An 86,468-nucleotide genomic window follows, 5' to 3' on the forward strand; every position below is an offset into this window, starting at 1 on the left:
CACCCACCTCGCCGCCGCCCTCACCGTCCTACGACGCCTCATCAACGAGGCCCGTGACCGCTACCGCTGGCCCGGGCGCCCCACCACCCGCCGGCTCAAGTGACGTGCCTACTGCCGGTCGCTCTAAGAGTCAAGTGACTGGAATAGTGGTCAAGCCGAGGTGGTCGAGGACCCCACCAGTGGCTGGACTTCGCCGAGCACCAGCGTCCCCGAGCCGCGCCGAGGCGCTCCGCGACCGGTTCGCCCTCGTGATCGGGAAAGCCTCATCCAGCACCGCGCACGCACCCGTGCCAGGCTTCATCCAGTGAGCGGCACCTTCGTCAGCGGCATGCGCACCATGGCCCGCGGCGCCCGGGAAGAGCCACGCCTCTTCACCATCGCGATCATCGGCTCGGCCCTGTACGGCGTGGGCACCGCCGCCAGCGGCTGGCTCGTGGGGCGGGTGACGGAGCGGGTCGTCGTGCCCGCCGTCACCGGCTCCGGCGAGGCGGTCAGCACCGCGGACGTGTGGCTGGCCGGGGCGGCGCTGATGGCCGTCACCGTGGTGACGGTCGCGGCGATCCTCGTGCGGCGCATCTGGGCCGGCATGGTCGCCTTCGCCCTGCAGGCCCGCTACCGCCGCTCGCTGGCGCGCCGCTACCTGGAGCTGCCGCTGTCGTGGCACCACGCCCACCCCGCCGGGCGGCTCCTGGCGACGGCCAGCTCCGACGTGGAGGCCACCTGGCAGGCGATGTTCATCCTGCCGTTCGCGCTCGGCGTCGTCGTCCTCATCGCGGTGGCCGGTGTGGCGATGGCGGCGGCGGACCCGGTGCTGGCGGCGGTGGGGCTGCTGGTGCTGCCGGCGCTGGTGGCCGCGAACGTCGTCTACCAGCGGCGCATGTCCCCGCGGGTCACGCGCGTGCAGCAGCTGCGCGGGGAGGTCTCCGCCACCGCGCACGAGAGCTTCGAGGGTTCGCTGGTCGTGAAGACCCTCGGCCTGGCCGACGAGGAGGTGGAGCGGTTCGCGGCCGACGCGGACCGGTTGCGCGCGGCGAACGTGGCGGCCGGCCGTACCCGCGGCACGTTCGACCCGGTGATCGACGCCCTGCCGAACCTGGGCACCCTCGCGGTCCTCGTGGTCGGCACGGTCCGTGCCGCGAACGGGGCGGTGGGCGTCGGCGACCTCGTGCAGATCGCGTACCTGCTGGGGCTGCTGGCGTTCCCGGTGCGCTCCTTCGGGTGGTTGCTGTCGGAACTGCCGCGCACCGTGGCCGGGGACGCGCGCGTGCAGGCGGTGCTGCAGGAGGAGGCGACGACCCCGTGGGGGGACCGTCCCGCTCCCGGCACCGGCCCCCTGGCGGTCGCGGCGAAGGACCTCACCTACCGCCACCCCGTGCCCGCCACCGACCCGCTGGCCGAGCGTCCCGACGTCCCCGGGCAGTTCGTGCGCCGCGACGAGGCGCCCGCGCCCCGGCGCGAGGCCGCCCCGGCGCTCGCGGACGTCACCCTCGACGTCGCGGCCGGGACCACCGTGGCGGTCGTGGGCGGCACCGGGTCCGGCAAGTCGACGCTGGCGGGGATGCTGGTTCGCCTGGTCGACCCCACGTCCGGGCAGGTGCTCCTCGACGGGGTGGACGTGCGCGACCTGGCCGCCGGCGAGGTGGCGGGCGCGGCGGCGCTGGTGCCGCAGTCGACGTTCGTGTTCGACGACACGGTGCGCGGCAACATCGCCCTGGGCCTGGACGCCGACGACGTGCCCGCCGAGCGGCGCGTGGGCGACGACGACGTGTGGGAGGCGCTGCGCCTGGCGCGCGCCGAGGACTTCGTGCGGTCCTTGCCGAACGGCCTGGACGAGCTGGTCGGTGAGCGCGGTTCGACCTTGTCGGGCGGGCAGCGGCAGCGCCTGGCGCTGGCGCGGGCGCTGGTGCGCAAGCCCCGGTTGCTGGTCCTGGACGACGCCACCAGCGCCCTGGACCCGGCGGTGGAGCGGGCGGTGCTGGACGGGCTGGCGTCGTCGGGTTCCGGCACGACCGTGGTGGTGGTGGCGTACCGGCCGGCGACGATCGCGCTGGCCGACGAGGTGGTGCACCTGGAACGCGGCCGGGTCGTGGACCGCGGGCCGGCGGCGGAGGTCGAGGCCCGCGACGCGGGCTACCGGCACCTGGTGACGGCGTACGCGCGGGCGGCGCGCGACCGGGCGGACGAAGCGGCGAACAAGGCGGGGATGGCGTGAGCGCGACCACCATCGGGGCGGCGGCCGGTTCCCCCGAGCGCGGCGGGGTGCTGCACCGCGCGCGGGAGCTGACCCCGCAGATCGCCGAGGGCCTGGGCGTCACCCTGGCCATCGCGGCGGCCACGACGGTCGGCAAGCTCGTCGTGCCGATCGCGGTGCAGCAGACCGTCGACACCGGCGTCATGGGCCCCGGCGGCCCGGACGTCGGCAGGGTCGCGGTGCTGTGCTCGATCGCGGCCGTCGTCGTGCTGCTCACCGTGGTCACGGCGTGGGTGGTGAACGCGCGGCTGTTCCGCGCCACCGAGGCAGGGCTGGCGAACCTGCGCACCCGTGCGTTCCGGCACGTGCACGACCTGGCGGTGCTCACCCAGTCCGGGGAGCGGCGCGGCGCGCTCGTCAGCCGCGTCACCAGCGACGTCGACACGATCTCCACGTTCCTGCAGACCGGCATGCTCGTGCTGGTGCTCTCGCTGGGGCAGGTGGTCCTGGCGACCGCGGTGATGTTCGTCTACTCGTGGCAGCTGGCGCTCGTGGTGCTCGGCTGCTTCGTGCCGCTGGTCCTCGTGCGCAACAAGCTGCAGCGTCCGGTGGCGCAGGCGTACGCCGGGGTGCGGGTGCGGATGGGCGAGATGCTCGCCGCGGTCTCCGAGACGGTCGTGGGTGCGGACGTGATCCGCGCGCACGCCGCCGAGGCCCGCTCCCGCCGCACCGTCGATGCGGCCGTGGAGGCGCACCGCAAGCAGGCCGTGAAGGCGCAGGTGGCGACCGCGGCGACGTTCACCACCGGCGTGTTCGTCTCCGGGCTCGTGGTGGCGCTCGTCATCGTGGTCGGCACCCTGCTGGGCGTCGACGGCGACATCACCCTGGGACGGTTGCTGGCGTTCCTGTTCCTCGCGCAGCTGTGGGTGGGGCCGGTGCAGGCCGCGACCGAGGTGCTCAACGAACTGCAGAACGCCCTCGCCGGCTGGCGCCGCGTCGTCGACCTCATCGACACCCCCGTCACCGTCCCCGAACCGCCGAAGGAACGCGTGAAGGAACTGCCGGCGGGGCCGGTGGACGTGCGCGTCGAGGACGTCGCCTACACCTACCCCGGCACCGACAAGGTCGTCCTGACCGGCGTCACCCTGCACCTGCCCGCGGGTTCGCGCACCGCCGTCGTCGGCGAGACCGGCTCCGGCAAGACGACCCTCGCCCGGCTGGTGACCCGCCTCGTGGACCCCGCCTCCGGTCGGGTGCTGCTGAACGGTGTGGACGCCCGCGACCTGCCCAGCCGGGAACTGCACCGCCGCGTCGTCGCGGTTCCGCAGGAGGGGTTCCTCTTCGACGCCACCGTCGGGGAGAACGTGCGCCGCGGGAAGCCCGGCGCCACGGAGGAGGACGTGCGGGCGGCGTTCGAGGACCTCGGCCTGGCGGGATGGCTCGACGGGCTGCCCGACGGGCTGGACACCCCCGTCGGGCAACGCGGTGAACGCCTCTCCGCCGGGGAGCGGCAGCTCGTGGCGCTGGCCCGGGCGCACCTGGCGGACCCGGACCTGCTGGTGCTGGACGAGGCGACGTCCTCGGTGGACCCGGCGACCGAGGTGCGGTTGCAGCGGGCGCTGGAAGGGGTGCTCAGCGGGCGCACGTCCGTGGCGATCGCGCACCGGCTCTCCACCGCGGAGGCCGCGGACACGGTGGTGGTCGTCGACTCCGGGCGGGTCGTCGAGGTGGGGCCGGCGGTGGAACTGGCGCGCGCCGGGGGGCCGTACTCGCGGCTGCACGCGGCGTGGACGGCGCAGCACGCCTGATCCGGCGAACCACCGGGCGGAACCGACCGTCCCGCCGCCTCACTCCTCCCGGCGCCGGAACGCCGTCGGGCTGCACCCGTGCACGCCGCGGAAGTGGCGGGCGAAGTAGAAGGGGTCGGCGTAGCCGACGCACCGGGCGACCTCGGCCACCGGCAGGTCAGTGGTCACCAGCAGCTCGCAGGCGTGCGCCATGCGCAGCCGCTTGGCGTACTCCACGACCCCTGACCCGGTCGCGGCGCGGAACAGCGCCGTGAAGTGCGAGGTGGACAGACCCGCCTCGCGCGCCAGGGCGGCGACGGAGACGGGGGCGTCGAGGTGGGCGCGCAGGTGCTCCTGGGCCTGGCGCACCGGCTCGCGCCGCACGGGACTGCCGGCGGCGGCGTCGGCTGCCACCTGCGCCAGCACCGACCACGCCGCGCCGGCCGCGCGCAGCAGGGTGGGCCCGGTCTCGTCGGTCTCCAGGTGCTCCACGACGCGCTCGACGTCGCGCTGCACCTCCAGCACGTCGTGCAGGTCGACGACGGCCGGGCGCGGCGGGTCCCCGCCCAGCTGCCGGTCGAAGGAGCGGGCGTCGGGGCCGGCCGCGTGCAGCCACCAGATCGTCCAGGGGTGCGCGTCGTCGGCGCCGTAGGCGTGCGGCAGGCCGGCGGGCAGGACGAGGGCCTGGGCGCGGGCGACGGTCACCTCGCCGCCGGCGGTGCGGCACCAGCCGCGACCGCCCACGCACACGATGACGACGGTGCCGCTGGCGCCCCGGCGGCGCGTGCGGCCGTGGTGGTGGGCGTGCGGGAAGTACCCGGCGTCGGTGACGAGCAGCCGGGACGTCGGCCCGGACGCGGCCGCGGCGCGGGCGACGTCGGCGGGCAGGACCCGCAGCCGCTGCCCTGGGAACCCCTCGCGGATGCGCACGCCGCGACGCTAGCGCCGTCCGGGTGGTCCTGACCGTCGGATCGTCCAGGTGGCAGCGTCGGATCGTCTCTTCTCGCCGCGGTGATCACCGGCCTACCGTCACCGCATGCTCGACGACGAGACGCAGCTCGGCCTGCCGGCCCGGCCCGCCGCCCTGGCGGACGCCCCGGCCGCGGTCTGGAGCGCGCCGCTGACACTGCCGACCCACCACCCGCTGCCGCCGGAGGTGTTCCCCGCCTACCTGGACCGCCGCGTCTACCAGGGCTCCTCGGGCCGGGTGTACCCGCTGCCGTTCCACCACCGCATCGCCACCGACCCCGTCGAGCACGCCTGGACGGCGGTGCACCTGCAGAACGAGTGGCTGCACGTGGTGGTGCTGCCCGAGCTGGGCGGGCGCGTGCACGTGGTGCGCGACCGCACCAGCGGGGTGGACCTCTTCTACGCCAACCCCGTGGTCAAACCCGCCCTGGTGGGACTGGCCGGCCCGTGGATCGCCGGCGGCGTGGAGTTCAACTGGCCCCAGCACCACCGACCGGCGACCTACCTGCCCACCGACTGGGAGGCGGTGACCGAGGAGGACGGCGCGGTCGTGGTGCGCTGCTCCGACCACGACCCGTTCACCCGCATGCGCGGCACGCACGCGCTGCGGCTGCGCCCGGGCAGCTCCGTGCTGGAGCTCGAGGTGCGCCTGGCCAACCGCACCGAACTGCCGCAGTCGTTCCTGTGGTGGGCCAACGTCGCCGCCCGCGTCGACGAGGACTACCAGTCGTTCTTCCCGCACGACGTGACGGTGGTGGCCGACCACGCCAAGCGCGCCGTGACCGCTTACCCGGCCGCGGACCGGCACTACTACGGCGTGGACTACCCCGCCCGCGCCGGCGAGGTGTTCACCGCGGCCGACGGCGCGCGCGGCACGGGCGACCGGATCGACTGGTACCGCACGATCCCCGTGCCGACGTCGTACATGTGCCTGGGCAGCCGGGAGGACTTCTTCGGCGGTTACGACCACGCCCGCGGGGTGGGGTTCGTGCACGTCGCCGACCACCAGGTCGCCGTCGGCAAGAAGCAGTGGACGTGGGGGAACTCCCCCTTCGGGCACGCGTGGGACGCGAACCTCTCCGACGACGGCGCGCACTACGTGGAGCTGATGGCGGGGGTGTTCACCGACAACCAGCCGGACTTCTCGGTGCTGGCGCCCGGGGAGACGAAGGTGTTCACCCAGTGCTGGTACCCGGTGCGGCACAGCGGCCCGCTGGACCGGGCGAGCGCCGACGCGGCCGTCAGCCTGCGCCGCGAGGAGGGTGCCGCACGCGTCCGGCTGGCCGTCGTCGTCACCCGCCCCCGCGCCGGGGTGCGGGTGGAGCTGCGCGCCGGCGGGCGGGTCGTGGCGAGCGAGACGGTCGACCTGGATCCATCGGCGGCGCTGCTGCGCGTGCACGAGGTGCCGGCCGGCGGGGCGGGATCGCCGGACGTGGAGGTCTCGGTCGTCCACGAGGGCCGGGAGCTGGTGCGCTGGAGCACCGCCGAGGAGCGCGCGGGGATCGGGGAGGTACCCGGCCCCGCCACCGAACCGCCCGCGCCGCACGAGGTGGCGAGCGTGGAGGAGCTGGCGCTGACCGCCGAGCACCTGGAGCTCTACCGGCACGCCACCCGCTCTCCGGAGCCGTACTGGCGCGAGGCGCTGGCCCGCGACCCCGGGCACGTGCCGAGCCTGGTGGGCCTGGCGGTGCGCGCCTACCGCGCCGGCCTGGACGAGGAGGCCGAGGAGCTGCTGCGCCGCGCGGTGGACCGCCTGACCTCCCACCACCCCACGCCGCGGGACACCACCGCGCTGTACCTGCTGGGCGTGGTCCTGGAGGCCCGCGGGCGCGAGGACGACGCCTACGACGCGTACGGGCGCGCGTCGTGGGCGCGGGCGTGGCGGGGACCGGCCGGGTACCGGATGGCGCGGCTGGACGCGCGCGCCGGGCGCACCGAGGCCGCCCTGCACCGGCTGGCCGACGTGCGCCGGGTGGAGCCGGAGCACCTGCAGGCCGCCGCGCTGGAGGTGGTGTGCCGGCGGCGGCTGGGGAACGGCGTGGTCGACGACGCGGAGGACGTGCTGGCCGCCGCGCGCGCCCTGGACCCGCTGGACGCGTGGCTGCGCCACCTCGACGGCCTGCCCGCCAGCGCGGACGCGCAGACCTGCCTGGACGTGGCGCTGGAGCTGGCCGGCGCCGGGGAGCTGGAGGACGCGCTGCAGGTCCTCGACGAGGCTGAGGAGCGCGAGCCGCTGCGCGCGGCGGGGCAACCGGCGGCCGGCCCCCTGCTGGCGCACCACCGCGCACTGGTCCTGGACCGGCTCGGCCGCGCGCAGGAGGCGGCCGCCGCGCGCGCCGACGCCGCGGCGCGCGACACCACGTGGTGCTTCCCCGGCCGGCGCGAGGACGTGGCCGCGCTGAGCGCGTCGGCCGCCGACCCGCGGGCCCGCACCCTGCGCGGGCACTGGCTGTACGCGGCGGGCCGGCACGCCGACGCCGTCGCGGACTGGCGGGCCGGCGCGGCGGGCACACCGGGCGACCCGGTGCCGCACCGCAACCTGGGCCTGGCGCTGGTCAACGACCACCGCGACCTCGAGGCCGCCCGCGCGGCGTACGCGCGGGCGGAGCAGGCCGCCCCGGACGAGGCGCGGCTGCGCTTCGAGGTGGACCAGCTCGACGCGCTGCGCGGCCTGACCCCGCAGCAGCGGCTGGCGCGCTGGCGGGAGCGCTGGGACCTGGCCGAGCAGCGCGACGACGCCCTCGTGGAGGTCGCGCACCTGCTGGTGAGCACCGGCGGCGCGGCGCGGGCCGTGCAGCTGCTGACCACCCGCACGTTCCAGCCGTGGGAGGGCGGGGAGGGTCAGGTGCTCTCCGCGTGGGAGCGAGCCCGGACCCGCCTGGCCCTGCAGGCGCTCGCGGATGACCCGGCCGCGGCGGTGGCGCATCTGCGGGCGGCGCTGGACAGCCCGGCGTGCCTGGGCGAGGCGCGGCACCCGCTGGCGGCGACGGCGCAGCTGCACCTGCTGCTGGGCGACGCGCTGGCCGCGGCCGGCGACGCGGGCGCGGCGCGTGCGGCGTGGGGGGCGGCGGCCGAGCACCGCGGGGACTTCCTGGGGATGAGCACGCAGGAGCACAGCGAGGCGACGTTCTCCTCGGTGCTGGCGCTGCGCCGGCTGGGCCGCGACGACGGGCCGCTGACCTCCTCGCTGCGCCGCTTCCGCGACGCGTTCGCGGCGGCGGTGCCGGTGGTGGACTACTTCGCCACCTCGCTGCCGGACCTGCTGCTGTTCGAGGAGGACCCGCTCGTGGTGCGCGACCGTCGGGTGGTGGTGCTCGACGCGCAGCTGGCGCTGCTGGACGGCGACGCCGGGCGCGCCCGCGAGCTGCTGGCCGACCCGCGGCTGGCCGCCAGCCGGCACGCGGCCGACCTGGCGCACGCCCTGGCCACCCACCCGCAGCTGCTGGGCGCACCCGCCGCCGAGCCCGACACCGAGCCCGCCGCCACGCCCGGTGGACCCGTCACCCGGATCGAGGAGGTGGCCCGGTGACCGCGACGCGGAACCTGCCGGCCGGTGCGCCGGAGAAGCTCGTCATCAGCCTGTGGGACTTCTCCTGGTACGTGCGCACCGGTCCGGGCGAGCCGTTCGAGGACCTCGACGCCGCCTTCGCGCAAGCGGTGGAGCGCGGCTGCAACGCGGTGCGGATCTGCGCGATGCCGTTCCTGCTGTTCCGCTCCGGCGTGGACACCTCCGCGCTGCGGCTCGGTCCGCTCGGCGGGGAGTACGGGCAGGGCGTGCGCTGGTACGACGTGGCGCACGAGACGACGATCGATGCGCGCGAGCACACTTTGGCGTTCTTCCGCGCCGCGCAGCGCCACGACGTGCACGTCATCGTCTCCAGCTGGGAGTACCAGCAGTCGCCGTCGTTCGCGCTGGACCCCGCCTGGTACGAGGCGCTGCACGCGGTGGACCCTGACGAGCGGGCGGAGGTCCTGGCCGACGCGCACGCCGACCTGATCGACCTGCTGGTGGTCGAGGGCCTGGACGAGACGGTACTGTTCACCGAGCTGCACAACGAGGTCCAGATCGGCTTCCTCGTCGACGGCCTGGGCGTGGAACGCGGCGAGGCGGCGGTGCGGGCGCTGACGGACCGCCTGGAGCGCGGAATCCGCTGCTTCAAGCAGCGTCACCCCGACCGGCTGTGCACGGTGAACTACGCCGGGGTGCCGGTCGGTGCGCTGAGCGCGGTGCCGCCCAGCGCGGAGGTCCTCGTCGTGCACCCCTACGCCTACGGCAACCTGCAGGAGCTCATCGACGTCTTCGGCCTGCGCGGGCCGGTGGAGGAGTTCTCCCGTGAGCGGGCGGCCCCGCTGCTGCGCCCGGGCGCGCCCGAGGTGGGCGACTGGGGGCCGGGCGAGGACAACGCCTGGAAGCTGGACGCCACGGTCGTCTCGCTGCCCGAGGTGTACGTGCACGACTGGTGCGACCCGGAGGCCTTCGACCGCTGGCTGTACGACCGCTGGGGCGAGCACCGCCTGGCGGTGGAGCAGAAGCTCACGCTGTGGCTGGAGGTCGCCGCCGACTGGGCCGCGGCGCGCGGGGTCCCGCTGGTGCTGGGCGAGGGGTATGTCGGCTACACCCCCAAGCGCGGGCGCTTCGAGGAGGGACCGGTCGGCGCGGAACTGTGCCGCCGGGCCGTGCGCGAGGCGCACCGCCTCGGCGCGTGGGGCGCGGTGGTCTGCTCCAACGCCGCGCCGCAGCACAGCATGTGGGCCGACGTCGCCCTGCAGCGCGAGTGCGCGGCCCTCCTGACCGGCACCACCCCCACCGACCGGCCCGATCAGCCCGACGGGCCCGGCACCACCCACCACGACCGCGCCGACGACGGCGCACAGGAGGTTCGACGATGAACTCCCGACTCTCGCGGCGCAGCCTGCTCGCGGCCACGGCCGGCCTCGGCGGCGCCGGCCTGCTGACCGGTTGCGTCGGCACCAGCGGCTCGGAGGGCGGCGGCGCGGCCGCCGGCGGTGGAGGGGGCGGCGGTGGCGGCATCGTCTTCCAGAACTCCATCCAGGACACCGCGCCCAAGGCGGCCCTCGAGGCGATCGTGCAGAGCTACGACGGCGACGTGACGATGAACTCGGTCGCCACCGAGCAGTTCCGCGCCCAGCTGACCAACTACCTGCGCTCGAACGACCCGCCGGACGTCATGAGCTGGTACGCCGGGTCGGTGGCCCGCGACTACGCCGCCCAGGGCCTGCTGCTGGACGTGTCGAGCATGTGGGAGGGCGACGGCGCGTGCGCGGGCTTCTCCGAGGCGCTGAAGAACCTGTCCAGCGCCGACGACGGCACCCAGATCTTCGTCCCCACCAACTACTACTGGTGGTCGGTCTTCTACAAGAAGAGCGCCTTCGAGCGCTGGGGCGTGCAGCCGCCGACGACGTGGGACGAGTTCCTCGCGCTGTGCGAGAACCTCTCGGGCCAGGGCGTCGCCCCGCTGGCCAACGGCATCGGCTCCACCCCGTGGATGGCGTCGGGCTGGTTCGACTACCTGGACCTGCGCATCAACGGGGCGCAGTACCACCGCGAACTGCTGGCCGGGGAGCACTCCTTCACCGACCCGGAGGTCGTCGCGGTCCTGGAGCAGTACGAGCGGCTCATCCCCTACTTCGACCCGAACATGGGCTCGTACTCGGCGCAGGACGCGTCCGTGCCGATGGCGCAGGACCAGGCCGGCATGTACCTCATCGGCGCCTTCGTCACCCAGTACTTCCCCGAGGACCAGCGCGACGACCTGGACTTCTTCTCCGTCCCGGTGATCAACCCGGACGTGCCGACGGCTGAGGAGGCCCCGACGGACGGCTACTTCGCCGCGGCCGGCACCTCCGACCCCGACGCCACGATCGCCTTCCTGTCCTACCTGGCCGCCCCGGAGCAGCAGCAGGCCTTCATCGAGCAGTCCGGGTCCTCCAACCTGCCGACGTCCCCGGACGTCGACACCTCGCAGTTCAGCCCGCTGGTGCAGAAGGGCATCGAGCTGCTCAACTCCACGGAGGAGATCACCCAGTTCTTCAACCGCGACTCCTCCGACGCGCTGCAGACGACGGCGGACACCGCGCTGACGCAGTTCCTCGCCGACCCGGGCTCGCGCGACCGGGTCCTTCAGGAGTGGCAGCGGGCCGCGGAGGGGGTCTTCGGGCAGTGAGCAGCGACGTGAGGGCCGCGGCGCGGCCGGCGCGGCGGGGGTCCGACGGCCCCCGTCCCGCCGGCGGCGCCCGCGGCCCCGCCCGGCCGGGCGGCCCTTCGCTGGGCGCCCGGCTGCGGCGGGTGCCGCTGCTGGTGTGGGTGTTCCTGCTGCTGCCGCTGGCGGTGGAGCTGTTCTGGGTCTTCTGGCCGGCCGCCAACTCCTTCTCCCTCTCGCTCACCCGCTGGGACGGCATCAGCCCGGCCGAGCCCGTGGGCCTGCAGAACTTCACCGACCTGGCCGAGGACCCGATCTTCCGCACGGCCCTGACCAACAACGCGCTCTGGGTGCTCGGCTTCGGCGTCCTGTCCGTGGTGGGCGGCCTGGCGCTGGCGGTGGCGCTGAACAGGCCCGGCCGCGGGGTGGGCTTCTACCGCAGCGCGATCTACCTGCCGATGGTCGTCTCGATGGCGGTGACGGGCCTGTTCTGGCGGGTGATGTACCAGCCGGGCGGCCCGGTGAACGCCGGCCTGGAGGCAGTGGGGCTGGGCTCGCTGCAGCGGCAGTGGCTGGCCGACCCGGACGTGGCGCTGGCGGCGATCCTCGTGGCCGCGGTGTGGCGGCAGGTCGGCTACATCATGGTGCTGTACCTGGCCGGGCTGAAGGGCTGCGACGCGACGCTGGAGGAGGCCGCGGCGGTCGACGGCGCGAGCGCCTGGCAGCGCTTCTGGCACATCGTCATGCCGCAGCTGCGCGGGGTGAACACGGTGGTCTTCGCGGTCACCGTCATCGACTCGCTGCGCACCTTCGACATCGTGTGGGCGATGACCCGCGGTGGTCCCTACAACACGACGCAACTGCTGAGCACGTACATGTTCCAGCAGGCGTTCACGTCGGGGAACCTCGGCTACGCCTCGGCGATCGCGGTCGTCATCTTCGTCCTGGCGATCGGCTTCATCATCACCTACCTGGCCCGCCAGGCCCGCGCGGAGGAGCAGTCGTGACCGCCACCACCCTCGCCCCCGGCAGCGCCGCCGCACCGCGACCGCGGCGGCCGCGGCGAGCCCGCTCGCCGTGGTTGCACGTGGTCATGGTGCCGCTGACCCTGCTGTGGCTGAGCCCCGTCGTCTACGTCGGGCTCATCGCGTTCCGCTCCTTCGACGACATCGCCGCCCGCGGACTGGCGGCGCTGCCGGCGTCCTTCACCCTGGACGGCTTCGCGACGGCCTTCAGCGGCGGCGGGCTGGTGCGGGCGCTGGGCAACAGCATCGCCGTGACCGCGTGCGCCGTGCTGGCCTCGCTGCTGCTGTCGTCGTGGGCGGCGTACTCCCTGAGCCGCTTCGCGATCCCGGGCCGCAAGACGATCCTGCTGGCGATGCTGGCCGGCAACCTGCTGCCCCCGCAGATCCTGCTGGTTCCGGTGGCGCGCATCAGCGAGTCCCTCGGCATCGCCGACACCCTCTTCGCGCTCGTGGCGGTGCAGGTGGGCTTCGGCATCGGCTTCTACACCTTCGTGCTGCACGGCTTCATGCGCGGGCTGCCGGAGGAGCTGTTCGAGGCCGCCCGCCTGGACGGGGCGGGCGCGGGGCGCATCTACCTGCGGATCGTCCTGCCGCTGAGCCGCCCGGCGATGGCGGCGCTGGCGGCCCTGGCCACCACGTGGATCTTCAACGACCTCATCTGGGCGCTGACGGTCCTGCGCTCGGAGTCGAAGTTCCCGATCACGGCGGCGCTGCTGAACCTCATGGGCGGCTACTCCAGCGCGTGGAACGTCATCGCGGCGGCCTCGCTCGTCGCGGCGATCCCCACCGCGGTCGTGTTCTTCCTCTTCCAGAAGCAGTTCGTCTCCGGGCTGCTGGTGGGCTCGAACAAGTGAGCGGCCCGTGGACGCTGCCGACCCGCTCCGGGGAGCACGTCGTCGCGCTCGCCCCGGACGGGGCGGGTCTGGTGCGCGTGCACTGGGGCGCCCGCGGCGGTGCGCAGCCGGCCCCGGCGCCACGGCGCACGTCCTTCGAGACACCGCTGGACCTGCTGCCGCTGGAGGCCACCGCGCTGGGCACCCGCTCCGCGCACGCCGCCGAACTCGTCGCCCGCCGCGCCGACGGGCTGCGCGGTGTCCGGCTGCGCGCCGCCGGCGAGGTGACGCTGACGGTCGGCGGGGAGGTGCACGAGCTGCGCGCGCCGTTCACCGACGAGGTCGCCGAGGTGGACGTGGAGCTGGTGCTGCGCAGCAGCACCGCCCACGACGTGGTCACCAAGCACGCGGTGGTGCGCAACCGCTCCCCGCACGCGGTGGAGCTGCTGCGCTGCTGGGGTGGCGCGTTCACCCCGCCGGTCGGGCCGGGCGCGCGCGTGGGGACGCTGACGGGGGCGTGGTCGCGGGAGTTCACCGAGGCCGTCGTGGACCTGCCGGTCGGGACGTTCAGCCTGGGCAGCCGGCAGGGCGTCACCTCGCACAGCGCCTCCCCCGTCGTCACCGTCCGCGCCCGCGACGGCCAGGAGGACCGCGAGAGTCGCGACGCCGGGACGTACGCGGTGGCGCTGGCGTGGAGCGGGTCGTGGCGGCTGCAGGTGGAAGCCGTGCCGTTCGCCGACCACGTGCGCGTGGCCGGCGGCCCCGACGACGAGGCCGGCGTGGTGACGCTGCCACCGGGCGGGTCGGTGACCACCCCGGAGCTGGCCGGGCTGTGGGTTCCCGGCGGCCCGGACGAGGCCGCCCAGGCGTGGCACGCCTACCAGCGCACGCTGGCCCGCTCCACGGGCCCCCAGCACCGGCCGGTGGTGGCGAACTCCTGGTACGCCACCGGCTTCGGCGTGCGGGCGGAGCACCAGCTCGCGCTGGCGGACGTGGCCGCCGACCTGGGCGCAGAGGTGTTCGTCGTCGACGACGGCTGGTTCCGCGGCCGCACCTGCGACCGCGCCGGGCTCGGCGACTGGGACGTCGACGAGGCGAAGTTCCCCGGCGGGCTGGAACCTCTGGTCGCGGGCGTGCGCGAGCGCGGCCTGCGCTTCGGGCTGTGGGTGGAGCCGGAGGCCGTCAACGAGGACAGCGACCTGTTCCGCGCCCACCCGGAGTGGGTGCACCGCGCGTCGGGCCGGGACCCGGTGCGGCTGCGCCACCAGCTCGTCCTCGACCTGGGCCGCCCGGAGGTGGAGGCGTGGGTGCTGGCGCAGTTGCGCCGGCTGCTGACCCGCTACGGGATCAGCTACCTGAAGTGGGACATGAACCGCGCGATCACCGACGGCGGCGGCGCCGTGCCCGGTGGGGACGACTGGTCCTGGCGGCACACGCAGGCGTACCACCGCGTGCTGGACGCGCTGCGGGAAGAGTTCCCGCACGTCACCGTGGAGGCGTGCGCGGGCGGCGGCGGCCGCATCGACCTGGCGGTGCTGGCCCGCACCGACGTGGTGTGGCCCAGCGACGAGACCGGACCGCGCGACCGGCTGGCCGTGCAGCACGGGTTCCTGTCCACCCACCCGGCGTGGGTGATGAGCTCGTGGGTGACCGACGAACCGGACGTGCTGGACCGCGATCCCGTCAGCGTCGACTTCCGGTGCGTCGTGGCGATGGCCGGGGTGATGGGCCTGGGCGGGGACCTGCTGCGCTGGAGCCCAGAGCAGCGGGAGCGGGTGCGCGAACTGGTGGCGCTGCACCGCTCGGTGCGGCACGTCCTGCACGGCGGCCTGGTGCGCCGGCACGGCACCCCCGCAGATGCCGCGTACGCGGTGCAGTACACGGGTGAGGCGACGGTGGTCGTGCTGGCGTGGGCGCGGCCGGGCCGCCCCGCCGCCTGGCGGGTGCCACTGGGCGACCTGCCGGCTGGTTCTCGGCTGCGTGCACCTGACGGCTCGACGTTCGCGGTGGAGGACGGACTGGTGGTGACGTGGTCGCGCGGCGACTGCGACGTGATCGTGCTGGACCGCGTGTGAGCACCTGGCGCCCGCGCCCGCTCCTCGTGCAGACCGACGACGCCCACGGCGGACGGTGGACGTCGCTGCGCACGCCCGAGCGCGAGTGGCTCTGGTGCAACCCCGCCGCGCCCCCGGCCGCGCGCGCCGCCGCGCGACCCGGTCACGCGTTCGTCGACACCGGCGGGGTGGAGGAGTGCTTCCCCACCCTGCGCGGCACACCCGACCACGGCGACGTGTGGTCGCAGGCGTGGACCACCGAAGGGCCGGGCAGCGCGTCCGTGCGGACGGGAGCGCTGTCGCTGCGGCGCTCGCTGGCGGTGCAGGACGAGGCCGTGGTCGCCGCCTACGACGTGACCGGCCCACCCGGCGCGCACGTACTGCACGCCGTGCACGCCCTCCTCGACCTCTCCCCCGCCGCCCGACTCCTCGTCCCCGACGCGCCACCCGTGACGGTGCTCGACCAGCCGGCGCCCGGCCGGTCCGTGCGCACCACCTGGCCCGACGGCGCCGGCGTCCCGCTCGACGCGCTCGGCCCCGACGACGGCACCGCCCGCTGCGCCGTCGTCGCCACCGACAGCGTCGACGTCCTCGACGGCGCCGACCGGCTGTCCCTGCGGTGGCAGGTGGTGCGCGGCACCGGGCCGGTGTCCCTCGTGGTGTGGCGCAACCTCCGCGGGTGGCCGCAGGCGGCGCCCTACCGGTCCGTGGGCGTCGAGCCGCTGCTCGGCGCGTCCGCGGACCTGGCAACCGCGAGCGCCGGGGAGACCGGCGTGCTCGACGCCGACGGCCAGCTCACGTGGCGGCTGACGCTCACCGCGCACCGTGAGGGCTGACAACCGGCGTGCAGGCGCCCGCTACAAACGCAACCAACAGACACCGATGTTGTGTCTGTTGTGTTTCATACCGTGTCTCACGCCAGCACGTCGTCAACCTGTGCGAGCGCCGCGACCTGCCCCACACGACGACGGGCGCGCGGCTGAGCCGGGACCAGCGCCGCAGCCTGTAGCTGGCGGAATGGGCGGACCTGCTCGACGGGCCCGTCGAGGGCACCCTGACGGCCCTGACCTCCCCGTCCCCGCGGGCGCGGGAGCTGCGGCAGAACTCGCCCTTCGCCGCCGTGCTGTCCGAGGTGGAGCGCCGGCGCGTGCGCGAGGCCTTCGCGCAGCACTCCTCGGCGTCCTCACCGTGGGGCACGGAGTGAGCACGAGCGCCTCGCACAACCCCACGCACCACCAGCCGGATCGTCGGCGACCTCGATGCCAGCGACCGCCGCGCTTGCGGTTCCTCCGCACGTGAATCACAAGCACTCAGGTGGTGAGCAGTCCTCCTGGTGATTCACGGGGCCGTGAGCACCACCACAGCAGGGCATGCACTACCGACCGACCCGCCGCGGCACTGGCCGCGCCGGTGGCTCGACCGCCGTGTCCCCGGCCGGTGAGGCCAAGGAGCGCTCGAACCCGGTGATGAGGTCGATGAGCCCGTCGACCTCGAAGGCGCGGTTCCGCCGCCCCGCGGTCGTCTGTCGCAGCACACCGGCGACATGCAGCCGGTCGACGGCCTCGTTGACCGCCTGCGTGGAGCGCCCGGTGAGCTTGACCAGCTGGGCGACGGTGAGCACCGGCGCCTGGGGCAGCACCTCGTCGAGCAGCTGCGCCACGGTGGATCCGGCCCGCACGGTCCCGACCTTCTCGCGCCACCGCTGCGCCAGCTCGGCCAGGCCGGTGGTGAGCCCGGCGACGCGTTCGCACGCTTCGGTGGTGGCCGCGGCGAAGACGGCGATCCACTCGGCCAGGCCGCTGGGGTCCTCCGGCGCTGCGCGGTAGGAGGTGAGCCCGGCGACGTAGTCCCGGCTGCGGGTGGCGAGCACGAGGCTGATCGGCGGCACGTGTCGCGGGCTCAAGCCGCGCCGGGCGAGCACCACGTGGATGAGCGCGCGACCGGTGCGGCCGTTGCCGTCGGCGAAGGGGTGGATGGTCTCGAACTGCGCGTGCGCGATGGCCGCCTGCACCAGCGGGGAGTGCCAGTCCGACTCCAGGTACTCGGCGAGGTCCTCCAGCAGCACGCCAACCTCGCCGGGGGGCGGGGGCACGAAGTCAGCGCGGCACGGGTTGTAGCTCGACCCGCCGATCCAGTTCTGCCGGTCCCGCACCTGCCCAGCCCAGGAGGCGTCCCGGGTGCCGGCCAGCAGGGCGCGGTGGATGTCGCGGATGCCGTCGACGCCGACACGGGGTCGGCGGGCGACGTCGTCGACGGCCGCCCGCATGGCGTCGATGTTGCCGAGGACCTCGGCGGCCCCCTCGTCGGGTGAGGAGCCGTCCGTGGCGCGCGCGGCGTCGGCGCGCGCCAGCCGGCGGCCGCCGATCTCCAGGCCCTCGATGCGCGAGGACGCCACCGCTTCGGCGCGCAGCAGCAGTCGGGCGATGGCCTCGTAGCCGCGGTAGGGCAGGTCCGAGCTGTTGAGGCGCTGCACGGCTCGCTCAGCGTCGGAGACGTCGGCGATCACGTCCGCAGGCAGGAGCACCTCTCGACCCACGAGGGGGTCCGGGACGAAAGCGTCGTAGCGGCACGGCTGGCGGTGCCGCCGGGGAAGCCCGACCACGTCAGCCGGGTCAGGGCTCCAGACAGCACTCACCACACGGGACATGCCGACATCATAATCAAGGTTGTGCCACAACCTTGATGATGAGTCGATGTCAGTCACCTTCCGTGGACGAGCCTGCGGAGTTGCCGCCGCGTCTCCCCGTCGGTGGCGTAGAGCACTGTCCCGACCATGCCGCGGGTGAGCAGCACCTTGTAGACGTTGCGCACGAGCCGGTCGAAGTCTGCGTCACTGACCCGGGTGCGGTTGCGGAAGTCCGGGTCCTTGTTGGCGGACCGGTCACTGACGAAGCGGCCGTCCCGCCACAGCAGGTCCGGCCCGATGATGACGCCGCTCCAGTCGTACTCGAAGCCCTGCGCGGTGTAGATGCAGCCGACCTGCCCGAAGCCTCCGGGTTCGGTCGCCCACAGCGCCGCGGGTGGGGCGTCGCCGACGGCGCGGTCGCCGGGGACGTTCCACGGCCGCGCCCAGTCGCCGATGCGCACGTCGGGCACCAGGCCACCGCCCGGGGACGGCGTCTTGCTCCACGGCCAGCAATAGCCGGCGGACATGCGCGCGGAGTAGCCCTCCTCACGCTTGGCGGCGAGGAACTGCTCCATCTCCTCGGGGGTGTCCGCGACGACCACCTCGAAGGTGTCGTCACCGGCCCAGTCCTCCACACCGGCGTCGTCGAGGCCGAGCAGCCGCTGCACCCAGCGCACGTACTCGGCGCTGCCACCGCAGCGGAACTGCGCGTCCAGCTCCACGGTGAGGACGTCCAGTCCGAGGCGCTGCGCGTGCCGGGTGATCTCCTCCTTCGAGCCCATCTCCCCCGGGCGGACGACCTGGTGCTGGTCGAGCAGGAACACCGGTACGCGTGCAGCGGCGATGAGTTCCTCGACCTGGGGACGTCCCGTCCGGTGAGCCGCGGGCGTCCACCGGCTCGCCGACGTCTCACGGATGCGGTGCGCCTCGTCGAGGATGAGGACGTCCAGGTCGTTGGGCTCCGCGACGATGAAGTCGTTGAAGTACTTGAACAGAGATCGCACCTTCGGTGCCCGCTTCCCGGCGACCTTGCGCAACGTCTGTGTGAAGGAGCGCGAACCCGTGGCGTGCAGGGCGGTCTGGCCCTTGCGTGACAACTCGCCGAGCAGGGAGAGCGCGACGACGCTCTTGCCGCTGCCCGGCCCGCCCGTGACGAGGACGATGCGCTTGCTGTTGCCGGCTTTCGCCTGCTTCACCTGGTGCAGCACGAGGTCCACGGCCTCCTGCTGCTCGCCGACGAGGCGGAACTGCTCACGGTCCCGGATCTCGGCGGCGGCGACCTCGAGCAGCTGCCGCGACGGCGCTACCTTCGACCCGAGCAGCTCGTCCGCCGCCGACGCCCCGGAGACTCCCGGCGCGAGACGGGTGCGTAGGTAGTCGCGCAGCGCGCCGCTCTCCGCGCCCGTGAAGAGCCGGCCCGCCCGGTCCATCGTGTAGTCGCCCAGTTCGGCGACCGCTCCGGGCTGGGTGGCGTTGTGCAGGTAGGCGACGCCGGCGACAGCGTCATGCGCGAACTCGAGCGAGCGGGTGAAGTCGAGCAGGTACTCGACGTACCCGCGCACCTGCTTGACCGGGTGCAGCTTCGGCGGCCCCGCCATGCCCGGCACCACGACGAGGTCGGGGTTGTCCTCGAAGCGGTGCGCAGCGCTCCACTGCTTCAGCTCGACGACGACGTAGGAGGGCCGTCCAGTGGTCGGGTGCACACCGGCGAGCACGACGTCCGTGCGCTTCGACGTCAGCGGCAGCCGGTGTTCGAGCAGCACCTCGACCTCCCCGAGCCCGGCCTCGACGAGGTCGGCGGCGAGCACCGGCAGGCTCTTCTCCCACGAGGCTCGCTCACTGGGGCTGGGCCCGTGGCCTGACGCGTAGAGCATCTGCTCGATGAGCCTCTCCACGACGGAGCCGGTGGGCAGCTCGTCCTTGAGCTGAGCGGCGGAACGACGGACCAACGACACAGGACATCCCCAGGGCAGCACGAAGTCTCGTGCGGGTGGGGGCGTGTCCTGTGCCCAGCGAAAGCGTGGGCGGCGGAAGCCGGTCGGGCCGCGTCAGCACACTAGCGAACTGATCCCTACGCACCCTTAACGACTCGGCATCGCGACGGTTCGAGGAGTGACCTGACTGCCCGGTCTCTGACCGGCCCCGTCGACGTGCGCGTCGAGGACGTCGCCTACACCTACCCCGGCACCGCCAAGACCGTCCTGACCGGCGTCACCCTGCACCTGCCTGCCGGCTCCCGCACCGCCGTCGTCGGCGAGACCGGCTCCGGCAAGACCACCCTCGCCCGCCTCGTCACCCGCCTCGTCGACCCCGCCGCCGGCCGGGTGCTGCTCAACGGGATCGACGCCCGCGACCTGCCCAGCCGCGAACTGCACCGCCGCATCGTCGCCGTCCCCCAGGAGGGCTTCCTCTTCGACGCCACCGTCGGCGACAACGTCCGCCGCGGCAAGCCCGGCGCCACCGACGACGACGTCCGCGCCGCCTTCGCCGACCTCGGCCTCACCGCCTGGCTCGACGGCCTCCCCGACGGCCTCGACACCCCCGTCGGCCAGCGCGGCCAACGCCTCTCCGCCGGCGAGCGCCAGCTCGTGGCGCTCGCCCGTGCCCACCTCGCCGATCCCGACCTGCTCGTCCTCGACGAGGCCACCTCCTCCGTCGACCCCGCCACCGAAGTGCGGCTGCAGCGGGCCCTCGAAGGGGTGCTCAGCGGGCGGACCTCCGTGGCGATCGCGCACCGGCTCTCCACCGCGGAGGCCGCGGACACGGTGGTGGTCGTCGACTCCGGGCGGGTCGTCGAGGTGGGGCCGGCAGTGGAGCTGGCGCACGCCGGGGGGCCGTACTCGCGGTTGCACGCGGCGTGGACGGCACAGCACGCGTGAGCGCAGCGGCCGCAGGGTGATGTCGACCAATACGGCGGCATCTCGATCGTCGTTACGCCGGTAGGGCGACACGCCCATCGCTCGGCTCTTGAGCCTGCCTAGTAGCACATCGGCATTGCGATCAGTTGTTCCTTCATCGAGGGTTACGTCGATGACCTCGCGGTTACTTGGCAGGCCAAAAGAACTAGTTGCTGCCTTTTAACCGCCCAATCACAAGGTCGACGACGGTGGGTCTCGGCGGGGCGGCCAGGGTGAGTGGCCGTTGTGCCGCAGTGGATTTCGTCCAGGCGTGTCTGGTGCTGCTCGGGACGTTGGCTGCACCTTTGGCTGCACGGTGCGGCTTGGCCGGCTGGGGCCCACGTAAGCGCTCGGGTGGCCTGCCGGAGCTCGGCGGCTTGGGCTGCGCAGCTGAGGCCGTGAGCCGACGTCGAGATGCAGCCACCTCGCGAAGCGACGAGGAGGCGGACACGGCCATGCTCCCAGACCACCCCCACCTCCAGGCCTGCTCCGGCGAGCGGGTCGGGCCGCGCCACGAGTGCTGCCACAGGGCTCCGGGCCTGGGCGGGACGGAGGCCTCCTACCGCGGCCGCGCTACGAGGTTGGGGCCGCGTCCGGCGTAGTCAGAGCTGACCAGACCAGCACCAGGACGCGTTCGAAAACGACTCAGCGTGACGACAGACAGTCGGCTGACCGTGGATCTTTGACCTTCCGGTGGCCTATCAGCGCGTCGCCAAGATGCGTCCGCTGACTTCCCTAGGAAGTGAACTAGGGAAAAGAAGGTGCCATGTCCCCGCGCCCCACCTCGCTCCTGGCTACCGGAGCCCTGGTCTTCACCATGCTCGGCGTCGCTCCTGTCGCCGCCTACGCAGCCCCGCCAACGTCCGCGGTGGCGCTATGCGGTGGCCAGGTGCCGACCGAGACGGTGAAGTTTGACCCGTCCCAGGTCGTCTATGGCATGCCTGCTCGTTACGTCATCCTCATTGTGGCGGGCAAGCACCAGGTCAGGGGCGGCGGTGGCAACGACGTCATCTGCGCCCCGGCCGAGGGCGGCAGCGTCCTCGACGGTGGTGACGGCGACGACGTCCTCATTGGAGGTCCTGGCGCTCAGCAGCTCAGCGGCGGCGCGGGCAACGACACCCTCATCGGCGGCACCGGAGCCGATCAGCTCACCGGCGGCGCCGGGACCGACACCGTCGACTACAGCGACCGCACCACCTCGGTGATCGCCGACCTCGACGGCTCCGCCAACGACGGCGCGCCTGGTGAGGGTGACCGCATCAGCACCGACGTGGAGAACCTGACCGGCGGCGCGGGCAACGACACCCTCACCGGCAACGACGCCCCGAACAAGATCATCGGTGGCGCCGGTGACGACGACGTCTCCGGCGGCGCGGCTGACGACGACATCAGCGGTGGTGCCGGCAACGACAAGCTGGTCGGCGACGCCCGACGTGACCGCATCTCCGGTGACGCCGGCACTAACCTGTGCGACAGCGACTTCACCGACGAGCCCGCCGCCTACTGCATCTATGACTCGACCGCCCCGGTGGTCAGCGGTGTTGAGATGACGAGTCCGGTCGTCGACATCACCTCTGGCCAGTCTGTGCGGCTGCGCATGAAGGTGACCGATGACCTCAGCGGTGTCGACACCGTCTTCGCAACCATCGCTGGACCGAACGGGATGCAGGTGAGCCCCTCCCTGCACCGCAATGCCCGCGCCGCCACGACCAGCCGCAATGCTCGGGACGTCGTTATCGAGGCGACGGTGCCGCTGCCCGCGACCGCTGCGTCCGGCGCCTGGAGCATCAATGAGGTGCGGGTCGTCGACCGGGCATGGAACCGTGCCAGCTACACCAAGCAGACTGCGGCTCCCAGGCCCGGCGACGCCGTGCGCACCTATCCTGCAGCGCCGGCCACCTTCGAGGTTCGCGGCGCCGAAGTCGACAAGATCGCACCCGTCCTGAGCAACATCAAGGTGCTCACCCCTGTCGTCGATGCCTCCAAGCTGGGTGCCTCGGTCATCGTCGAGTTCAACGCCCGGGATGAGGGCAGCGGCTTGGACTACATCCGGGCCGATGCACAGACCTACGACCCGGCGAGGCGCATCTACGTCACCAAGACCGGCGGGTCACTCAACATCGAGCGGCTCGACGGGACCAACGTGACAGGCTTGGCCAACGGCCGGTACCGGGCCACATTCGTCCTTCCGCCCACCATGACGGCTGGGACTTCGGCGCTCGAATTCCGCGCCGTCGACCGACAGCGCGACTTGCGGTACTTCACGGCACCGTTCACGGTGTCCGCGGGCGCGGCGGACGTCACCGCACCCGTACTGCTCTCCTCGACCACGATGACTCCTCTCATCGACAAGTCGAAGAGCCTCAAGGCCGAGTTCCGCCTGACGCTCCAGGAGGAGGCGTCGGAGGCACGTGTCGTCGTCGCCGACATCGTCGGACCCAACGGGCAGTCGCGCTCAGTGCATGCAACTGCCGTCGGCCCCGCCACTGGCATCAGCACGTGGAGAGTCGCCTTCGACCTGCCCGCAGAGGCCGCCGCAGGCGTCTGGCGCGTCAACGCCGTCCGCGCCCGCGATCTAGCCGGCAACACCATGGCCGCAACCGCAGAGGTTCGCTCGATCGTCGGCGGCCAGTCCGTCACCACCCCGCTTGAGGCTCTGCGCGGAGCGACACTGACCGTCCTGTGATCCACCAATAGACAGCAGGAGGCCCCGGGACCGGCGCGCCAGCGCCGCAGCCCGGGGCCTCCTGCTGTCTGGCTCGCGGAGCGGGCCCTTGACGGAGGATGGAAACTTTTCACCCGTGCCACCAAGCTACGGCTCCCCGCTAGTTGATAGCTTTCATCGTGACGGATTGGGAGGCGCGCGACGGTGCACCTCCCCGGCTACCAGCCCGACGGAGGCGTCGTGAATGAGCTAACCCTCGGAACGCTGGACGAGTCATACGCAGATGTCATCGACCCGGAAGAAGTTGATTTCCAAGACATCGAGCGACCTTGGAACCCCGATGACATCCGCGTAACAACCCGAAGCTTCTCGTTGCGAAACATGCTGGACGCAATCGAGGAAGAGGGCTTGGATCTCGCTCCTGACTTTCAGAGACTGCGCGTATGGAAGGCAGTGCAGAAGGCCCAGTTGATCGAGTCAATCCTCCTGCAAATTCCTCTCCCTGCCTTCTATTTCGCCGAGGATCAGGACGGAACTCTTAGAGTCGTTGACGGCGTTCAGAGGCTTAGTACGATTTACGACTATTGTCGAGGCGGATCTGACGGTCGCGGCGGCTTCGCCCTAAGCGGCTTGGAGTATGTTGGCGATGTCACCGGCATGAGATTCAAGGACCTCCCGGCACTTTGGCAAAGACGTATTCACAATACGCAAATCATTGCCCATGTGATCGATCCGACCACGCCAACACCTGTGATGTACGACATTTTCCGCAGAATCAATACGGGCGGAACGCCACTGAACGGTCAAGAGATCCGCCATTGCATAAGCCGGGAGCGCAGTCGCACCTTCCTGAAGCGCCTAGCGGAAACAGAAGATTTCACATTGGCAACCGGGGGACTCCTGCGTAACCAGCGACGCATGATTGACCGAGAGGTTGCCCTCCGCTTCGTTGCCTTTTGGCTTCAAGGTCCAGAGAGATTCAATACCACCATGGATGAATTCCTTTGGACGGCTACTGAGGCTCTAGATGATCCTCGCCGAGTTTCAGATGCCGAGCTCCTTGATATTGAGGCGCGATTCCTTAAAGGGCTGCGCTCGGCTGTTGACATTTTTGGCCCCCACGCGTATCGCAAGTGGCCAGAGGGAGATGAGCGGCTCTTGCCTTTCAATCGCGCTTTATTCGATAGTTGGACTGTTGAGCTTGCGCGAATTGACCAAAGTCTTGACTCCAGTACTCAGTCCACCATCAGAACCGAGGCGCGAGCAATGATGCGTGACGATGATGAGTACCTAGCTTCTATCACCGCTTCCACCGGGGACCGACGACGCGTCGAGACACGATTCCTAACTGCCCGCTCCATCATTTCGCGAGCCCTCTCATGATCGAGAATCTTTCAGTTGAGAATTTTAAGGCCTTCCGAAGCGCATCGCTCGACTTCAGACCGCTGACGACACTGACCGGTTTGAATAGCGCTGGCAAGAGCACGGTGCTGCAGGCACTACTTTTGGCTCAGCAGGCTTGCGAGGGCGACGGTGACATCTCACTGAACAATCGAGACGGCTTAGCGTTGGGCGAAGCGCTGGACGTACTCTATGCCGAGGCCGAGACGTCAAGCATCACCATTTCCGTTACGGTAGATGGTGCAACAAACGATCTTGTTTTCGATGTTCCTGACGCGCGCACCATCGGACTCGAACTCCGGCCTGTTACGGCGATCACAATGTGCAGAATAGTGCACACTTATTTGTCCGCGGAGCGCCTTGGTCCACGAGACCTCCTTGAAGTCTCGGCTGAGACGAGGGGACGACTAACCGTAGGCCACCAAGGGCAATTTACGGCTCACGTATTGGCCGAGTACGGTCGCGAACAGGTACAAGGGACACTCATTCACCCCGGATCGGAACACTCTGGCACGACTGTTAGTCGTCAGGTGGAATCATGGATGAGCAGCATCCTCGGTGACCTGCAGATTCAGTCTACGTGGCTACCTTCGACCAGTGCGGCCATGCTGCGGTTTAAGGGGCGTGACGTCCTTACCGAGTGGCTGAGGCCAGCGAACGTAGGATTCGGCCTGACCTTTGCCTTGCCGATCATTTTGGCAATATTGACGGCCAGAACAGGCGATACGGTTCTTGTGGAGAATCCCGAGGCACACTTACACCCACGAGCACAATCAGCCATGGGACGCTTCCTTGGGCGTGCAGCTGGCGGCGGAATTCAGATTGTAGTCGAAACGCATAGCGATCACGTCATCAATGGAATGCGGCTTGCCGTCGCTGAGGACCGAACTTTGCAGGCGAGTGATCTAGGCATCTACTACTTCGGCGGCGCCGGAGACGTCATCACCATCGAAGCCACGGCTAGTGGCGGCCTCAGCGAGTGGCCTGCAGGCTTCTTTGACCAGGCCGAGCATGACCTCGCCAAACTATCCCGTATCCGAAGGGCGCCACTCGGGTGAGGTACATAGTCGACGAGGCAGCCTTGGAGTTCCGCTATGTGGAACCTGACAGATTGAACGACACACTAGACGAACTCGCGGTGCTTACTAGCAACCTTCGGTCGCAGGGTGCAAAGCTGGAAATTGTTAGCGGCTGGGGCAACTTGCCCTGCCGCTATGGCGAAGACGTAGCGACCACCCTTTGCACGAGCACGCTCGCTGACCGAGACACGCGCAATTTGTTGCTGGGGCTACTGGGCAAGTGCACCTATTGGGACGAGGATGCCTCTGTTGCGGTAGCCGACTATATCGCAGTGAATGGCCAGGACTATCCTTGGCTGGGCGCGGCGTTCGCGGCCACGCTAGTCAGAGAGGGGCAGGCAGTGCCCTTAGTTACCACTTCCCTTGCGGAGTTCACCGGGGCGGTCCTAGCGGAATTTCAAGGCCAAGAACTTGATCTGTATTTCGTTGCATGTGCCGAACATTTGCAGCAGGCTGCACGATGGCGATTCTCAGTTGAGAACATTCAAGAAGGTGGCTTCTTTGAGGCGTGCAAAGATGCGTTCCCGCGCCTCCTCCTCGCCTCAGGGCTGTCATTTAGTGGGTTCGACGGGACATATGCCACTCTTCGTGACGAAGTGCTACGGCACTTGGCCGCCCTCAATGATCGATTCCTCGAAGCTTACGTAGCGGAGCGCGGCAACTCAAGTGCCGTATCCAGCAGGATTGGCATCTCTGTAAGTATCGAAGGCAACACCCGAAACTCTGAGCGATTGATGCGGCAACGCGACGTCACTTATGATGGCCGCATCCACCGATGCGAGTGGCACTCAAAGATTGAGCCGCACCGAAATAGGATTCATTTTTGTGTTGGCGACGAATCGATCGATGGCCGCATCCTCATTGGCATTTTTACTGACCACTTGGACACCTAATGCCTCACGGCTGTCCGCCGAGCGTCGCCAGGCAACGTCTATAGATGTCAACAGTCGCCGCGCTAACGTTTACAACCACCGCGCAAGAGGGGCGGCGTAATTGCATATGAGCACCGGATTTGTCTATATCTTGCTCAACCCATCTCTGCCAGGGATGGTCAAAATCGGATTGACAACTGGCGACTCCGAAGCGCGCGCGCGAAAGTTGTCGAGCAGCACTTCGGTACCTACTGAGTTCGTCGTTGTCTATGACGAGTTGGTATCGGATTGTCGAGCGGTTGAGCAAAGTTTGCACTCACGGTTCGCGGACTATCGCGTCAACATGAAGCGCGAGTTCTTCCGCGTACCGATTAAGGAGGCGATCAAGGCACTTCAGTGGGAGGCGCGAGAGCACTCTGTTGACGGAGCTTCGGAGCGGCGGTTCGATATGACGGCCTCACTGAAGGCCAGGTGGGGTCAGCTTATAGACCCGACCATCTTTCGAGTCGAGTTTGTGCAGTTGGTCGACGTCTGCTTTTTGGAATTGTCTAAACGGCCCTCCGGGCGGTACCGAGACGGGATAGTTCAGCAGACGGACCTCGCGGTGCTCGCAGAGCTTGCTGGGCCGGAAGATCTCGCGCTGGATCCGTTCGCAGATCACACGTTCTCTCCGCGGAAGACCTTGGAGGAGAATGTGGCGACCTTTCTCGGCCTAGACGAACTATCATTGTGGATGACGACCGACTTATTTGACCGCACACTGGCGCCCACCCGCGAGGTGTTGCACGAGTACGACACGCAGCCGTGGCCCGAAGAATGAAGCTGTCAACAGTTCGGTCGCACGACGCTCGTTCAACATTTGTTGCACAGAGACAAGGACATGGCGTCAAGGGGACGCCATGTTTACGTTTGCGTCTAGGCTGAGATCATGACTGAGGGGTCACCTCTCGAGCAGATGCGCTAGCAGGTATTCGGAGAGCGCCCTCTCTACGAGAACCCGTGGGTACATCTGGTGAAGGTTGACGTTCGGCCCCCTAATGGCGCCCGCTTCGAACACCACGTTGTCAGGCTTCAGCGGGTCGCCATCGCGGCAGTGGTCGACTTGGAGGACCGGGTGCTGATGATGTGGCGGCATCCTTTCGTCAGCGACGAGTGGGACTAGGAACTGCCGGGCGGGATCGTCGACGCTGGCGAGGACGGCGTGCAGGCCGCCGCTCGTGAGGTCTTGGAGGAGACTGGCTGGCGCCCCGGTCCTATGGAGCACCTGCTGACCTTCCAACCGATGATTGGCATGGTCGACAGCCCTCATGAGCTATACGTCGCCCAAGGCGCAGAGCACGTCGGCGACCCCACCGACACGGAGGAGGCCGCCCGGATCGAGTGGATTCCTAGATCATCGGTGCTCGACCTCATCAACAAGGGTGAAGTCCTCGGCTCAGGTTCGCTCGTCGCCTTGCTCCACCTGCTGGCCTCGCGCAAGGCCAGCTGACTCAGGTGGCCAACTCCCGCAGCCGCCGGCGCTGCCGCACGGAGCCGGTCTGTGCCACCAGCTGCCGAGCAGCGTCGATATGGACCTGGGCCTGGCCGCGCTCCCCACTGACCGTCAGAGCCTTCGCCAAGTCGATGAGCAGGGACCCACGGGCACGGGTGAACTGGGCATCGTGCTGGGCCAGTGCCCCGCTAAGATGGTCGATCGCCTCCCGGTCGCCCAGCCGCGCCAGCGAGTGCCCGCGCCACCTGGCGAGGTGGCAGTCGTCGAGCGACAGGTACGGCAGCTCCGGGTCATGGTTGTGCGAGGGCAGCAGCCGCGCTGCGGTGTCCAGCGCCCGGCGGAATGCCATTTCGTCGTCGGCAGCGGCAAGAAGCTCGGCCTCAGCGGCCCACAGCCAGCTCACCATCCGGGCTGGAAGGGCCCGGGCACCCTCGTCGCGCGCCTCCTGCAGCAGGGCCACGCCATCCGCCGGCCGCTGCACGTCCAGCAGCGCGTACGCCTGCTCCTCCTTGGCGTGCGTGAGCAGGGCCGCATCACCGGCCTCTCGCGCGGCTGCCTTCGCCACCTCAAAGTGCCCCCACGCCTGCGCGGTCGCACCGACGTCGAGCGCCTGCCAGCCCGCGAGGGTGGCGGCGTCCGCGAGCACCGCGGCGATCGGCCGCCGGGTCGAGTCGAGCACCGCGTGCGTCACGAGGCCCTGCAGCGTCGCGATGTGTGCCCGCATCTGCTCCAGCAACGCCGGCGCACCGAGCCTGCGATCCAAGAGTCGCACCGTGTCTGTCTGCTGACGGACAAGCGTCACGAGCGCCGCGTCGACGGTCGTCGACTGCGCCAGCCGTGCCGCCAGCTCGTCAGTGGGGCCCTCCACCCCCACGCGGCTGAAGGACTGCTCGACGAGGCCAAGCTCCTCCTCAGTAAGGCCGAAGACCTCGCGCAGCAGCCGGCGGTACACCTCGTCCGGCACCACGTGCCCGTTCTCCCAGCAGGCGAGGGACGTCCGCAGGCTCGTCGGTGCTATAGCCGGCACGCCGCACTCGCGGCCCCTGCGGTCGATCTCGTGCATGAGCCGCGTCTGGGACCACCCGGAGCCGTCCGAGCCTTCTTGAGCCTGCTCTCCATCGAGTGCCCGCCCTCTCGCGTCGTCTCGCGGCACCGCTTTCAGCATGGCGGACGGGGCACCGACGCATCCAAATCTTAGCTCACGTAGTGCTAACCCCTGCCACGTAGGGCCACGCCAGACGATTGGCGTCTCCTGAGGTCACAAGCAGCCGGACGAGCTGCCGCGAGACATCGGGAGTGATCGTGCGGATCAAGATGGAGACGACCAGCGCGCGCTTCATGGTGACCCGCCCGGTGAGGCCAAGGTTGACCGGGAGACGGGCCGGCAGTAGGTGATCCGCTCGACGGGTGCACTGCTATGGCAGGTGCAGGCGATGGCGTTCGACAAGCGCTAGCGGGGAGACGCGACGATGGCCATCAGCTTGGAGCCGAAGATCGCCGTAGTGAATCAAAGCGGCTCGGCCATCGGCTGTGGGCGGCGGTCGTAGCGCCGTAAGGCGCACGGTGGTTACGTTTCACCGGCCTGGTCAACTGCGGTGCAAATCCAGGCTGGCGACTCCACCCGCCTGCACGGGAGCGTCGCCGGGGAGCGGGCGGCCTCCCTTGTCACTGTTGGAGGAAGAGGTCCCGCGCCTCCGCGAGGTGCTCGCGATCCCCGTCGTCCGTGCGGCGGTGCCGCGCGGACACGGTCGTGGCGATCGGAGCGCCGACGCAGGAGGCGACCGCCTCCCACCTGCCCTTGCGGTGGATGCCGTAAACCCCTCGCATCAGGAGGCCACGCTCGACCGGAGCCCGCAGCTCGCGCACCTCAACGGGCAGTGCGAGCAGGGTGTCGACGTCTGCTCGGTCCGGCGTCCCGATCACGAGGACGGCCCGGACGTCGGCGTCGGTATCCGGCCGCTTGCAGTGGCACATCGGCCATCGACCCTGAGCGGGCCGTCAGTCGACCGCGACGCCGTGGAACTTCGCGGCTTCTGCCAGACCCCCCGGGAAGAGATTCGTCACGGCGTCCGAGACCCAGCCCAGGCCCTCTCGACGCAGCACCAGCACGGCGGCGGCGCTGCTCGTAATTCGTTCGTCGACACGCCGCTCGACGGGCGCACCCGACGCCCGACTCGCGACCAGCAACCGCAACCCCTGCACTCGTTCCAAGCTCCCGCCGTCCGAGGAGAGGAGCACGACGACGGCATCGACGTCAGACGGCATCGAGGACAGCTCCAACCGCAACGTCTTGGACGCGCGCCCGGGTTCCTCGGCGGGTGCGTCGATCAACTGGACGGAACTGTCCGCACTGCTCCTCTGGTTGTAGAAGACGAAGTCCGCGTTGCTCCTGACCTGACGCCGGTCATCGACCAGGACGGCGATCAGGTCGACCGCTGCCGGCGTACCCGACCACGTGGCCTCGACGGTGACGATGCCGTGGAGCACCCGGACGCTCTGCTCGTTAGAACGTTGCCCACGGCGTTCGTCTCGGATCTCCGACAACGATTGGACCGCGATGCGCCGCTGGTCGCGGACGATCTCGTCGAGCTCCACGTCGTCGACCCACTCGAGGTCGATGAATGCCGTCATCCGCAGGAAGCGCTTGGCCACATCGATGATGACGTCCGTGGTCGCGATGTCACGGGAGAGGGACGAAGCCTCCACCCGCACGATCGAGCGGACGAGCTTCGCGTTCGCCGCCAGGGTCCTCCGCGCGAAGATCTGATCGAAGGCTCCCTCCCCGAGCACGGGGAGCAGGTGGTACGGGTCCGGCTTCCTCGGCTCGTGCAACAGGTGGGCACGCCACCACAGGCGGGCCAACGCGTGACGGGTCAGGTCGTCCCCTCTGTACCGGTCCACGGCGCCGCCGGTCTTGCCCGTCCGCAGGCGCTCTCCCCGCGGTGGTGGGAAGCGCCAGACGCAGAGGTGCGGAACGAGGACCATCGCGAGGAAGGCCCACACGGAGCGTTGCGAAGCCTCTCCTGGCGCCATGTCGCAGCCGCTGTGCAGCAAACGCGCGACCCCGCGGTCGAAATCGTTGAGCTGCAGCGTGCTTGGGCGGTCCGGGTACCCGTTCTCCTTGGCGACCTGCTCGAGACGCTGGCGGAGGTACGCCAGCTCCTCGCGACGCACCCGCACGCCACCGGATGCGGCGTAGTAGGCGCGCTCGGACTGAGCGGGTGCCTTCTCGAGTTCATCGAGGTCGGCGGTCAACATGAAGTCGAACCGCCGCTTCGACTCGTCGGGCAGGAGCCTGGGGTAGAGCTTGCTCATCGACGGCTCCTCGGGAAGCGCAGTCCGCTCTGCACGAGAGCACGGAAGCGCGACGGGTCGGTCCTCCGCTCGGTCCGAAGGCGCGCTGCAGCCTGCTCGACCTCCTCACCGGGCAGGGCCAGGAAGGAGCGGATCAGGTTGCACACGAGGACGGCGGTCGAGGTGTCCACGTCGAACTCCGCCACGAGCGGCTGGGTGTCGAACTCCTCGTCGTCGAGAGCGCGGCCCACAAGGTCCGACACCACGTCGATCATGAGCGCGTCCCACAACATGCCTGCGGCGGCCGGGTCCCCGCTCTGGCGCACCGCATCGGCGACGGACTCGTTCTCCAGGTTGAGCAGCACGAGGAGGGACCCCATCGCGGGCGCCTCCCAGCTGCCGGCGTCCAGGCTGAGGTACCAGGCGGCGTCCGCCGGCAGTCCCTGCTCCGAGAAGTGCACGGGGGCGATCGGCAGGAGGCCACCGTCGCCCTCGAGCTCGACGCGCTTGCGGTCCCGCCACAGGATGCTGCCGACGCGGTGGGCGACGAAGGGCGCCGGCTGTCGAGCCGACCGCAGGAGGAGGGTCGTCTCGAGCTCCACGACGCCGGCGAGCTCGGAGCCCGGGATGACGAACGTCGCCTCCGCGCTCGCCCAGCCGGTCATCTCGTCCGGCTCAAGGTGCACGACGGCGCCGGAGTGCCTCGTGCGTGAGCCGCCGCCGCTGTAGCGATGGTGGACGGCCAGCCGATCGGTCGGGTCGAAGCCACAGTCGGCCAGGGTTCGACGGACGTCGACCCGGACGACGCGCGAGACCTCGATGGACGTGTCGTAGTCCCAGCCTGGGAGCTCGTCACCCAAGGGGCCGTCGGTGGTTCGCCACTCCTCGGCGATCACCGCGTCGGAGGCGGTGATGTAGGGCAGGGATCGCACGTCTCAGCCCTTCACCAGCGCGACGTCGATGTCGATGACCGCCTCCTGGACCGGACGCACGAGCAGGTCGAAGTCGCCTTCCTCGCAGTCGACCTCGCGCCCTCCGACCACCGTGCCGTCAGTTGTCCGCCAGCCGACCACCTCCGGCATCTCAGCCTCGGCCGGGGCGGAGGACTCCACCTCACCGTCGCCGACGATCACCGAGACGCGACCGGCGATGCGCGCCGCCTGGTGTGCGCGCACGCGCTGGACCAGCAGCCACTCGCCGTCCACCCGCTCGAACGCCGGCGCGCCGAGCAGTTGAGGTCGACGCGCCCCCTTCGAGCCGTGTCCCGCGCCGGACCGCCCCGTCCCCGAGGCGGCAGTCGACTTCGCGGTGCCGCCGGCGGATCCGGTGTCGGGCGCCCCGGTCCCCACTCCCGCCAGCAGGAAGCCCAGCCGGTGAGAGACCGTGCCCACCGGCGCGTCCTCGACGGGCTTCGGCGGTGTGACGGCGGGACCGGCGATCTCCTTGCAGCGCTCGTTCAGCCTCCGGTGCGCGACTCGCACGAAGGTGGCGTCCGAACCCGTCAGCTGCGAGTCGACCCACAGGTCGTGAGTGGGGGGCTCGGAGCGGGCGAAGGTCGCATCCAGCGAGTCGTCCACCTTGAAGACGCCGACGTAGCCCGCCGCCTCGTGGCCCTTGATGGGTCCCTCCAGGTACCGGATGACGAGATCGGGCTGGCGCATGAGCGCGATGTGCCGCGGAGCCTTGTCACGGCTGAGCCCCAGCTCCTCACCCGCCGAGCTCTTGAAGTGGGCACCGAAGGTGGTGGCCGACGCGAAAGCCCCCAACGTCCGCTTGGGGCGGCCGCACAGGACCTCCTCACGACGGTCCGGGTCCACGGCGTCGCGGTAGGCCTGGGCGAAGCTCGCCAGGACGGCGTCACTGGTCGCGTCGGGGACGTGGACCGGGTCCCCCTCCACGGACACCGAGATGTCCATGCGATCGGTGCGGTGAGGCAGGGTCAGGGGCCACAGGTTCCACGCCGCGGCCTCCGCGAGGTAGGTGCCCGCCTCCGACATCGACAGGTCCTCGGTCTCGTCCTCGGGCAGGAGGGGGTTGCTGAGGTCCGGATCGATGACGACGATGGTCGTCCCGGTCTCCTCGGCGGCGAAGAGGGGGAGCCCCAACTGCCGCGCGGTGGTGTCGGCGGCCGCGTCGAGCAGCGGATCGCAGTGCGCCTCGCGTTCCTCGCCCCACCAGTGACGACCTGTGAAGGGGCGCTTCTCCTCGTTGTTGAAGGACTCGAGCAGGGCGGAACCGATGAGGCGGGTGCGGTGGACGCCCTCCTCCCGGAAGCGGGTGTAGATCAGGATGGCGGCGGCTCGGCTGGCCAGGAAGAAGGCACCCTTCCCGTACCCGTAGGTGCCTCCGCCGCCCTTCGAGTCCTGCTTCTCACCGCTGTTGAGGACGAACGAGAGCCAACCCCGCTCCCCCATCGCCCCGTACTCGTCGGACCGGGTCGGCCCTCCGAGCCCGGTCGTCCCCCGGTCGGAGACGGCCAGGTACCGGACGGTGCTCGGCCTCAACACCTCGGCCAGCCCTCTCAACGGGCCGGTGTCGCGGGGAGCCTTGGGCAGCAGGAGGCTCCGCCAGCTGCCCAGGTGACCCGGCCCCACCGTCCGCAGGTCGAGGGAGAAGCGGACCATATCCTCGGCGCGGGCGTCCCAGCTGTTCTGAGCCGCCTCGCGGACGAGCACGGTCAGGTGGGACAGGCTCGGACGGCCCAGCTGGTTGCGCAGGCCCTCGGCGGTGATGCCGCCGTCGGGACGGAAGGGTTGGGAGAACCAGCTCGCGTTCACGACGCCTCCACCATGCGGGCCGTCTGCTCCAACCCGTCGCCCGAGGCGGGGGCCACGGTGTCCAGGTCGACGACGTACTCCACCGAGCCCACACCGGGTGGCACGACCGCGCCGATCAACCCCTGTGGCGTGAGGCGCGGGAAGTCGTCGCCGACCTCGTACCAACGCTCTTCAAGGACCTCGAAGCCGTGCTCGGTGAGCAGCGGGTCGTCCAGGGCCGGCAGTCCCAACTGGTCCAGCCGGCGTCGCAGCTGCCCGGCGTCGCCGACGCGCTCGCACCGTTCGATCAGTGCGGGCAGAGTGTCACCGGCCGTGGTCGGCACGCGGGTCAGGCGGAACCAGGCGAGCGCGAGCAGTCCACCGGCGGGCGACTCGAGCTGGTCGAGGCCGTGGATGCGGACCAACCGACCCTCCTTGGACAGGGTGGCTTTCACCTCCAGCGCGTGGTGGGTGGATCGGAAGTCCTGCGCCTCCCCCGCCGGGCCGGTCCAGAGGTCGACGGCGTCGCTCCTCGAGGCGAGCAGGCGCTCGAGGACTAGCAGCTCGGCGTACAGGCCGGCGAGGCGCTGAGGCGTCCACGCCTCGCGCTGACCGGCGAAAAGCTCACGCCAGGACCGCAGCTTCGCCACGACCGCGTCTCCAGGACGGGCGCTCTCCTGGTTCAATCCCAGGCACAGGTCGGCCGCGAGGCCCGTGAAGACGCCCGCGAGGTCACGGCGCAGGCAGTGCAGATCGGCGTAGCGCACCGAGACGTCGTCCACCACGAGCGTCCGCGTCGACAGGCGCACCCCGGCGCTGCGGTGGTCGGAGACCTCGGCTTCACCCTCCGGCAGGGGCACGAGGACGTGCCGGAACCGATCACCGTCCACACCGACGCGGACGGCTCCGCCCGCGGTGGAGGCGAACGCCAGATCGACCGACACCAGCCCAGTGCCGGACGGAACGCTCTCACCGAGGCGCCGCCACTCCTCGTCGAGGATGCGTCGCATGCGCGCCTCGACGGCGCTGGGCGCGCTCACGCGGCCTCCGTGTCGAGGTCCTCGGACAGGACATCGGTGGCCTGCGCCTCGTCCTCATCGGCCCCCGGAAACGCCCGCTGCAGGTCCGCCGCGACGAAGTCGTAGTCGACTTCGAGGTCGACTCCGACGCTGGGGCGCGGGAAGACGAGGGCGACTCCCCACGCCACGTCACCGGGTACGTTCAAGGCAGCGCGTCCCTCGATCGCCGACTGCGAGTCGGGATCGATCGGGTAGAGCAAGACCAATCCCGTCTCGGGTTGCTGCTTCACCCGCAGGGTCGCCAACTCGCTACGTCCCTTTTCAGTGGAGGGGACGAGGTCGACGGCCTCGTCACGGGGACCGGTCAACGTCTTGATGTCGGCGATCGGCGACTCGGGGAACTCGGCGGGTGAAGCTCCTGGGGGCGCTGGCGGCTGCAGCCGGGTACGGCGAACCATGCCCACGGTGCTCCCATCGGGCAGATCCATGGAGCGACTCGAACGAGAGGGGTCCGTACCCATCACGGCCACGTTCCAGCCCGTCAGCCCCCCTGCGCGCCGTCGCCCCTCGATGTACCTCGTCATCAAGTCGGCGTCGGCATCCAGCGACCGCTCGTGAAACCGGTACTCGCCGAGGAAAGAGGTGATCGTATCGGTGGGCAGTCCTCGCCACAGCAGCCGGCCCGTGTGCTCGGCCGCAGACTCTGCCGGGCTGAGAGACGCGGCGCGTTGCAACAACCTCGCGACTGCGGCGTTGTTCCGCTGGTGCCAGGCAGGGGCGTTCTCGTCCTTGCGACCGGGGAAGTACCGGCTTTCCACCAGCTGCCCGCCGTAGGCGGCGGCCGCTCGGACCGCCGCCTTCATCTTGGAAGGGGCGGTGACGCGCATCTTGGGATGGCAGCGGATGCGCACGGCGAGCTCCAGCGGCGTCTTGTGCTCGACGATGTACCGGTCGATCTCTCGGCGCATCTCCTCCTCTACCGTGGCGAGGTGGGTGAACCACTCCCGCATCTCGTTGGGCATCCAGATGCGCGGGAGGTCGGTGTAGCCGGGGCGGTAGCCGAACCAGCGCCCCATCTGGAGCAGCGTGTCGTAGACGTCTGAGGACCGGACGAAGACGCTGACGACCAGACCTTCCAACGTCAGACCTCGCGAGAGCGTGTTGCCCCCGACCGCGATGATCGTCGCCGGCCCGCTGTCGTAGTCGAGTCGGTGGGTGCTCCGGTAGTGGTCGAGGATGATCTTCGTGTCGTCGACCACCACCGGCAGCGCGGCTCGCACCTGCTCGTACAAAACCTCGCGCTCGCCCATGTCGGACGCGGGAACCCTGGCGGACTCCGCGGTCCAGAGGGCGTGCAGCTCGTCGCCCAACGCGGCATCACCGTTCCCGAGCGACGTCAGGACCTCGCTGCGCAGAGCGCGCAACGGCGCCGCGTAGGAGTCGTGAACCCGCGTGTCGCTGTGCGAGTGGACGAGCATCGATGAGTGCCGGGCCTCGCCGTCGCGGACGCGCCGGGTGGCTGTGGCCAACCAGAACCAGAGCGCCGCTCGGCGGAGGGAGGGGGTGATGCTCGGCGTGAAGCCGGGGACGTCCGCCTGCCTCGTCGGCCTCAGGTGCGGCAGCTCTTCGTCGGGCACCGAGCGGATCATGTCGAGGCCGCCCGGGGCGTCGGCCGGGTCCTCGCCGTCCAGCGGCGCTCGCCCGAACAGCTTCTCCGGGCCCTGGTACTCCTCGCTGCGCTCGAGGCTGAGGATGAAGTCGCGCGGGTAGAAGCCGTCCTTCTCGCCGGGATCGATGAGGAGGTTGGCGAAGGGTGTCGCAGTGTACCCGACGTAGCAGGACTTCGGCAGAGTCCGCAGGATGTCCGAGATCAACGGGTTGATGGTCTTGGTCGCGACCGTCGCCTGGTCGGCCTCGTCGTCGATGATGAGCGTCGGCACGTTGTCCAGGTGTTGCGACGCGGACTTGAGCCACCGCTTGAGCTTGCGGAGGACAGGAGCGTTCTTCTTCACGACCAGGAGGAGCATCTGGTCCTTGGCCGCGAGGAACGCGGCCGCGTTCGCCGGCGGGACGAAGTCGTGCTCGGGCTTGGTGATCTGGTGCCACATCGTCGGGTTGAGGTTCACCACGTCACGCACCAGCCGCGACTGCGTCTGCCGACGCAGTGAGTTGTGGACCCCGGACAGCACGATGAACATGCGGTACCCGCGGTCCGCCGCCTTGGCGATGACCGCCGTGAAGTTGGACGTCTTGCCCGACTGGACGTGGCCGACCACCAGACCCCTCGAGTCGAAGGTCGGAGTCGCCGGGTGGTCCAACATGGCGACGACCTTGTCCGAAGCCGCATCGATCTTCCGCATGGCCTCGTCGCCGAGACTCTTGCGGAGCCTGGACTCGAACGCCGGCCAGTTCTTGTCCCCGGCGCGGGGTCCGGTGTACCAGTGAGCGGCGTTCTCACGACCGATCGCGAGCGGCTCCCTCAACTCGACGATGCGCCGGGTCTCCTGCTCGTGCTTGTCGAGGAGCTGGTCGACGAGCTGGGCCGGGACCTGCAGCGTGCGAAGCATCTGCACCGCGGCGCGGGGCACCTGCCCTTGACACAGGTCCTGGAACGACGTCCACGCCGGCCCCAGCGTGGGGTCCTCGCCCGCCATGTCTCTCCCTCAACGCCAGGAACACTGAACACTCTGAGCCTACCCACAGTCACGCTGCGACGTATGCGTGACCGCACAACCTCTTGCCACCGCCAACGATGACCCCCGACAGGGGATACGATTCAACTCACGTAGGGGCGATCCGGGTACGCCGTGTTGAAAGCCTGGACCGCGGAGGCGTTGAGCCGCCCTCGCTGACTCACGAGCACACCGCGGAGGCGGCACCAGGAACGCACCTCGGCGGCGGTGGCCCGTCCCCAACGACCGCCGACGGGCGCTGGCGCCCCAGACGGGACCAGCGGACCGGCCGCAACCACCGGCGAGGCGGACCGGGAGACGCGGGACGCCGAGGTCACGACTCCGGGGAACCACTCCTGTGCGGAAACGCGCGTGACGTGGACGGCCGACCCCGCGGCCCACGCGCTCATCGAGCCCTGCCGGTCGACCCACAACTTCCCGCCCTGCGGCTTCACGAGCCTGACGCGGCGCACCACCTCGGCCGCGACGGCGCGACCCACCGCGTCCGTCAGCGTCCGACCGGACGCCACGTGCTCGATGACCCCGCTCGCGAGCATGCGGTAGCGCTCTCCCTGCAGGACCTCGATGCGGTCGCCCGGTCGGGGGCCGCAGGCGGTCGACGAGGTCGAGCTCGCCACGGCGGAGGCTGCCCGCACCTTCGCCGTCCTCGCCGTCCCGGAGGACGGGGCCGCCCCCTGGTCGGACACGAGCGTCGACCTCCGCCCGACAGGGCGTGGCGTCCCAGCGGGCGCTGAGACGTCCGCCATCCCGAGCGCCTCGGCCAGCCGATCCAGGGAGGCCGAGAGCGAGACGGCTCGCTGCTCGTCGGGGTCGTCGAACTGCTCGTAGCGAGCGCACTCGAACCGGACGTGAGCGATCAGGTCGAGCCACTCCTCACCGGGCGGCAGCAGCTCCTCGAGTGGTCCGGGCACGAGGAACTCGCCCAGGAGCACCGGCGCGCTTTGAGCGTCGGCACCGGCGCGCCACCCACTCCGCTGGTCCGTATCCGCGGCGGATGACCGTACTTCGAGACTCCCCGCGTTCGCTTCGACGTGCTGCAGCAGGCGTCGAGCGAAGCCCTCGACGGATGCGCGGGCAGACCGGCTGACACGATCGCCACCGGTCCGCGGCGCGGCCGCGCGCGCCGTTCGGCGCCGGTACCCCATGTCTGCTCTCCTCGCTGGTGGACCCTGCCACCGTGAGAACGGCTCGAAGCCGTCCTGCGTGGAGAGCCCGATCGAGTGATCCGGCGATCGCGGCGCACGATCGGGCCCTTCGACGACAGGCGAGGAGGTCGGCAGAAGCTTCCTCGCAGGTCGTGGACGACTGACGAACCGGTCGCTCGCTCGGAGGTGGACCGTCGCACGCGCCCGCCTGCTCCCCGTCGACCCGAGGCCGCTACCGCTCAGCTCGTAGGTAGGCGAGCGTGACGGACGACGTCCTCGACCGTCCGGGCGGCCGCCTCCGGGTCCTCGTGCTCCCAGAAGCGCAGCACGGTCCAGCCGGCCTCGCCGAGGAGCCGCGTCGTCTCCTCGTCGCGACGGCGGTTGGCGGTCACCTTCTCCGCCCAGAAGGAGGAGTTGGTCTTCGCCACCGTGTGGTGGACGGGACAGCCGTGCCAGAAGCACCCGTCCAGGAAGACGGCAATCTTGGCGCGGGGGAAGACGAGGTCAGCCGTCCGGCGCAGTGACTTCACCGGGCGGCGTGAGACGAAGTAGCGCAGTCCGCGGCCGTGGACGGCCCTGCGCAGAGCGAGCTCCGGTGAGGTGTCACGACCCTTGTTGCTCCGCATGCTGGCCGCTACGCCCGGTGACGAAGCCCAGGAGGCGGGACACATGGAGTCAGGCTACGTCGGATCCCAGGTCATGTCGTCGCGGTAACTTACGATGCCGGCATGACGGCCACCGACCTCGCCATCACCTTCGCGTCGGACACCCGTGGCGAGGCGCTTCCTCGGCAGGCGTCGCCCGACACAGAAGGCTCCACTGCCGACGGTGATGCCGTCAGCTCGAGCGGGGAGAAGCCGCGCCTCCTCGACTTGTTCTGCTGCGCTGGAGGCGCCGGCAAGGGATACCACGACGCGGGCTTCGATGTCGTCGGCATCGACATCAATGAACAACCAAATTATCCTTATGATTTTCACCAGTCTGACGCGTTGGCTTACCTCGAGAAGCACGCGGGTGAGTTCGACGTCTTTCATGCGTCTCCGCCTTGCCAGGCTCACACTGCCCTGACGAAGGGCAACAGGCGCAGGCCCGGCTGGACCGACGAGCACGTCGATCTCATCCCAGCCACGCGCGACCTTCTCGACGAGATCGGCAAGCCCTACATCATCGAAAACGTCCAAGGCTCGACCGTGAGGCGTGACGTGACCCTGTGCGGGGTGATGTTTGGGCTTCAGGTGATCCGCCATCGGTACTTCGAATTGGGCAATTGGCAGATCACCGAGAAGAAGCAGCATGTGAAGCACTCGGGCAGGGTCGCTGGCATGCGGCACGGGAAGTGGTACGACGGTCCGTACTTCGCCGTGTACGGGGACGGGGGAGGTAAGGGGAGCGTTGAACAGTGGCAGGAGGCCATGGAGATCCATTGGACCAAGGATCGGCGCGAACTCGCCGAGGCGATTCCTCCCGCATACACCAGGTATCTCGGCGGCCAGTTGATGAACTGGCTGAAGAGTGGTGGCAGCCAGCTGACCTCAACGCAGATGACGTTGCAGGACGTTTGATCGGCCAGTGAGGTCGACGGGAGCTTGCACTGCTAGAGCAAGTACCCCGCGAGGTGTTCCGCGATGGCCCGCGCCAACGGTGGTGGCACCGCGTTGCCGATCTGCCGCGCGATGGACGCCTTGCTGCCGCACCACCGGAAGTCCGCCGGGAAGCCCTGGAGGAGCGCCGCTTCGTAGTGGGTGATGGCGCGGTGCTCCTCCGGGTGCAGGTAGCGACCCTTCTCGGGCTTGAAGAACTCGGTGCGCACGGTGACGGACGGCTTGGTCCAGTGCAGCCGGCCCATGACGTCCGCGGCGCCGGTGAAGTCGCCCTGCCAGCACGGCAGCCGCAGCTCGTGCGGCAGGTCGTGCCGGTTGCCCCCCGGTGGGACGGCCTCGAAGCGCCGGCGCCAGACGTCGGAGACCGGGCGGGTGACGTGCAGCTCCTCCATGGCGTAGCTGCCCGCGACGACGGCGCCGTTGACGGTGCGCGAGCGTCGCGGCAGCTCCGCCGCGTCCGCCCGTGCGGGGACACCGGCGAGCGCCGTGGCCAGGTCGACCGGAGCGGCCTCCAGCGGGGACGGGGGTCCGAGTTCGTCCAGCTCTCTGCGCCGGCCGACAACCACGGCACGCCGGCGGGACTGCGGAACGCCGTAGTCGGCGGCGTTGAGGACGTGCGCCTCGAGGTGGAAGTCCTCCAGCCGACCACCGGGTCCAGTCTCGTCCTGCAGCAAGGCGAACTGCCCCGACCGCAGGAACGGCGGCACGTTCTCCAGGACGAAGAAGGCCGGCCGGACGCTCTGCAGCACGCGCACGTACTCCTGCCAGAGCACGTTGCGCGGGTCGTCCGGGTCGCGTAGGCCGAGCCCGGAGAAGCCCTGACACGGCGGGCCGCCCACCACCACGTCGATCGGCCGGCCGCCGCTCCACCTCCAGTCGGCGATGTCGCCGACGTGGACGTGCTCGCCGAAGTTGACCGCGTAGGTGGCCGCGGCGTGGGGGTCCAGCTCCACCGCTCCGACGGGCTCGAAGGCGCCCGAGGCGACGAACCCGCTCGTGAGGCCTCCGCACCCGGCGAAGAGGTCGAGCACGCGGAAGGTGCGGCTCCGCCCGCCTCGTGCGCGAGCGGTCGAGGCCGCGGGTGTCACCGTGGTCACGCGAGGAGTCGTCCTCCGAAGTAGCCGGTCGACGGGTCGTCGAGGGTGCCGACGAGCGTAGCGCGGTCCAGGTGGACGTTCTGGCGCTCGCAGCTGGTCTCCGGCAGGACGACGCAGGCGTGGCAGGCGGCCATGTTGAGGCCGTCGGCGCCGGTGGACGTGGCCTCGATGCACACCGGATCCGAGGAGCACCAGGACGCGCGGCGCACCGCGGAGGTGATGACGCCCTCGATGCGCTCCGGTGCGCTCTGCGCGGCGAGGCCACCGAGGCTGCCCGCGGAGTCCGACGACGCCGTGTACAGGAGCACGCCCGCCTGGTCGTCGGCGGCGTACACGCGCTCGCGCAGCGAGGCCACCGGGTAGCCGGCGTCCAGGCTCAGCTCGTTGAGGAGCACGTGCGCGAAGGTGTGCAGCAGCAGCTCGCGGGCGCGCACGACCACGACCTCGCGCAGCTTCCACTCCTTCGCCCGGCGTTCCTCGGCCTGCTGGACGACGGCGGTGCGACGGCGGATGAAGTCGCTCGACTCCCACTGCGCCAGGCGCTGCGGGTCGAAGCGGAGGAAGATGCCCTCCCCCAGCACCTCCATGGCGGGCAACCAGTCGGGCGCGGCCAGGGAGAGCCGGGCCCTGCGGTCCCGTTCCTCCTGCGGGTCGTGCGGCCGCACCCGGGTGAAACCGTCGAGCGCCCGGACCTCCCGCAGCCGCGCCACCTCGGACACGAGCTCGAAGTCCTCGGCCGTCTCGGGCAGCACCTTGACGGGGCGCACGACGAACTGCTGGTGGACGGAGGCGTCGGGTTGGCCGGCCGACAGGGCCTTGTACTCGTCGCGGCGCAGATCCTCCTCAGTGGGGGCCTCGGATTCCTCACCCGACCGTCGCGCCGTGACGGCCGCGACGAGGTCGTCGACGTCGATGCCGGGCAGCGCCAGGTCCCGCACCAGGGCCGGCAGGGAGTCGTCGCCCGCGTTGCGCAGGATCTTCCAGTGCCTGTCCACGAGCCGCTGGACGGTGTGGGACCACGGCGGGATGGACAGCGCCGAGCGGACCGAGGAGAACCACACGTTGGACGAGCCGCGCTGCAGCGTGCGCAGCGTCTCCGAGCAGTCCTCGTCGGTCGCACCGTTGAGCCAGGGCCGCTGCCCGCGGCAGGGTGCGAGCTTCTTCAGCGCGTCGGAGTTGAAGGAGTTGGCCATCGAGACGTCCTGGACTCCGCAGCTGCAGGAGATGGAGATCGCCCCCAGCGAGGAACTGCCGCCGCTGCTGCGCAGGCGCATGTGGTGATCGCTCTGGCGCTGCTGGTCGCGCTGGCCGGCGTGCACCCACGCGAAGTAGGGGAAGTCCTCGATGTGACCGCGGGGACAGCACGCGACGAAGCGGGAGGGCACGAGGCTGCAGTGGCAGTCGGGGCACTCGTGCTCGTCCCAGGAGCAGAACCGCTGCAGCTCGTCCAGGCGGTGGCACTGCGGGCAGGAGTACCACCGGGGGAACCGGATGACGGGCACGCTCGGCCCCTTGGTGCCGCCGCTGGGTGGGGTGCGGAAGCCGTGGACGCCGAGGGCGCGCGCCAGGCGCGGTTCGGCGATCTCGGTGCCGTCCTGGTCGGGCCACTCGCTCAGCCCGAGGACCATGAAGCTCTCGTCCATGGCGGGGAACAGCGCACCGATGCCGTACGTGGAGACCAGCTGGGTGGTCCGGGCCGACGCGACCTTCTTACTCGCCACGGGTGCGGTTCCTCTTCTCTCGGCGCAGCTGCAGGGTGGTCTCGGTGTCGACGTCGCGCAGGCTCGTCAAGGTGGACCAGGGCGGCAGGTCGACGGGGAAGGGGGTCCTCTCCCGGTCCGTGTCGGAGCCGGAGGGGGCGAGCAGGGCCTTGCGGGCGTCGCGCCACCCGGCGTAGCGCTCGACCTGCTCGTCGTCGGCGGCCTGCCGCCACATCTCGACGAGCTTCTCGAGCTGGTCCTCGACGTCGTCCGCCTCGTCCTCGTCGACGCGGCGTGCCCGCTCCACGAGCACCTCGACCGCGGTGTCCAGGTCGTCCCCCCAGCCGTCGACGGCGCCGGCGCTGCGGTCGCCGGAGGCGTCCGCCACGAGCAGGCGCACCAGGGCGACGAGCACGCCGTGCAGGCCGCGGTCACGGGCTCGCGCGGCAAACGGCGTGGCGCCGGTGGCCTCCACCTGCCGGTAGAGACTGCGGTGGTAGGTGGCGAAGCTCTCGTAGTGCGACAGGTCCCGGGTGCGGGAGCCGTTGTAGAGCACGCACACCAGGCCGGGGTGCTTGCGACCCACCCGGCTCGTGGCCTGGATGTACTCGGCGGTGGTCTGCGGCTGCCCGACGACGGCCATGAGCCCGAGCCGGTCGACGTCCACGCCGACTGAAATCATGTTCGTGGCGAGGACGACGGGTGGACTCGCGTCATCGGGGTGGGCGGTGCCCAGGATCTCCAGTTCCCGGGGGATCTCGCTGGACCTCTTGCGGGAGGTCATCTCCCGCGGCGTGCCGACCTTGCGGGGCTCGACGCCGTGCCGTTCGGCGAGGACCTTCAACCGGGCGGGAACGTCGTCGATGACCTGCATGTAGGCGCCACCGAGCACGCGCAGGCTGTTGAAGTAGCCGAGCAGCGTCCAGTAGGCGTCGCGCACCTCGTCGGTGGTGTCGACCTCCTCCGCGGCCTGTAGCAGCGCGGCGAAGGAACGGACGAGCAGCGTCGCCTGGCTGACGCCGGGGGCGAGGACGCCGACGTACTGCCGGGTGCCCTTCTCCTGCGGGGAGGCCTGGACCGCGAAGAACGAGTCGTCCGCGTCGATGCCCGAGGGCGGGAACTGCTGCGCCTCGCGGGCGAACACGGCCTGCACCTGCCGGCCGGCGCGGCGGATGGTCGCGGTCGAGGCCACGACCTTGGGCTTGTGGCCGGCGCGCGAGCAGGCGGCGTCCACGGCCGTCTCGTAGAGGCCGACCATGGTGCCGAGCGGTCCACTGATGAGGTGCAGCTCGTCCTGGACGACGAGGTCGGGCGGGGAGTTCTCCCCGTCCGTCGAGAACAAGGCGCCGGCCTCCTCCTTCCACGCGAGCATGGCGAACTTGTCGACCGTCCCGATGACCAGGGACGGACGTTCCCGGTAGACGTCCTCATCGACGACGAACACGGGCAGGGCGTCGGCGAAGGTGCACTTGGCGTTCGAGCACCGCACGGTCAGCCGGCTGTCACCGGACTCCACGACGTACTGCTCCCGGCCTAGTCGGCTGCCGCACCACGGGCAGCGCAGCAGCTGCATGGGGCTGCCCTCGTCGTCCTCGGGGGCACGCCGGTTCGACTCCCGCAGGGCGAGTCGGGCTTCTTTGACGGTGTTCGGAGTCGCCGCCCGCCCGACCCACAGGCCGAGGCTGATGCCCCGCGAGGCGGGGATGGACTCGCGGCGCACCTGCTCGAGGGCGCAGATCAGCCCGGCGGCCCGCTCGAACTGCTGGATCGTCAGCAGTCGCAGCGTGTAGCGCATGAGGACGGAGACCCCGGCGTCCTGCAGGTTCCGCAGCCGGCGGAGCAGGACGGTGTACCCGACGAGACCGAGGTAGGCCTCGGTCTTGCCGCCGCCGGTGGGGAACCACAGCAGGTCGGCGATCTCGCGGTCTTCGGAGTCCGGCTTCGTGAGACCGACGAGGTTAAGCAGGATGAAGGCGATCTGGAAGGGGCGCCAGGTGTGCTGCTCGTCGTTCGGTACCGAGGCACCGGATCGGATCATCTCCTGGCGGCTGCGCTGCAGTTGCATGGCGGCGTTCATGCCGCGGAAGGCGCTCATCGCCTGCGGATCACGCTCCAGCAGGTCGATGCCCCGCTCGATGCGGTCTGCGGCCTGGCGGGCGGCGGACAGGTGGCGGACCACGGTCTCGAGGAGCGCCTCCGACAGGTTGCGCGCCTTCTGCTGCTCGTCGTCGATCCACGACCGGTAGGCGGCCAGCAGGGTGCGCAGGCCCGCGGTGTCACCGGTGTCGGCGAGGTGCTGCATGCGCAACCCATCGGCGTCCGGTCCACCGGGCTGGGACAGCGGGACGTCGTGCCGGGGGATGAAGGTGGTGGTCACCTCCGTGACGACGGGGGCGTCGCGCCACTCCACGGCGCAGCCGTGACCGACGGCGACGTTGCGCACGTCGCGGAACAGCAGGTCGTAGGACTCCAGGTCCTCGTCCTCGACGCCGGTGGGCCGGGGGCGGGGTCGTTCCGCGAACCCCCCGGAGCCAGTCCGCACCCGCAGGCGCGGTTGGAACCAGCACGCACCGTCCTGCCGCTCAGGGCTTTCGGCCAGCGTGTTGACGAGGACGAGGGTGAGGTTGACGACGTGGTCGGCCGGAGGGCGTGCCACGACGTGCAGGTCGAGCCCGGGTGCCACGGGGACCGACTCGCTGCGGGAGGGCGAGATCGGCACGTCGAGGTCCGCGACCGTCAACGGCACTCGGTGCCAGCGCTCGTCGCGGCGGCGCAGCGAGCGACCGCGCTCGATGACGGTGGGCTCGGGAGCTGTGTCGCCGACGTCCTCCTGCGCGCCCTCCTCGAGCCGGTAGCGGGCGGCGTCGACGGAGACGGTGACGGACGCCGTCTCTCGGACGTCCACCGCGAAGGTCAAACCCATGGACGAGGGGTAGCGGGTGCGGGTGAGGGCGACGGCCGGGTCGAACACCGCGTCGGCGCCGCCGACCCCGTCCTCCGGGGTGTCCTGCTCCTCGGCCGAGACCTCCCCGGCGGACCGGGGACGCAGGATGCCGACGATGAAGCGGTCCAGCGGCGCCTCGGTGAGCAGCTCGTCCTCGGGTCCACCGAGGAGGTCGGCCTCCAGCGCCCGCACCACCTCGGCGCGCGCCTCGTACCACGGGTCCAACCGGCTCACTTCTCCTCCTTCGACCACTGCAGGTCCACCAGTCCGCTGACCCTGATCCCGGTCCACAGCCCCCACCGCCCGACCGCGGGCGCCTGCGGCGTCGCCGCCGGCTGCGGCGTGCCTGCGACGGTGACGACGCCGTCGACCGCTGCGACACCCAGGTCCGGCCAGGGTCGACCCTTCCTGCGCGGGCGGATGCGCCGCGTGAAGGTGTCGGCGAACGACTCGCCGGTCCTGCCCACGAGCAGTCCGCCGTGGTGGATCGAGTACCCCGGCCGTTCGGCGGTCGACCGGCGCGGGTCGAGCGTGAATGTCAGCTCGTCACCGACGTGCACCCGTGTGCGCAGGTGCGTCTGGACGGGCTGGAGGTCCTGCAGGTCCTCCCCGGGCGGCACCTCGGTGGAGACGTCCGCCCCGGCCAGCTCGAGGCCGAGGGTCATGTACTTCTCCCGACCGCCGATGTACCAGCGGTCGATCCGACCGTCGTGGCGCAGGCGCCAGTTCCACGGCAGCGACAGGACGGCGAGCCTGCTGCGCGCACGACTCACCGCGACGAAGGTCGTCCGCACCCGCTCGCCGGGGTCCTGCCCCTCGGTGGCGATCCAGCTCTCCGGGCTGATGAGGACGACGTTGTCGAACTCGAGGCCCTTGGCGCGGTGGACGGTGGACACCACCACGGCGGAGGTGGGTCGAGTCTGCAGCTCCACGGGCACGATGCCGGCGGCGAGGCGGCGCGCCAGGGTGGGGATGTCGAGCTCGGCTCCCCTGCCGCCGGCCAGGGACCTCATCCAGCCCCACGCGGCGGGCTCGACGCCCCGCCGCTCCAGGTCGGGGAGGACCTCCTCGCGCGAGACCGCCGGGCGTGCTCGCTCCGCCAGGACGTCGGCGATCCAGCGCGCCGGTGCCTGTTCCTGCGCCGACCGCTGCTGGACGACGTCGACACCCAACCCTCGCAGTGCGCGGGTCACCTCCAGGGCCTCGCCGTTGGTCGCGCACAGCACCGCGGTGCGACCCTCCCAGCGCGGCAGCAAGCGGCGCAGCTCGTCGAGGGAGCCGATGAGCGGCAGGCGATCGACGAAGCCCTCGACGACCGCCGGCTGCTCAGCGGCACGTGCGGTGTCGAGCCGACGTCCGAGCGCGGTGGCCTCGACGGCCTCGGAGCTCACGGCGCGGTACTGCCCGCGCAAGACCACCCTGCGCACACCCTCCCCGGCGAGGACCCGGTCGAGCAACTGCGCCGACGTCGTGTCCGCCGCACCGCGGAGCTGGAAGTCGTAGATGGCCTGCTGCGGGTCGCCGAGCAGGGTGAACCCGGCGTCGTCCTCAAGCGCCTCGAGGATCGCCAGTAGGAACTCCGCACGCACCCCGACGACGTCCTGGACCTCGTCCACGACGACGTGCCGCAGCGCCTCGAGCTCGTCCGACTCGTTCTCGCGCAGGACCCCGGTGGCTCGCTGGATCCTTTTGTCGAAGGACCACCGACGCCACTCCTCCGGCTCCCCCACCTCGTCGAGCAGGGAGGAGGCCAGCGAGTCCAGGGTCCGCACCGTGACGAGGCGGGAGCGCCCGGACTCCTTGCGGGACCGGGCCTGCACCGCGGCGACCGCCGCCCGGGAGAAGCTGATGACGAGCAGCTCGTCGGTCGCCTCGACGTCCTCCTCCTCGATAAGGTGGCGCAGCAGGCTGGCCACGACCTCCGTCTTCCCCGCCCCGGGCCCCGCAGTGACCACCTGCCGCACCTCGGGCTCGATCGCCGCGGCGAGCCGCTGCTCGGCGTCCAGTTCCACGGGACCCGTCACCGCCCGTTCCACAGGTAGTCGAAGTCGTCGAACGCCAGCCGGTCGCCGTACTGCTGCAGGTTGTCCCGCACGTTGACGATGAGCACCTCCTCCGAGCCGCCATTCAGCGGCCCGCGCAGCCCCCGACCGATCATTTGCTGGTAGAGGTTGGTGCTGAAGGTCGGCCGGGTGACGTAGACGGCGCGGACGGCCGGTGCGTCGAAGCCCTGGGAGAGCACGTTGTAGTTCGTGATGACGCGGATGCGGCCGGTTCGGAAGTCGTCGATGCTCTGCCGGCGCACCGCGGCGTCGGTCTCACCGGAGACGGCCACCGAGGGAACTCCACGCAGCGTCAGCTGGGCCGCCAGGACCCGGGCGTTCTCCACCGACGTGGCGAACAGCAGAGCGGTCCAGTCCTCCGGCAGAGCGGTGATGGACTCGACGATGCGGCGGTTGCGGTCCCGGTCCTCGCCGAGTCGGCTCTCCACGCTGCGGGGCAACGTTCCCGCGCTGAGCGGTCCGAGACGGTCGATCTCGGCCAGCTCGGCGGCCGAGAAGGCGACCGTCGCGCCGGGGAGCTCCTGCTGGCGGACCCGGGCCAGCACCCCGCGCTGCTGGAGCACCGCGTAGGGGTCCCCGTCGAAGGCGCCGTCGTCCAAGCGGTGCCGGTCGTAACGACCGACCAGACGCTCGGTCTCCTTCTCGTTGGTATTGCGGAAGGGCGTGGCGGTCAGGCCAATGAGCGGTCGGCGTCCGGCCCGGGAGCGGCTCTGCCTGCCGAGCCATTCGAGGATCTTCGTGTAGGTCGGGCTGATGGAGGTGTGGGCCTCATCGATCACCACAACCTCGGCCTGCGTGATCCACTCGTAGACGGCGCGTCCCACGGCACCGCGGAGCTTGTCCTCGGTGGCCACCACGAGCTGGAAGCAGGACGGGTCCTCCGAAACGTCGTTGCTCCCCCAGAACCGGCTGATCGACAGCTTCTCCCCGGGGCCGAGCGCCCGCCACACGTACGCCCACGTCTGGACCGCCTGCTCGCAGAGCTCGTCGCTCTGGGCGATCCACACGAGCGGACCGGACAGGCGGTTGCCGCGGACCGCCTCCACCAGCGCCTGCACCGCGACGCGTGTCTTCCCCGCGCCCGTGGGTAGGGACACGATCCCCCTGGCCGGCCCCTCACCCTCCACCAGGCGCTGGATCCGCTCCAGGACCGTCTGCTGGTAGTCGTGCAGCGGACCCAGCACCGCGGGACCTTCGACCTCGAAGACGGCGGGGCGTCGATCGGACGGCATGCCCGCGTACTCGATCGGGAAACCGAGCTCGGTGACGAATCGGCGAGCGCCGGTCACACCGGCCCAGCGGACCGGCGGCAACAGACCCTGGTCTTCCAAGACGCGCTGGAAATGCTGGAGCGTACCCGTGCCGTGGACGGCGCGGACCATCGCCGCCAGCTCCCGCGCGGTGAGCGGTCGCCCGGAGGACTCCTCCGCATCGCGCAGCGCGAGCTGCGGGACGGCACGACGCAACGCGTCCTCGCCGACGGCGACGGCCAGACGGGTGTCGTGGTCCCGAGCGGCCTTGATGCGGGCGCGCAGCTGCTTGGTCTTCAGCTGCTCCTGGGTGTCCAGGACGTGGCGGACATCGGTGGCTTGCAGGCCGAGATCCAGGACGTCGGAGACCTGCCGCAGAACCTCCGCCGGGTCGGTCGCGGTGAGCACCACCCTCCCCTCGTGCAGGAGCGAGGGGATCGCAGTGACGACCTGCCCCTTCGGCGTGGGAGTGATCTGGCTGATCGCGGTGCACGTCTGCAGCTCGACGCCGGCGTGCTCGAAAGGCAGGTAGTTCCGCAGGGTCGGGAAGGCGTCGGCGAGCGGAACAGGTTCACCCGCCGGCTCGACGACCAGCTCGCGCTGCAGCAGGCGCGCTCCGCGGACGAGCCCCCAACGCTCCAGCAGAGCCTCGAGGTCATCCACGTCCGCCACGTGCAACACAGGGCTGCCCTGCGCCAGGAGCGAGCGGTAGGTCACGGCGTCACCGACCACCGCCACCTCGTCGAGCGAGACGTCCACCGCGCGCGTGCCGTCGCTGACCCGGATGGTCGCCGGCCTGTCGACGAAGTGGACGGCCCAGGTGTACAGCGAGGTGCGGCGCTCCTCGTCGGGCCAGGAGCGGGCGATATGGAGCATGGCGTTCCACACCTCGGCCGTGAGGTCTCCGGGGCGCTCGACGAGCTTAAGCCGTTTGGCCATGGGCTCGCTGACCTCGGGAACCGGGAAGACGTCGCTCGGCCACTCCGAGGAGGAGGCGAGGCACGCGTCGATCGGCCACGGCCCGTAGGACGTCTGCAGCCGACCGTGCCGCAGCAACCACCACGTCGCCGGAGCCTTGTACGTCCCCTTCCCGTAGCTGCCGTTGGTCAGGTGGCGGACTGTCCAGGACTCACCTCCGTCGAGCATGAGGACCTGCTCGGTCATGACGACCCGACCCTCGAGGCTGAGGTCGGGCAGCGCCTGGAGGGGCCACGGGGGCCGCGGCCCGTCGGCTTGCAGCCGGTCCAAGGCCGGCTTGCTGCCCTTCGCGGCTTGGACGAAGTGCTTGGTCACCACCTCGCGGTACTCCCGCAACCACTCCTCCTCCGGGGAGTCGTGCCGGAGGACGGGCTGGGTCACCAGACCGAGCCGGGTCAAGAGCTCGACGTCCTGCTGGTGGTACTGGGGGTCTACCAAGAACTCCTTGTCTCGTCGACCGTCCACGGGAACGACGCCCCCGCCGAGGAACGTCCAGGACGCAGCGCGCCAGCGCCCGGCGGCGGTGCGGACCTGCAGCCACCGAGGCACCGGGTGGGGCACGCACTCACGGAAGATGTCCTCCGCGAGGTTGACGGGCACCTGCCGGCTGCGGCGCCACACGTCGGACCAGTCGGCTCCGGCGCGGGTGGCTACGGACTTCAACGCGTGCCGCAGCTCCCCGCTGCGGTCGAGCACCTTGATGCCCAGGCGGTCGAGCGCCTCGAGGACGCCCGGGGCTTCGGCGAGGCGCTGGTCGATGAAGGCGTACCCCGTCTCCTCGGGGGTCGCCCGGAGGAAGACGGCTCCGAGCTTGGGCGCCACCAGGCTGCCGTCCTCCAGCCGCAGAACCCGGGCACGCCTGACGTCGGCGGACATCTCCGGGCGTTCGTGAGCGATGCGGGCCACGAGCTGCACGGCCGCGGCGGAGGCCTCGACCGTCGCGGGGGTGCACAGGGACTCGATCCACTCGACGACGTCCGCGGTCCCCTGCTCGTTCCCGCTGAGCAGGCGTTCAGCCTTGAGGCGTCGCTCCGGGTTCCGGTCGACGTCGTGGTGGACCCAGCGGTGCTCCTCCGCAGTGACCTCCCGCCACTCCCGCAGCCACGCCTCGTCGAGCTTCCTCGGGTGGAGGCGCAGTTCCCCGGGCGCGCGCAGGGTCCCGGTCTGGTCCGGGAGACACGGCCCGGTGCGGAGCCTGGCGAAGACGGGCTCGTTGACAGTCTCATCGGCCCAGCTCCGCGTCTCACCCCGACCGCGCGCGGGCAGCAGGTCGAGGAAGGCCGCGGGGTCCTGGGCGTCGAGCAGATCGGGGAGCGACCTCGCCAGCAGAGTCGGCAGCACCTCCGTGAGCAGTTCCTCGTTGAAGCGACCCGAGAGGAGGTTCAGGCGGTCGTCGCTCACCTTCCACGGAGCGTTGACGATGCCGGAGAAGGTGGTGCGCGACTCGGTGGGGAAGAACGCCCAGAACTGACCGAGTGAGCTCACACCCTTCAGCGGTACGGCCCACTGCAGCTCAACCTGCTCACGACGGGCGAGCTCGCCGGCGTCCTTGAGCGCCGCCGGACTCGGCCGGTGCTTGGTCCTCAGGACCCTCCAGCGGCCGACCTCGTCGCCGTTCCACAGCTCGAGAGAGCCGTCCTCGAGCCGATCCAGGCGCAGATCCTTGGAGGCGGCGGGTGGCAGGTTGGTCAACCGCAGCCTGCGCACCTGAGGAACGAAGATCACGAATTGATCGGGGAACCTCGCGATGTCCTCGGCGACGAGGGTCGCACCGTGCTTGAGGGGGAGACGCACCACCGTGGTCGCCCACTGCATCAGACGTCGGAGCACGGGGTCCGCGGCGGCGTGCTCCGTCGGCTCCAGCGGCTCGGCCAGTCGCAGCACGGGACACTTCGGGGCCGAGGGGACGACCTCGCGGATGCGCGCAGCCGAGGTGTGGCGGTCGAAGCCGAAGGAGCCGGAGCGACTGAAGACCTGAGGGGCGTCGGTGATCGCAGTGACGGACTTGAAGCCCAACCCGAACCGGCCGATCTCGTCCGCCCGCTTGCGGGACAGGTGCGAGGCCATGAGGGCGGTGACGCCCTCCTCAGTCATGGCACGACCCTCGTTGGCGACGTAGAGGTAGCCGTCGGTCAAGACGACCTCGACCTGCCCACCCTCGCCGTTGAGCGCGTCGGCGGCGTTCTGGACGAGCTCGTGCACCTGCTTGCGCCCGTACCCGCCCTCCGCCGTGGAGATCTCGATGGCCGCATCCGACTCGACGCGGTGCGGGTCCTCTCGATAGGCCGCCAGACACCGTCTGGACTGCTCGATGACGGCCCCTGCGAGACCCTCGGTCCTCGTAGCCCACCCCTGCACCGCTGATCCCCCCGCAGACCGCCCGTCCGCCCTGGACCGACGCCCCCTCGTGCCTGTACTCGCCGACACCCACGCCTCTCGAAGGCGCCGCCGAGTGCTTGCCATGAGTCATCATGGCAGCAGAGAGTGACGTGTATGTACAACGTGTCGCAAAGTTGCTCGTTGAACTGGCAGGTGCCTTGCCGCCCGACACGTCGAGTCCCTCGGACGGAGCCGGCCGGCCCGGGCTCTCGGGCCCGCACGCCGTCTCGGCAGGCGCCGTCTCAGCCGACGAAGCCCAACCACAAGCTGTCGCGCGCCCTTGTCATCCCCACGTACAGCTCCCGCCGCTCCACCTCCAGCCGCTCCCGCCACGCGGTCTCCGACTCCCCCGGCTTCGCAGCGGACCCGCCCTCGCGCAAACCGGGCAGGAAGACGTGCTTGAACTCCAGACCCTTGGCCCGCTTGATGGTGCCCACCTTGAGCCGCCCGCACGTCTGCCCCGCGTACTCCTCCAGCGGCACGAGCGGCAACCCGGCTCGGCGCAGGACACCGGCGTACCGGGACGCGTCCACGGTGGTGGCCGTGAGCACGGCGCAGTCCCCGAGGCCTGCTCCCGCGGCCGCCAGGTCGGTCACGGCCTGGACGAGCGCCATCTCCAGGCTGCGCACGTCGGGGGCGTCGACGCGCACGGTCACCCCGCCGTCGCGGGCGACCTCCATCCGTCGGGCACCTGCTTCGAGGGAGTCGTCGAGGTCGCCGAAGGCGTCGGAGGCGACGACGGCCACGGCCGCCTCGAGGATGCGGGAGGCATTGCGGTAGTTGGTCTCCAGGACGGTGGAGCGGCCGCGGACGTTGATGCCCGCTTCGGAGAGGGTGAAACCGCCCGGGTACACGGCCTGCTGGCCGTCGCCGATGAGCAGCAGCCCGTCGGGGCCGTCGCCGCCGAGCGCGTGCAGCAGTTGCACGCCCACGCGGCTGAGGTCCTGCACCTCGTCGACGATGACGGCGACGTAGGGCTCGTCCAGCGGGCGCCGCTGCACCTCGGCGAGCGCGAGGAAGAGCAGGTCCGCCGCGTCGTGCAGCTCGCGGGAGCGCAGCAGCTCGCAGTAGTGCGCGTGCAGTTGCCAGACCGCCTCGCGCTGGGCGCGGTTCAGGGGCGTGGAGCGGCCCACCCGGGTGAGGTCGGCGTACTCGGAGAAGTCGGTCAACCCCCGCCCCTTGATGACGGAGGCGATCTCCTCCTTCCAGTACTGCACGGGCACCGGAACCTCGACGAGCACCGAGTAGCGCCCCACGCTCGCCCACGACCGCCAGAAGCACGTGTCGGCGGCCGTGAGGTCGACGCGGTGGCGCACACCGCGCTCGGTGAGGAACCGCCGCGCCCACGAGTGCAGCCCGCGGAACTCGACCCGTTCGACGTGCTGGGGTGCCAGCCGGGCGAAGGTGGCGGCCAGCACGGTCGGCAGGGTACGGACGAAGGAGACGTACAGCAGCCGTCCGGGGCGGGTGCCGGCGAGGTAGGCGGCGCGGTGCAGGCCGATGACGGTCTTGCCGGTGCCGGCGGGGCCCCGCACCCGGGCGGGGCCGTTGCGGCTCTGGCGGACGAGCTTGGCCTGGCTGGGGTGCAGGAACGCCATCCAGTCCTCGATGGGGGCGGCGAGCGCACCGTCGAGGAGGGACGTCTCGAGTTCCTCTGCGCTGAAGAGGGCTTGCTGCTCCGGCTGCTCATCGGCGGCCTGCAGCGGTAGGACGGGTGGGACCACGACGGGACTGATCTCGACCGGGCCGGCGTCCTCGTGGGGCGGGAAGTCGCGTTCGAGGACGGCCAGCACCTCGGGGAGCTTCTCGGCGTCGAGGCGCTCGCCGCGGCGGTTGATCCACGGCACGAGGTGCTTCTCGCCCATCACCGTGACCCGGCCCAGGGTCAGCGGCCCGAACGCCTTGCCGACGAAGACGAGGACCGGCACCACCTCCAGCGGTGCGAGTCCCACCTCGGCGACGGTCTGCTCCGCGAGCTCGGCGATGCGCAGCACCTTGTCGACGTCGTCGTGCGCGTTCTCCTGCCCGCGGCACAGGCGTCCGTCCTCGACGTGCACCTCCCGCCAGTTCTTGACGTCGACGACGAGCACTCCGCCGGGACCCACGTGCAGCAGGTCCACGTTGGCCGCCCGGGTGCCCGGCCAGCGCCGGTCGGCCAGCAACGTCCAGCCGGAGCTGGACATGGGCTGCAGCAGTGCACCGATCTTGCGCTCACCCGCACCGCCGGCCTCGTGCCGGCGGACGATCCGCTGCTGCTGCGCGGCGAGGCGCAGGTACTCCTCGGCGAGGGCACGCGCGCGTCGGGCCTCGACGTCCTGGGACGCACCTGCCGTCACGGCGCTCACAGGTCGTACACCCCGACGTGGTGCACGACGAACCGCGCCGGGTCGCTCTCGAAGGTCACCGAGGCCCGGGCGAGCGTCACGAAGGCCTCGTCGATGACGTCGAGACCGCGCCGCGCCGCGACCCGCTTTGGGCCGAACACCGGGTACGTGCGGGAGCGGACGTCGAAGTCGACGACGTACTGGACCTGCACGACCGCTCCTCCCCGTGCTGCTCGAAAACCTGCTGCGTGGTGCGACAGGTGCGTGGAGGGTTGTCGACACGAGTCCGGAGCAGGCGGAGGTGCGGTACCGGAACGGAGCATGCGGAGCACTCGAACGGCTGCAAGGGCTCTCCCACGGGGCAGAAGCAGGCCCTCGACATCGAGCACTGGACCGGGGTGCAGTGGAGTGCTTCTATGTGCACTGAAGTGCGCATAGAAGCACTCCATCGGACGGGGGAGGTGGCGACGTGAACTGGGTCCACCCCCTCTCCGCGCTGTTCCCCACCGTTCAAGGCGCCGTGCTCCATACCCTCTGGCGGCGCACCACTCCGATGACCGGACGCGAGGTGCACCGCGTCAGCGCGACCGGCTCCTACCGGGGCACCCTGGTCGCGCTCGACCGCCTGGTCGAGCAGGGGATCGTCGAAGCGCGCCGCGTCGGGCAGGCGCGCGAGTACCACCTCAACGAGGAGCACCTCGCCCACCCCGCCTTGACTGCGGCGCTCGCCGCCTTCACCCCTCGGGCCGACCTGGACGATCGGCTGCGCGCTCTGGTGCACCAGCACCTCCCCGACGACCGGCACGTCTCGCTGGCCTACTTCGGCTCCTTCGCCCGAGGAGAAGCGGGAGCGGACAGCGACATCGACCTCCTCCTCGTCGTCCCCGACGGCACCGCTGACGACACCACCGACCGGATCGTCGCCGACCTGGAGGTTCGCGGGCAGCGGTGGACGGGCAACGAGGTCCAGGTCTACGCGACCCGTCACGCCGACCTCGCTCGCGCGGTCGCCGCGGGCGACCCCATCGTCGCCGAGTGGCAGCGGGACGCCGTGACGATCCTCGGCCCGACGATCCAGCGACTCCTGGAGGCGCCTCGATGACTCCCCGCCCCGGCCCTCGGATGCAACCCGTGACGGCAGCGGAGGTGCAGGTGCGCGCCGAGGCGGCGCGCAAGTTCCTCGAGGTCGCCCGCATGGTCGAGGACGACACCTCCGATCCCGCCCTCCCTCGCGTCGCGAGCGCCCTCGCCGTCCTGGCCGGCATAGCTGCCAGCGACGCCGTCTGCGGTCACGTCCTCCACTAGCGCCCGCAGGGGCAGGACCACCAGGAAGCCGTTCGCGTGCTCGGGAGCATCCGTGGCGCCGACGAGCTCGCCACCTCACTGCGCCGCCTCTTGGCCGACAAGACGACGTCCCAGTACGGCACCACGTACATGACCGCGCAGAAGGCGGCGTCGATGGTCCGGCACGTCGAAAAGCTCGTCGAGGGCATGGAGCAGCAGCTGCGGAGCCGGTGACGCACCGCCGATCGCGCTGACGGGCACCCTCGGCCTGCGACCCGTCTGCACTCGCAGGACGACGAACAGCAGCACACCAGGAGGATCCACGTGGACCGACAGCACCGGGTGATGGGCGCCCTCGTGGGCTCCGCCGTCGGCGACGCGCTCGGCGCGCCGTTCGAGTTCGGCCCGCCGGGTGCGTTCAGCGCCCGTTTCCCCACCGCGGCGCGCGGGGTGGCCACCGAGATGTGCGGCGGCGGGACGCTGGGCTGGGAGCCGGGCGAGTTCACCGACGACACGCAGATGGCACTGCTGGTCGGGCAGTCGCTGCTGGAGCGCGACGGCCTGGACGAGGCCGACGTCTTCGAGCGATTCCGCCGGTGGGCGCAGGCCGGGCCGCCGGACATCGGGGTGCAGACGTCCGCGGTGCTGGGCTCCGGGCTGCCGTGGGACACCGCCGCGACCGAGCACGTGCGCGCCGGGCACCGCGCCGCCGGCAACGGCTCGCTCATGCGCACCACCCCGGCGGCGATCTCCTTCGCCCGCGCGGGGCAGCAGGCGAGCATGGACGCCGCCCGGCGGATCAGCGCCCTCACCCACGGCGACCCGGCGGCCGGGGAGGGGTGCGCGCTCTTCCACGAGGCGCTGCGGGTGCTGCTGGAGGCCGGGAACGCCGACGGGGCCGTCGCCGCAGCGCTGCCGCTGGTGACGGAGGAGCACCGGGCGAAGTGGGCGCAGGTGTGCGACCCGGGCTGGCGGCCGCAGGACGCCACCGAGGCCAACGGAGCGGTGTGGCCGACCCTGGGGTCGGCGCTGTGGGCGCTGCGGAACTCGGCGACGTTCGAGGAGGCGTTGCGACTCGTTCTCGACCTCGGCGGGGACACCGACACCGTCGCCTGCGTCACCGGGGCGCTGGCCGGGGCCCGCGCCGGGATGACGGGCGTCCCGGTCCGCTGGAGTTCCGTGGTGCACGGGCGCGTCCCCGGGTTCCCCGGCCGGGCGTGGGAACTGCGCGACCTGCAGTGGATGGCCGCGCGCCTCGACGGATCCACCGCGGACCTGCACGAACCGCCGCCGACCCGCGGGCTGGAACCCCGGGAGGTTTCCCCCGGCGTCTGGGCGTCCGACCTCGACGGCGCGCGCCGCAGTGACCGCGGCTTCGCCGTGGTGTCTTTGTGCCGCACGGGTGGGCGCTTCGGCCACGACGTGCAGCGCTTCGCCTACCTCACCGACGACGACAGCAACACCGAGCTCGTCACCGTCCTCGACGACGTGCTCGCCGACATCGCCGCCCTGCGTGCCGACGGCCGGCGAGTGCTCGTGCACTGCCACGCCGGCGCCTCGCGCACCGGGCTGGTGCTGCGGGCGTGGCTGGTGCGCGAGGAGGGGTTGTCAGCGCAGGAGGCGACGGTTCGGGTGGCGGCGGTGTGGCCGCAGCTCAGCACGTGGAACGACAGCTTTACCGCTGCACTGCGGGAGGTGGAGCGCCGCCGCGGGAATGTGCCCCGGTGACCACCGGCGCCGGCACCGGTTCACGAAGGCGCAGCCAGTTGACCGGAGGCGAAGAGCATCGCCGTGAACGCGGGGCACGCTTCGACGACTCCCTGAACCTGCAGCACCGCCTCCCGCACCACGTCAGGCGCAGTGACCTCCTCCACGGTCAACCGCCGCGCCAACCGCAGGTGGCTGTACGCGCTCAGCTGACCGAGCAGCGCAGCGGACACCTCGCCGACCGGCACCTCCGCGGCAGGTGCCGTCCAGTCCCCGGCGTCCACGACCAGGGTCAGCGGGGAGTCGCTGAGGGCGTTGAGCTGTCCCGCCAGGTCGGCGTGGTGGGGTGCCCAGGATCGTTGCGCGGCGGCCCAAGTGGGTGGTTCCTGCACGTAGCCGACCTCGACGCCGGGGCGCACGAAGTCGAAGAGGACGTACAGGGCGGTGCGGTCGCTCTTGGTCGTCCGCCGCGGCCAGGCGGTGGGCCAGTAGGCGGCGGCGAAGTGGTCGCGCGCCCACTCCTGCGGCCGCTGCCACCCCAGGCCGCCGGCGGTCCACAGCCCCTTCTGCGGCCACCCCCACGCGATCCCGTCGTCCTCCAACCGGGCGGTCAGTTCCTGCACGAACGTGGAGATCGCGGGGTAGAGGCGCTCGGCCGCGACGCGGTGCGCGTCGGCGACCTGCTGGTAGTCGGTCGCGTCAAAACCGTTGAACACCCTGGCCACTCCCCTGCGTTCCATGAGTTCGACCGTGTCGTCGCGCAGCGCCTGTTCGTGCACCGCGAGGTCCCGCAGGCCCCGCAGGAGGTCGGCGACGGCGCGCCAGGGCAGCCAGCGGACCTCCGGACGTCCCACGGCGGCGCCCGCCCCGACCAGCTCGTCGAGCTCCTCGCGCGCCCGCGCCACGTCCACCGGCTCCGACGTTCCCGTGGTCAGCGCCACGACGGTCGCACTCAACCCTCGCGCGGCGGCACGTTCGGAGAGGGCGCACCACTGGACCGTCAGCTGCTGCAGCGTCCCGTGCCCCTCGACCTGGTACCGGCCGAACCCCGCGTGGTACTTCGCCTCGACGGCGATCAGGTGACCGGCGACCTGGACGAGCACGTCGGGTTCGACCTGCCGACCGGGCAGCAGGCTCACCGGCAGCTTCGGCCACAGGGTGATCGTCGCGCGTTCGACGTCGGCGGCTGAGAACTCGACCCCGGGCAGGGCGGCCGCGAGGAGGGGCTTCAGCAGGCGCTGTCGCGGCAGGTAGCGCACCGCGGAGAACACGGCGTCCGTGAGGGTGTCCTCCATGCGTTCCGCCGCGAGCGTCGCCGCGGGGTCGAGCTTGCCCTGCAGTTCGGCGCGCACAGCGCGAGGGTGCTCGCCGCGCCCGGCGGCGTCGAGCCATGGCGTGTCGGACTCGGGTGCGTCAGTCCCGGAACCGGGCGGTGAGCCGATCCGCCCGAGCCGCGATCGCGGTGACCACGTCCTCGCGCGCTCCCGTCAGCGTCGCCACCGACGGGTCGAGCGCCCGCTCGAGGGCCTCGTCGAGCAGCCGTGCCACCGCCTGGGCGGGCAGCGGCCACGACGAGAACTCGGCCAGCACGTCGCCGCGGTCGACACCGTCGGCGTCCCACCCGCCGTTCACCGACATGGCCATCCGGCGCTCCAGCGGCGCGGCGCCGGGTGTGCGGGCCAGGTGCAGGGTCGGCACGACGTCGTACAACGGCGCCAACCGAGAGCCGCCCTCGGTGTGCAGCAGGGACAGGTTGCGGGCGTGGGCGTCGGCGTTGCCGACGAGCACCGTGGTGAGCAGCGCACGGGCGAGCGCCAGCAGCTCGGCCCGCGGGTCGGCGGCCACCGCCCGCACCACGGCGGCGATGTCCCGCCAGCCGGGCCCGCCGTCGGCCTGGTACTTCTCGTCGGGCAGCCGTCCGCACGCCTGGCAGAAGTCCTCCTGGTGCGTGCGGACCACCCGGCCGTCCGCGCCGACGTGCCGGTCGTAGCGGGCGACGCTGAGCACCGGGCGGCCGGCCACCTCGAGGATCTCCGCGCAGGCGGTGTCGGCACCGAGGTGGCGGGCGAAGGCCAGGCCGAACGCCTCGAGCTGCACGAGGTCGGGGAACGTGTCCGGCTGGGGTTTGAGCAGGTGCGTCGAGGGGGTGCCACCGACGGGCCGCGCCCACGAACCGTCGGGGCGGCGGGCGAGCAGGAGCTTCTCCTGCCGGCCGGCGAGAGACAGCCGCACCCCGCGGCCCACGCCGAGGGGTTGCTGCGGCAGGGCCGCGAGCGCTTCATCGAGCCCGCTGGCGTCCAGCGGCTCGGTGCCGCCGAGGTCGTCGACGGGGCGCTCGCCGTCCGGGAGCACCTGGACGGCCCCGGCGCAGTCCGCCCCGATGGCGGCGAGGAGGCGGGCCACGTCACCGCGGGGAACGTCGAACGTGCGCTCGACGGCGGTGCGGAACTCGCCCTCGGGCAGCAACCCCTCGATGAACGGCCGGGTGCTGCCGACGCTGTACGGGGCGGGTCGCACCGGCAGCGACGCGGAGAGGACGACGGCGCCGTTCCCCCACCGTTCGACCGCCGCCGGCAGGTACCGGAGGCTGAGCTGCCGGCTGCGGACCTCCACCAGTTCCGCGACCGGCTCGCCGCGCAACCACACGGCCAGGGGTGGCGTGCGCGGGCTCACGGTCGCGGTGCGCCGGTGCCGCGGGGGACGACCGCGAGGTCGTGCCCGAGCACGGCGAAGAGGTCGAAGAGGCGCTTGACCTGCAGCGACACCTCACCGGTCTCCAGCAGGCTGACGTACTGCCGGTTCACCCCGGCCCACTCGGCGAGCTCCTGCTGGTTCATCCCGGCCCGGTGGCGCAGGTCGGCGAGGGCCTGACCGAGCTGAGCGGGGGTCGCGGCGCGGCTCACTCCCGGGATGCCCGGATTTCCTGTCATGCGGACCATCGTGCCTGTTGCCAGGAAATCCGGTCAAGTGGAGCGGGGCGCACGTCCCCCGTTCGAGCGCCGACCACCTCGGGACGATCCGTGCTGCCAGGCGGCTCGGCGGACGGTCGGCACCTGCGGGAAGAACACCTCCGTCACACTCGTCTCAGGCGTAACACGGCCGTCACCTCGACGAAGCACCGGCGACCCCGGGCGCACCTACGGTCCGGCGCGACACCCCGTCGTCCCCGGAGGTCCCGTGCCCGTCCCGTCCCGCGCCCGCCGCCGCTCCGCAGCGCTGCTGGCAGCCACCGCGCTCTGCCTCGCCCCGGCCCTCGCCCCCGCGAGCGCCTCCCCCACCCCGCACGACGAACTGCCCCGCGTCGTCGGCCTCAGCGTCAGCGACGAGCTGGACATGCTCGCCGCGGGGACGACGACCTCGGTGGAGCTGGTGCAGGCGTACCTGGACCGCATCGCCGCCTACGATGACGCCTACGCCGACCAGCCGGGCCTCCACTCGGTGGTGACCGTCAGCCCGACCGCGCTGGAGAACGCCCGTCTGCTCGACGCCGAACGCGCCGCCGGCATCTCCCGCGGCCCGCTGCACGGGGTGCCGGTGCTGGTGAAGGACAACTACGCCACCTACGACATGCCGACCTCCGCGGGCAGCGTCGCGCTGGCGGACTACCAGACCGCCGAGGACTCCACGGCGGTGGAGCGGCTGCGCGACGCCGGGGCGATCGTCCTGGGCAAGACGAACATGGCCGAGTTCGCCTGGCACGGCACGTTCACGCTGTCCTCGGTGCGCGGGCGCACCGCGAACCCGTACGACCAGGACCTCAGCGCCTCCGGTTCCAGCGGCGGCAGCGGCGCGGCCGTCGCCGCGAGCTTCGCCGCTGCGGGCCTGGGCACCGACTCGTGCGGGTCGATCATCGGCCCCAGCGCGCACCAGAGCCTGGTGGGCTACCGCCCGACGATGGGCCTGACGAGCGTCGCCGGGATCGTGCCGCTGTCGGTGCGCCAGGACGTGTCCGGCCCGATGACCACGACGGTGGAGGACGCCGCCCTGCTCGGCAGCGTGCTCGCCGGTGAGGACCTCGCCGACCCGCAGACCGAGATCGCCGCCGAGCAGGACCCGTCCACGTTCGTCCCGGGCCTGAGCGACACCGCCCTGGAGGGCAAGCGGATCGGCTACTTCCACTGGGACTACTCGGAATCCACCCCTGAGGGCCCGCGCCCGGGCACCGAGGAGGTGACGGGGATCGTCGACCGGGCCGTCGCCGACCTGGCCGCCGAGGGCGCGCAGATCGTCGAGGTTCCCTTCACCCGCGAGTTCGTCCGCGAGCAGCTCGCCAGCGGCGGGTGGATCGACATGCGCGCCAGCGTCGACGCGTTCTTCGCCTCGACGAAGGCCGAGTGGCCCGAGGGTCTGGCGGAGCTGACCGCTCCCGCCGACGAGCTGACGTTCTCCGACGTCGTCGCCGACGGTCGCTCGTCCCTGGAGCCGGAGACCGTCGAGTCGTGGCTGGCGCTGGAGGACGTACCCAACCCCGCCTACGACGCGGCCGTCGCCGCGCAGGAGGCCGGGAAGGACGCGATGGACGCCTTCTTCGAGCAGTACGACCTCGACGCACTGGCCATGCCGACGTCCGAGGCGCCGGCGAACGAGGACTGGGCCGGCACGACGTTCTGCGACGTGGGCGCCAACACCGGCGTCCCGTCGATCTCGCTGCCCGCCGGGTTCACCGCCGCGGGCCTGCCCGTGGGGCTGGAACTGGCCGCACCCCGCTCCACCGACGCGACGCTGCTGGCGATGGCCTACGACTACGAGCAGGCCACTCAGCACCGCCTGGCGCCGGCCAGCACCCCGGAACTGCCGCGCAACGGCACGATCCCGAAGGAGGTCGTCGCCACCGGCCCGGCACGCGAGGACAGCTGAGCCGGGCGCAGCACCCTCCCGGCGCTCGACGCGTGAGCGCAGGGGCGTCCCGCCGCCGCGAGGTGGCGGCGGGACGCCCCGACGTGCCCGGCGTGCCGGCGCCCCTCACGGCCCCAGGAGTGCGGCCGGCACGACCGCGATCCCGTCCCGACGCCGGTACGCGTGCGGACCGGCGGTGACGACCACGGCGTCGAGCAGGTCCTCGCCGAGCTCACCCCGCAGCCAGGTCAGGTGCTTCACGTCAGCGTCGGTCACCGTCCCGGCGAGCTTCACCTCCACAGCGACGACCCGGCCGTCACCGCGCTCGACGATCAGGTCGACCTCGTGCTCACCGCCCCGCACGCGCAGGTGCCCGGTGCGCGCCTCGGCAGCCTGCGCGTACACGCGGACGTCGAGGGTGACCAGCGACTCGAAGAGCTGACCGAGCAGGGTCGCCTCGCGTCCGGCGGTGGCGGCCGGAGCAGCACCGACGAGGGCCCCCGGGTCGACGCCGAGCAGGCGCGCCGCGAACGCCGGGTCCGCCAGGTGGTGCTTGGGCGCGGCGGCCAGGCGGGCCAGGTGGTTGCGCGACGGCGTCCACGCCGGCACCGGGTCGAGGAACCAGAGCCGTTCGAGGATGTCCCGGTAAGCGATCGTCGTCGTCTTGGCGGGTTTGTCGGCGTCGCCGGGGGTGGCGGCGTCGCGCAGGCGGTCGTAGGCGGTGACCGTGGACTCGGCGGCCGCGTAGGCGGCCATCCACCGCCGCAAGGGGACGGGGTTGCGCACCGCCCGGCCGAGGTCGGGGAAGTCGCGGTCGACGATGCTCTCGACGTAGCCGTCGAGCTGCGCGCGGCGCAGCCGCGGGGGCAAGGGCCGGATCGCGGGCAGACCCGAGGCGCAGATCTCCTCGGCGTAGTCCTCGACCCCCACGTCGGTCGTGCCCTCGACGGCCGGACGGCGCCCGTTCAGCAGTTCGGCGAGGGACACCGCCGGGACGGTCACCCCGCGCTCGGTGAGCGTCATGGGGCGCATCCGCAGCCGCACGATGCGTCCCGCGCCGCTGTGCACCCCGGCGTCACGGGGGACCGCCGAGCCGGCGAGCAGGAAGGAGCCGGGCTCCGCGCCGTCGTCCACGGCCCGCCGCACGGCGTCCCAGGTGGCGGGCAGGTGCTGCCACTCGTCCAGCAGCACGGGAGCGGGTCCGCGCAGGGCGCGCGCCAGGTCCGCCGCTGCGACGTCGCGCTGGGTCGGGTCGTCCAGCCGCACGACCGTGCGGGCTCGTTGGAGGGCGGTGCGGGTCTTGCCGACCCCCTTGGCGCCTTCCAGCGCCACGGCGGCCAGGCCGGGCAGGAGCTCGTCGAGCTCACGATCCACGACGCGGGGCGCGTACGGGGCAGGTCGGGACACAAGATCACGCTACCTTTTGCGTGACTTCTACGCTACCTTTTGCGCCTCCTCTAGGCTACCGAATGCGGCCCCCCAGCGCTGCCGAACGCCGATCACGCCTCCTTCGGCGTCCCCGGCGCGATGCCCGCCAGCAGCGCCTCGAACGCCTCCTCGTCCACCACCGGAACCCCGTGCTTGCGCGCGTCGAGGACCTTGCGCACCCCGGCGTCCGGCTCGTTGGTCACCAGCAGCCCGGTGGTGCGGCTGACGCCGTTCATCACGTCCAGGCCGGCGGTGATCGAGCGGGCGATGAGGTCCTCGCGCGGGGTGGTCGTGTCGCCGCTGAAGACGACCTTGGTGCCCTGCACCAGCGCCTCGCCGACCACCCAGCGCCCCGGGTCGGTGAACGCGCAGGGGGTGCGCGGTGCGGTGGCCGGGCGCCGCCAGCGCCGCTGCGCCGGGGTGGGCGGGTTCTGCCGCAACGGGATCAACGGCAGGTCGATCCCCTGTTCGGCCGCCTCGCGCAGGGAGGCGCGCAGCACCTCGGTGAGCACGCGGGTGTCGTCGACGGCGTCGTGGGCGCGTTCCTGCGCCACGCCCCAGTGCGCGGCGACGCGGGCGAGGGTGAGGTCCGGCAGCGGCAGGCGCAGCCGCCGGCTGAGCGTCACCGTGCACAGGAAGTGCGGCACCCGGTGCTCGGCGCCGCTGCGCTTGAACTCCTCGTGCAGGAAACCCCAGTCGAAGGGGGCGTTGTGGGCGACGAGCACCCGCCCGGCGAGCAGGTCCGCGAGCTTCCCGGCGACGTCCGCGAAGGTGGGGGCGTCGTGCAGCATCTCGGCGCTGATGCCGTGCACGTGGGTGGGGCCGGGGTCGCGGCCGGGGTCCACCAGGGAGTCCCACGCGCCCTCCACGCGCCCGTCCGCAGTCAGCTGCACCACCGCGACCTGCACGACCCGGTCGGCGGAGGCGTCCATGCCGGTGGTCTCGACGTCCACGACGGCGTAGGGGTGCGGGTAGCGGGCGACGACGTCCGCGGGGAGGGGGTCGGGCAGGTCAGCGGGCGGGGTGTGGGGGAGCACGAGCCCATGATGCGCGCCCGGTCCGACGGGAGCCGCAGCTGACTCGGACGCCACATATACATAGTCCGTACGATGTACATGTACGTGAAGATGTGGCCCGGTCACCGGGTTCGAGCTCCGCCTCCTCGTCGCGAGCAGCTCCCTCAGACGGGTGCCAGCAGCTCGCGCGCTCCCGGCGTCAGGAGGTGTTCGACCCGCTCCCACGGCACCAGGTACTGCCGCGTGCCGTGCCCGCCGAGCTGCTGGTCCTGGAACCAGAACGTGATCCCGTCCTCCCCGGACTGCCACGCCGCCCAGTTCACCTCCTGCGGCGCGAGCCCCTCCGCATCGGTGACGGGCTCCCCAGCCGCGTCGGCGACCTCCTCCACCACGGGAGCGAGCTCCTCGAACGCCGCGCGCGGGTCGGCGAACACGTCGCTGAGCACCACGGGTTCCTCGCGCTCGACGTCCAGGACGACGGTGGTCACGGACGTCGTCGGGTGGGCGGTGCCCTCGGTGGAGTCGACGAACTCCAGCAGCACCTGCACGGTGCGCCCGTCGTCGGTGGTGACGGTGCCTTCCCCGGTCAGCAGGCGCGGCGGGTCCCCGTCGAGCACGGTGGCCGCGGCGGCCTCGACCACGTGGTCGGCGGAGGCGGTCACGCGACGGTTCACCTCGCCGGCCACCGCCGGGCCCGTGGCGCGCGGGACGGTGACGTCCCACGTGAAGGTGCCGTCGGAACCCGTCAGGTGCTCCTCGTCCCAGCGCAGCGCCTCGCGCGCGGGGGTGGGCTCACCGCTCGGCGTGGAGGAGGAGGTCGTGCTGCCCGGCGCCGCGGCGAGAGACGCCGGCTCGGCGCCGCACGCGGACGCGGTGATCCCCGCGAGGAGCACCGCGGCGCCCCAGCGCGCCGGGCGGGAGGTGGACATGGCGGGACCCTTCGCCGGGAACGAGAGGTCGGGACCCTACCGAAGCGAGCCCACCGGCGAGGGGAGTTTCCCGGGACGGTCCGCACGCATGCTTGCGCCCGGCCGACCCCGCGTGCTCCCCTGACGGCCGGGCGAGGCGAGGGGGTACGGGCGGTGAGCCGGAGCGAGCGCGGGCACGACGCCGCCGCACCCCCGGAGCCGCCGACGGAACCGGTGCTGCTGGCCGCCGACGACCTCTCCGGCGCCGCCGAGGCCGCCCTCGCGCACGGCGGGCCGAGCACGCTGCTGCTCGACCCGGGCATCCCCACGCCTGCCACGGACATCCTGGTGCTGGACCTGCACTGCCGCACCGGCTCGGCCGAGGCCGCCGCCGACGGGCTGCGCCGGGCGCTGACGCGGCACGCCACCGGCCCGGGCGGGCACCGGCGGCGGGTGGCGCTGAAGGTGGACTCCCTGCTGCGCGGCCACCTGGCGGCCGCCGTCGCCGGCGCGCTCGCCACGGGCGCGCCCGTCGTGCTCGCCCCCGCGCTGCCGGTCGCGGGCCGCACCGTGCGCGGCGGCGTCGTGCACGTCGACGGTGTGCCGCTGCACCGCACCGGCGCCTGGCACGCCGAGCCGACGGTGCCGCCGGTGTCCGTGGCCGCCGCCCTCGGCGCGGTACCCGCGCACGCGCTGGGCCTGGACGCGGTGCGCTCTCCCACCTCCGCGCTGGCCGCGGCGTTCGCGGCGGCGGCCGCCCGCGGAGCGGTGGTGGTGTGCGACGGCACCGACGCCGGCGACCTCGATGCCGTGGTGCGCGCGGCCACCGCCGTCGGCGCAGTGCTCGTCGGCTCCGCCGGCGTGGTCGCCGCCCTCGGCCGCTCCCGGCCCGCGCCCCGCGCAGCAGCGGCCCGCCAGGCAGCGCCGCCAGCGGGCGGAGACGTGCTCGTCGTCGTCGGCACCGCCGCCCCGGGCGCCCGCGCACAGCTGCACGCCCTGCGGCGGGCGGGCGCGCGCGTCGTGGAGCTCAGCGAGGACCCGGCGGCGACGCCCCGGGCGCTGCGGGCGGGGTTGCGCGGCGGGTGCGCGGCGCTGACGCTGCCGCCCGGTCCCGTGGAGCCGGCCCGCTCCCGGCACCTCGTCGGCGCGCTCGCGGACGCCGCGCGCGCCGCGGTCACCGCGCACCCGACCCCGCTGCACCTGGCCCTGACCGGCGGGGAGACCGCGCGCGCCGTCCTGGACGCCCTGGGGGTGCGGGTGCTGGAACCCCTGCGGCAGGTGCACCACGGCGCCGTCGTCTCCCGCGCCCCCGGCGGGCGCCTCGTCGCCACCCGCCCCGGCAGCTTCGGCGACGCCGGTTCCCTGCTCGCCCTGGCTCGGGCGCTGGGCGCCCTGCCGGGAACCCCCGCACCGCACCTCGACGCCGTCCCGGAACGACAGGAGATCCCCCGATGAGCACCGCCCCCTCCCCCGCCGCCCCCGCGAGCGGGAACCCCGACCCGGGGACGCCGTTCATCGCCGTCACCATGGGCGACGGCGCGGGCGTCGGCCCGGAGGTGACCGTGGGCGCGCTGCTGGACGTGGGGGTTCTCGCGGAGTGCCGCCCCGTCGTCGTCGGCGACGCCGCCCGGTTGCGGCGGGCCGCCCGCGCCCTGGGGGTGGACGCGCACGTCGTCGCGGTGGGTTCCGTGGCCGAGGCGGAGTTCACACCGGGGCGCGTCAACGTGATCGACCTGGGACTGCTGCCGGAGGACCTGCCGTTCGGCGAGGTCTCCCCGGTGGCCGGTGACGCCGCGTACCACTACGTGCGGGTGGCCAGTGAACTGGCGCTGGGCGTTGCGGTGCAAGGGATCTGCACGGCCCCGCTGAACAAGGCGGCCCTGCACGCCGGCGGGCACGTCTTCCCCGGGCACACCGAACTGCTCGCGCACCTCATGGGCGTGGAGGAGGTGTCGATGATGCTGTCGACGCCGCGGGTGAAGGTCATCCACGTCACCACGCACCTCGGCCTGATCGACGCGATCTCCCGCATCGAACCCGGCCTGGTGGAGCGCACCGTGCGCCGCGGGCACGCCGCGATGGTGCGCTCCGGGGTGGCCGAGCCGCGCATCGGCGTGTGCGCGATCAACCCCCACGCCGGGGAGGGCGGGCTGTTCGGGTACGGCGAGGAGGCCGAGAAGATCACCCCGGCGATCGAGGTGCTGCGGGCCGACGGGGTCGACGCGCGCGGCCCGCTGCCCGCCGACACCGCGTTCTTCCTCGCCGGGCGCGGCGACTACGACCTGATCGTCGCGATGTACCACGACCAGGGGCACGGGCCGGTGAAGGTGCTCGGCATCGAGGCCGGGGTGAACATCACCGTCGGGCTGCCCGTCATCCGCACCTCCGTCGACCACGGCACCGCGTTCGACATCGCCGGCACCGGCCGCGTCGACGTGCGCAGCATGGTGGAGGCGCTGCACCAGGCGGCGCAGATGTCCCCGCGCCCCGGGGCCTGAAACCCCGGGCGGTGCCTCAGGCGGGTTCCTCGCCGGTGCCGCCGTCGGCCTGTTCGCGCAGCAGGTCCAGGTGGCCCAGGTGCCGGGCGGTCTCCTCGACCAGGTGCAGCAGGATCCAGCGCAGCGAGGAGTCCCGTCGGTGGGCGGTGGCGTCCAGGGACGCGGCCGCGCCCACCACCGCGTCGCACCGGCGGGACTCGGCGGCGTACTCGGCCAGGAGCTGCTCGACGGTCACGTCCGCCGGCACCCGCCACTCCCCATCGGGGTCGTCGTCGCTCCAGTCGAACTCCAGGCCCTCCTCGCCGGCGAACACGTCGCGCAGCCAGGAGCGTTCGACGTTCGTCAGGTGGCGCACCAGGCCGTGCGGGCCCATCCCGCTGGGGGTGGTCGCCGAGCGCAGCGCGTCCTCGTCGGCGCCGCGCAGCTTCCACGCCACGAGGTCGCGCTGGCGCTGCAGCACGCCGAGCACGGTGGTGCGCTCGTCGCCGTGGTGGGCGGCCTCGGTGATGCCCGCCCGCGTGCCGTTGACCGCTCCGCTGCCGTCGTCCACCCGCCCACCGTAGCCAGGCGGTGCGCGGTGGGGGCGCGTCCGCCCGTGACGGACCTGCGCCGCTCCCCTACGGTGAAGGCGTGGTCCCGGCCGATGTCCCCTCCGCCGCCGCCGAGCACGGCTCCGGGTCGCCGCCCGCGCTGCTGGAGGCCGTCCTGCGCCCCGGCGGCCTGCACCTGCGGCTGGACGGGCCGACGGCCGAGGACCTGCTCGTGGCGCTGTCCCGAGGGGAGGCGGTGTGGGAGGACGTGGACGTCCTGCCGGCCGGCTCCAGCGGAGAGGTCCTCGACGTGGAGGCGAGCATCGGCGACCGGGTGCTGCTGCGTTCCGAGGACGGCACCCGCGCCTCCGGCGCCGTGGACGTCGTGGACCCCGACACGGCCCCGCAGCAGCCGGAGGCGGACGGGGAGGAGCCCGAGGCGGGCACGCCTGACGAGGACGCCACCGAGGGCGAGTCCGAGGCCACCGAACTCGAGGAGGACACGTCCAAGGATGACGACCCCGAGGGTCGTGAGGCGCTGTGGCAGGTCGCGAGCACCCTGGAGGAGCGCCACGGGGAGTGGAACGCGCACCCCGAGGGGCCGGTGCTGCACGTGCACGGCCGGTTCGGCAACACGTTCCGGGTGGCGGCCGAGGGGATCAGCGCGGGAGCCGGGGACGTCCGCGCCGTGTGCGCGATCTCCTCGCGCGGCGACTACACGCTGCTGGTGGTCGCGGGCCGGGAACTGCTGCGCGCTGAGGAGCGGGCGGGGGTCCCCACGCAGTGGCGCCACTACGACCTGCCCGCGCACCTGGACGCCGCGGCGCTGGCGCAGAACCCGGACGTGGAACGGCGGTGCCGGCGCCCGCAGCGCTCGCCGCTGCTGCCGCCGGAGGGTGCGCTGACGCTGCTGCGCGACGCGGGGATCGACGTGTCCGCGCCGCTGGACCGGTGCAGCGCGTGAGGGTCACCGCGTCCGCCCCGACCTGACCGTTCCGACCCGGGAGACCCCGTGCCCACCACCCGGACCCACGGCGACCTGTTCGAGCTCGGCCTGCCCGCTCTCGCGCACGGCTGCAACTGCCGCGGCTCGATGGCCGGCGGCATCGCCCTGCAGTTCCAGGCCCGCTGGCCCGACATGGCGCGCGCGTACCGGGAGCGGTGCCTGGCCGGGGACTTCCAGCTCGGCGACGTCATGCCGTGGGAGACGCCCGAGGGGCTGGTGGTCTACAACCTCGCCACCCAGGTCGAGACCGGCGCCGACGCCCGGCTCGACGCGATCGACACGACCGTGCGGGCGGCGCTCGTGGACGCCGAGCGCCGCGGTCTGGACCGGGTGGGGGTGCCGCGCATCGGCGCCGGCATCGGCGGGCTGGACTGGGCGGACGTGCGTGAGGTGCTGCACCGGGCGGGGGACGAGTCGCCCGTGGAACTGGTGGTCGTCACCCGGCCGCGCGGCTCCTGACCGCGTTCCTCCCCGCAGCGGGGCGCCGCGCGTGCACGACCCCGTGCACGCGGTCCGCGGCGGCGACGACGTCCTCGTGCTCCCACACCCGCACGACGTGCCAGCCGGCCTCCGTGAGCCGGGCGTCGGTGTCGCGGTCCCGCGCGGTGATGCTGCCCAGCTTCACCCGCCACCAGGCGGCGTTCGCCCTCGGCGGGTGGACGTGCACGGGGCACGAGTGCCAGAAGCACCCGTCGACGAACACCGCGACCCGTGCGCCGCGGAACACCAGGTCCGCGCGGCGCCGCCGGTTCGTGCCCGGCGGGGTGGCGTCGACGAGGTAGCGCAGGCCGCGCCGGTGCAGCTCGCGGCGCAGCGCCAGTTCCGGCGCGGTGTCGCGGCGGCCGGTGCGGCGCATGATCCCGGCGACGGCGGCGCTGGAGGCGGGCGGTGCGGGACCGGGTTCCTCCCACGCGCTCACCACCGCACCGTACGGCTGCCGACGACGCTCCGGGCCTGCGTCCACAGGGCGGTGCCCCGCCGGGGTGCGCGGGTCCTGCGCGCACCCCGGCGGTGACCTCAGCTCAGCTCGAGGTCCACGTCCACGTCGAGCACAGCGGCCGAACCCAGCGGCAGGCCGGGCGGGGTCAGCGTGCCGATGGCAGCCTCGACGACGGCCCCGGCCGCGAACGTCGTCGCGTCCTGGAACAGCCCACCGACGAGCTGGATCGACGTCGGCATGCCGTCGCGGTCCCGCCCGGTCGGCACCGCCAGCGACGGGTGACCGGTCAGGTTCGTCGGCGCCGTGTTCGTCACCATGGTGGTGCCGCGGCCGAGGATGACGTCCTCGGGCTCGGGGTGGTCCAGCAGTTCGGGCGCGACCTGGGGGGTGGTCGGCATCGCCAGGAGAGTCGCCTCCCCGAGTGCCGCCTCGACCTGCTTGGTCAGCGCGAACCGCAGGTTCTGCGCCTTGGCGTGCATGGTGCCGTGGTACTCGTCCTGCAGGTAGCGGCCGGTGAGCAGCCAGACCTTGTAGAAGGGGGCGAACTCGTCCGCCTCCAGCTTGCGGGTGAGCGCGAAGGCGTGGGCACGGTTCCCGTCGACGACGCCGCGGTGGCCGAAGCCGATGCCGTTGGACTGGTTCATGCCCCAAGCGAGCGTGCACAGCAGTGCGGTCTCGATGGACCAGGCGTCCTTCCACAACGGGATCGAGACCCGGGTGACCGTGGCGCCGGCCTCCTCGAGGGCCGTCAGGGCGCGCTCGAAGTTCGTCAGCACGTCCGGGTCGCAGATCGTCGGGTCGACGGCCTCCTCCACCACGGCGATCGTCATCCCCGCCACCCCCCGGTCGAGGGCTTCCACGCAGCGCGTCGGCTCGTTGGCGCCACGCACCCACTGCGGGTCGCGCTCGTCGTGGCCGGTGAGGACGTCGGTGGCGATCGCGGTCGTCCGCACGGTGCGCGCGATGGGGCAGACGTAGTCGATGGAGTGGTCCATGTGCGTCACGCCGGCCGAGGGGATCGCCCCGTGGGTGGCCTTCAGGCTCACCACCCCGTTGAAGGACGCGGGGATGCGCGCCGAGCCGCCCTGGTCGACCCCCAGGGACAGGTCGACGTGGCCGGAGGCGACCGCCGAACCGGAACCCCCGGAGGACCCGCCGGCCGAGCGGGTGCGGTCGTGCGGGTTGCGGGCCGGGGCGAAGAACGCCGACTCCCCCGTTCCGGAGGAGGAGAAGTCGTCGAGGTTCAGCTTGCCGACGAGGGTGCCGCCGGCGTCCAGCAGCCGTTCCACCGCCACCGCGTCCGAGGTGGGGGTGTAGGGGGCGACGCGGGAACCGTTGGTCAGCGGAACTCCCGCCACCGCCAGGTTGTCCTTGGCCCCGAAGCGCATCCCGGCGAGCGGGCCGTCCGGTGCGCCGGGCACCAGGCACCGGCGCACGAACGCGTTGAACGGGTCCTCCTCCGGCGTGGGCCGGCGTCCCGGGTCACGGGTGGTCCACTTCAGCGGGGCGTGGTCGAAGGGCAGCTCGTCGAGGCGGTCGATGGAAGCCAGCACCCCCTCCAGGACACCGGCGTACATCTCCGCCTCGGCGTCGGTCAGGTGCAGGAACTCCGCAGCGCCGGCCGCCTTGACCTGCTCGGGGGTCGGCTTGCGGAGGAATCCGCGCAGTCGTGTGCTCGTGGGTTCCACGGTGGTCTCCTCTGCTGGGGTCAGACGAACGGGGTGAAGACGAGCTGCGGTTCCTCCTCCTTCAGCATGGGCACGGCGTACATGGCGTCGATCTGGGCGCGCACGTCCGGGTAGGAGCGCACGATGGCGTCGAACTCCTCCGGGGTGACGGTCAGGCCGGCGGCGGCCAGCAGGACCTCGACGGACGTCTTCGGGTCGGTGGTGGTGCTCACGCGGCGACCTCCAGGGTCATGGCGGGGACGGCGAGGTGGTGGGTGGTGATGCGCTGGTAGGCGTCGGCGGCCTGGAAGACGGTCGCCTCCTCGAAGGGGCGGCCGGCGATCTGCAGGCCGAGCGGTAGGCCGGTGGAGGTGAACCCCATCGGGATCGACATGGCGGGCAGCCCGACGGCGTTGAAGTAGGGGGTGAGGACGGTGGCCATGACGAGGTCGAAGTCCAGGCTCTCCAGGAGCGGGGCGGCGATCGTCGTGGTGGGCGTCAGCAGCAGGTCGACGTCGGTCATGAGTTCCGTGGTCGCCTTGACCGTGGCGCGGCGCACGCGCTGCGCCTGCACGTAGTCGGCGGCCGAGAAGAGCGCCCCCTTGACGATCGCCATCCGGGTCGGGGCGCCGTAGTCGGCCCACCTGGCCTGCAGGTCTCCGCGGTGGTAGGCGAACGCCTCCGCGCAGAACCCGTAGGCGGTGGCCGTCATGGCCTCGGCGAAGTTCGGCAGCGCCACCTCCACGACGTCGGCGCCGGCGGCGGCGAGCACGTCCACGGCGGCGCGGAACGCCACGGCGTTCTCCGGGTCGAAGCCCGGGGTGTCGAGCAGGTGGGTGGCCACGCCGATCCGCAGGCCGGTGACGTCGCCGGTGAGGGCCGCGAGGTAGTCGGGCACGTCGACGTCGGCGGTCGTCGGGTCGGACGGGTGCGCCCCCGCCATGACGCCGAGCATCAGCGCGCAGTCGCGCGCGGAGCGGGCCATCGGGCCGACGTGGTCGTAGGAGAACCCCAGCGGGGTGCAGCCGGACTTCGGCACCCGGCCGAACGTCTGCTTCATGCCGCTGATCCCGCACAGGGCGGCCGGGTAGCGCACCGAGCCCCCGGTGTCGGTGCCCAGGCCGCCGAGGAACAGGCCCGCGGCGACGCCGTTGCCGGTCCCCGAGCTGGAGCCGCCGGTCCAGCGCTCGGTGTCCCACGGGTTGCGCGGGATCGGGAACGGCTTGGACGGGTCCGGGCAGCCGACCGCGTACTCCATGGTCGTGGTCTTGCCGGTGACGATCCCGCCGGCCGCCTTGAGCCGCGCCACGACGACCGCGTCGCCCTGCTCGCCGAACGCGGGGTCCATGACGAGGCTCTGCGACGTGGTGGGGGTCCCCTCGACGGAGAGGATGTCCTTGATGCCCAGCGGGATCCCGGCCAGCGGTCCGGGGTCGTCCCCCGCGGCGAGGGCGGCGTCGACCGCGGCGGCCGCCTCCAGGGCGGCCTCGTCGGTGCGGTGCAGGTACACCCCGAGCGTCGCGTCGAGGGCGTCGGCGCGGGCGATCGCGGTGCGGACCAGATCGACGGCGGTGGTCGTCCCGGCGCGCAGGGCGGCGGCGGCGTCGGCGATGGTGAGCAGCTCGGTGGCGGGGGTGGTGAGGGCGGTCAGGGGTTCGGTGGCGGTCATGCGGGCGCTCCAGCGGTCGAAGGGGCGGTGGTGTGCAGGGGTTCTTCGGCGGGCCTGGACAGGTGGTGGGTGGTGGCGGCCTGGAAGGCGGAGGCGAGGGCGAACAGGGTGGGCTCGTCGTGCGGGCGGCCGGCCAGCTGCACGCTCGTCGGAACCCCGTCCACGAGCGCACCGGGCACCACGAGGGCGGGGCTGCCGGAGTAGTTGAACGGAACGGTCACGCGGCTGGCGACGTCGAGCCAGTCCACGAGCCCGTCGCCGGTGTCCACCAGCATGTCCGCGAGCTTCGGCGGGGTGGTCGTCGCCGCCGGGGTGACGAAGGCGTCGAGGCCGGCGGCCGCCATCACGGAGTCCAGCTGCTGCTGGAACACCGCCCGGTAGCGCAGCGCCTTGAGGTAGTCCGCGGCGTGCACGTACGGGGTGGCGGAGAGGATCCCCGCGCCCATGGCGTCGCGGTCCTCGATGAGGTGGGCGACGTCGGCGTGCAGCGACAGCATTTCCGAGTAGATGACCGTCCAGCTGGCGGCGGCGATGACGTCGACCTCCTCGAGCTCGACGTCGACGACCTCCACGCCCGTGCCCGCCAGTTCCACCAGGGCGGACTCGTACGCGGCGCCGACGGCGGGGTGCATCCGTTCCTCGAACCACCCGCGCAGCCGGCCGACCCGACGACCGGCGACGCTCGCGCCGATCGCCGCGGTGTGGTCGGGGACGGGGCGCGCGGAACTCGTCGGGTCACCGGCGCTGGCGCCGCTGATGACGTCGAGCACGAGCGCGGCGTCGGCGGCGGAGCGGGTCATCGGACCGGCGTGGTCCATCGTCCAGGACATCCCCATGACCCCGTCGCGCGGCACCCTGCCGTAGGTGGGCTTGATGCCCGTCAGGCCGCAGTAGCTGCTGGGGATGCGGATGGAGCCGCCGGTGTCGGTGCCGATGGCCACCGGCAGCATGCGGGCCGCGACGGCCGAACCCGATCCGGAGGAGGAGCCACCCGTCGTCCGCTCCACGTCCCACGGGTTCCGGCACGGCCCGAACGTGCGGTTCTGAGCGCCGCCGCACGCGAACTCGAAGGTGTGCAGCTTGGCGAGCAGGACGCCGCCGGCGTCGCGCAGGCGGGCCGCCAGCGTGGCGTCGGTGGTGGGGACGTGGTCGGCGTACAGGGCGGAACCGCCCGTGGTGCGGATCCCCGCGGTGGCCACGATGTCCTTCAGGCCGTAGGGGACCCCTTCCAGGGGGCGGGCGGTGCCCGCGGCCCACCGGTCGGCGCTGGTGCGCGCAGCGGCCAGCGCCTGCTCCTCCAGCGGTGTCAGGACCGCGTTGAGGACCGGGTTCACCGCGCTGATGCGGGCGAAGCAGTCCTGGACGGCCTCGACGGGGGACGCCTCGCCCGCCGCGTAGAGGCCGAGCAGCTCGGTGGCGGTCAGGTCGGAGAGGTTCACGCGCCCGCCTCCCCCGTGGCTCCCAGCCAGCGCAGCGCGTGCGCGGGTTCGATGACCTGGCCGACGTAGGCGAGCGGTTTCGCGCGCAGCGCGAGGAGCGCGGGGCGCATCGCCAGCGCCTGCGCCAGGCCAGCGGCGCGGCGCTCGTCGCTCCAGTCCAGCCCCTGGTCCGCGGCCATCGCGTCGACGAGGGCCCGGTCCGGCAGGGGACCGGGGTTGTCGGGTGCGTCGGGTGTGGTCATGGCAGTGCCTCCTCCGGTGTGGTTGCTGCGGTGCGTGGTGCGGTCTGCGGGACGAGGTGGGCGGTGGGGACCCGGTGGTCCGCGGCCGGCCGGGGCCGGACGGCGAGCGCGAGCGCACCGGTGGCGAGCAGCGGCACGGTCCACAGCCCCAGGGCCGTCGCGGGTCCGGTGAGTGCGAGCAGCCCGGCGACGAGGGCGCCGAGCAGCAGCCCGGTGTCGCACGCGATCCGGTACCAGCCGAACGCGCTCTCCAGCTGCTGGGCGGTGTCCAGGACCAGCGCCGCGGGCAGCACCCAGGTCGCCCCGACGGTCACGCCGAGCGCGGCGCACCCGAGGACGAACGTCAGGGCCGTCGTGCCCAGGCCGATGAGGGTCAGGGCGACCAGGCCCCAGGCGCAGGCCACCGCCATCGCGGCGCGCCGGTCCAGCCGCGGGGGCAGCCGGGACGCGGCGAGCATCGCCAGGACGTCGGCCATCCCCAGGGCGGTCAGCGCCACCAGGAGCGTCCCGGTGCCCAGGCCGTCGCCGGCGCCGACGAGGGGGACGATCGTCACGGCCAGCCCGCTGCGGGTGGCCTGGCCGGCGCCGCTGAGCAGCAGCAGCCGCCGGGGCGGGCGGGGGCCGTGCCGCTCGGGCAGCCCCAGCCGGGGCCGGTGCGCGATCGGCGCGCCGCGCACCGCCGCGGCGGCGAGGACCGCTGCCGCTCCGGCGACCGCGGCCGCCGCGGTGAACGTCGCGGTCACGAGGTCACCGCCGGTGAGGGCGACGGCCAGGGCCGCGACCGGGCCGGCGGCGATCCCGGCGAACCACGCCGCCTGGAAGGAGCCGAACCCGGCGCCCCCGCCGGCTCGGCCCCCTCCGGAGGTCAGCGCGTACCCGGCCGCCCCGGTGAGCAGCGCCACCCCGACGCCCTGCAGGGCACGGCCCGCCACGAGCACCGGGTAGGCCGCCAGTGCCGCGAGGCCCGCACCCGCGGCGCACAGGACGAGCGAGGCGGTCACGGTGCGGCGCAGCGGCAGCCTCGGGATCCAGCGGCTCCCGAGCAGGCCGAGCACGACCACCGGCACCTGCAGGGCCGCGACCGCCGCGCCGGCACCGAAGGCGGTGGCGCCGAGGTGGACGGCCAGCACCGGGACGAGGGGGCCGGTGAGGCCCAGGGCGAGGCCCGACCCGGTGGTGACGACCAGCAGGGTGGTGCGCCGCTGCGCCGCGGGGCTCACTCGACCGACACGTCGGTGACGTCCACGAACCAGGACTGCGGTTCCACGAACCCCTGGACGTTCGCGGCGAGGACGCGCGGGTTGCGGTCGTTGACGACGAACAGCCACGGCGCCTGCTCGGTGATGATCGCCGACGCCTGCGCGTACAGGTCGCTGCGACCGGCTTCGTCGAGGGTCTCCTTGGCCTGCTGGAACAGCGCCTCTACCTGCGGGTCGTGCCAGCCGGTGACGTTGGTGACACCGGTGCCCAGCCAGTTGTTCCAGAAACCCTCCTGCTGGAACGACAGGCTGATGTTGATGGCGCTGGCCCCCCCGGGGATGTTGCCGACGAAGTAGTCGGTGAGCATGGAGGCCCACTCGATGGGCTGCAGTTCCACGTCGATGCCGACGGCTGCGAGGTCGCGTTGCAGAGCCTCGTTCATCGGCCCCGGGATCATGTTGCCGGACCCGCTCGTCGGGTACGACAGGGTGGCGGTGACGCCGCCGGCGTACCCGGCGTCGGCGAGCAGCTGCCTGGCCCGGTCGGGGTCGTAGTCGTACAGGTCGTTCTCGGCCCGGTAGGCCGCGTTCGCCTTCGGGCACACCTGCAGGGCGGGTTCGGCGGTGCCCTGCAGGACGTTGTCGCAGAGCGATTGCCGGTCGATGGCGTAGTTGGCGGCCTGCCGGACGCGCACGTCGTTCCACGGTGCCTGCGTGGTGTCGAGGCACCACGGCCACACGTGGTCGTAGCTGTTGGTCTCGACCTGGAACCCCGCCTGCTTCAGCGAGGGCACGTCGTCCGGCGGGGGCACCTCGATCCAGTTGACCTCGCCGGAGCGCAGCGCCGCGACGCGGGTGGTCGTGTCCGGGATGGGGCGCAGGATGAGCGTGTCGACCGCCGGCGCACCGTCCCAGTAGTCGGCGTTCGCCGCCAGCTGCAGGCTCTGGCCACGCTCGACGCTGACGAACGTGAACGGGCCGGTGCCGACCGGCTCCTGCCCGAACCCGTCGTTGCCGGCCGCCTGGATCGCGGTGGGCGAGCCCATGTAGACCGTGGTGAGGTCGGAGGGGAGGTAGGCCCACGGGCCCGCGCAGTCGATGCGGAGCGTGTGCTCGTCGACGGCGGTGGCCGCGGCGATGCCGGCGATGGACAGGCCCGCCTGGCCGTTGAGCTCCTGGTAGAAGAACTCGAACGACGGGTCGGTGTAGCGGCGGAGGTTGAACACGGCGGCGTCGGCGTTCCACGGGGTGCCGTCGTGGAAGCTCACGCCCTGGCGCAGCGTGAACGTCCACGAGTCGCCGGTCTCATTCGGTTCCCAGCTCTCGGCGAGCCCGGGCACCACGGGGGGGATGACGCTGCCGTCGGTGAGGTCGAAGCGGGTGAGGCCGTCGTAGAGCTGGTTGGCGACGAACCGCAGGCCCTCGTAGCCCTCGTTCTGAGCCATGCCCGTGTCCAGCAGGGGGATGTCGCTGGCCGTCATGCCGATGACGAGCGTGCCGGCTCCCTCGCCGCCGCCGCCCTCGCTGGCCGCGCCCGGTGCTGAGCAGGCGGCGGCGAGGGTGCTGAATCCGGCGAGGGACGCGAGCAGGACGTTGCGGCGGGTCGTCCCCGTCGCGGCGGGGAACGGCGGAGGGGTTGGCGGCGCGGTGTGGGCCACGGGTGTTCCTCTCTGGCGCTGAGCTGGCGCTCAGGCCGGGGACGGAGCGGCGAGAGCGGGGCGGGAGGTGAGGTTGAGGTGGCAGGCGGCGAGCGAGCCGGCCGGTGTCACCGCCAGCAGGGGGCGGTCGGCGGCGCACGTGTCCATCACCCAGGGGCACCGGGTGCGGAAGGTGCACCCCGAGGGCGGGTCGGCGGGGTTGGGCGGTTCCCCGGTGAGGACGATCCGCTCGCCGGGCGCGCCGGGTGCCGACGACAGCAGAGCCTTGGTGTAGGGGTGAGCGGGATCGCGGTACAGGGAACCTGCGGTGGCCTGCTCCACGACGCGCCCGAGGTACATGACGAGCACGCGGTCGCTGATGTGCTCGACGACGGACAGGTCGTGGGAGATGAACAGGTAGGAGACGCCGAGGTCCGACTGCAGCTCGGCCAGCAGGTTGAGCACCTGCGCCTGCACCGACTTGTCCAGCGCGGAGACCGCCTCGTCGCAGACGACGAGGTCCGGGCCGGTGACCAGGGCGCGGGCGATCGCGGCTCGCTGCAACTGCCCGCCGGACAGCTCGTGCGGGTAGGAGTCGCCCTGTTCGGCCCGCAGACCGCAGCGGACGAGCATGTCGTCGACGGTGGAGCGCCAGGCGCGGCGGGCGACGCCGTGCGCGCGGAGGTTGAACTCCAGGGAGGAGCGGACGGTCAACCGGGGGTTGAACGACGTCTGCGGGTTCTGCGGCACCAGCTGCAGGCGGCGGCGGACCTCCTTCAGCTCACGGCCGCGGGCGCGCAGCACGTCGGTGCCCGCGAAGGTCACCGTGCCCCGGTCGGGTTGGAGCAGCCGCAGGACCATCTTGGCGGTGGTGGACTTCCCGCACCCGGACTCCCCCACCACGCCCAGGGTCTCGCCGCGGGCGACGGTGAAGCTGACGTCGTCGGCGGCGCGGGTGCCGTTGGGGAACGTCTTGGCCAGGTCGACGACGTCGAGGAGCTTCTCCCGCGCCGGGCCGGGCGCGCCCGCGGGGCTCACGCCGCCACCACCGGGTTCGCGACCGGGCAGGCGGCCCGGTGCCCGTCGGCGACCGGCAGCAGCGCGGGGGGCTGCGTCCGGCAGGACTCCTGGGCGAGTGCGCACCGGTCGGCGAAGGAGCAACCGTGGAAGTCGGTGCCGGCGACGGGCGGGGACCCGGGGATCGCCTTGAGGTGCCCGCGTTCGCTCGTGGGCCGGGGGATCGCGTCGAGCAGGGCCTGCGTGTAGGGGTGCCGGGGGTTCTCCAGGACCTCCTTCGCCGGGCCCTCCTCGACGATGGAACCGGCGTACATCACCGCGACCCGGTCGGCGACGTCGGCCGCGACGGACACGTCGTGGGTGACCAGCAGCAGGGCGGTGCCGAGCCGCTCCTGCAGGTCGCCGAACAGGTCGAGGATCTGCGACTGCACCGTGACGTCCAGGGCGGTCGTGGGTTCGTCGGCGAGCAGGACGACGGGGTCGCAGGCGACGGCGATCGCGATGGCGACGCGCTGGCGCATGCCGCCGGACAGCTCGTGCGGGTGGGAGGTGGCGACGCGCGGGGGGCTGGGGATGCCCACCAGGGCGAGCAGTTCCAGCGCCCGGGCACGGGCGGCCCCCCGGTCCGCCACCATGCCGTGCAGGCGCAGGACCTGCTCGAGCTGACGGCCCACCGGGCGCAGCGGGTCCAGGGAACCGTTGGGGTCCTGCGGGACCATCGCGAGGGTCCGCCCGCGCACGGCACGCACGGCCGCGGCGTCCAGCCGCATGAGGTCCTGGTCCCCGAGCACCACGCTGCCGGTGTGCCGGGCGGAGGACCCGTACAGCCGCAGGATCGAGCGGATCGTCACCGACTTGCCGCTGCCGCTCTCCCCGAGCAGCACCAGCGACTCCCCGGCACCGACGCTCACGTCGACGCCGCGCACGGCGAGGACCTGCTGGCCCCCGCGGTTGAAGGTGGTGGTCAGGCCGGTGACCTCCAGGGCCGGGCCGGCGGTGGGCGCCGGGGCGCAGGGAAGGGCGGCAGCGGTCCCGGGGGTCTCGGTGGGGCTGGTCACGAGGCGTCCGTCCTCACGTTGAAGAAGTCGCGGAGGCCGTCGCCGAGGACGTTGAACGCCACGGAGACGACGAGGATCGCGACGGCGGGCACGAGCAGGAGCGAAGGTGCGGTGAACAGGTACTGCTGCATCTCGCTGACCATCACGCCCCACTCGGCGGTCGGCGGGGAGACGCCGAGACCGAGGTAGCTCAGCCCGGCCGCGTAGACGATGGACAGGCCGACCAGTGCGGTGGCGTAGACGACGACGCCGGGCGCCACGTTCGGCAGGACCTGGCGCAGGGCGATCGACACCCGGCCCGCGCCGGAGACCTGGGCCGCAGCCATGAAGTCGGCGGACTTGATGCGCATCGCCTCGGACTCGGTCACCCGCGCCACCGGGGGGACGAGGATGACGGCCAGCGCGATGATCGCGTTGCTGATGCCCGACCCGAGCGCAGCGGCGATGGCGATGGCCAGCAGCACGGCGGGGAAGGCGTAGAGCACGTCGAGCGACCGCATGACGAGCGTGTGCACCCTCGGGTGGCCCAGGGCGGCGATCAGTCCGAGGACGATCCCGACGGCTGCGGCGAACACCACCGGCAGCAGGCCGGCGAGCAGGGAGGGGCGGGCTCCGTGCAGCAGTCGCGTGAGGACGTCGCGACCCTGCCCGTCGGTGCCGAGCAGGTGCCCCGGGGAGCCGATCGGCTGGAGGCGGGCCGCGAGGTCACCCTCCAGCGGCCCGTAGGGCGAGATCAGCGGGGCGAGGAGCGTGAGCGCCGCGACGGCGGCGAGTACGACGGCGGACACCAGGGCCGGTGCCGGGAGGCGGCGCGCCCGCCGGGCGGTGCGGGGCCGGCTCACCGCAGCCGGGGCGAGCGCGGGTGCTTGGGTGGTCATCGTTCCTCCTGGCGGTGTGGCGGCAGGCGGGTCCCGGGCGGTTCCGGGCAGGGCGCACCGTCCGGTTCGGTGGAACCGGTGCGAGGGCGTCCAGGGGACGCGGTGGCGAGCGGTCAGGCGCGAACCCGGGGGTCGATGAGGCTGTGCAGCAGGTCGACGACGACGTTGATGAGGACGAAGGCGAACGCCGCCACCATGACGCCGGACTGGATGACCGCCAGGTCGCGCTTGGAGATGGAGTCGAACACGAGCTGGCCCAGGCCGGGCCAGGAGAACACCGTCTCGACGAAGACGACACCGCCGAGCAGGTAGCCGACCTGAAGACCCGCCACCGTCAACAGGGTGGGGGTGGTGTTGTGGAAGGCGTGCCACAGGATGCGGCGCTCGCTGAGCCCCCGGGCCCGGTAGGAGTCGATGAAGTCCATGCTCATCACGTCCAGGACGGTCGACCGGAACATGCGGGCGATGATCCCCGCGGGTACCAGGGCAGCTGTAATTCCGGGCAGGACGAGGTGCCAGAGCAGGTCGCCCCACGTTCCCCCGCCGATGGCGGAGTACATGCCCGACACAGGGAACCACCCGGTGCCGTTGGCGAGCACGATGATCAGCAGCAGACCGATCGTGTACTGCGGGGTGGAGATGCTGAACAGCGCCAGGGCGTTGCTGACGGTTGCAGCCACCCTCCCCCGGCGCAGGGCCGCCACCGCACCGAGCACCAGACCGAGGACGACCGCCAGCACGGCGGAGAACGCGGTCAGCCACAGCGTGTTGACGAACGCGTCGGCGACCAGGCCCAGGACGGGCCGCTGCTGGGCGATGGACTGGCCGAGGTCGCCCTGGAACATCGCGGCGAGCCAGCTCAGGTACTGCACCGGCAACGGCTGGTCCAGGCCGAGCCGCGCCGTGAGCGCCTCCCTCGCTTCGGGGGTGCTCGTCGGACCCAGCATGCTCGCCACCGGGTCACCGGGGATGATCTTGATGGTGATGAACACGACGAGCGACACCCCGAGCAGGATCGGCACGCTCAGCAGCAGTCGTCGTGCGAGGAACTTCGTCACTGTCGACCCCTCTTCCTCGGCATCCGCGAGACCAGAGCGAGCTTGTCGCTGCGCAACCGCCCGAAGCCCATCTCGACGGGGCGGCCGGAACCATCCAGGCTGATCCGGCGGAACAGCATCACGGCACGGCCGGCGGGCAGACCCAGCCGGAGCGCCGTGGGACCGTCCGCGTTGACCGCCTCGAACGTGATCTCGGCGCTGCCCAGGTCGACCCCGGAGTTCTCCATGTGCTGGTAGTAGTCACCGGTGAACGTGGCGCCCTGCATGCCCCGTGCATCGGACTCCCGCACGTAGCTGGAGGCTATGTGGTAGATCGCACCGTCCACGTGCATCTCGACGTCCAGGTGCCGCACCAATTCGGTGGTGGAGATCTGCAGACCTGCGGCGATGGGCCCCGGAGCGGGCATCACGTCGACGACGGAGATGCGACCCGTCACCGTGCGCTCGCGACGGTAGTGCCGGCCGATGTCCGCGCTGAGCGTGTCCAGGGGGTGCATGGCCTGCCGGTCGACCAGGTACGTCCCCGTCCCCTGCCGACGCTCCACCAGCCCCTCGGTGCGCAGCATCTGCAGCGCGCCGCGCACGACGCTGCGGGTGGTGCTGTACTCGAGCATGAGTTCGTGCTCACCCGGGAGCACGGATCCGGCGTCGAAGCGACCACGACGGATGTCCTCCCGGAGCAGGTCCCGGACGAGAACCACCCGGGGGTCCGTGAGGGGCTGCGGTGGTGCGGGAACCGCCGTCGCGATGGGCATGACCGAACGTTGGCCCGCGGGAGTTTCTATCGAATGTCTCATCCGTGACGAGGAAGTTACGCCGTCCAGTTGCACCATCAACCCCCTCTGACCTGCGATGATGCTGCACAGCGGCGTCGATCGGCCGAGAACTCGCAGGGCGCGGGTCGCTTCGCCCGATCGGGTGACAAGTGCTCAGTCCCCGTGGCGACGTGCCGACGAACCGGCGTGGCCCCCTACTCCTCCGTCAGGTCCGCCGGTCGCGGCGCCGCCGAGAAGGCGCGCGAGCACGCCGCGCGCGCCGAGGAGCTGCGCCGCGAGCTGACCCGGGTGGAGCGCGAGCAGCGCAACTGGGAGGCCGGTGCAGAGGGCGAACGGCTCGTCGCCGAGGCCCTGGCCGTGCTGGAGGCGGACGGCTGGACGGTCCTGCACGATGTCCGCTGGCCCGGCCGGCAGCGCGCGAACGTCGACCACGTCGCGATCGGTCCCGGCGGGGTCGTCGTGGTGGACAGCAAGAACTGGACCGGGGTGGTGTCCTTCCGCGACGACGAGCTGCGGGTGGGTGGCCGGTCGATGGCGAGGGAGCTCACCGGGGTCGCGGCCGCGACGTCCGCCGTCACCACGCACGTGCCCGCCCGGCACCGCCGCGACGTGCTCGGCGTGCTGTGCCTGGTGCAGCAGCACGCCCCCGCGCGGGAGGTCGGTGCGGTCACCGTCGTGAGCAGGGACGCCGTCGCGGACCTGCTGCGGGCCCTGCCGACGGCGCTGGAGCCGCGCCAGGTGACCCGGGTCGTCGACGTCCTGGCGAGGGAACTCGGCGACGATGCGGGGCCCGCGGCGGGCGGTGCCCTCACCAGCGCCGACATCGTCCCGCCCCGGCGGGCTCCTCGCGGACGGGTGCGGCAACCCGCCCGGAGACCGGAGCGGCGCCGGGGGAAGCAGCGCTCCGGGATCGAGGTCCTCGTGCGGGCGGTGCTGTCCGTCGTGGCGGCCCTCGTCGTCGTGGGGTTGTTCCAGGATTTCGTGGAGTCCCTCGGCGAGAGCCTGGCGCCTCCTGCGGTCACGACGCAGCAGCCGATCACCGGGCCGTGACAGCTGCGCTCAGTGCCCCTTGAACGCCTCCGCCAGCCACCACGAACCCCCGTCGTTGGCGATCTTCGCGTCGATCAGGAAGGGCCCGCTGCGGGGCCCGGTGAGCCAGGCGTCCAGCGCGTCGAGATCAGCGACCGTGCGCACCACGACGCCGTCGAACCCGTACCCGCGGGCGATCGCGGCGAGGTCGGTGTCGGGGAACGTCACCGTGGAGGTGTCCGCGCCGGAGGGGCCGAAGTGGTGCACCTCCGCGCCGTAGGCGGCGTCGTCGTACACGACGACCACCAGGGGCAGCCCCAGGCGCACCACGGTCTCCAGCTCGGCGGCCGCCATGAGCAGGCCGCCGTCACCGGTGCCGAGGACGGGCAGCCGGTCCGGTCGCGCCAGCGCCGCACCGATCGCGGTGGCCAGGCCGAGGCCGACGGACTGGAACGCCTGCGTGAAGCAGAACCCCTGCTCGTCGGGCACCGACAGGTACGCGCTGGGGTACCCCATGAAGTTGCCGGAGTCGATCGCGACGACCCGCTCGGTGGGCAGGCGCCGGTCCAGCTCACGGCTGAGGACCCGCGGGTCGATGGCCGTGGCGGTGGACAGGTCGGGGGTGTCGACGTCGGCCCAGCGCCCCTGCCGCGCGATCCGGTCGGCGACCTGCGCGCTGCGGTACCCCGGCACGGGTTCGGGGAACTCCTCCAGCAGCGCGGACGCCGTCTGCGCCACGTCGCCGAGGACGCCCAGGCCGATCGGCCGGTTCGCGCCGAGCGCGGCGTCCTCCACGTCGACCTGCACGACGCGCGCCCCGTCCCCGATGAGGGTTCCGTGCCGCATCGTCCACATGTTCAGCGTGCAGCCCCAGCCGACGAGCAGGTCGGCGCCGCGCACCAGGTCCGCGGTGGTGGGTGAGGAGAAACCCCCGGAGATGCCCAGGTCGAACTGCTCGCCGTGGAACAGGCCGTTCGCGACGGCCGACGTCGCCAGCAGCGCCCCGGTGCGCTCCCCCAGCTCCCGCAGCACCGGCCCGGCGGAGCGGGCGCCGCGGCCGGCGACGAACACCGGCCGCTCGGCCGCGCGCAGCAGCGCGGCCAGTTCGGCGACGGCGCGGCGGCCGGGTCGCACCGGGTCCGGCTGCGGGACCGGCGCCACCGGGTCGGGAACCCCGTCCGGGGCGGGTTGCGCCTGCACGTCCAGCGGCAGGTTCAGCACGACGGTGCGGCGCTCGTTGGGGGGGGGGGGGGGGGGGGGGGGGGGGGGGGGGGGGGGGGGGGGGGGGGGGGGGGGGGGGGGGGGGGGGGGGCGGGGGCGGGGGGCGGGCGCGGGGGGGGCGGGGGCGATG

The 86,468-nt window shown here is 72.0% G+C and carries 65 protein-coding genes and 3 pseudogenes; 28 read left to right on the forward strand and 40 right to left on the reverse strand.

The annotated features are described in order from the left end of the window. From ACRYR9_RS03790 to ACRYR9_RS03800, 3 genes and pseudogenes are all read left to right on the forward strand, one after another. Positions 1–103: pseudogene (locus ACRYR9_RS03790) on the forward strand (IS5/IS1182 family transposase); the annotation flags it as partial. A gap of 201 nt (positions 104–304) precedes the next feature. Continuing rightward, a complete protein-coding gene (locus ACRYR9_RS03795; protein ID WP_432492660.1) occupies positions 305–2,212 on the forward strand; it encodes an ABC transporter ATP-binding protein in 1,908 nt (635 codons plus the stop codon). Then, entirely contained in the window at positions 2,209–3,999 is a 1,791-nt protein-coding gene (locus ACRYR9_RS03800; RefSeq protein WP_432492662.1) for an ABC transporter ATP-binding protein, read from the forward strand. The genes ACRYR9_RS03795 and ACRYR9_RS03800 overlap by 4 nt, the downstream gene beginning before the upstream one ends. Before the next feature lie 39 nt (positions 4,000–4,038). Here the strand turns inward: ACRYR9_RS03800 and ACRYR9_RS03805 are convergent, their stop codons facing one another. Then, entirely contained in the window at positions 4,039–4,908 is an 870-nt protein-coding gene (locus ACRYR9_RS03805; RefSeq protein ID WP_432492664.1) for a helix-turn-helix domain-containing protein, read from the reverse strand. A gap of 106 nt (positions 4,909–5,014) precedes the next feature. On the opposite strand from ACRYR9_RS03805, the gene ACRYR9_RS03810 reads away from it, so the two are divergent. From ACRYR9_RS03810 to ACRYR9_RS03840, 7 genes are all read left to right on the forward strand, one after another. Next, positions 5,015–8,476, forward strand: coding sequence for a DUF5107 domain-containing protein (locus tag ACRYR9_RS03810; RefSeq protein ID WP_432492666.1), 3,462 nt, complete (start codon positions 5,015–5,017; stop codon positions 8,474–8,476). Then, entirely contained in the window at positions 8,473–9,837 is a 1,365-nt protein-coding gene (locus ACRYR9_RS03815; protein ID WP_432492668.1) for a cellulase-like family protein, read from the forward strand. The genes ACRYR9_RS03810 and ACRYR9_RS03815 overlap by 4 nt, the downstream gene beginning before the upstream one ends. Next, on the forward strand, positions 9,834–11,132 hold the full coding sequence (locus tag ACRYR9_RS03820) for an ABC transporter substrate-binding protein (protein ID WP_432492670.1): 1,299 nt from the start codon (positions 9,834–9,836) through the stop codon (positions 11,130–11,132). Before ACRYR9_RS03815 ends, ACRYR9_RS03820 begins: the two co-directional genes overlap by 4 nt. Positions 11,133–11,233: 101 nt before the next feature. Further along, positions 11,234–12,115 carry a carbohydrate ABC transporter permease gene (locus ACRYR9_RS03825; RefSeq protein WP_432492782.1) on the forward strand — a complete coding sequence of 294 codons (882 nt, stop codon included), beginning with the start codon at positions 11,234–11,236 and terminating at the stop codon, positions 12,113–12,115. An 86-nt stretch (positions 12,116–12,201) separates the two neighbouring features. After that, positions 12,202–12,987, forward strand: coding sequence for a carbohydrate ABC transporter permease (locus ACRYR9_RS03830; protein WP_432492784.1), 786 nt, complete (start codon positions 12,202–12,204; stop codon positions 12,985–12,987). Further along, on the forward strand, positions 12,984–15,041 hold the full coding sequence (locus tag ACRYR9_RS03835) for an alpha-galactosidase (RefSeq protein WP_432492672.1): 2,058 nt from the start codon (positions 12,984–12,986) through the stop codon (positions 15,039–15,041). Before ACRYR9_RS03830 ends, ACRYR9_RS03835 begins: the two co-directional genes overlap by 4 nt. Further along, positions 15,038–15,856 (forward strand): hypothetical protein, encoded by an 819-nt coding sequence (locus ACRYR9_RS03840; protein WP_432492674.1) that lies wholly within the window; start codon positions 15,038–15,040, stop codon positions 15,854–15,856. Before ACRYR9_RS03835 ends, ACRYR9_RS03840 begins: the two co-directional genes overlap by 4 nt. A 539-nt stretch (positions 15,857–16,395) precedes the next feature. Here ACRYR9_RS03840 and ACRYR9_RS03845 read toward each other — a convergent pair. Further along, complete coding sequence (locus tag ACRYR9_RS03845) at positions 16,396–17,544, reverse strand: Fic family protein (protein WP_432492676.1); 1,149 nt, start codon at positions 17,542–17,544, stop codon at positions 16,396–16,398. Positions 17,545–17,720: 176 nt separating this feature from the next. Beyond that, positions 17,721–19,601: a DNA/RNA helicase domain-containing protein gene (locus ACRYR9_RS03850; protein WP_432492678.1), complete on the reverse strand. Its 1,881-nt coding sequence runs from the start codon at positions 19,599–19,601 to the stop codon at positions 17,721–17,723. A 183-nt stretch (positions 19,602–19,784) separates the two neighbouring features. On the opposite strand from ACRYR9_RS03850, the pseudogene ACRYR9_RS03855 reads away from it, so the two are divergent. The 7 genes and pseudogenes from ACRYR9_RS03855 to ACRYR9_RS03885 form a co-directional block, all read left to right on the forward strand. Then, a pseudogene (locus ACRYR9_RS03855) lies at positions 19,785–20,525 on the forward strand (ABC transporter ATP-binding protein); the annotation flags it as partial. A 907-nt stretch (positions 20,526–21,432) separates the two neighbouring features. Then, the gene (locus tag ACRYR9_RS03860; protein WP_432492680.1) at positions 21,433–23,229 is read left to right on the forward strand and encodes a calcium-binding protein; all 1,797 of its coding nucleotides are present in this window, start codon (positions 21,433–21,435) and stop codon (positions 23,227–23,229) included. 219 nt (positions 23,230–23,448) lie between these two features. After that, a complete protein-coding gene (locus ACRYR9_RS03865; protein WP_432492682.1) occupies positions 23,449–24,591 on the forward strand; it encodes a DUF262 domain-containing protein in 1,143 nt (380 codons plus the stop codon). Next, on the forward strand, positions 24,588–25,667 hold the full coding sequence (locus ACRYR9_RS03870; protein ID WP_432492684.1) for an AAA family ATPase: 1,080 nt from the start codon (positions 24,588–24,590) through the stop codon (positions 25,665–25,667). The genes ACRYR9_RS03865 and ACRYR9_RS03870 overlap by 4 nt, the downstream gene beginning before the upstream one ends. Before the next feature lie 23 nt (positions 25,668–25,690). Continuing rightward, positions 25,691–26,581 carry a hypothetical protein gene (locus ACRYR9_RS03875; RefSeq protein ID WP_432492686.1) on the forward strand — a complete coding sequence of 297 codons (891 nt, stop codon included), beginning with the start codon at positions 25,691–25,693 and terminating at the stop codon, positions 26,579–26,581. A gap of 106 nt (positions 26,582–26,687) precedes the next feature. Then, entirely contained in the window at positions 26,688–27,380 is a 693-nt protein-coding gene (locus ACRYR9_RS03880) for a GIY-YIG nuclease family protein (protein ID WP_432492688.1), read from the forward strand. Positions 27,381–27,737: 357 nt separating this feature from the next. Beyond that, the gene (locus tag ACRYR9_RS03885) at positions 27,738–28,049 is read left to right on the forward strand and encodes an NUDIX hydrolase (protein WP_432492786.1); all 312 of its coding nucleotides are present in this window, start codon (positions 27,738–27,740) and stop codon (positions 28,047–28,049) included. A gap of 1 nt (position 28,050) precedes the next feature. Here ACRYR9_RS03885 and ACRYR9_RS03890 read toward each other — a convergent pair whose 3' ends face one another. The 9 genes from ACRYR9_RS03890 to ACRYR9_RS03930 form a co-directional block, all read right to left on the reverse strand. Beyond that, positions 28,051–29,019, reverse strand: a complete 969-nt coding sequence (locus tag ACRYR9_RS03890; RefSeq protein ID WP_432492690.1) for a hypothetical protein — start codon at positions 29,017–29,019, stop codon at positions 28,051–28,053. 698 nt (positions 29,020–29,717) lie between these two features. Next, a complete protein-coding gene (locus ACRYR9_RS03895; protein WP_432492692.1) occupies positions 29,718–30,026 on the reverse strand; it encodes a hypothetical protein in 309 nt (102 codons plus the stop codon). Between the two features lie 24 nt (positions 30,027–30,050). Continuing rightward, entirely contained in the window at positions 30,051–31,367 is a 1,317-nt protein-coding gene (locus ACRYR9_RS03900; RefSeq protein ID WP_432492694.1) for a DUF6339 family protein, read from the reverse strand. Then, positions 31,364–32,278, reverse strand: a complete 915-nt coding sequence (locus ACRYR9_RS03905) for a hypothetical protein (RefSeq protein ID WP_432492696.1) — start codon at positions 32,276–32,278, stop codon at positions 31,364–31,366. Before ACRYR9_RS03905 ends, ACRYR9_RS03900 begins: the two co-directional genes overlap by 4 nt. Positions 32,279–32,281: 3 nt before the next feature. Next, entirely contained in the window at positions 32,282–34,123 is a 1,842-nt protein-coding gene (locus ACRYR9_RS03910) for a hypothetical protein (RefSeq protein ID WP_432492698.1), read from the reverse strand. Then, on the reverse strand, positions 34,120–35,142 hold the full coding sequence (locus ACRYR9_RS03915; RefSeq protein ID WP_432492700.1) for a PD-(D/E)XK motif protein: 1,023 nt from the start codon (positions 35,140–35,142) through the stop codon (positions 34,120–34,122). The genes ACRYR9_RS03910 and ACRYR9_RS03915 overlap by 4 nt, the downstream gene beginning before the upstream one ends. Continuing rightward, positions 35,139–37,775: a Z1 domain-containing protein gene (locus ACRYR9_RS03920; protein ID WP_432492702.1), complete on the reverse strand. Its 2,637-nt coding sequence runs from the start codon at positions 37,773–37,775 to the stop codon at positions 35,139–35,141. Before ACRYR9_RS03920 ends, ACRYR9_RS03915 begins: the two co-directional genes overlap by 4 nt. A 122-nt stretch (positions 37,776–37,897) precedes the next feature. Beyond that, positions 37,898–38,746 carry a hypothetical protein gene (locus tag ACRYR9_RS03925; protein ID WP_432492704.1) on the reverse strand — a complete coding sequence of 283 codons (849 nt, stop codon included), beginning with the start codon at positions 38,744–38,746 and terminating at the stop codon, positions 37,898–37,900. A gap of 452 nt (positions 38,747–39,198) precedes the next feature. Continuing rightward, positions 39,199–39,585, reverse strand: coding sequence for a very short patch repair endonuclease (locus ACRYR9_RS03930; protein WP_432492706.1), 387 nt, complete (start codon positions 39,583–39,585; stop codon positions 39,199–39,201). Between the two features lie 102 nt (positions 39,586–39,687). Between ACRYR9_RS03930 and ACRYR9_RS03935 the strand changes: the two genes are divergently transcribed. Next, complete coding sequence (locus ACRYR9_RS03935; RefSeq protein WP_432492708.1) at positions 39,688–40,521, forward strand: DNA cytosine methyltransferase; 834 nt, start codon at positions 39,688–39,690, stop codon at positions 40,519–40,521. A 32-nt stretch (positions 40,522–40,553) separates the two neighbouring features. On the opposite strand, the gene ACRYR9_RS03940 is transcribed toward ACRYR9_RS03935, so the two are convergent. From ACRYR9_RS03940 to ACRYR9_RS03970, 7 genes are all read right to left on the reverse strand, one after another. Continuing rightward, on the reverse strand, positions 40,554–41,591 hold the full coding sequence (locus tag ACRYR9_RS03940) for a DNA cytosine methyltransferase (RefSeq protein WP_432492710.1): 1,038 nt from the start codon (positions 41,589–41,591) through the stop codon (positions 40,554–40,556). A gap of 62 nt (positions 41,592–41,653) precedes the next feature. Continuing rightward, positions 41,654–43,378 carry a DrmB family protein gene (gene drmB / locus ACRYR9_RS03945; protein WP_432492712.1) on the reverse strand — a complete coding sequence of 575 codons (1,725 nt, stop codon included), beginning with the start codon at positions 43,376–43,378 and terminating at the stop codon, positions 41,654–41,656. Then, positions 43,368–46,535, reverse strand: coding sequence for a helicase-related protein (locus ACRYR9_RS03950; RefSeq protein WP_432492714.1), 3,168 nt, complete (start codon positions 46,533–46,535; stop codon positions 43,368–43,370). Before ACRYR9_RS03950 ends, drmB begins: the two co-directional genes overlap by 11 nt. Continuing rightward, positions 46,532–48,325, reverse strand: coding sequence for a UvrD-helicase domain-containing protein (locus tag ACRYR9_RS03955; RefSeq protein WP_432492716.1), 1,794 nt, complete (start codon positions 48,323–48,325; stop codon positions 46,532–46,534). Before ACRYR9_RS03955 ends, ACRYR9_RS03950 begins: the two co-directional genes overlap by 4 nt. Continuing rightward, entirely contained in the window at positions 48,322–52,950 is a 4,629-nt protein-coding gene (locus tag ACRYR9_RS03960) for a DEAD/DEAH box helicase (protein ID WP_432492718.1), read from the reverse strand. The genes ACRYR9_RS03955 and ACRYR9_RS03960 overlap by 4 nt, the downstream gene beginning before the upstream one ends. A gap of 263 nt (positions 52,951–53,213) precedes the next feature. Then, positions 53,214–55,316 carry a nuclease-related domain-containing DEAD/DEAH box helicase gene (locus ACRYR9_RS03965; RefSeq protein WP_432492720.1) on the reverse strand — a complete coding sequence of 701 codons (2,103 nt, stop codon included), beginning with the start codon at positions 55,314–55,316 and terminating at the stop codon, positions 53,214–53,216. After that, positions 55,313–55,507, reverse strand: coding sequence for a hypothetical protein (locus ACRYR9_RS03970; protein ID WP_432492722.1), 195 nt, complete (start codon positions 55,505–55,507; stop codon positions 55,313–55,315). The genes ACRYR9_RS03965 and ACRYR9_RS03970 overlap by 4 nt, the downstream gene beginning before the upstream one ends. A 341-nt stretch (positions 55,508–55,848) precedes the next feature. On the opposite strand from ACRYR9_RS03970, the gene ACRYR9_RS03975 reads away from it, so the two are divergent. From ACRYR9_RS03975 to ACRYR9_RS03990, 4 genes are all read left to right on the forward strand, one after another. Further along, positions 55,849–56,397 carry a nucleotidyltransferase domain-containing protein gene (locus ACRYR9_RS03975; protein ID WP_432492724.1) on the forward strand — a complete coding sequence of 183 codons (549 nt, stop codon included), beginning with the start codon at positions 55,849–55,851 and terminating at the stop codon, positions 56,395–56,397. A gap of 29 nt (positions 56,398–56,426) precedes the next feature. Next, positions 56,427–56,600, forward strand: a complete 174-nt coding sequence (locus ACRYR9_RS03980) for a hypothetical protein (RefSeq protein ID WP_432492726.1) — start codon at positions 56,427–56,429, stop codon at positions 56,598–56,600. A gap of 36 nt (positions 56,601–56,636) precedes the next feature. Further along, positions 56,637–56,813: a hypothetical protein gene (locus tag ACRYR9_RS03985; protein ID WP_432492728.1), complete on the forward strand. Its 177-nt coding sequence runs from the start codon at positions 56,637–56,639 to the stop codon at positions 56,811–56,813. Between the two features lie 90 nt (positions 56,814–56,903). Further along, positions 56,904–58,307, forward strand: coding sequence for an ADP-ribosylglycohydrolase family protein (locus ACRYR9_RS03990; RefSeq protein WP_432492730.1), 1,404 nt, complete (start codon positions 56,904–56,906; stop codon positions 58,305–58,307). A gap of 20 nt (positions 58,308–58,327) precedes the next feature. Here the strand turns inward: ACRYR9_RS03990 and ACRYR9_RS03995 are convergent, their stop codons facing one another. From ACRYR9_RS03995 to ACRYR9_RS04005, 3 genes are all read right to left on the reverse strand, one after another. Continuing rightward, entirely contained in the window at positions 58,328–59,638 is a 1,311-nt protein-coding gene (locus ACRYR9_RS03995) for a hypothetical protein (protein WP_432492732.1), read from the reverse strand. 61 nt (positions 59,639–59,699) lie between these two features. After that, a complete protein-coding gene (locus ACRYR9_RS04000; protein ID WP_432492734.1) occupies positions 59,700–60,959 on the reverse strand; it encodes a HipA domain-containing protein in 1,260 nt (419 codons plus the stop codon). Further along, complete coding sequence (locus ACRYR9_RS04005) at positions 60,956–61,216, reverse strand: helix-turn-helix transcriptional regulator (protein ID WP_432492736.1); 261 nt, start codon at positions 61,214–61,216, stop codon at positions 60,956–60,958. The genes ACRYR9_RS04000 and ACRYR9_RS04005 overlap by 4 nt, the downstream gene beginning before the upstream one ends. Positions 61,217–61,463: 247 nt before the next feature. On the opposite strand from ACRYR9_RS04005, the gene ACRYR9_RS04010 reads away from it, so the two are divergent. Continuing rightward, positions 61,464–63,143 carry an amidase gene (locus ACRYR9_RS04010; protein WP_432492738.1) on the forward strand — a complete coding sequence of 560 codons (1,680 nt, stop codon included), beginning with the start codon at positions 61,464–61,466 and terminating at the stop codon, positions 63,141–63,143. 105 nt (positions 63,144–63,248) lie between these two features. Here ACRYR9_RS04010 and ACRYR9_RS04015 read toward each other — a convergent pair whose 3' ends face one another. The 3 genes from ACRYR9_RS04015 to ACRYR9_RS04025 all read right to left on the reverse strand — a co-directional run bounded on the left by ACRYR9_RS04015 (position 63,249) and on the right by ACRYR9_RS04025 (position 66,495). Further along, the gene (locus tag ACRYR9_RS04015) at positions 63,249–64,529 is read right to left on the reverse strand and encodes an ATP-binding protein (protein ID WP_432492740.1); all 1,281 of its coding nucleotides are present in this window, start codon (positions 64,527–64,529) and stop codon (positions 63,249–63,251) included. Positions 64,530–64,621: 92 nt separating this feature from the next. Further along, positions 64,622–65,587 carry an exonuclease domain-containing protein gene (locus ACRYR9_RS04020; protein WP_432492742.1) on the reverse strand — a complete coding sequence of 322 codons (966 nt, stop codon included), beginning with the start codon at positions 65,585–65,587 and terminating at the stop codon, positions 64,622–64,624. Between the two features lie 143 nt (positions 65,588–65,730). Beyond that, positions 65,731–66,495, reverse strand: coding sequence for a hypothetical protein (locus tag ACRYR9_RS04025; protein ID WP_432492744.1), 765 nt, complete (start codon positions 66,493–66,495; stop codon positions 65,731–65,733). Between the two features lie 153 nt (positions 66,496–66,648). Here ACRYR9_RS04025 and ACRYR9_RS04030 point away from each other — a divergent pair, with 153 nt between their 5' ends. Next, complete coding sequence (locus ACRYR9_RS04030; RefSeq protein WP_432492746.1) at positions 66,649–67,929, forward strand: four-carbon acid sugar kinase family protein; 1,281 nt, start codon at positions 66,649–66,651, stop codon at positions 67,927–67,929. Continuing rightward, positions 67,926–68,972, forward strand: coding sequence for a 4-hydroxythreonine-4-phosphate dehydrogenase PdxA (gene pdxA, locus ACRYR9_RS04035; RefSeq protein ID WP_432492748.1), 1,047 nt, complete (start codon positions 67,926–67,928; stop codon positions 68,970–68,972). The genes ACRYR9_RS04030 and pdxA overlap by 4 nt, the downstream gene beginning before the upstream one ends. Positions 68,973–68,988: 16 nt before the next feature. Here pdxA and ACRYR9_RS04040 read toward each other — a convergent pair whose 3' ends face one another. After that, positions 68,989–69,522 (reverse strand): DinB family protein, encoded by a 534-nt coding sequence (locus ACRYR9_RS04040; RefSeq protein ID WP_432492750.1) that lies wholly within the window; start codon positions 69,520–69,522, stop codon positions 68,989–68,991. 80 nt (positions 69,523–69,602) lie between these two features. Between ACRYR9_RS04040 and ACRYR9_RS04045 the strand changes: the two genes are divergently transcribed. Further along, positions 69,603–70,466, forward strand: coding sequence for a hypothetical protein (locus ACRYR9_RS04045; RefSeq protein ID WP_432492752.1), 864 nt, complete (start codon positions 69,603–69,605; stop codon positions 70,464–70,466). A 48-nt stretch (positions 70,467–70,514) separates the two neighbouring features. Further along, a complete protein-coding gene (locus ACRYR9_RS04050) occupies positions 70,515–70,967 on the forward strand; it encodes a macro domain-containing protein (protein ID WP_432492754.1) in 453 nt (150 codons plus the stop codon). Here the strand turns inward: ACRYR9_RS04050 and ACRYR9_RS04055 are convergent. The 13 genes from ACRYR9_RS04055 to ACRYR9_RS04115 form a co-directional block, all read right to left on the reverse strand. Further along, entirely contained in the window at positions 70,945–71,364 is a 420-nt protein-coding gene (locus ACRYR9_RS04055; protein WP_432492788.1) for a very short patch repair endonuclease, read from the reverse strand. The two genes, ACRYR9_RS04050 and ACRYR9_RS04055, sit on opposite strands and share 23 nt — an antisense overlap. 161 nt (positions 71,365–71,525) lie before the next feature. Next, entirely contained in the window at positions 71,526–73,136 is a 1,611-nt protein-coding gene (locus tag ACRYR9_RS04060) for an amidase family protein (protein WP_432492756.1), read from the reverse strand. Positions 73,137–73,156: 20 nt separating this feature from the next. After that, complete coding sequence (locus ACRYR9_RS04065) at positions 73,157–73,348, reverse strand: hypothetical protein (RefSeq protein ID WP_432492758.1); 192 nt, start codon at positions 73,346–73,348, stop codon at positions 73,157–73,159. Further along, positions 73,345–74,784, reverse strand: a complete 1,440-nt coding sequence (locus tag ACRYR9_RS04070) for an amidase (RefSeq protein ID WP_432492760.1) — start codon at positions 74,782–74,784, stop codon at positions 73,345–73,347. The genes ACRYR9_RS04065 and ACRYR9_RS04070 overlap by 4 nt, the downstream gene beginning before the upstream one ends. Beyond that, positions 74,781–76,223 (reverse strand): amidase, encoded by a 1,443-nt coding sequence (locus tag ACRYR9_RS04075; protein WP_432492762.1) that lies wholly within the window; start codon positions 76,221–76,223, stop codon positions 74,781–74,783. Before ACRYR9_RS04075 ends, ACRYR9_RS04070 begins: the two co-directional genes overlap by 4 nt. After that, positions 76,220–76,465 carry a hypothetical protein gene (locus tag ACRYR9_RS04080; RefSeq protein ID WP_432492764.1) on the reverse strand — a complete coding sequence of 82 codons (246 nt, stop codon included), beginning with the start codon at positions 76,463–76,465 and terminating at the stop codon, positions 76,220–76,222. Before ACRYR9_RS04080 ends, ACRYR9_RS04075 begins: the two co-directional genes overlap by 4 nt. Then, positions 76,462–77,685: an MFS transporter gene (locus ACRYR9_RS04085; RefSeq protein WP_432492766.1), complete on the reverse strand. Its 1,224-nt coding sequence runs from the start codon at positions 77,683–77,685 to the stop codon at positions 76,462–76,464. Before ACRYR9_RS04085 ends, ACRYR9_RS04080 begins: the two co-directional genes overlap by 4 nt. Further along, the gene (locus ACRYR9_RS04090) at positions 77,682–79,322 is read right to left on the reverse strand and encodes an ABC transporter substrate-binding protein (protein ID WP_432492768.1); all 1,641 of its coding nucleotides are present in this window, start codon (positions 79,320–79,322) and stop codon (positions 77,682–77,684) included. Before ACRYR9_RS04090 ends, ACRYR9_RS04085 begins: the two co-directional genes overlap by 4 nt. Positions 79,323–79,352: 30 nt before the next feature. Continuing rightward, positions 79,353–80,339: an ABC transporter ATP-binding protein gene (locus ACRYR9_RS04095; RefSeq protein WP_432492770.1), complete on the reverse strand. Its 987-nt coding sequence runs from the start codon at positions 80,337–80,339 to the stop codon at positions 79,353–79,355. Further along, positions 80,336–81,376 (reverse strand): ABC transporter ATP-binding protein, encoded by a 1,041-nt coding sequence (locus ACRYR9_RS04100; RefSeq protein WP_432492772.1) that lies wholly within the window; start codon positions 81,374–81,376, stop codon positions 80,336–80,338. Before ACRYR9_RS04100 ends, ACRYR9_RS04095 begins: the two co-directional genes overlap by 4 nt. Then, entirely contained in the window at positions 81,373–82,254 is an 882-nt protein-coding gene (locus tag ACRYR9_RS04105) for an ABC transporter permease (RefSeq protein WP_432492774.1), read from the reverse strand. Before ACRYR9_RS04105 ends, ACRYR9_RS04100 begins: the two co-directional genes overlap by 4 nt. A 113-nt stretch (positions 82,255–82,367) precedes the next feature. Continuing rightward, the gene (locus ACRYR9_RS04110) at positions 82,368–83,312 is read right to left on the reverse strand and encodes an ABC transporter permease (protein ID WP_432492776.1); all 945 of its coding nucleotides are present in this window, start codon (positions 83,310–83,312) and stop codon (positions 82,368–82,370) included. Next, complete coding sequence (locus tag ACRYR9_RS04115) at positions 83,309–84,145, reverse strand: GntR family transcriptional regulator (protein ID WP_432492778.1); 837 nt, start codon at positions 84,143–84,145, stop codon at positions 83,309–83,311. The genes ACRYR9_RS04110 and ACRYR9_RS04115 overlap by 4 nt, the downstream gene beginning before the upstream one ends. 129 nt (positions 84,146–84,274) lie before the next feature. Here ACRYR9_RS04115 and ACRYR9_RS04120 point away from each other — a divergent pair, with 129 nt between their 5' ends. Next, a complete protein-coding gene (locus ACRYR9_RS04120; RefSeq protein ID WP_432492780.1) occupies positions 84,275–85,138 on the forward strand; it encodes a nuclease-related domain-containing protein in 864 nt (287 codons plus the stop codon). Positions 85,139–85,147: 9 nt separating this feature from the next. On the opposite strand, the pseudogene ACRYR9_RS04125 reads toward ACRYR9_RS04120, so the two are convergent. Further along, positions 85,148–86,353 (reverse strand): annotated as a pseudogene (locus tag ACRYR9_RS04125) (thiamine pyrophosphate-binding protein); the annotation flags it as partial. Positions 86,354–86,468: the final 115 nt, after the last annotated feature.

Source organism: Kineococcus auxinigenes (assembly GCF_050871525.1).
GTDB lineage: Bacteria > Actinomycetota > Actinomycetes > Actinomycetales > Kineococcaceae > Kineococcus.

Excerpts from the sequence above, each read along its gene's own strand:
- ACRYR9_RS03810 (WP_432492666.1), top strand. The coding sequence starts at position 5,015 with ATGCTCGACGACGAGACGCAGCTCGGCCTGCCGGCCCGGCCCGCCGCC.
- ACRYR9_RS03935 (WP_432492708.1), top strand. The coding sequence starts at position 39,688 with ATGACGGCCACCGACCTCGCCATCACCTTCGCGTCGGACACCCGTGGC.
- ACRYR9_RS03975 (WP_432492724.1), top strand. The coding sequence starts at position 55,849 with ATGACCGGACGCGAGGTGCACCGCGTCAGCGCGACCGGCTCCTACCGG.
- ACRYR9_RS04115 (WP_432492778.1), bottom strand. The coding sequence starts at position 84,145 with ATGGTGCAACTGGACGGCGTAACTTCCTCGTCACGGATGAGACATTCG.
- ACRYR9_RS04025 (WP_432492744.1), bottom strand. The coding sequence starts at position 66,495 with ATGTCCACCTCCCGCCCGGCGCGCTGGGGCGCCGCGGTGCTCCTCGCG.
- ACRYR9_RS03920 (WP_432492702.1), bottom strand. The coding sequence starts at position 37,775 with ATGGCGGGCGAGGACCCCACGCTGGGGCCGGCGTGGACGTCGTTCCAG.
- ACRYR9_RS03930 (WP_432492706.1), bottom strand. The coding sequence starts at position 39,585 with ATGCGGAGCAACAAGGGTCGTGACACCTCACCGGAGCTCGCTCTGCGC.
- ACRYR9_RS04005 (WP_432492736.1), bottom strand. The coding sequence starts at position 61,216 with ATGACAGGAAATCCGGGCATCCCGGGAGTGAGCCGCGCCGCGACCCCC.
- ACRYR9_RS04105 (WP_432492774.1), bottom strand. The coding sequence starts at position 82,254 with ATGACCACCCAAGCACCCGCGCTCGCCCCGGCTGCGGTGAGCCGGCCC.
- pdxA (WP_432492748.1), top strand. The coding sequence starts at position 67,926 with ATGAGCACCGCCCCCTCCCCCGCCGCCCCCGCGAGCGGGAACCCCGAC.
- ACRYR9_RS04080 (WP_432492764.1), bottom strand. The coding sequence starts at position 76,465 with ATGACCACACCCGACGCACCCGACAACCCCGGTCCCCTGCCGGACCGG.
- ACRYR9_RS03870 (WP_432492684.1), top strand. The coding sequence starts at position 24,588 with ATGATCGAGAATCTTTCAGTTGAGAATTTTAAGGCCTTCCGAAGCGCA.
- ACRYR9_RS03880 (WP_432492688.1), top strand. The coding sequence starts at position 26,688 with ATGAGCACCGGATTTGTCTATATCTTGCTCAACCCATCTCTGCCAGGG.
- ACRYR9_RS03820 (WP_432492670.1), top strand. The coding sequence starts at position 9,834 with ATGAACTCCCGACTCTCGCGGCGCAGCCTGCTCGCGGCCACGGCCGGC.
- ACRYR9_RS04070 (WP_432492760.1), bottom strand. The coding sequence starts at position 74,784 with ATGACCGCCACCGAACCCCTGACCGCCCTCACCACCCCCGCCACCGAG.
- ACRYR9_RS03830 (WP_432492784.1), top strand. The coding sequence starts at position 12,202 with ATGGTGCCGCTGACCCTGCTGTGGCTGAGCCCCGTCGTCTACGTCGGG.
- ACRYR9_RS04055 (WP_432492788.1), bottom strand. The coding sequence starts at position 71,364 with ATGCGCCGCACCGGCCGCCGCGACACCGCGCCGGAACTGGCGCTGCGC.
- ACRYR9_RS03895 (WP_432492692.1), bottom strand. The coding sequence starts at position 30,026 with ATGTGCCACTGCAAGCGGCCGGATACCGACGCCGACGTCCGGGCCGTC.
- ACRYR9_RS03900 (WP_432492694.1), bottom strand. The coding sequence starts at position 31,367 with ATGAGCAAGCTCTACCCCAGGCTCCTGCCCGACGAGTCGAAGCGGCGG.